Genomic DNA, 115,343 nt, shown 5'->3' on the forward strand with positions numbered 1-115,343 from the left:
GGGTCGTCGGCGAGATGCTGCGGATCGACGCGCACGGAGGAGGTTCGGCCGGGCTTTGTCCTGCCTGCAGGTGCGAGGCGACGAGGGTGCACGACGTCTACACGCGACGGCTCGCGGATCGTCCGCTCGGCGGTCGTCGCGTGGTCGTGTTCCTGCGGGTCCGTCGGTTCCGTTGCGACGAAGTCTCGTGCTGGAAAAGGACTTTCGTCGAACAGATCGCACGTCTGACGACGCGCTACGGTCGGTTGACGGACGCATTGGCCCGGATGGTGCAGGCCATCGGTGTGGCCGTCGGCGGCCGGGCCGGTGCCCGACTCGCCACGCACCTGGGTGTACGTGCCGGACACGACTCGATCGTGCGCCGGCTGAGGAAACTGCCCGATCCGCCGAGCTCGAGCGTTCGCGTCCTCGGCGTCGACGAGTTTGCGTTCCGCAGAGGTCGTACCTACGGCACGATCCTGATCGACGTCGAGACGCATCGCCCGATCGACCTGTTGCCCGATCGCTCCGCGGACACGTTCGCGGCCTGGCTCGCCGAGCACCCCGAGGTCGAGATCATCTGTCGCGACCGATGCCGAGTCTTCGGCGAGGGCGGCCGACGCGGGGCACCCCAGGCAGAGCACGTGGCCGATCGCTGGCACCTGCTTCACAGCCTCACCTCGGCGGTCGAGCGCACCGCCCACGCCCACCGGGCCTGCCTGCGCAAGGACGTCGAATACACGGTCCCCGAGGTTCGGGACGAGGCCGTCGATCTCGCGAACGCGCGTGCCCTGATCGAATCCCCGCCACCGATGGACCCACCGGGCAACCAGATCCTGGCCCGCACTCGACAGCGGCACGCCGACGTCCACGACCTGCGTGAACGCGGATACACCATCAGTGCGATCGGCCGCGTCCTCGGTCTGGACCGCAAGACCGTGCGCCGCTTCGCGACGACCGACCTCGACGAACTCCTCGCCTCCGCACGCGTGCGCCGGACCGGTGAGATCGACCGCTTCCGTGCCTACCTCCAACACCGCTTCCACGCGGGCGCGACGAACGCAGCCGGGTTGTTCCGGGAGATCCACGAACAGGGATACCGCGGCAGCCGCGTCGTCGTCACCAAGTATGTCGCGACCATGCGCTCGGGCACCGCCGTCCCCGAAGCACGTCGAGTGATCCCCAGCCCACGACGGATCACCTCCTGGATCATGCGCCGTCCGGAAAACCTCGGCGACAACGAACGCTCCGATCTGGACCGCGTCCTGGCCGCCTGCCCCGACCTGGCGACCGCCCACGCCCTGGCCGGCGACTTCGCCGCGATCACCCGCGAACGACGCGGAAGCGACCTGCCCGACTGGGTGGCCCGCGTTCTCGCCGACGGACCACAGCCGTTGCAGTCCTTCGCGATCTCCCTCCAGACGGACTGGGACGCTGTCGTCAACGGCCCTACGTTGCAATGGAGTTCGGGCGCGGTCGAAGGTCAGGTCAATCGCATCAAGTTCCTCAAACGGCGGTCATACGGCCGAGCATCGTTCGAACTGCTGCGGACCCTCGTCCTCGCCCAGCCACCGTGATCGTCCCGAAATACGCGTCACAGCCAATTCCAGGGAGCCTCATCAGCCCCACACACGACGACATCACGGGGAACGAACGCCGGTCGCGGTTCGTGGGCGGCGCCGAGGCGGGGCAGTGCGTCGTCGAGTTCGGCCTGGGTGCGGTCGGGCCGGGCGGTGGTGATGTCGGTGCGCTGTGCCGGGCGCTCGCAGCGTGCCGCGACCTCCTTCCCGCCCCGTGTACCGCCGTCTCGCCGGATTCGATCGGGAGTCCGCCGATGGCCGGCGGTGTGGTCACCAGGCGGGTCTGGGGTCGCGCAGGTGCGGCGGGGTCTGTTCGGGCAGGGCACGCGACCCGTCGTCGGTACGCCGGATGTAGCCCGGGTGCGGCGGGGACTCCGTGGTCGCCGGCGCCGGGAGGTGGAAGCGGCGCGTACGTGGGAGCGGGACTTCGGTCAGCACTCCGTAGTGGAGCATCCACAGGCCGAAGCACTCGTCGTCGACGTCGTGCATCAACACCTGCACACTGCCCGGGTTCGGCCACGCCAGGGACTCCAGGTGCCGCAACAACCCGGTCCTGCCGCTTTGTCGCGGGAACTCCGCCGCCCACCCGTATCCGCCCAACACCTCGATCGGCTCGAACCGCCCCCGCCACGAACGACTCTCGTCGAAGCGCGTCAACGGCTCCATCACCTCGTGCGCGTGCAACGCCAACACGACGACCTCCGCGTCCATACCCATCCCGGGATACCACCGCACCCCCGGCACCCGACGCAACCCGATTCCGGACCCGACACCTCGAGCAGACCCCGGTCGCGCATGCGAGGCCGCACGCGGCATCCAAGACGTGTCGGTACGTCGCTGCCGCGGGATCCGCGGGCCCGGCCCGCCCGCGCGCGGCTGGCCCATTGCGGGTGCTACCGGGCGTGGGTGACGGTGGTGACGGTGTCGTCGCAGCGGGCGAGGATGCGGTCGAGGGCGGCGCGTTCGGCGGTGTCCACGTCCAGGCCCCACCTGGTTTTCACGACGACCCAGTCGGTGAGGTAGCGGCAGGTGGCGGATGCGGCGGATGGCATCCATTCGGCGGGGTCGCGGTCGGCCTTGCTCTGGTTGACGCTGTCGTGGACGGCGGCCAGGGACCGCTCGTCGTCCAGGTCGTTGGCGTACCGCTCGCGGGTCTTCGCGTCCCGGCCGGCCGCGCCGACTGGTGGGGAGCGTCATTCCGAGCACCCGATATTCGGAGGGCTTCAGCGTCGGCGAGCCGTAGGGTTGGCGCGCCAAGACAGCCTGGTAGCAGGGGAGAAGCGTGCGGTCCGAGGAACATGCGGGGTGGGAGCCGGACTTCCCGGTCCGGTATCTCCTGGTGCGGGAGGACATCCACGGTGAGGAGGGGAACGTGCTGTGGGGGCGGTGTGCAGAGGTCGAGGGCCTGTTCATGGATCCGCCTCCGCTGCCGCGAGAGGTCCTGACGCTGCGCGGCTGCCCGCGCGAGAGCCTGCTGGTCCAGGCCGTGGCGGTCGGCACCGAACCGGTGCGGCTGCTGGGGGACGGAATGCTCTCGATCGAGCCTGTGGATCCCTCCAACGACGGGCCGGCCCGCTTCTGGGACCTGGAGGACACGACTGTCCTGGCCCAGTGGCCCACGCCGGGCGATCCCCGGCGCGTGGACATCGTCGTGGGCACCGGCGTCAGGCGGGACGACCACTGGGGCAGCCAACGGCTGCCTTCGAGTCCGCGGTTCGACCTGTGGTTCCCCTCGATCCAGGGGGACAGCCCATCGGACAGTTGCCGTTCCATCGACGGCCTGATCACCCCGCGCCCGCAGCGACCCACCCAGCCCGTGCACCTGATCGGCTGCGAACCCGCCGCACCGCTTCTCGCCCTGCTGCACCGTCCCCTCCCGCAGAAGGGCGACCCGATCACGCTCCGGCCTCTCGACCGCCATGGCCGGACGATGACCGGGTACCGCCTCGACCCGCACATCGTCGAGGCACGCCCATCCGTCCTCGCAGGAACCCTGATCGACGTCACCATCACCGACCCCGGTGACGACCGCCCCACCCTGGCCGCCCGCCCAGTGTGGGAGACCTGGTCCGACGGCGTTCCCACCCTGCCCAACCAGTGGGCACAGTTCGACGCCAAGGGCCGGTCCGAGTGGCTGCGCCTCACCAGCATCGGCCCGTACCGGCCAAAGGGCCTCTCCGGCGGGACCTACCAGCTGGACGGACAGCACGTCACGGACCGGGCCGGCCTGCTCCTGGCACTCGGCGAAGCCCTGCTCGGCCCTGGCGCCAACTACGGGACATGCCTGGACGCGGTGGTGGACTACCTGGGCGGCGGGCCCTCCGTCGTCCCCCCGTTCACCCTCGTCTGGCACCACGCCGACATCGCCCGCCACGCCCTCGCCGGAGACATCCTGCACCACCTCGGTGGCGTGTCGTACTTCGAGGGGACCGTGAACCTCCTGCGTGAGCGCGGCGTCACCGTCGTGCTCCAGTGAGGGAGGCGACGGAGCGGGAAGGCACCTGGTCGCGTCGGGGCGGGAGGTCGTCGACTGTCCGGGCCTTCGCCGTTCGGCGTCGGGGACTCTCCGAGCCGGCGCCGACGGACGCACGGCCGCAGGCCGAGCCTTCTGGCGACGATCCACCCCGGCCGCCCGAGTTGTCGAACCCGCGGCGGACGAAGATCCACGAAACGTCTCCCAATTCGGCGATCACGGGGGTAGTCTCGGGCGCCCGATCGGCGGCGCCGCGGTGCCGCCCGAGTGGAGCGTGCGCCATGAGCGAGGCCGTCGTCGCCGTCGAACCCACCATGGACCCGGCCGCGATGCGGGCGATCGCGATCGAGTATCCCCGAACCCTGGCCCGTCTCAACCGCGTTGCCCACACCCCGGACTGGGCGTGGACCGCGTTGGGCCTGTGGATACCCGACGACGACCCGCGGATCGCGGCCGACCAGGCACGCGCCCTCCTCGAAACGGCGACCCCCGACGAACCCGCCCGCGCGGAGGTGTTGTGGCGCGCGCCCGGCCACGACCGCCCCGCCTGGTGGCGCACCGCGATCACCGCGACCGGACACGGCGCCGGTGTCGCCTGGCTGCGTGGGGAGTTCGCCAACCCGACCACACGGATGATCGACCTCGCCGACGTCGCCGCCGTCCTCCCGCTCCCACCCCACGCGCCGACCAGTTGCCTGCACGCGCACCGCGACGACTTCCTCTCCTCGCCCTTGCGGCCCGTCCCTGACCGGGACACGCTGACGCCGCGCGTGCCGATGACACCCCCGGAGGCACTGGTCCTGACGCAGTACTGGCTGCACTGGGTCGCCCATAGGGTTGGGCCTTTGTACCCGGTGAACCAGGAGCAGGCCTTCGACTGCCGGGACCGGCTGTTCGACCTGGCCGTCGCCTCCGTCGCGCGCGGGCCGCGCACCCGCGTCGACGCGGTCGCGTTCACCGCCGACCTGACCACCCGCTGCCGCGTCCACACCCTGGACCCGCTCCCCGACTACGTCCACGGCCCCCACGCACGGGCGGTCGGGGCGCGCCTGATCGCGCACCCCCACGCCGACGGATGTGTCGGTGTCGAGGACGGCGACCTCGACGAACTCCACGCCGTCCTGGGCGTCGTGGCCCGCTACGGCGGCACCGTGCGCCTGACCACGACCGATCCGGACCTGCCCGGGATGGCGCCGATCGCGGAGTCGGTGTACGTCGTGCACTTCGACCTGCGCGCCGAACTCGTCGAGGACGACCGCGCCCGCGAGATCACCGCCCTCGACCGCCTCGTCGACACCTGAATCCCGCCGATGCGGCACTGGCTCGCGGTGTCTCCTGCGCTCCGCCCGGGCCGGACGGTGACCACGTCGCCGACGGACCGATCGGGTGGTGCGGCGCACGTCGAGCCACAGCGCGGATCACAACTGCGTGGAGGCCCAGTTCCCCGAACGCATCCCACGGAGGCGGGGGCGCAGGTGGGGCGGTGCGCGTGTGGTGGTGCGGAGCCGTTGCGTCGTGACGTCGACCTCGGCATTCTCGGCCGAGACCGCTCGCGCCGGTTTCGTGTCGCGGGAGACTCGACGACATGAGCAATCGCGATCGGGCCGTGCAGGTGCGGACCCTGGCCGCCGATCTCGGCCGGCGTTTCGGCGTCGATGTCGACGCGGTACACGTCCATGCCGGGTGGCGGATCGAGTGGCGGGACGGGCCGACGGTCGCCACGGCAAGGGCGTGGACCGCGCGTCGTGCTTTGGATCCGGCCGGTGCGGTGTCGCTGTTCCGGGACGTCGGGCGGCGGGCCTGGGTGGTGGCCGCGGTGCGGGCGGCCATGGACGGCGTGCTCTGGTCCGGGGTCGCGAGCGCGGGGCCGGACGAGGCGCGGTGGCTGCTCGAGCGCATCGTCGCCGAGCGGGAGTATCCCGATCGGGTGGACGGGGAGCGCGAGGTCCTGGTCGATCGCCTGCTCGCGGCGCTGCCGGCGGATCACGATTCGCGGGACGACGGGGGGCTCGTGGGCGGCATGGTGGCCGAACGCGGGGTGTCGTGGCTGGTGGAGGGCGAGGGCCTGGACGTGCTGTCGCCCGCGGAGGTGTTGACGGCGCGCTACGTCGACACCCGGGCGGAGGTGGTGGCGTGGGAGCGGTCCCTCGCGGTGCTGCCGGCGCGGGTCCTGGTGGAGAGGGCCCTCGCCGACCCGGGGATCGACCGGACGACGGCGCTCGCCCTGGTCGCGCTGCTGCCGGCCTTGCGGGTGGAGTGGGCCGCGACGGCGGCGGCGATTCGTGCGGCCGCGGCTCGGGCCATGGCGACACCGAGGGCCGGCGGGTCGTCGGGGGACCGGTCGGCGGCGACAACGCGTGCCCGCCGGGTCGCGCCGGTGTACGCGACGTCGGGACCGCGGGGCCGGGTGGGGCATTGGCTCCGGGAGGGGGCCCGTGCCGCGTACTGCGGGGCGGTGATCGCCGGTCAGGACCGCCCCGGTCTGACGATCTGTCGCGCGTGCCTCGATCGGGGCACGTCCCCGCTGCAACAGCGGCTCCGGGGGGAGCGGCTGCTCTAGCCGGTCACACCTTCGCGGTCGCAGTGGATCGCCATGGTGACGGTGCCGGCCTGGCCGGGGAGGGTCAGGGGGCGGGTTCGGCGTCGTCGGCGATGACGCCGGTCGCGCAGGATCGCGTGGATGCGGCGGGCGGCTTCCGGGTCGCCGGTGACGCCGATGCGGGTCCGCCCGGGGCGGGCGGCCCATGCGCGGGCGTCGTGGTCGAGCTCGGGCACGGTGACCATTCGCACGGTGCCCACGTGGCCAACAATCGCTGCCCATGGCCACCTAACGCTGACCGTGCCGCAGCCAGTCGTGTGACCACGGCCGGTAGTTGGCCAGTCACAGCTGAGAAACCGCAGGTCAACGCCCGACGTCGATTCCCGGTTGGCCACTCTGTCGACCGATAGTTGGCCACCCGTGGTTCTCGATACGCCTCTTTCGCCAGCAGAACCGCAGGTCAACGTGATCGGCCGAGCGCGACTGGCCAGCTAGGAATCGAGATGGCCACCTATCGGTCGACGTCACAAGTCGGTGGGTTGGCAAAGTCGATCAGCTCGAACTAGTGTCCGAACAAGGGGGTGGTTTTTGGACAAAGGGGCAGCCGAGGGCGGAGGTGCGTGATGGGCGGGTTCACGCATCTGCACACCGCTTCGGGCTACTCCGCCCGCTATGGCGCCTCCCATCCGGAGGACCTGGTCGCGCGCGCCGCCGAGCGCGGCATGACGGCTCTCGCGCTGACGGACCGCGACACGGTCGCCGGTGCCGTCCGGTTCGCCCGGGCATGCGCGGCCCACGGTGTGCGCCCGATCCTCGGCGTCGACCTGGCCGTTGCCCCCGCCGCGCCCCAGTCGCCCCGGGCCGGACGGCGCCGCACACCCGCGCGCGGAGGCGCCCACGTGGCCGAACCGCCGCTGCGCGTCACTCTCCTCGCCCGGGACAAAACAGGCTGGGCCCGGCTGTGTCGCCTCGTCTCGGCGGCACACGCCACGGGCGGGACGCCACTGCTGGAGTGGTCGGCGCTGCGCGAGCACGCGGGACCCGGACTGACCGCGCTGCTCGGACCCACGTCGGAGCCGGGACGCGCCCTGTCGGACGGCCGGCCGGACACGGCACGGCACCTGTTGATGCCGTGGCGCGAACTGTTCGCCGACGCGCTGCGCCTGGAATGCGTGTACTACGGGCTCTCGGGCACCGGACCCGGTTCGCTGCGCCTGGCCGCCCGCACCCTGCAACTCGCCGACACGACCAACGTCGCGGCCGTGCTGACCAACGCGGTGCGCTACGCCGACCCCGACCTGCACAAGGTGGCCGACGTGTTGGACGCGGCCCGGTTGCTGCGTCCGATCCGGTGGCACCGGGCGTGGCTGGACTGCGGCGAGCGGTGGCTGAAAGGCCCCGAGGCGATGGCTGCGGCAGCCGCCCGGATCGCACACGGCGCGGGCTCCGACCCCGTCCGGGCCGCTGGCCTGTTGTCCGAGACGGCGAAGGTCGCGGACGCGTGCCGGGTCGACCCGGCACGGGATCTGGGCCTGGGCGGGGTGCATCTGCCGGAGCCGGCCGTGGTCGGCGCCACGCCGACCTCGGTCGGACGGGTCCTGCGCGAGCGCTGCGAGGCCGGGATGGCCCGCCGAGGCCTGGACCGCGACTCGGCGGCGACCGAGCGGCTGGAGCGCGAAATCGAGGTGATCGGGCGGCTGGGCTGCGGCACCTATTTCCTTACCGTCGGCCAAGTGGTGGCGGACGTGCGCGCGTTGGGGATCCGGGTGGCGGCGCGAGGCTCGGGGGCGGGGTCGATGGTGTGTCACGCTCTGGACATTGCCACCGCCAATCCCCTGGACCACGGGTTGTTGTTCGAGCGTTTCCTGTCCGAGCGGCGCTCGGCTCTGCCGGATGTGGACATCGACGTGGAGTCCGCGCGCCGGCTGGAGGTCTACGACAGGATCTTCGAGCGGTTCGGCGCGGAGCGGGTCGCGGTCACCGCGATGCCGGAGACCTACCGGGCCCGGCACGCGCTGCGCGATACCGGCCTGGCCCTGGGCCTGGCGCCGGGCGACATCGACCGCGTCGCCAAATCCTTCCCGCACATCCGTGCCCGGGGCATCACCGCGGCGCTGGCGGAGCTGCCCGAACTGCGGCCCCTGGCGGCGGAGGCCGCGCGGTACGGGGCGTTGTTCGCCCTCGCCGAGCGCCTGGACGCGCTGCCGCGCGGGATGGCCATGCACCCGTGCGGGGTGATCATCACCGACGCCACCCTGCTCGACCGCCTCCCGGTCCAGCCCACCCCGGGCGGGAGCTATCCGATGGTCCAGGCGGCGAAGGAGGAGGTCGAAGCCCTCGGCCTGATCAAGCTCGACGTCCTCGGGGTGCGGATGCAGTCGGCGATGGCGCACGCCGTCGTCGAGATCGAACGCGCCAGCGGCGAACACGTCGACCTCGACGACCCCGCCCGGGTGCCGCTCGACGACTTCTTCGCGTTCAAGTTGATCCAGGCCTCCGACACGATCGGCATGTTCCAGCTGGAGTCACCCGGGCAGCAGGACCTGCTGAGCCGCCTGCAGCCGAGAGGTGTGCAGGACGTCATCGCCGACATCTCCCTGTTCCGTCCCGGGCCGGTCGCCGGGGGCATGCCCGAGCGCTACATCGCCGCCCGCCACGGAGCGCGGCCCTTCTATCCCCACCCGGACCTGGAACCCGTCCTCGCGGACACCCACGGCGTGACGATCTGGCACGAACAGATCATGGGCATCCTGTCCCAGATGACCGGTTGTGATCTGGCGCTCGCCGACGTCGCCCGCCGGGCCCTGTCGGACCGCGAGCGCATGCCGCAGGTCCGGGCCTGGTTCCACGAACACGCCACCGCCCGCGGCTACACCCGCGAGGTGCGCGACGAGGTGTGGAGCATCGTCGAAGCCTTCGGGGCGTACGGCTTCTGCCGGGCGCACGCGGTTGCGTTCGCCGTCCCGGCGCTGCAGTCCGCCTGGCTCAAAGCGCACTACCCCGCCGCGCTGTACGCGGGCCTGCTCGAGCACGACCCCGGCATGTGGCCGCGCCGGGTGATCGTGGCCGACGCGCGCCGCCACGGCGTGCCGATCCTGCCCGTCGACGTCAACCGCTCCCACCCAGGTCACACTCTCGAACAGGTCGAGGACGGGACCTGGGGTGTGCGCCTGGCGCTGTCGGCGGTGCGCGGCATCACCGACGAGGAATGCGCCCGCATCGCCGCCGGTCGCCCCTACACCTCCCTCGCGGACCTGTGGCAACGGGCCCGCCCCAGCCTGCCCACCGCCGAACACCTGGCTCGCATCGGCGCCCTCGACGGCGTCCACGACGGGCGCCTCACCCGTCGGGACCTGCTCCTGCAACTGCCCGAACTCCACTGCCGCAGCCGACGGGTCGGCGACGGACAACTACCCCTCGCCGACAGCCTCCTCGACGCTACCCACCCCAGCGGCCTGCCCGAGATGACCACCCGCGAGGCCGTCGGCGCCGAACTGCGCATCCTGGGCATCGACGTCACCCGCCACCTCATGGACCACCACCACCGACTCCTGCGCGAGATCGGCGCCGTCGACGCCCGCCACCTCGCCGAACAACCCCCGGCAGACAGATCCTCGTCGCGGGCGTACGCGCCTCCACCCAAACCCCGCCCATTGCCTCCGGGAAGCGCGTCATCTTCGTCACCCTCGACGACGGCGCCGGCCTCGTCGACGTCGCCTTCTTCGAGGACTCCCACCCCGCCTGCGCCCACACCGTCTTCCACTCCGGACTCCTGCTGATCCGCGGCAAAATCCAGGTCCGCGGCCGCCGACGCACGATCGTCGCCTCGATGGCCTGGGACCTCGACGAGATCGCCGCCACCCGCCGCGACCACGGCCCCCGAGCCGCCCTCGACCTCCTCGGTGCCCCCGCCCCGCACCCCACACCCGCCCAACCGCGCCGCGTCCTGGTCCACGGCACCGGCGCCCGCCACCACCCCTACGCCGACCTCCAGCCTCCCGGGCAGCGCTCCGCCGACCTGAGCCGCTACGGGCACCGAAGTCGCGGCAGTGCGGGCTGATCCTCAAGGCTGCGCGCGTGCCCGCAGCCTTGGCCGGGTGAGCTCCTGGTCGATGACACAGACTGTGCCTTACGATCGAAATCGATCATTTCATGTCTATTCGGGCAAGAGGTGTGTATGCGGGCGACATGGAAGGGCGCGATCTCGTTCGGGCTGGTGAACATCCCGGTTGAGTTGTATCCCGCAACCGTTTCGGAGAGTCGCTCCGCCGCGCATCAGGTTCACGAGAAGGACGGCGGTCGAATCCGATACAGGCGGATTTGCGAGCTTGATGGTGAAGAAGTGCCCTACGCCGAGATCGCCAAGGCCTACGAATCCTCCGACGGGCGACAGGTGGTGCTCACCGACGAGGACATGGCCGAGTTGCCGCTGCCCAGCAAGAAGGTCGTCGACGTGCTCGCCTTCGTCGACGAGGCGGACATCGACCCTCTGGTCCTGTCCAAGCCGTACTACCTCGGGCCCGCCGGGCCGACCGGGACCAAGCCGTACGTCCTCATCCGCGAGGCCCTTGCCGGTCAGGGCAGGGCTGCGGTCACCAAGATCACCCTGTCCACCCGCGAGAGTCTTGCCCTGGTCCGCGCACAGGGCGACGTCCTCACCCTCCAGACCATGCTGTGGCCGGACGAACTCCGGGCCCCTCGGGGCATCGCCCCCACCGAGAACGTCACCATCCGTCCCCAGGAGCTGAAGATGGCCGCCTCCCTGATGGACACCCTCAGCGAGGACTTCGACCTGGCCGACGTCCACGACGACTATCAACGCGCCCTGGACGCCCTCGTCGAGGCCAAGGCCTCCGGCGCGCACCCCGACGAGGCCGCGGGTGGCACGGCGACCGCGGGCAACGTCGTCGACCTGATGTCCGCGCTGACCGCCAGTGTGGAGGCCGCCACCAAGGGCCGTCCCGCCCCCACGAAACGCACGACGCCGAAGGCCACCACTGGCGGCGACTCGAAGAAGAAGAGCACAGCGGCCCGACCGCGCAGGAAGACCGGCTGAGGTCCCTTCGCCGCGAGACGGTGTCGGCACGGCGCCACGCGTGGCCGTTGTGCATCCGAGGTGCGTCGGCGCCTGTCGGTGCCTGCGCTGACGATCGTTCGTACCCCCCGCACACTCGTCGCCGAACCGCACCGCCGTCATCGTGCCCGCCCGGCGAGGGCCGGGGTGCGGTCCGGACGCCACAAGGACGGCGATCCGAGGCGCGCCCCGAACTCCCGGGCCCGGCATCGTGCCGGATGTCGAGGATCGATCGACGCCTCGTGTTCGCCGGGTTCGCGCCGGCAACCTCCGAGGGCGGGCGCGATCGACGCCGGCCGGCGTGATGAGCGGGAGTCCACCGGCGCGTGACTCACCGCGAACTCCCGTGCCCCGACGCGGCGCGGTGGTTCGTCGCGGGCTTCGGTCGCACTCGGGCACGGCAGGAACGACGTCACGGACGTGCCGGCCGCCGAGGGCCGGGCTCCGTGATGCACGTCGGCGCGCGTGTTTTCGATGCGTGGAAGTCGGGGTCGCCGTCGGTCGTTCGGGTGGTGTCGGCGCCGCGTGGTACGCAGGTGCCTTTCGGCCGGTGACACCCGCAGGAGGCGACCGTGACGTCCGAGGAGCTCGTGTTCGACTTCGAGCGGGTGCGTGTGCACGGTATCGGGGTGTACGAGGGGACCGGGCTCGATGTGCGTGCGGTGGTTGCGGGTCTGTCGCGGGATGTCAGGGACGGGTTCCGTCTCGACGAGGTGCCGTGGGGCCGGTTCTCCCATGCGTACGGCTCGGGCGAGGACGTGCTCATCCATCTGTCGCGGATGCGGTGCGCCGACGCGGCCGCAGCGCGGGACGCTCGCTCGTCGTTGGGCAACTCCGTGTGCCATCAGGGCACCACGGGTTCGGTGGCGCCGTTGACGGTGCCGTTCCTGCTACGGATCGCCGAGGACCAGGCCGCGCACGAGCGGGTCAACGCGCTCGTGCTGGTTGCCGCGGTGGCGTGTCGTAACCACTGGGGGAACGGGTCGCGCGCCGCCTTGTTGCGGGTCGCCGACCCGGACGACGAGGTGACCTTCGACGGGAGCGGTTATCCGCAGAACTGGTCGGTGCGGGCGGGGCGGGATGCGATCGCCGCGGACGCGCACATCCCGATCGCTCTTCTGGACGACCTGGATCCGGGGGTGCGGGAGGCGGCGGCGTGCGTCCTGGCGGCGTCGTCCGGCCGCGCGTGGGAGGTTTCCGCGGCCCTGCACGAGCGGTTCCGCGTCGAGGGGCATCCCCGTCTGCGGGCGGGTCTGGTCCTGGCGATCGCGCAACTGGCGAGGGAACACCGCCACGAGGACGCGGCCGGCTTCACCCGCGCGTGCTGGTCCGACCCCGCACGCCCGCCCGAGGTCAGGGTCGCCGCCGCGCTCGGCTGGCTGTGCCTGGTCGACGACTCGGCACCCGAGGACCTGCGCGCCGTCCTGGACGAACTCGTGACGCCCGAACTCGGCCGCCTGATGGCCGAAGTGCCCTGGCTGCGACAGGTCGACAGCCACTCCGGCGCCGGACTGACGCTCACGCTGAAGCACATGTTCGACCCCGCCCCACGGCCCACATTCCCCGGTACCTGGGGCAAGCCCGGGAGGTTCGTCGGCTGGGGGAAGCCCGGGAGGTTCGCCGACGATCCACTCGTCTGAGACCGCGGCGACACCGCCGCCGGTGTCTCGCCGGTTGTCCCACGTACCCGTGCCGACGGCGATCGTGCGTTTCCCGGGGACGACGATCGCCGTGCGTTGCGGCGAACGATCAACCGGAGCGGGGACGTTGATTCGACCAGGGCCGATGAACAGGGCACCACGAGCCGCCGTCGGCAGTGACCGACGACCGGCGTGATCACCAGTGCGGCGCCTGCGTCGGCGGGATGGACGGCCGGAGCGGGCCCTCGCCCCGGACGGGGGCGTCGGCTGCTTCCGGAGGCGACGGCCGAGAGCCCACCACCGACCCGTGCGCCGGCGTTTCCCAAGTCGTGGGGTGCGCGGCGGTCACCGATTCGTGGGTGGCGGGTGCAGGGGTTGCAGCCGGGAGGCGATGCGGCGCGATATCCATTCAACAGGTGGTTGGCCGGTGTTGACGGCCCGGATCAACGCGACCGCGTCGCGCGGGGACGCCCACACCAGGCGGTATCCGTTGATCCTGCACAGATACACCATGGCCAGGATCGCGGTGCGTTCGTTGGCATCGACGAACGGGTGCACGCGCATGATGCCATGGGTCAGGGCCGCAGCGCGGTCCGCGAGGCCGGGATAAAGGTCCCGACCGGACATGCGTCCGTAGACGCTCGCCTGCACCGCGCCGAGCAGCGCCGGATGGCGCACGGTGCCCGTTCCTCCGGCGAGGCGGTTCACGCCGACGAGGGCGTCGTCGTCGAGACCGCGCACCTACAGACCGGCCTCGGCGAGGATCGGCGCGTACTCGGCCAGAATCGCGCGGCTGACCTCGGCGGTCAGCGCCTCGGGTCCGACGAACTCCAGATCGCCGTCTGCGACCGGCGGATCGATGTCCGCGCTCCAGTCGGCGACGTCGACAGGTTCCGGATAGGCACTCATGTCCTCGATGCTCCCACGCGCACGGCGATCGCGATACACCCGGCCCGCTGCAGGGCAACGGGGGAGCCGATCGGCACCCGGGAACGCCGACCGTGTCCATGGCACCGGCACGAAGTCTCAACCCGGTTCCGACCGCAGCCGTCGACGCGCCGGCGGACTGCGCGGTCTTCTGCCGTGCCGCACCGTGATCGGTACCTCCTCGACGTGACACCCCCGGCACACGGCCCGACTCCGCCGCCCACTCGAGACGATGTGGGTCGCTGGTCCCTCGACTGTTCCGAAACTCCATTGCGCCGAGCACTGCGGACACTACGCTCCGAAACCGCACCATCCGCGCCGGTCGCCCCTGCGGCGGGCGCGCCGCACACGAAGGGGCCGGCCCATGGACGAGTACACGCAGCACACCCCCTATGCCCCGCCGCGTATCGGCGATGTCGAGTCGCTGTTGGCGCGGGCGGAGGCGGACAGTACCGGCAGCAACAGCGACGACGCGTCGTCGGGCGGCCGTTACAACAAGAACGCCGACGACGACCTCTGGGGTGCCCCGCTCCTCAGCGCCGTCCGGGGCCTGTTCGCCTCCCGGCGCCGGGCGTAGCGGGGTGCGTTCGGCGGCGTGGTTGTGCGCGCTGCCCGACGACCCCGCCGCGGGCCGGCACGCACACGCGTTGACGCGTGGCGGCGCGTCGCGTGGTCGGATCGTGGCCGCGCATCGGAGCGGGCGGCCGTGGATCGTCGCCTGCGGTGCACCGCACTCCCTGTTGTTGTGGGAGCGGCCCGACGCGAGGGTCGTGGTGGTCGGGCGTACGGGCGCCGACGTCGCCGCGTTGGGGCGTGTGGTGTGCGCGGGTGGCGCCGGGGCCGGGCTTGCGGGTCGGGTGATGACCGGACTGGACGGCTCGTTCCACACGTTCGTCTCGACGGCGGACGGCGTGCAGGCGTGTGGGGACGTGGTCGGGCTGTGCCCGGTGTTCCACGCCCGTGTCGACGGCCTGTCGCTGTGGGGCGATTGCCCGGGAGTGCTTGCCGACCTGGCCGGCCGCACGGACCCGGACCGGGTGTATCTGGCGGCGCGTCTGTTCGGGTGGGCGCCGCCGTCGGTGCACGTCCACCGCAGCCCCTACGCGCACGTGGGCATGGTGGCGCCCGGGTGCGCGATCGTCCAGGCGCCGGGCGGCGCGGAGCGGGTGGAGCGGGTGTGGGCGCCGCCGGACGATGACGTGCCTCTGCGCGAGGCGGCGGCGGGGTGCCGCGACGCGCTGGTGCGCGCGGTGTCGACGTGCGCCGCGGCCGGGCACCGCACGGTGTTCGAGTGCTCCGGTGGTCTCGACTCCTCGACTCTGGCCCTGCTGGGCCGGCATCTGGGCGTCGCGGCCGCGGTGTTGACGCGATTGCCCGCGCGCGACGGCGGCGAGGACGCCCGCCACGCCCGCGCGCTCTCCTCCCGTCTGGCCCCGGTACCGCACGTGTGGATCGATCAGGGCCTCGAGACGCCGGCCGCGTTCGACGGCATCGACACCCCGCTGCCCGGAGGCGAACCCGGCTTCGCCCTGTCGACCCCCGATCTCCAGCGGTACGTGTTCCGGCGCGCGCGGGAACACGGCGACGTCCTCGTGAGCGGCCACGGCGCCGACGAGATCCTGACCCCGCCGCACAACCACCTCCCCGACACCGCGACCCGCCGCCCCCTGGCCGCCCTCGCGCACCTGCGCGGCTACGCCGCCCTGGAGGGCGTGCCCACGTCCCGCGCGGCCTGGCGTGCCGCCCACTCCCGCGTCCCCTACGCGGTGTGGCTGGACCGGTGGCGCGCAAGCCTGACGGCCGAGACGCCGGGCGCACCCACGCTGTGGGGGTGGGAACCCGAACTCCTCGCCCCGCCGTGGATCACGCGCGAGGCCCGCGCCCTGCTCGCCGACGCCGTCGACACCGCCGCCCCGCCGCTGCACCCTCGGCGCCACCAACACCACACCCACGCCGCGTTGTTGTGGGCGGCGGGGGAGAACCGCGCTCTCGCACACGCGGGCCGGCACACGGGCCTGTACACGGCCCTGCCGTTCCTGGACCGGCCCGTCGTCGAGGCGTTCGCCGCCGTACGCGCCGACGAACGCCGCACCCCCCACGCCTGGAAACAGGCCCTGACGACGGCCTTCGCGGACCTGCTCCCCGAAGGCCTGCGCCGGCGCCGTACCAAGAGCACGTACTCGCTGAAACCCGACCTCGACGCGGCACGCGAGCGCGTACTCGCCGCGCTGACGGACCCGATCACCGCCGAACTCGGCCTGGTCGCCGCGGAGCACGCCCACGCCGCACTGACGGCGGTGGACGCCGACCCGACGAACATGCCGTGCCTGACCCGCCTGTTGGGTGTCGAACTGTGGCTGCGCGCCGACACAGCCCCGACCCCACACGCACCCCCGCAGGCCCCGCGGCCCGCCGCGAAGACGCACCCGCCGGCACCGCATCGCACACGGGCGCGGCCCGGCGTCCGACTGGCGCCCGGCGTGCTCCTGGTCCGCGAGCAACACGCCGACCACACCGGCGCGCTCACCCACCACGGCCGCACCGTCGCCCTGGGCAACGCCTCGGCCGTGATCGTCGCCACCGCCCTGCGCGACGGAAAGGACCCCGCGGTCGCGCTCCACGCACGCTTTCCCGACACCCCCGTCGCCGCGCTCGACGACGCCGTCACCGCCGTCGTCGACCACCTCGGTGCCCTGGGAATGACGGTCCCCGATGCCTGAGATCACCGCACTGCCCCCACGCGTGGCCCTGACGCTCGGCATGCGCGCCCGCGCCCTCGCCTGCGCCGGCATCGCCCGCGTCCTCGCCTCGCCCCGCTTGACCCGACACCCCGCGTGGGGTGAGACCGTCCTTCCCCGCCTCCTCGCCCGCACCGACAGACGCGCCACACGGGCGGCGACCCACCGCGAGGCCGAACACGCGGTGGCGGTCGTCGTCACCGCCGCCCCACGCCTGGGCGGCAACACGACCTGCCTGCCCCGCGCCCTGGCCGCCAAGCTGTACTGCCGCACCCTGGGCCACACCACCGCCGTCGTGATCGCCCCCGCCCCCGACGCCCGCGCCCACGCCTGGATCGAAGCCGACGGCCGCCCCGCCGGCGAGGCCGCCGACCCCACCGACCGCTACGTCCCGGTGAACCGATACGGCACACCGCCCCCACCCCGCGACCCGACACCCGGGGCACCCGGAACCGACGTCACCCAGGAAGGCCGCATCCCATGAACACCACGAACCCGCCCCCATCCGCGTCCGATTCCTGGCAAGCCCACGCGGGGAAACTCGCCGCCACCCTCGCCGCCGCACGCCGCGACCCGAACCCCGACGTGATCGACTTGTTCACCCGCGTCCCCCGACACCTGTTCCTCCCCGGCGTCTGGCGCGACGGCCGACACACCCCCGTCGACCACGACCACCCCTACTCCGCGGACCTCCACACCCTCGCCTACACCAACACCAGCCACATGACCCACCAGGCCACCGCCTCCGACCCGGCCGGCCGCACATCCAGCTGCTCCCAACCCGCCGTCATGGCCGACTTCCTCCACGTGATCGCCGAGCGGGCGAACCACCGGCCGGTGCGCCGGGTGCTGGAGATCGGCGCCGGCACCGGCTTCCACGCGGCACTGATCGCCACGCTCACCGGCGCCACCGTGCACACCCTCGACGCCGCACCGGTCATCGTCGCCGAGGCGAACGCCGCCCTCGCCCGCGCCGACCTCACCGACCACGTCACCGCCCACCTGGGCGACGGCCACGCCGGACTGCCCGCACACGGCCCCTACGACCTGATCGTCGCCACCTGCGGCGTCATCGGCGTCTCCCCACACTGGCTCGACCAACTCGCCCCCCACGGCACCATCCTGATCCCCCTCGCACACGGCGGCGCCCACCCCCTCGCCCAGATCGAACCCACCACCCAAGGCCCCCTCACCGGACGACTGCGAAGCTTCGCCGACTTCATGACCGCCACCGGCCCCCTGTACGGCGACCACCCCGGCACCGCCCGCACACGCCGCCTGCGCCTGCCCGCACCCACCCACACCATCGCCCTCGACACCGGCGACCCCACGTGGAGCGAGATCTGCGACCTCAACACCTACCTCGCCGGCCACGACACGCGAACGACCTGCCTCCACGTCGAAAACACCCAACCCCGATACGGCGACATCGGCCTCTACGACGAACCCACCCACAGCGCCGCCCTCCTCCAAGACGGCGCCGCCATGGGCACCGGACCCAACGCCCCACAGATCGCCACCGCCGTCGCCGACCTCCACCACGCCTGGAACCACGACCGACGACCCGCACTGGACACGTGGCGATTCGACCTGCGCCCCCACACCGCCGCCGACGGCTCGGTCATGCACGTCCCCCACACCTGGACCCGCGACCGATCCGTACTCGACTGACCGCAGGACACACCGCAACCCGGCCACGATCACCCCGCCGGGGCGCTGCGTTCGGCGCGGCGGCGCGGCCGGGCCGTGGAAGCGCACCCCACGCCGACGGGAGGTGTGCCAGGGGAATGAGCCGGCTCGTCGGCCCGATGCCCGAGGGCCCGGCAAACGGCGGCGTGCGCCGTCCGCGCGCCCGACACCGCGGTGAAACCCCGCGCCACTGGCGTGCGTCGCCGGCCCTGGGTCGGCCGTGTTCGGGTGAACGTGAACCGCATCCACACCGGCCGGAAACCGTGTCGATCCCGACGCCGGCCCGAGGATCGCGGGCCGGCGATGTCACCGCCGCCCCTGTGCACGACTCGACGGCCCGCGTGCTACGCGCTCGCGGAGGGATGTGGTCCGCAGTGGCGGAAGGTGAGGCTGACGCGTCGGCCGGCGGAGGGCTCTGAGGGTATGGCGTGGGTCCAGCCGCGTTGGGTGGTGGCGGTCATGAGCAGCAACGAACCGTGTGTGAGGGCGAGTTCGTGGTGATGGTTGCGGTCGAGGCTGCGGAAGAGCAGGCGGCGTGTCGCGCCGAGCGAGACGATGGCGATTGCGCTGCCGGGGGCGAGGCCGTCGTAGGAGTCCCGGTGGAAACCCATGGTGTTGTCACCGGTTTCGTACAGGTTCGCCAGGCAGTTGTCGAAGAGGTGCCCGGCGAAGGTGCCCGCGCGGGCGGCGATCGCGGCGATGGGCGCCGGCATGGGAGCGGTGTCGTGCCGACGGCCGGAATAGTCGTAGGGGATGCCGAAGGAGGCGGTTCGGCGTGCCCGCATGTCGTCGTTCCAGATGACCTCGGTCAGGACGAGGGCGAGGTCGGCATCGGGGTCGGGCAGGAGTGCCGGGTGATGGCGGATGTCGAGGGGCGGCGGCGTCATCGATTCTCCGGGTGGAACGTCGGGGCGGTCGGTGTCCCGCGTGCGTGGGTTGTCGCAGAAGGTGCCGCACGGGTGAACCGTTGTCGACCGCATTTTTCGACGCACCACCGCGACATCATTTTGTCGCGCACGTCGAAAACCCGCGCTCCCGTGGGCCGGATTCCCAAAAGATCGTGTTCGGGTACGGATAACCGGAGTTGGGATCGCGCGGCGTCTCCGGGAACGGCCTGCCTGCCGAGACCCCGGAGACCCGCGTCTTGTCGACGACGGCGATCGAGGGAAGGTTCGACGAAGCCACGGGCCGCGCCCGTGGGGTGTGTTCGCGGGTGCGGCACATCGTCGTGCCCTGCATCATGGGATGCGTGGACGAAGAACTTTCCGAGGACGAGATGCGCGACCTGCTCGAAGCGCACGAGGACGACGACGAACCCGAGTGGTGGGACGAGGACTCGTACGACTTCTCCACACCCTGACGCCGTGAGGCGCAGCGCCCAGCCCCTGACGGGCGGACTCAAGCTCCCGGCGGTGACGGTTCTGAGTCGGCCGAGTTGCCGACCGGCCGCCGCACGCCTGCAGGCTCCGGTCGCTGATCCGCCGAACGTCAGCCTTGGCTCAAGGAGTAGCCGCCGCCGAGCCTGACGTTGCAGTCCACGCCGAGCGGCCCTTCTCCGAGCCACCGACGAGCGGTGCGGAATACTCTGCCATGAGCGAAGAAACCGAGCGGCTGCCGAAAGCTCTCGTCGAGTCCGGAAGGCCGAGGGCCTCCCCGTGAGAGAGCTCGCGTATCGCACCGGGTTGAGCCAGGCGACCATAAGCATCCCGAGAGTGATGACCGGCATCTTGACCAGGACGAACCCGCCGCTGCAACCCTCGGTTCCGGGGTCCGTGGCGTGTTCACCCGGATTACCCACGCAGTCGAGCAGCATCACCATCGCGCGATCGGCGTTGCTCACGACGGCCGGCAGTCGACCCCGACGAACTGGTCAGCCACGACTCAAGCCTGCCGTCGGCCATTGTTCGCCGAAGCGTCTCGACTGCCGACCGCCACCGGCCATGCCAAGTAGGACGAGACATCGCCCGTTCGGGGGCAGTTCGGAGACCAACTCTGAGGCATGGTGCCTCCGGAGGTCCTCACCCTCGGCAGTGGCTCGTGGGTTCAGCGCATCCCTCGTCGTCGGGGCGGCCTGGGCCGGCAGATCCGCGGCGCCCCCGGCATGCGCCCTGCCGGGATGGCCGCGAAGCTCGGGCGCACACACGCCCGCCCGGTTACGTTGCCTGCCGAGACGGGGGCCAAGGACCTGCGCACCTGGTTCCCGGCTGGGGGTTCAGTACATCGCGGCGAGGAGTTCGCCGTATTCGACGTCCTGGCGGGGCAGTGTCGTGCCGAACTCGGTGTGCATCATGCGGTGGACCAGGCGTTGTCGTTCGTCGATGCCCAGGTCGGGGTGCGTCCCGTCGGCCGGCAGCAGGCCCGCGCGGGTCAGGTGGGGAACCAGCCGATCCGGGTCGCAGCCCCAGCGGTCTCGGGGCCGGTCGAACCCGCACACCACGTCCCCGGACTGCGCGTAGTGGAACATCGTGAGCGCGTTGATGTTTTCGAAGGTGCTCAGGGCCACCGTGCCGGCCGACACGGCGGCGAGGACGTCGCGGTGGGTGCCGCGGCTGCCAGCGTCCTCGACGGCGAATGCCCACCCGTCGGCCTCGCCGGCTCGGATCACCCTCTCCTTGTCCGCGACCGCACGGTGGCCGAACTCCTCGGCGACGTCCTCGATCCAGTGGTTCGCGTCGATCACGCTCTTGCGGGCCGTGCGCGTCACGTCGCAGCCCATGCGCCGCAGCAACTCCGTCGCCGACAGCCCGCGTGCGAAGGTCACGCAGTACCCGAACTCGACAAAATAGGAGTCCTGCAGCCACTCGACAGTGTCGCCACTCACGGCTCGGCTCCTTCGAATACTTCGACCGTCGCAGGACTCGACAAGCTACCCGAGCGACCCGACACGACCCCGCTCCCTCCTCCCGGCGGCCGGGGCGCACGATGTCTGCGGCCGGGAACGGCACGCCGTGTCGGGCGAATTCCCTTCCGCGCCCGGCCCGCCTCGGCCGGTACCCGCCGCAGGACTCCGCGTGCGCTTTAGGAGAAGCTGCGCCATTCCTCGGCGGGGATGTGGCTCTGCGTCGAGTCCGCGCATCGGGGTGCCCATTCCCGGGCGACGAGGACCGGCCGGGTCAGGACGCGGTCCCCGACGCGTTGGACGCGCATCACGACGCCGAGGTCGGGCGCGCACAGGTTCGCCTCCAGGGAGAACACCGCCTCGATGCCGTGGGCGACGAGACGGTGGATCAACGCGTCCTCCAGGACGGACGGCACCCGACCCACCAGCGGGATCCCGCCGAAGTCCACCTGCGGACCGTTCCGCGCGTCGACGACGATCGCGGCCGGGCCGATCCCCCGGTCGTAGTACAGGTGAACCCCGGCTCCCGCGCCGTAGTGGACGGGCCACATGTCGGCCCGCGACACCCACCCGGTGTCGTCTTCAAGCGATCCGATGGTCTCCAGGACCCCGTCGACCGCGGCCGCCGCCTGCTCGTGGGTCATGCCGAACCTCAGCGGGCCCACGTGCTCGAACGGCGTGAACGACCACACCGCGCGCCGCGACTCCTCGACCACGTCCCACACACCCGCCACGCCGAACCTCCGCCGCTCGTCCGTCGATCCCGCAGCGCGCGGCCGACGCGCGCCCGCCATCGGGGAGGCTACGGGCACGGGGCGACAACCCGGCCCGCGCATGCCACCACGCTGCGGACCCCGCCGGAGGATCGACGGGGCCACGGTGCGTTCGGTGACGGGGTGGGGGCGGGGACGGCTCGGCCCCTCGCGGAGCGCGGCGCCGCCCGGCGTGCCGTGCGGCGGGTTCGTGTGCGCATCGTGCCCAACCGGCGGGCAGGTCGTCCGGCGACGGTGCCGCGTCGAGCACGGACGGCGGCCCGGTGAACCGGGAGGTGTCTCGGCGGCGGGCGACGGGTTCGGGTTCGGGTTCGACGTCGAACCGGAGGTCGTCGGTGGGCCGGATCGCAGCCGCCGAGACCGCGGGTCCGCGGCGTCGCGGCGATGTCCGTGGGCACCTGTAGGTTCGGTGATCGTGTTCAAGGGTTGGTGGCATGTGTTGCCGGACGAAAAGCGGCGGACGTGGCTGCTGGAGCCGTTCGTGGGTGTGGGGCCGCTGCGCTTCGGCATGACCCCCGACGAGATCGCGGACGCGATGAGCGAGGTCACCGTGGAAACCGAGCGATACAGGCGCAGTTGTCCGGCGGGCGCCAACGTCTACACGGTCGAGGAGGGGTGGTATCGAGAGTTCGGTCTGCACCTGTACTACCGGGGCGAGCGGCTCGCGGGCATCGCGGTCGACGCCCTGTGCGGACCACAGGTCCTCGCGGACGGCACGGCGCTGGTCGGCCGAATACCCTCCGTCCTCGAGCAATGGATGCTCGATCGCGCCGAGACCCGCCCGCCGTACACCGAACTCGCGTACATGAGCGCGGGCGTTCCCTCCTCCGAGTCGTTGGGCGTGACGCTCAACGTGCAACGCGAGGGCGACGGCCTCCTCACCCGGCCGATCTTCTACCCCGCCGAGGCACTCGACGACCTTCCCCACTGGCTGCCGCCGGAGGCCTGGGCGATCCACGACTGAGCGCCGTGCGCCGTGCGTGTGAGAATCGACGGATGGTCCCCTACGCGCGTGGCCCGGTCGTCCCGGCGGTTGTGGACACTCGTCCGCCGTACGCGGTGATGGCGTGTCCGCCCCACGGCGAACGCGCCCTTCCCGAGCCGCGATACCTCGAACCCGACCCGCGGCACCCGGGCGCCCGGCCCGCGAAGGGCCACGCCTGGACGTCGAGGTCCCGGGCTACCGGCGCCGGCCGATGGCGCCTGTGCCCCGCGTGACCCCGTCGGGGATGACCGGCCTGGGCGCCGATGGCGTGCGGGCCGCGTGACGCCGCCCCGCCGATGGGGAACCTGCGCGTTGCAGGGGCCGAGGCGCCGTGAGGAAGACCGCGACGATCCACGATCGGCGACCGCGCGTTGGAGATCGAGCCGATGCGCCCGCAGGCATCAACGCCGAGCGGCGGCACCCACCTGGGTGCCGCCGCTCTCGCGTACCGACCCGCGTTTCGCGAATCAGCCGGGACCGTGACCCCGCTCGACGCGCTGCCACGCATCGGTGAACAGCTCGGGCAGGGTCCGGTCGAAGGTGGCGCGGTAGTGGATGGTGCGTTTGGGCCCCAGGCGAATGCCGAGGAAAATCGCCTTCCATGTCTCCATCGGGTGGAACCCCGGCCTGTCCGCTTCGGCCCAGGGGCCCGGCAGGAAGATCCCCCGACGGGCCCGGGAGCGCTTGTCGGGGACCGCCAGACCCGCGTCGACCAGCGCCGTCGCGGCCTTGCGATGACGCGTCGCGGTCCAGCCGTTCCAGGTGCGCACCCCGCGGTCGGTCGGCGCCTCGAGCGTCAGCAGCTGCAGATACAGGGCCGCCGCGTCCGGCGGCAGGGTCAGCGAGGCGGCGACCCGGTCCACCAGTTCCGGCACGCTCGCGGCGGGGTTCGCCTCGTAGGTGCCGACGGGCAGCGCGCCGCAACGCACGCGCTCGACCACGCGGGTGAAGTAGTCGCTGCGGATGCGCCGAACATACGTCGGGACGTCCGTTCCGACGAAGCCGCGGCCGTCGGTGAGTCGCTTCGTGCGCTCGGCGTCGACGTCCAACAGGGCAGGACGGAAACACAGTTGCGCCCACGACTTGTACCGACCGTGGAACGACGGCGGTGGAGCCCCGATCGCCACGGTCAGCCCGTCGTCGAACGCGGGCGCGGTCAACGGCTCCGGCCCCACGTAGGGTTCCGGGCCGAAACGCGCGCGCAGATCGTCGGTGACGTCCCCGGCGGCGGTTCCGCCGGGCAGCAGCAGCCCAGGATGCGCCAAGCGTGCGCGAAGCCCCTCGATCAGGGCCGGGAGGCCTTTCCGGAGCGGGTCGCCGGCGGGCAGTTCGGCGTACACCGTCGGCACCATCCCGCCACGTCCTGCAACAGTCGCTCCATCCGCCGCGGTTCGTCCCCCTGGGACGAATCGTCGACCAGGCCGATGCTCATGATCGAGGCGTGGGGCCAGGTATCCCGGTCCGTGGAGACCAGTGGATCGCCGCTGGGATGAGCAAGGACGGTGCAGAGCTCGGCGGCCGGAGTTTTGGGCTTCAGCGCGGCGATCAGGGCCCGTGAGGCTTCGGGGACAGAGGCGGGGTGACCGCGTAGGGTCCGCCACACGGCGGCGATCCGGTCGGCGACCACCTTCGGGCCGTCCGGTGCCCACAGCTCGCCGGGATCCGCCGGCAGGGCGTCTGCGAACAGGTCGAGCCGTTCGGTGTCGATCAGCCAATGCAGTTCCGCCGCGGCGAGCTTGGCTTCGACGTCGGTCAGGCCCAGGGCCTGCCGCTCCTCGCGATCCGGAAACGGCTCGGGGGACGACCTCGTCCCGGGGTTGGCGGCCAACAGCAGGACGGCCGCGGCGCGGGAGATTCCGGTGCCGTCGACGAGCCGGGCGACCGCCCCCGGATCCCATGGCATCGGACCGCGGGTCCGCACCAGAGCGATCAGTTCGCGAATCTGTCGCGCGGCACCCCAACCGCCGCGCGGCGACTCGACGACATCGGTCAACGGGCCCAACCCCGGTGCCGCCGCAGCCCCGCGCCGGAACTCGAGGACGCGCATGCCCCCCGTGTAGGGGAACAGCCGAATGGTAGCCCCGTGTTCGTCGCGGATCCAGGGCCGGAACACGCTCGGCTCCGACACGTTTCCCACTCGCCATCGGGCATCGGCGTCGACGAATACGGACTCCGACCAGACCTCCAACAGGGCCAACAGGCGCTCGCGGTGCTCCGCCGGCGTCGACGGTGTCGCGGCGCGCAACGCGATCGCGCCGATCCGGCCGATCAACGCGGTCCATTCGCCGTGACCGACCCGTTCGGGAGCCTGCACCTCGATGGGCGGATCCCAGCCGCCGGACAGGTACCCGCCGATCCGCTCGAGGCCGACGAGCGAGCCGGCCCGCCAACTTCCGCCCGTCTGAAGCAAACCGGTGACGGCCGAGGGCACACCCTCGTCGTCGATCGCCTGAAAATCGAGTGTCATGCCCACCTTTCTAAGGCCTGTCTGATCTTGTGGTGTCTCGGGGTGGGTTGACGGATGCGGCGTGGGTTCGGATCGAGCCGTTGTTGCCGGTGGTGGACGGTCGTGGTCGGGCGTGGCGTGATCATCGGCAGGTGATCGACGGGGTGTTGTGGCGGTTGCGCACGGGGGCGCCGTGGCGGGACGTTCCGGCGCGGTACGGGCCCCGGCAGACGGTGTACGAGCGGTACTCGCGGTACTCGCGGTGGGAGGCGGACGGGACGTGGGCCGCGCTGCTCGAGCACGTGCGGGTGCGGGACGACGCGGTCGGTCGGGTCGACTGGTCGGTGTCGGTGGACTCCACGGTCGTCCGCGCGCATCGACACGCGGCCGGGGCGCGGAAAAGGGGGGTTGCGGACGGGGACGAACCGGGCGACGTGGGGCGTGCGGCGCCGGGCCCGACGCCTGCGGGCCGCGAGGGTCTCGGCCGCTCGCGGGGCGGGTTGACGACGAAGCTGCATCTCGCGGTGGACGGGCGGGGGTTGCCGTTGTCGATCGTGGTCACCCCGGGACAGGCGGGGGACGCGCCGGCGTTGGACGCGGTGCTCGCCGGGATTCGTGTGCCGCGGCCGGGTCCGGGTCGGGCCGCGGGTGCGGCCGACCCGGCTGATCGCGGATCGGGCGTACTCCTCGCGGGCCATCCGTGCCCGGTTGCGGGCGGCGGGGGTGCGGGTGGTGATCCCCGAACGGGCGGATCAGCGGGCGAATCGTCGCCGTCGGGGTCGAGCCGGCGGGCGCCCGCCGGCGTTCGACCGGCAGGCGTATCGCGAACGCAACGTCGTGGAGCGGTGTTTCGCCCGCCTGAAACAGTTCCGGGCGATCGCCACGCGCTTCGACAAGCTCGCCGCCCGCTACACGGCGGGCGTCGTCCTGGCCTCACTGATCCTGTGGCTCCGCGAACCACAATCATGATCGTTTTGTCAGACAGGCCCTAGCAGAGATCCATCCGACCCAGGTCGGACTCGGGCCGGCGGCTTCTACGGTTCACCCATGCGCGGGACGGCGGCCGAAGCGTCTGCGATCCGACGTTCGGGGGCATCCGGGGTGCGTGTGTGCACCCGGCGGGGTGGGGGCGCCACCGCCTGGGAGAAGTTGGCGAAGGGCTCCGCGGCAGCGATCAATGCGAGCAGCGCGGTGGATGTCTCGGTGTTCGGGTGCTCGGCGAGCACCGCGCGCGCGTGGGTGATCGCCGCGCGCAACGCTTCATGGCGACTGGTGGGCATCGGCCGTCACCTCCGGGTCGATACGACGCGCGTCTATCGTCATTCTCCCCAAAACCGACTGCTCACTCGGCATCGAGGAGACGCCTGAAGCGGGCGAAGCGCCGGCGTGGTCGACGTGACGGGGTCGACCGCTCGGCGACTTCGGCACGGCGTCTCCGTCTGCGCCTCTTCGGCGGGCGACCGCCCCGGCGTGGGCTTCCCCGTCGGCGCAGACACCGGCTGCCGATCCCGCAGCGGGATCCACCGGTGGATCTTCGACTCGGGTCACTGGGGCGGTGCCACGTTGGTGATGCCGGTCACGGCGTCCTGGAGGCGGCGCACGGCGTCCTCGGCTTCCGTGTACTGCTTGGGGCTGGGGATGGTGGTGCCGAAGGAGTGGCGGTTTTCGGCGGGCAGGGCGCGCCAGCGCAGGACGGGTTCGAGCACGGTCAGGGCGCCGGAGAGGAACCAGGCCAGGTGTCCGTGGGTGCGGGCGAGGGAGACCGCCAGGACGGCGAGCGTCTCGCGTAGCCGTTCGAGCCGGTCGATCGGCGCCAGGGCCTCCTGGGTCTCCGGCGGTCCAATGGCCTCGCGCAGGTCGGCTTCGACCTGTAGGAAGAGGGAGCGTTCGAGGGGGTCAGGGCCCATACGCGGTCGCGCACCTGCTGGTGGGCCTCATCGGTAAGGTCCGCCATCTCTGTCTGCATGTCCACGCGGAGCACAGTAGTGATCACGGGTGTTGCTCGCCGGCGCGGGGCGAGACGGGCGCCCCTGTCCTGTGGGGCACCCACCGTCGCCCCGCCTGGCCGACCCGCTCCTACCCGCACGGACGGGCCGCGGGAGCGTCATCACCACATCTGCGGGTACCGGCGTGATTCCGGGTCGCGCCCCCCGCAGCCTCACGTGCCATCGCCCCTCCCAGGGGTGACCGGACGTCACCACGCATCGTCGGATACGCCTGCGGGCGACCGGGCTAGGTTCGGAGCATGCAATCTGGTGATGTCGATCTGCGGGTGGCGCCGGTCGAACACGTATTGGACTTGGTCGAGCACGGACTCCGGGTCCGGTTGGACACGGACTCGGTCGTGCGCAAACGGCGATCGGTGGGCGCCCGTACGAGTCGAGGCACGTGGGTGCGGATCGAGCGCCGCAGCCTGCACAGGATCGACGGGCAGGGCTGGAACGGCGTCGAGAGCGCCGCCGTCCTGACCGGTATCGCGAAGCCCGAGTGGTTCGCGGGAATGGCGTGGCGCGAGACCGTTACCGACGCCATGTGGCGTGTGGACGAAACCGAACTGGTCGTCGCGTCACCGGTGAAAGCCGGTGGCCGCCTGGTCGTCGATCCCGGACTGCCCGACGCGTGGTGGTCGACGCTGAACGCGTCGTTGGACGCGTTGGCGGGACAGGACACCACCCGCGTCGCTACGCCCGACACCGTGACCGTCACCCCCGCCGTGGTCACGGAGTCGATCCGGGCGACGTTCGGCGACGGGATCGACACGACGCTGACCGAGTGGGTGCCGGCGCACGCGGACCTGAATTGGGCGAACGTGACCGGACCCCAATGCTGGATCCTCGACTGGGAGGACTGGGGATTGGCTCCGCGCGGCTTGGACGCCGCCACGCTGTGGGGCAACTCCCTCGCCGTCCCGGACCTGGCCGAGCGGGTACGTCGGGAGCGGCACGCGGATCTGGAGTCCCGATCGGGGCGGCTGATGGCGCTGTTCTTCTGCGCGAAGGTCATGGGCCGCTCAAACGATCCGACAGACCCGCTGGTGGGCCCCGCCCGGCGTGAAAGCGTCAGGTTGGTCGGGGAGCTGCGGCTATCGCGTTGATAAGGGGCATCCGCTAGGCCCGGCGATACACGTCGGTGTGCTCGAAGTCGGGCAGCGTGGCCCGGCGGCCGCTCTGGAAGCCGGTGCTGACGAAGTCGCTGCCGGTGGTGGCGTTCAGCGCCCAGTTGACCAGCACCCGGGTGCCGGCCGTGACGGTCGGCAGGGCCATCAGGTTGTGGGACAGCGCACCCGTGATCGAGGCCGTGCCCTCCCTCTACTCGCTCGCCTGACGCCTGGAGAACACCCGATGACCCCCGACGCCGACCGCGACCACCTGCGTGCCTTGGTCCTGACCACCGCCCGCACACTGCACCCCACCCGCGACATCGACGCGTCCACCGCTCTGGACGAACTGGGACTCGACTCGCTCGACCGCCTCGCCCTGGCCGTCGACGTCGAACACGCCACCGGCCTGGAACTGCCCGACCGCGTACTCACCGACGCCGCCACGCTCGACGACCTCGTCACCCACCTCGACCACGCACCACGCGGCCCGCGCACCGGATCCCGCCCGACCACCGAACCCACTCCCGAAGAGCCGACCGCCGACGAGGACCCGACCGCCGACGTCGATCGGACCGGCCGCCCGCAGCCGCAGGACCGGCCCGACACCGGTGCCGGCTTCCACGGGCCCGGCCACGCGGATCCCGGCTCCATGGTCGGGGAGAACACCCGCCTGTGGCACCAGGCGCAGGTCGCCACCGGCGCCCGCGTCGGCGCCGACTGCGTCGTGGGCAAGGGCGCCTACATCGGCACCGGCAGCGTCCTGGGCGACCGCGTCAAGATCGGCAACCACGCGAGCGTGTTCGGCGCCCGCGTCGCCGACGCGGTGATGATCTGCCCCGGGGCGCTCCTCCTCGAAGACGCCGCAGCCCGCGCCACCACCCCGACGGCCGGCGCAAAGGGCCCGACGACTTCGACCGCACCCCGGTCACCGTCGAGTACGGCGCCACCATCGGCGCAGGCGCCGGCGTCGCCCCCGGAGTGCGGATCGGCCGCCATGCCATGGTCGCCCTCAGGGCCGTCGTCGCCCGCGACGTCCCCGCCCACGCCCTCGTCGCCGGCAACCCCGCCCGCCCCTGCGGCTGGGCGTGCGCCTGCGGCCACACCCTCGGCACCGACCTCGCCTGCCCGCACTGCGCCCGCGCCCACCGCCCCCACGGCACCGGCCTGACCGAGGTCGCCCCACGCGAGTGATCGTCACACCGGTTTGTCACACGCTCGTCGCAACCCGCCGTGCCGCCGCACCCCGGCGGCGGCACGGCACTAGCGTCCCCAGGCATGACCCACCTACCCCCCGCCGAGTACTACGCGACGCTGCCCCACCACATCGGCGGCGCCGGAGCGATCCTCCACGACACCGACGGCCGATTCCTCCTGGTCGAACCCGCCTACGGCGACGGCCACTGGGAAATCCCCGGCGGCGCCATGGACGAAGGCGAATACCCCTGGGACACCGCCCGCCGCGAGATCAAGGAGGAACTCGGACTCGACCTCACCCCCGGTCGCCTCCTGGCCGTCGACTGGGTACCGCCCCAACCCGACGGCCGCCCCGCCCTCGCGAACTACCTCTTCGACGGCGGACCCGTCACCGAAACCCACGCCAAGGAACGCATCCGCCTCGCCGCCGGCGAACTCACCGCATGGCACCTCGCGGCACCCACCGAGTGGGACACCCTCATGGCCCCCCACATGGCCCGCCGCCTCCACGCCTGCGCCAACGCGCTCGCCGACCACACCACCGCCTACCTCCACCACGGCACCGCCCCCACCAACAACCACCGCGACCACCGCTGACCCGGAAAACCCCTTCCGCGTCGGCCACCGACCCGGAAGGACACCACCGTGCACCCCACTATCCCCATCGCCTACACCCACCTGCACGAGGACGACATCACCGCCGCCACCCGCGTCCTGCGCAGCGGCCGACTCGCCCAAGGCCCCGAAGTCGAGGCCCTCGAAACCGAGTTCGGCGCCTGGTCGACGGCCGCCACTGCGTCGCCGTCAACTCCGGAACCAGCGCCCTGTGGCTGACCGTCCTGGCCCTGGGCATCGGCCCCGGCGACGAGGTGATCCTGCCCTCCTTCACCTTCGCCGCCACCGCCGCAGCGATCCGCCTGACCGGCGCCACCTGCGTCTTCGCCGACATCGACCCCCACACCCACACCCTGGACCACGACGCCGCAGCCGCCGCCATCACCGAACGCACCGCGGCGCTGCTGCCCGTCCACCTCTACGGCCACCCCGCCGACACCACCCGCCTGGGCGCCCTCGCCCGACGCCACGGCCTCGCCCTGATCGAAGACGCCGCCCAAGCCCACGGCGCCACCCACCACCACACCCCCGCCGGAGCCCTGGGCACCGCAGCGGCCTTCAGCTTCTACCCCACCAAGAACATGCAAGCCATCGAAGGCGGCATGATCACCACCGCCGACCCCACCCTCGCCCACACCCTGCGCCTGCTGCGCAACCACGGATCCGCCACCCGCTACCACCACGAGATCGTCGGCACCAACGCCCGCATGAACGACGTCAACGCCGCCGTCGCCCGCACCCAACTCACCCGCCTGCCCGACGCCATCCGCGCCCGACGACAACACGCGGCCCACCTGACCGCCGCCCTCGCCACCCTGCCCGGCATCACCACCCCGACCACGGCACCCGGCACCGGCCACGCCCACCACCAGTACACGATCCGCGTGCACCGCCACCGCGACATCCTCGCCCAGGCCCTCACCGCCCACGGCATCGGCAACGCCGTCCACTACCCCACCCCCTCCACCGCCAACCCGCCTACCGCACCCCCGCCGACCTGCCCCACACCGACCTCGCCGCCGCCGAAGTCCTCTCCCTCCCCGTCCACCCCGCCCTCACCCACGACGACCTCGACCGCATCACCACCACCCTCACCGCGCTCTGCGCCTCGCCCGACCACGCCCGGAGCCGGCGATGACCCGCCCCCGACTGCGCGCCGCCCTCATCGGCCTGGGCCGGATGGGCCGCCACCACGCCCGCGTCCTGCGCCGCCTCGACGGCGTCGACCTCATCGCCGCCGCCGACCCCCACGGCGACCCGTACCACGCCGTCGACGGCCTGCCCGTCGCCCACGACATCGACCAACTCCTGCGCCACCGACCCCACTACGCCGTCCTGGCCTGCCCCACACTCCTGCACGGACCCCTGGGCCTGCACCTCGCCCACGCCGGCATCCCCACCCTCATCGAAAAACCCCTCGCCACCACCCCCGACGCCGCACGCCGACTACGCGACGCCTTCCGACACGCCGACATCCCCGCCGCCGTCGGCTACATCGAACGCTTCAACCCCGCCCTCATCGCCCTGCGCGCCCGCCTCGAAAACGGCGACCTCGGCGACGTGTTCGAAATCGACACCCGACGCACCGGCCCCTACCCAGACCGCATCACCGACGTCGGCGTCATCAACGACCTCGCCACCCACGACCTCGACCTCACCGCCTGGATCACCCACCACGCCTACACCTCCATCGCCGCCCGCACAGCACACCGCACCGGACGCCCCCACGAAGACCTCCTCGCCGGCCTCGGACAACTCGACGACGGCACCGTCACCCACCACCAGGTCAACTGGGTCACCCCCCGCAAAACCCGCACCACCACCGTCACCGGCGAACACGGCTGCCTCGTCGCCGACACCCTCACCGCTGGCCCGGGAACACCGACACGAGGACGCCACCGCGTTCACCCACGCCCTGTGGTCGGACCCTGCCCGCCCCGCCGAAGTCCGCGTCGCCGCCGCGCTGGGGTGGCTGTGCCTGGTCGACGATCCCGTCCCCGACACCCTGCGCACGACGATCGAGGAGAACGTCACCCCCGAACTGCGCCGACTGTTGTCCCCGTCGCCGTGGATGCGACAGGTCGACGACATGGGCGCCGAAGGGTTGTCCCACACCCTGTGGCAGATGCTCGACCCCGACACCTGGCCCGGCCCCCCGCCGGAACCCGTCTTCTGACCTCACCTGCCAGCGCTCGCGGTACCCGAGGCGCGGAAAAGTCGTGCCGCGGTCGCAGCCGCGTACGGCTTCGGCAGACGCGTCGACTCCCGAGTCGCCACCGGTTCGGGCCGGCGAGTGTCGGTGCCCGGCGGCAGTCAGGGCCCTGCGCTCGGTGACATCTGTGGAACGACGTCGAGACCTCCGGGGAACCCGTGCGCGACAACGCCCACGACAGCAACCCCGATCGCCAAGTGCTGCGCCGGCGCGGGATCCTCCCGTCGTCTCCACCGGTCCGACGCGAGGTCGCCGAGAGTGTCGGCCCGGTGTCGGGGTCGGGCGCTACCGTGCCCGGTCGTGGACGCCAACGATCTCGAGTCCCGGACGCGGTCCGGCTGCATTCCGCCCGAGCTGGCCTCGCGGCTGCTCGAACGAGGCCGTGCCGACGTAGTGGAGGCGCAGGCCCGACGCGGCCAGTGGTTCTGCGCGTTGGTGTGGGCACGGGTGCTGGGTGATCGGGGCCGGGAGGGCGATGCGTGGGAGGTCCTCGCTCCGTATGTGGCAACGGGCTGGTGGGCGGCCGTCGTTGGCGCGGCCGGGTTGCTGGAGGACTGGGGCCGCGCCGACGAGGCGATCGCCATCACCCGAAAGCGCATGGAGGCCGGGCACCCCATGGCTTTGGACGCCTACACGAGGCTGCTCGCCCGACACGGCCGCGCGGAGGAGGCGTTCGACCTGCTCGTGCCGCATGTCGACGACCGGGTGATCGCCACCGCCCTGGTCGACGTCGCCGACATCGCCGGCCGCGACGAGGAGGCTGCCGCGCTGCTGGCCGGCCTGATGCGGCCCGACCACCATTGCGACGGCCCGTGGTGCTGCCGCGGCCTCGACCCCGACACGGCACTCGGCCTGCTCGTGACGATCCGCGAACGCCAGGGCCGCATCGACGAGGCCGTCACCCTCCTCCACCGCCGGCAGAACGTCTCGGTCAACGGCCGAGACCAACTCGCCGAGCTGCTGGCCCGACACGGCCGGGTCGAGGAACTCCGCGCCTACGCCGCGTGCGACGGACACGAGGGGGCCATACGGCAGTTGGCGGAGCTGCTGGAGCAGGGCGGCGACGTCGAGGGCGCGATCGCCGTGTACGGGCCGGCCGACGGCCCCGCCGCCCGGAACCCGAATCCGGCCTACGATCTCGCGCATCTCCTGGTCCGGCACGGACGGGGCGAGGAGGCGATCACTGTGATGCGCGCCCGGGCCGACGCCCACCCCGGCGACGACTGGATCCTCCACGCCCTGGCCGAGCTGTGCCTCGACCAGGGCCGCCCCGCCGACGGCCTGGCCCACCTCGACGCCCTCCACGCCCGGCGCGGGGGCGAGGACGAGTGGGAGCTGTACCGGATACGGCTGCCGCTGATCGCCGCCCGCAGTGGCATTGACGAGGCGCTCGAACGCGCCCGCGCCCACCCCGAGGGCGACACCTGGTACGCGGCGCAGGACATCGCACGCCTGCTCGCCGGCGCCGGGCGCACCGAGGAGGCCGTCACCACCCTCCTGCGGCACGACCGCAGGATCGGTCACGACCTCGCCCACCACCTCGTCGACCTCGGCCGCGTCGAGGAGGCCCTGGCCATCGTGGTGCACACGAGCCCTCCGCCGCCGCGCGCTCCGTTGGGCCGACCGCGTTCCCCGCTGCACCATCAACGCGGCATACCCTTCCGGCGACTCGACCGGCACCAGGTACCCCTCGATGGCGCCCTGGCAGCAGGAATGACCCCCGTGCTGGAGCTGGTAGACGACTCCGGAGGGCCCTCCAGGACCACGTGGAGCCAGTCGTGATCGAGATCCTCGACCTGGTCCAGGTCCACATACACGCGACGGTTCATCATGGCCGCATCCTGTACGGCCGCTCCCCGTGTCGCCTCCCCCTTTTTCCCGATCCCGACCGCGAACGTCGCGACGAGCCGGCGGCACGTGCTCGATCGCCCGTGACGGCGACGGCGCGCGGCCGAGCGGCGGGGCCCGGGCCGTCGGCTACGTTGCGGTGGCGTCGAGGGGGTGTGATTGACGGAGTCCGCCGGTGAGGACGGTGGCCGGCGCGTCGGGCGCGGCTGGGACCCGGATCAGGACGAAGGCGAGGAATTTTTCCTTGACGGTGGTGAAGGGTCCGGTTCGGCCCAGGAACGCGATGGTCTTGGGGGCGGTCGCGGTCAGGTGTGCGTCGGGTATCAGGACTTTGGTCTCGATCGTCTTGTCCAGGACGCAGGGGACCAGGCGCTCGCCGGTGACGGTCTCGAACGTCTGCCGGGCGACGGGGCGGGCGGTGACGGTGGTGGTCTGCGACATCCGCTCGTCCCGGTGGCCGTCGTCCTCCATCCGCTTGCGCAGGTCGGTGGTATGACTGCCGGGCGCGAAGCCCGCTTTGGGCGCGCCGGGCACCGACATGACCGCGGCGTAGCGCCCGCACACCGCCGCGGCGTCGCCCGCGGTCGTGGTGCGCGCGGAGCCGGTGGCGTCGCGGGCGACGTCGTCGAGTTTGGGGCGGGCCTGGCGTTCGGGGCTCGCGCTCGCCGTCGCCGGCGGGTCGCCCACCCGGGCGTAGGCGGTGAACACGGCTTTCCACGGCGCGCCCGGCGTCTCCTGGACGAAGTGGACGACGGCGCGGTCCTCGCTGTCGGCAGCGGTGGCGGCGACGGCGACGAACGTGCGGGGGTGGCCGCTCGCCCGGGGGATCCAGAACTGCGGGTCGAGGTGGGTGAACGGCTTGTACGTCTCCCGGTCCGGGCGTGCCCGGTCGGCGCGGTACGACCCCAGGGAGGCCTCCAGGAGTTCTCCGCCCTCGACCCCGGCGAGGCGGTCGCCGTCCAAGGCGGAGTTCGCCGCGTTGTTCTCTGCGTCGTAGCGTTCCAGGACCGCGCGGGCCTCTGCCTCGGTGATCACCAAGGGATCGGGAGTCGGCGCCGCGGCCGAAACGCTGGGCACGGCCGGCTTGCCTGACCCGCCCCCCGGCGAACACCCCGCAGCCGCGCCGCCGACCGACGCCAGGACGATCATCGCCGCACCCACTCGTCTCGCCCAGCCGTGCATCCGTTCCCCCGAACTCCCGTCCTACACCGCCGAATCCACACTCTCACGCGCCCCCGACCACACGCGGACGCGCAAGTCCGGGGTCGGGCGGATCGGATCACGAGCGCGAATCGTCGGGCCGGGCTCCGCGGTGTGGGGTGTGGCCTGTGCGCGGCATCGGTGGGCGAGTCGTCGCGCGGCGCGCGGCCGGATCCGCCCACGTGTCGCGCTCGGAACCGTGCGGCCCCGCACACGTCGGGGTTGGTTCCTGGCAGCGGGCGAGGGTGCGGACGAACGTGTCGACGGCGCGCGGATTCGTGTTCGTCCACGCCGCACCGGACGGCGGGCCCGATCAAGGCCGCAGGCCCGGGGGTGGGGTTCCGGCCCGGCACGCGTGCGGCTGGCGTTCCCGATTGCGCCGCCCGTGCGGCAGTGGCGTCATGCGTCGTCGGCGACGCCACGCCCCGGCACGCGTGCTCCTCGCGCCGCCGCGACCGCGCGCTCGCCCGTACCCGCGCACTCGGCTTCGCCCCGTAAGACCCGGTCGTCGACGAGAACGCCCGGGCAAGGGCGGCGTGCCGGGTCACGGCGGTGGCGCGGACGGTCGCGGCGGCACGGCCGGCCGCGCGTTCGCGGTCAGGGCGGCGATCTCGTCGCGGATCACCCGCGCCCCGTTGACGGTGTACCGCGTCCCGGTGATGACGACCCCGGGAAACAGATCCAGGGCCAGGGGCCGGAACATGTCCTCCTCGACGTGGTACATCGCGCGGCGCCGGAGCGTGCCGTCGCGCAGGCGCAGGTCCAGGCACACCGTCCCGGCATCGGGGCGTCGCCCCGGGCGCAGCGTCAGCGTGATCTCGGCGATCGTGCCCCAGGGCAGGGGGACGGTGGTGTGCGCGTCGTGCAGGACGAGCGCGTGCGGGCCGATCTCGAGACGGCGTCGGGCCTGGGTGTGCGCGAGGTGGATGGGGATCAACGCGAGGAGCAGGTCGATGCCAGCCAGGGCGAGCAGCAGGACCCATCGGCGCGTCGTGAGTGGCCCGTTCACCCCGGCCAGGCCCGCGCCCGCCATGATCGCCGCGAGGACCAGGACGGCGACACCCGCGGTCGCGTGCGTGGCGATCCGGCCGGCGTGCACACCTCTCCACACCACCCGATCCCCCTGGACCACGCGGTTCGCACGCACGGCGTCCATCACCCACCCCCGCATCGCGACGTGCCGTGCAGCGTAACCCCGCCTCGACTCGACGTTCCAGGCACCGAGTTCCAGCTACTGGCTAGTGGGGATAGGCCGCCTCGACTGCGCCCAGTGCGGCGATGATCGCCTCGTCGCGGGTCAGGCCGAGCTGGTGTGCGCGGTGCGCGTATTCGAGCGCGGCCTTGCTCGCCGCCCGGTGCGCGTTGTCCCCGGCCGCGGCGACGAAGCTGCCCGAGCGGCCCCGGGTCTTGATCACGCCGTCCGCCTCCAGTTCGCGGTAGGCGCGCGCGACCGTGTTGTACGCCAGGCCGAGTTCGCCGGCCAACGCACGTATGGTCGGCAGTCTGGTGCCGGCGGGCAGTGTGCCGGCCCGGGCCTGGTCGGCGAGTTGCCCCCGAATCTGCTCGAACGGTGCGACGGACGAGGCCGGATCGATGGTGATCGCCATGTGGCCGAGCTTAGACCCGCCCCCATCGCGGCCCAGGCAACCGGGTGCGATCGGGCGATGGCGGGCGGTGAGGAGCGACACTGCCTCGGCGTCGGTGCGCCGGGCGTCTTTGCCCCGGCCCGGTGTGGTGAGGGACGGTGCGGGACCAGGACGACAGGTGAGCGCGTCGCTGCGCGGTGCTGGCGAGGGCGAGGCCGTGTTCGACGTGGGCCAGGCTTCGTGGCGTTGGTCGGCGCGGGCGACCATGGCTGCCGCTCCATACGTTTACGCCCGCAGGTTGTCGGAGCCGCCCCGTTCGCCCGACAGCGCGGCGGCGGCCAGGTGCACTTGGGCGCAGGTGTGGCCGCCCAGGCAGAACGTGAGGTTGCCCAACAGCGCCGTGAGCCGGGTCGCGACCCCCCGCAGACCGGCAGCCGCGACGTCGTCCCCACGGCGGCGTGTTCGAGCACGGGCGCCCCAACATGCCGCGTACACAATGTGGTTCGCCGAACAGGGCCTGTGGAGGGTGGCGCGAATAGTCGAGCACGTGGTGCTCAACGGCGTCGCCGAGATCGACCAGGGTCGGGGACGGACGCGGGTCGTCGAGGACGGCTCCCGCTGTTTAGCGGTCAGGCCGCTCCGTCGGGATACCGCATGACACCGGCATACACCCACAGCCCGCTTCACCGTTACCCCCAACCGAAATTCACAGTAGTGGTTCGTCGGTCCGCAGAGGCACTTCGCGTCCCTCGGTCTCGGGTCGCCGTCGGCTGGTTGGAGGGTTCGGTGGATCGGGCAGCGCCCGCTGCGGTTGTTAGGTGGCCCACTTTGCCGTCCACGCGGCCAGGGTTTGTTCGACGGAGAACGTGTGATGTGTGGTGGGTATCCAGAGTGGGTGGAGACGTGTTCCGGAGGCCGCCTTCGATGCGGCGTCGGCGAATGTCATCCACGGCGTGGAGTTGCGCGCGACCCATCGTACCGAGACGGATCTCGCGGCGGGCGCCAACGCCTCCGCGAGGGTGCGGACGGACGCCGCCACGCGAGGATGCAGCGGGAGCCCGGCGCGAGCCCGTTCGAACTGCGCGGCGGCGGCCTTGGAGTCCGTGAAGACGCCCCATCGAAGGGGCTGCGCGGTATCCCCTAGGGCGTATGACGCCCCGAGGGTTAAGGCGAACAGCTCCATCGACACCGCGTCTTCGTGGGCAACGTCGGCCGGGACGGGGATCGTGTGGGCACGAACCCTCCCGGTCGTGTTCATGGGTACGAGGGCGACGTGGGGGACCCCGCTTTGCTGCGGGCCGGACGAGGCGTCGACACACCAACCGAGGTCGTTCGGATCGCACCCCGATGCCTGCTCCATCGCCTGTTCGGACATCAGACCCAGTGCCGCCTGCGCCAAGTCCGGAACACCCGCCTTGTGCCGCAGGACACGCTCATCACCCGCGTTGCGCACCAGTCGCGCATTGAGCCGCAGACGGTGCGTCCGAATCATCGTTGCGATCCTGTGGCGCACGACCCCCGCCGGTACAACGTCAGAGAGCCGCTTCCACGTCGTCGGGTCGACCAAGAGATCCCAAGCCATGGGCCGGCTCGCCGTCACCCGCATATCGTCGTCCACGCGACTCGCCAGGACTCCCAGTCCCAAACCGATCGCCTCGGCCTCGACATCCGACCGCGCTCGGCTACCCGGTCGGACGCGAAGAGTCGCGTTCTTTCTCCGTCCGGAAAAACGCCTGTGGACGACGACGTCCCAGCCGTGATCGCACGGAATCGGATACGCGGTCAGGGTGACCTTACGTGGGCCAACGGTCATGGTGAGCCCATACTGCCAGCTATCTCGGGTTCCCCGAGCCCGAGACGGGTCGAACGTGCACGACCGGGCGGGGCGACGATGCCGAGTGCGCGGACCTACGCCCAGGCGCAGGCATGCCGAGCAGGAGCCGGACTTCTATGACTCCCGACGACGTACCACCGGCCAGAGTTTCTCCCGAAAGAGAGGCGGGTTGGCCTTGTCGACCTTGCGGGACGGATTCTGAGTGCGCACCATGGTGCGGTCCGGGGTGAGTGTCAGCGCAATCTTCTGCCTGGTCATGGCGATGGCACCGGGACCGTCTGGTGGAGGCCGTGGGCGAGATCCTTGACCGCCTCCACGTAGCAACGTGCTGACGCAGGATTAACGCCGCCTCGCCCGGTCCGCGGACCTGCTGCATGAGTTCGGCCACGCCCGCACCGGCGCGATATATCCCCGGCACCCGCCCCCGTTGGTCTCAGGGCCCCGCACCGCGATCGGATGGGTGACTGCGCCGCACACACGGCTTCCGGGCCCCGCAACCACGTCTTCCGCCGCCCGGGTGAGGTGTCGACGCATGGATTGGTGGTGGGGAGTCAGCGGTAGTCGTCGGGGTGGCCCTGCATCCAGGAGTTGATCCGGTCCCGGGTGCGGAGCAGCGTGGTCTGGTGCTTGTTCAGGTTCTCGAAGGATCGGTCGCCGCCGAGTTCGGCGTCGAGCGCCTTGATCAGGGCTATCGGTTCCGGGAAGTGACCGGCGCCCTTCGGATCCGTCTTCATTGCCCGGTCCAGGCGGTGCAGTTCGTCGTGGACCCGCCCCAGGAAGTAGGCGCAATTGCTCGGAGTGCAGGTGTCCTTCAGGGTCGCCTGCAGCCCGGCGAACGCGTCCCGTACCTTCACTTTCAATATCGCGGACGACGGGGCGATCGACGCATCGGCGGACGCCGAAGTACGGGCGGGGGTGGGCGAGTCGGCCGTGTCAGGTGGGCGCGATGGCACGGACGACGCACTTGCCGCGGCCGTCTTCTGCGATCCGCCGTTCGAGTTGTCGCAGGAGACGCCGAACACGACGGACACCGTCACGGCGAGCACCGCGCTGCGCATCGATGGTGTGAACGACGTGCCCATGGAAATCTCCCTGCGGTCGTTGGGTAGCCGGTGGCGTCAGAGGAGTGACAGTGCCCTTGAGTCGACGGACCCGGACGGGGAGGGCGCATGGTGAACGAACTCGGGCCGGTTGAGCGACTGGGCATGCTCGGACTGGCCGTACGCGGCGCGGACTTCAAAGAACAGCCGGTGACGAACAAAATCTGCGAGGTGTTCGACGGTCTGGGTAAGGAGGCCGGTCGGCTCGTACTCGACGCCTTGCTGTCCGGGGTGGATCCCCAGGTGTGCCGGCGAATAGTGGCCGGGCGCCCGCTGTGGATGTGGCTGCCCAAGGCCAGCCCCGGACCCGACTTCGGGCTCATCGACGAGGAGGGAAACGTCGTGGCCGTGTTCGAACACAAGCGCGGTGCCCAGGCGAACGCTCCGGCGCTGGATACGCTCGCCCGCTCCGGCCGGTTCGACGACCCGATCGCGCAATCCCTCGCTGTGCCCGACCACACGCCCGGTCGGCACACCCCGCAGGAGTGCCGCAGTTGCCGGGGATGGTGGCACCAGCCCCAACGGCACGGACTGTGGGTCGCGGGAATCCCGCAGAACGACCTTTACCGCTGCACCCCCGGACACTGGGTCCGCCCGCTCGCCGACGGAACGCGCATACGGCTCGACGCCCCGGCCGACGTCCTGTGGATCATCTTCGACCGGGACGGGCGCACCGCCGAGGAGATCTTCCCCGAGTCGCACACCGCCGACGAATGGTGGACGACCTCCTACAGTCGATGCGTGGCCGGGCTCCTGGACGCGTACGCCCTGGCCCGCGCGGACGGCGAGACCGGTCCCGACGCCCTCGACCGTCTCGGCAGGATCATCGAGATGCTCGTCTACGCATAGACGGCCCTCGGCGCCGCGGGCGGTTCGCCAACCATCGACACCTCCCGGCGTCGGGCCGCAGGGTTTCACCGGGGCCAAGGGGTCCCGGCGTGGCCCGCATTGCCAACAATGGGTCGGGGTCGCTGAGAAGCTACGCGGACGGTTGCGACCCGGGTGGGTCCTGGTGGGTGGTGTTGCAGAAGGCCGTCCACGTTCGGGCGGTGTAGCGCAGGTGGCCGTGGGTCGGGGCTTTGGAGTCCCGGATTGCGGTGTGGCCGCCGGGTAGGTGCGCGACCTGGACGCATTGCTCGCCGCCGTTGCTGAAGGACGAGGTGTGCCAGCGGGCTTGGTCGAGCTGGGGGGCGGCTGGCTCGGCCTTGTGGCCGGGGCTGGTCACGTTCCTGTTCCTTCCATGAGGTTCTTGATGATTTCGCGCGAGTCGTCGACGGGGAGGGCGGCGGCCACGACGTGGTCGAAGGCGGCTTCGAAGACCTGGACGTCGGCGGTGCCTTCGACAAAGTAGCCGCCGCGCAGGTTTTCGAGGTTGACGACGGTGGGCCACGGGTTCGGGAAGCGCACGATCTCGAACAGTCCGAGGAGCCCGGGGTGGGGGGTGGCGGTGAGTGGCATGACCTGGATGGAGACGTTGGGCAGGTCGGCGGAGTCGAGCAGGTGCCGGAGTTGATGGCGCATAAGGGCGGGTTGACCGGCGAAGCGTTGGTGGAACGCGGATTCGTGGATGACGGCCCACAGACTGAGCGGGCGGTCGGGGCGGGTGAGGATGGATTGCCGGGCCTTGCGGACCTCCGCGAGGGACAGAACCTCTTGCGGTGTGCGCGTCAGGGCGGTGGCGGCGATGATCTCGCGCGCGTAGGCGCCGGTTTGGAGCAGGCCGGGGATCAGGTTCGGGGTGTAGATCCGGGTGCTGTCCGCGTCGGATTCCAGGACGAGGTAGTCGTGCAGGCCTGGAGTGACGACGCCGTAGGGCTGCCACCATCCCGTCTTGCCCGCGTCGCGGGCGAGGGCTTCGAGGGCCTGGGCGATATCAGGGTCGTTCACGTCGTACAGGCGCAGCAGGCGGGCGACGTCCTGGGGTGGTATGCGAGCCCGGGCGTTCTCGATGCGGCTGAGTTTGCTGTCGTCCCAACGCATTTCCGAGGCGGCGCGCTCGAGGCTCAGTTGCGCCGCGGTGCGGTAGCGGCGCAGGGCTTCGCCGAGGCGGCGTCGGCGCAGGGTGGGCACGGCGCGAACGTTGGGCATGTGTCCTCCCGGGGTGCGCGAGTCGACGGCTCGGGTGCAGCGTGGCACCGCCGGGGTGTCCGCGTCGAGACGTCGGGGGTGTCTGTTTCTGTGAATTGGGGTTCCAAGGTTGCGAGTTGGGCGCTTGCGGATGCATCGTTCCTAGGACACGGCCGATGCGTGTGGTGATCATGCCGATGCGATCGGTCACCTGTCCGGTGGTCCGGGGGTCTCGATGGGTGTGCGCTCGTCCGAGTACGGAGCCCGGGGGCGGGGCGTGTTCGCCGTGTGGAGCCCACGAGTTCGCGCGACCGCAGGATTCGGTGGCGGTTCGCGGGCGCCTCCGTCGGGCCCGGGCGTCGTCGACCATGGCACGGTTCGCCTCAGAAGGGTGGGACACGCATGAGCACGGGCATCACGGAGCGGGAGCCGGTCACGCGGCCGGTGGTCGACCCCGACGACGAGGGCTTCGACCTGGACGTCAGTGTGTTGGAGATCGCGGACCCGAACGGTCTGATCACCATGACGGACGACAACTGCGGCTCCAGTTGTGAGAAGACGACCTGCATCACCTCTTCCTGAACGGCGGCCGGCGGTCTGCCGTCCATGGCCCTTCCCGGGGCGGCGGTCGGCTGCCGGTCCGTTCGACGCGGCGACGTCGGGAGGCGGCCGGTGGGTTCCACGAACGAGAAACCACGACAGGACCCGACGCGGTTCCGCCTGGCGGGTGGGGCGTTGCTGCGTGCGGTGCGCCCCGTCGAGGCGCCACCGCCGTGGCCCGACCCGGCCGGGGCCGGGCCGCACGCGCACGGGGTGTGGCTGGGCTGGTTGCGGCAGGTGTGGGCGATCCCCGAGGTGGTCGAGGCGATCGCGCATGCCAGCCCCGGGCTGGACGGGCGGGTCCGGGCGTTGTGCGCAGCTGCCGATCCCGATGTGCGCGCCACGCGTGCGGCTGTGGTGTCGGTGGCCCGCTACCTGCGGCGCATGTCGCACCGTCCGACGCCCGCAGGGTTGTTCGCGGGGGTCGCCGCACTCGGATTCGGCGCGCGGGCGTCGGCGCGGTGGGGCCGGGATCACCGTGGCCTTGCGCGAGCGGACGCGCGGTGGCTGGCGCTGATCGTGGAACGGTTGGAGGCCACGCCGCAGGTCGTGCGGCTGATCCCGGTCCTCGCGGACGACACGCTGTTCGTGCGCGGCTCGAGGTTGATCGTGCCGTACGGGCCCGGTCCGGATCCTTCCGGCCCGGCGGTCGAGTTGTCGATGCGGTACACCGCGCCGGTGCGTGCGGCCCTGGAGTTGGCCCGGTCGCCGATCGTGCACCACGATCTGGAATCCCGCCTGCGGGAGCGGTTCCCGACGGTCGCCCGAGAGCGCGTGGCCGCGTTGGTGCGCGACCTGGTGGCGCGCCGGGTGTTGCTCACCGCGCTGCGGGCGCCGTCCACCGAACCGGACGCGCTCGGACACCTCGTGCGAGCCCTGGAGGAGGCGGGTGTGGGCCCGGCGTCCGGGGTGGACGCCCTGCGGGAGATCCACACGCTGCTGGCCGGGCACGACCGGGTCGTCATCGGGCGCAGCGCCGGTTTGCGGGCGGTCGCGGCGGCGCGCATGCGGGCCGTGCAGGACTGTGGGCGGCATCCGGTGGCGGTGGACGTGCGCCTGGACGCGGACGTGGTCCTGCCGTGGGCGGTGGCCCGTGAGGTGGAAGAGGCGGCGCTGTTGCTGGCTCGCCTGAGTCCGATGCCGCACGGCACGCCGGCGTGGGCCGACTACCACCGGCGGTTCTATCGCAGATACGGCACGGGCGCGTTGGTGCCGCTCCTGGACGTGGTGGCCGACAGCGGGATCGGCTGGCCGGGCGGCTACCCCGGCGCACCGGTACCCGAGAGGTTCCCGCGCGCGGGGCACAGGGATGCGGTGCTGTCGGCGCTGGCCCAGCGGGCGGCGCTGGAGGGATGCGTGGAAGTGGTGCCGGATCGGGCGTTGCTCGCGCGCCTGGCGGGGCCCGACACCTCGCGGGTGTGGCTGCCGCCGCACCTGGAGGTGGTGGTGCGGGTGGAGGCAGCCGACACGAACGCGTTGGATCGCGGGGACTTCCGCGTGGTGGTGGTGTCCCTCTCGCGGGCTGCCGGCGTGGTCGGTGGGCGTTTCCTCGATCTTCTCGGCCACCGGGGCGGAGACGAACTCGCGCAGGCGTGGGCGGCGTTGCCGGCCGGTGACGCGGGCACCGTCACCGCGCAGCTGTCGTTTCCGCCGCTGAGCCCGGCCGGTGCGCACGTGGCGCGCAGCATCCGCGTGTCGCCGAGGGTGGTTTCCCTCGGCGAGCATCGCGACCGCCGGGACGAGAACGTGCTGACCGCGCGTGACCTGGTCGTGGGAGCCGACGGGCATCGCCTGTACGTCGCGGCCCCGCGGTGGGGCCGGCGGGTGGAGGCGTGGGCGACACACGCGTTGAATCTGCGCCGGTACACCCCGCCGCTGGCGCGCCTGGTCACCGAGTTGCCCCGGGCCGCGTGCGCGCAAATCGTCGACTTCGACTGGGGTGCGGCGGCGAGTCTGCCGTTCCTGCCGCGGGTGAGGGTTGGGCGGGTGGTGCTGTCGGCGGCGCGGTGGCGGCTGGAGGCCGACGAGTTGCCGTCATGGTCGACGGCCTGGGGGGTGTGGGACGAGCACCTGACCGGGTGGCGGGCCCGGCGACGCCTGCCGGACCGTGTGGTGCTGGTGGACGGGGACCGGCGACTGCCGTTGGACATGGACGAGACGGCCGATCGAGTTCTCCTGCGCGAACACCTGCGCGATCGTGTCTGCGCCGTACTGGAGGAAGGCCCGGCGCGCGACGGCGACGGCTGGTCGGGCGGGCGGCCGCACGAGGTCGTGGTGCCGGTGGCCGCGACCGGGCCACCGGGCTGGCCGTGCCCGCCCCCGCCCACCAGGGAGCGGATCGTGGGCCGCGACCACGCGCGGACGCCCGGCGCGTCCGCGCTGCTGTACGCCCGCCTGCACGGCGACCCCCGACGCCAGGACACCATCCTGACCGACCACCTTCCCGCGCTGTGGACCGGTGCGCCCGCGGACGGCGCTGGCGCACCGGTGTGGTGGTTCCTGCGATGCGACGACGGCGCGGGCGATCACCACCTGCGCCTGAGAATCGCCCTGCCCGGCGCCGACGCGTTCGGCGCGACCGCGGCCCGGGTCGGCGCGTGGGCGGACGGGCTGCGCCGAGCCGGCCTGCTGCGGGACGTGGAGTTGGCGACCTGTCACCCCGAGACCGGACGATGGGGCGACGGCCCGGCGTTGGCAGCGGCGCAGGCCGTCTTCGCCGCCGACTCCCGCGCGGTCCTGGCCCACCTCTCCCGGCCCGCGCCACCGGAGGGGGACCGGCGAGCGGCGGTGGCGGCCCATCTGGTCGCGATCGCCGCCGCGTTCACCGGCAGCCCCACCGCAGGGGCGCGTTGGGTGATCGAACACGTACCCCGCCGCCCGCCCCAGGCCCTGCCCCGCCCGCTCTTCGATCGTGCCGTGCGCCTGGCCGACCCCACCGAAGACTTCCACGCCTACCGCACCGAGCTCGCACCGCCCGGCACCGCCGCAGACCCATGGTCGGAGCGCGCGCAGGCGATCCGCGCCTACCGCGGCCACGTAGGCGGCCCCCACACGCGAGGAATCGACCCGGACGCCGTGCTCGACGCGCTCCTGCACGCCCACGTCCTGCGCGCCTGCGGCACCGACCGCCGCGACAAGGCCGTATGCCTGTACCTGGCGCGATGCGCGGCCCTGGCCCACACCGCCCGCACCCGACCCACGGGGAGCCGCCCGTGACCCCGGACCAGGCATTGGCCGTCGCCGACGACCTCGCCGACCCCACCGACCCCCGACGGCCGACCCAATCCCCATGGTGGGCACTGTCCCTGGCACACGGCGCACCCGGCATCGCACTCCTGCACGCCGAGACCGCGGCCGCCGGGCTGCGGCCGTGGAAACGCGCCCAGGACTGGCTGACGGCCGCCGCAGGAACCGCGGTCAGCGCCGCCGGCGGCACCGGCGCCTTCTACGGCGCCCCCGCCCTCGCCCACGCCCTCGCGGCCGTCGACACCGCCCGTCCTGGCTCCTACCGCCGCGCCCTCGCCGTCCTGGACACACAGGTCGCCGCGCACGCCCTGCGCCGCGTCGACGCCGCCCAAGCCAGGCTCCGCGCCGCCACGTTGCCGCACCTGGCCGAATTCGACACGCTCCGGGGCCTGGCCGGCGTAGGCGCACACCTGCTGCGCCGCGACCCCGGCGGCCGGGCGGTGCGGGCGGTCCTGTCCCACCTGGTGCGCCTGACCGAACCCCTCGCGGACGAGGAGGGGCCGGTGCCGGGCTGGTGGAGTCCGACCGGGCCGTCCGGACACCACGACCCGGAGTTCCCCGGCGGCCACGGCAACGCCGGGATGGCCCACGGAATCAGCGGCGTGCTCGCGGCTCTCTCCCTCGCAGCGGTGCGCGAGGTAGCCGTGCCCGGACAAACGCGTGCCATCGACACGATCCGTGCGTGGCTCGACGCCCACCGCCTCGACACCGCACTCGGGGCCCGATGGCCCTACCTGCTCACCCGCGCCGAACAAGCAGCACCCCCCGCGCCCGAGCTACTGCGCCACGCCGGGGACCGCCGCCGCCCGTCGTGGTGCTACGGAACCGCGGGCATCGCCCGCGCCCTGCAAATGGCCGCCCTGGCCCGCGGGGACGAACGAGGCCGACACGAGGCGGAGACCGCCCTGCTGGGGGCGATGCGCGATACCCGCCGGCGGGCTCTGACGGTCGAAGGGTCGCTGTGTCACGGGCACGCCGGACTGGCCCGCATCTGCGCCCGCGCCGCCGCCGACGCCGACGGGCCCAACGCGGACCCCCTGCGGGCCATGGTCCCCGAACTCCTCGACGCCGCACACCCGCCCGCCGACGCGCGGCCCGGCCTGCTGGAAGGGGCCGCCGGTATCGCCTTGGCCGTACTCGCCGGCACCGGCGTCCCGCGCACCGGCTGGGACACCTGCCTGCTGATCACCTGAGCCCACATTCGTGAAGGGACCCCGATGGAAAGCGGATGGCAGCAGTACGCGATCACCTTCCCCGATCGCGACACGGCCGAGACGACCGCCGCGCGCCACCTCGCACCCACCCTGGAGGACGCCCGCGCCACGGGCCGTATCGGCCCCTGGTGGTACATCCGCAAATCCCCCACCTGGCGGCTGCGGGTACGGCCCGGCACCGATGCCACCGCCCTCGGTGACCTCCTCGGGGACCTCGCCACCCGCGGACACATCGCCGCGTTCGTCACGGGCATCTACGAACCCGAAACCCTCGCGTTCGGCGGCCCCGCCGCTATGGAAACCGCCCACACGCTGTTCGAGCACGACAGCCGACACATCCTCGCCCGCACCGCCCACCTCGAGCCGCCACCGCTGGGACGCCGCGAAACCACCGTCATGCTCTTCAGCCTCATGCTCCGCACCGCAGGCCTGGACCGGTTCGAACAAGGCGACGTGTGGAACAAAGTCGCAGGCCTGCGCCCCATCCCACCCGCACCCACACGGCCCGGACACCGCGAAGCGCTCGCCCGCCTGACCACCACCGACCCCCGCCGCGTTCCCGAACACATCCCCACCGACTGGGCCGAGGCGTTCGTCGACGCCGGCCGCAGCCTCGCCGCACTCCACCACGGCGGGCACCTGGAACGCGGACTGCGCGCGGTCCTGGCCCACCACTTCATCTTCACCGCGAACCGCGCCGGACTCTCCGCCCGCCACCAGGCCGCCCTCGCGCACCTGGCCGTCGACGACGTCTTCCACCACTCCCGCGACCACCGACCCCGCCCGAGCGCCCCCGAGGAAGGCCCCGAGCCCGCTAGGGTCCGTGAAATGACGAACACCCTCGGTGACACCCCGGTTTCCCCCGCGTCCATCACCACCCTGCGCCACCGCCTCGCGGACCGGCTGCGCGACCGCGGCGCCGCCCGCACCCCCGCCGTCCACGACGCACTGCGCACCGTGCCCCGCCACCTGTTCGTCCCCCACGCCCCCATCGCGGACGCGTACGCCGACGAAGCCGTCTACACCAAGGAACGCGACGGAGTCTCCCTCAGCGCGGCCTCGCAACCCACCATCGTCGCCACCATGCTGGAACAACTCGCCGTCGAACCCGGCCACCACATTCTCGAACTCGGCGCCGGAACCGGCTACAACGCCGCCCTCCTCGCGGCGATCGCCGGCCCCCACGGGCACGTCACCACCATCGACGTGGACGAAGACCTCGTCACCGACGCCCGCGCCCACCTCGACGCCGCCAGAATCACCGGCGTCGACGTCGTCCTGGGCGACGGCGCCCTGGGCCACCCCAAATCGGCGCCCTACGACCGGGTGGTGGCAACCGTCGGCGCACACGAGGTCCCCACCGCCTGGCTGGACCAACTCGCCCCCGACGGACGCCTGCTCGTCCCCCTGCGCCTGGCCGGCGCCGCCTCTCGCACCATCGCCTTCGAACGCGAGAACGGCGACTGGGTCGACCGCGGCAGCGAAATGGCCGTCTTCATGCCACTGCGCGGCGGCATCGGCGACGACTCCCGCACCGTCGTCGACCTCACCGGCACCGGCGAGGTCACCCTCCAGACCCACCGGGACAACCACCCCCACACCGACCCCACCACCCTCGCCGGCGTCCTCGACAACCCCCGCCACACCACCTGGAGCGGCGTGACCTTCGGCTCCGGCGAGTCCTTCGAATGGCTGGACCTGTGGCTGGCCTGCGCGATGACCAACCCGATCATGCGGATGAACGTCCAGGCCACGGCCCGCGAACGCGGCCTGGTCGCCCCCATGTTCCCCATCGCCGCCATGGCCACCACCACCCCGGACGGCACCCTGGCCTACCTGACCATCCGCGCCGCCGACCCCGTCGACGACGCCCCCCGCTACGAGGTCGGCGTCATCGCCCACGGCCCGCACGCCGCCGACCTCGCCGATACCTTCGCCGGACACGTCAGCACCTGGGACCGCGACGGATTCCGCACCCGCACCGTCCGCTTCGCCCTCGAGGACCACCCCGCCCCCACCGACCCGAGCCGCGGACGCTTCGTTCTGACCCGCCCCGACCACCCCGTCACCGTCACCTGGCAATAACAATGGACCCCACCGGACCCACCGCGCGCCGCTTCCCCCTCGTTCCCCGACCCCGCCCCGCCTGCGCGCCCCTGCCCCGGCGCGTGGCGGAACTGGGTGCGAAAGCCCGGGAAGCGGCCCGCACCGGCGACCGCGAACAGGCCTCCGCAGTCCACAACCTCGCCGCCCTCCTCGCCTCCGACTGCGGCATGCCCGACCTGGCCCGACAGTGGTGCCACCGGCACGCGAACCTGTACCTGCACGCCCGACCCCTGCACGCGCAGGCCGTCCGCCAGGCACTCGAGCCGCTCGTCAATCTCGCCCGCCTGCGCATCCGCGCCGGCGACGGACTCGGCGCCTGCGCCCTCGTCGACACCCTCCACACCGCGGTCGCCACACGCACCGACACGACCATCGACGGCATCCACATCCCCGCCGCCCGGATGGCCACCACCCGCGACGAACACCGCGAGATACGCCGCTGGTTGTGGGTCGTCCTCCTCGCCACCACCGCCCGCGGCCTCGCCGGCGCCGGACGCTGGGAACAAGCTCACGCCCGGCTGCTCCAACACAAAGGCGTAGGCCGCCGCATGCTCGACGGGCGCCAGGTCGCAGTCCTGGCACACGCCAGCACCGGCGACACCCGCGGCGCACTCGAACTCTGCGCCACCACCCTGCCCGGCGACCCCTGGGAACAGGCCGTCACCGCGTGCCTGGCAACCCTGTGCCACCCTCACGGGGACAACGCGGCTCTCCTGCCCGGTCTCCTTCGCACCCTCGCGCCGGACAAACCGGGTCTGACCGTCTTCGGGTGCCGCCTCGGACTGAGCGCAGTCGACGCCCTGACGGCCCACGACTTCCCCCGCGCCCGAACCCTGGGCCTCGACCTGATCCATCACACGATCGCAAACCCCGACGGCTACACCGCCCGCGACCTGCTGAAGCACCCCCTGTGCAGCGAACTCCTCACCCCGTCCCAGGCACATCGACTCGCAAACCTGGTCCACACCTGCGCCCTGGGAACCGGAGTCCTTCCGGCGGCCCTGCGTGCCGAACTCGACACGGCCCTGACCATGACGGAACCGATCATGGCGAACGCCGCGCCCCGCACCTCGAACGAACAGTCAGACCGCGTCCGTCAAGCGCCCGCGGACTCCGCAGCACGACCCGCGTAGGACCTCCCCGGCCCAGCCACCGCCCGGCACGACCTCAGGCTCGCGCTGTGGAAGGAGAGCCGGTTCGAGGAGGCGATCGTCGCCTGCGAACGCGCCCGCGACCTCTCCGAAGGATGGGGCAAATGCCGCTGGTGCCCGTCCGCGAACGGAATGACGACTCCGTCCGGGGACAGGTTGGACGCGCCGAGAAAGGGATAGGCGAGGAAGCTCAGCTTGGCCTGTTCGCCCCTGATTCCGGCCGAATGTTCCTTCTCGCGCCCCAGAGAGATCGTGACCTTGGTCGACGCAGGCTGGGCTGCCCGGTGTACCCGGGGGCGGGCGAGGAACCGGGCGGGTTCCGGACCCGTCGCGCCCGGCCGCATCGTCGGGTCCGAACGGACTCGCGGTACAGGTCGACGGGATGTGTGCGCCGGCCGGATGGCCCCAGAGTGCTTCGCGCTGTTCGCGTGAGAGCGGGTATGCCGCAGCAGCGCCGCGATGATCCGGTGGGCGACGTCGCGATCGGCGTCCAAGTCGGCCTGCCCAGCGACCAGTTGCTCGAATTTGGCGGTCGCTCTCCTCGGTGCCGAACAGTTCCCGAAGCGCGTCTTCCGTCGCGGCTTCCAGATCGACGTCACGCCCGAGACTGCGTTCCTGTGTCACGTGCCGGTGGACGCGTTCGATGACGGCGGGGTTGGCGGGGTCGCCCAGCACCAGCGTCGGACGGGGTCGCACAGGTGATCGACGACCTCGTCGAGTCGACCGACGACGGCCTTGCGCCGCGGTCCGCCGCCGTACGGCCTGACAACAGGTCGGACCCGAAGACTCCGCCTCGTCCCGACCGCATTCGCCCTCGACGTCGGAAACCTCTCCGCCGCCCGCGTGCACACCCGACCGGCTGTGATCACGGCCGAATCCGCGCTCGGCGGGCACCTGTGCGCCGCCGCGTGGGCCATCCCCCGTGTGACTGGTCGCGATAGATGACACCGGTGGAGCATGCCGAGCAGGCCCTGTCCCGTCGCAAATGATCTGGTCTGCGGACGTTGCTGTGACCTGCGGCGACCAGATGGATTGAGACGTCAGACTGGTGCTTGTCTCAGTTGATGTGGTCTGCCAGACGCGGATGTCACTCGTTGTCTCAGTCGATCTGGTTCGGCGGTGGCGTTTCGAAGTGATGCCAACTCTGGGTGTTCAGCCACGACTGGTAGGTCCTGAAGATCTCGGCGAGTCCATCCGGCTGCTCGCGCTGGTCCAGGAATTCGGCCAGGAGTTGGAAGAGCGTCGCGACGGCTTCGATATCCGCGTGTGGTGTGAGCGGATGGACCCATCCTGCGGGTGTGAGGTGGCGAACGAGGACTGGCCAGGTGAGGTCGTGTCCTTTGCCGAGGCGGGTGACCAGCCATTCGTGGAAGCCGGTGAGCATGCCCCAAGAGCTTCCGGCATCGCAGCCGAGGACGAAGGCGGTGGTGGTGGCGAATGAACCGTCGATGCCGTGCATGGCGGGTTGTTGGCGAACGGCGGCAAGCATTCCGCGGTAGTGCCTGACCATCCCGGCCTGAAGGGTTTGCTGGGTAGCGGCGAGGAAATTCCCGGCGGGACGCCCGGGAGTGCTGGTAACGCCATTGGGGTTCTTGAGTGGATGTCCGGAGAGGAAGCGGCGAATCGTTGCGTAGGAGACGTCGGCGTCGTATTCGTCCAGGAGTCGTTCCCAGATCAGCCGGGTCGAGGGGAGGTGACCGCAGTGTTTGGCCGCGTACTCGTCGAGAATTGCGTCGAGAGCGGGACGGACCCGGTCCAGTGCCGGGTTCTCCTGAAGGGTGCGGGGTTTGCGGGGCGGTGGGTTCGGTGAGGACAGCGCCTGGACGACGGTGCGGTTGTGAACGCGGTTTCGCTTGGCCAGGGGGGTGACCGTCAGGTGTTCGGCATGGGCGTCTCGGCGGATGGCCGCGAAGAGCGCGGGCTTATCCGCACTGAGAGTGACCCGCCGCTTGGGCTTGGCCGGTTGGTCGGGCTCGGTCGGCTTGCGTGGGGCCAGGTCAATCAAGGCCCTTTCCAGGGATGCTTGTTGGCGGCCTGTGACGACGGCGAGCCGCTCGGCTTTGGGGCGGTTTCCGTAGCCGTAGTCGGGCGGTCCCGCGAGATATCCGCGCAGATAGCTCGGCTTGAGATGGTTGGCATGAGCCAGGCGGCGGATATAGGAGTCGGTGGATTCCCCGGATCTGGGCCGGGGGCGGGCCGGCAGTGGGCGGAGCCGGTCGTCGCTGTTGGACTCGGCGGTCACGAGGCGGATTTCGTCTTGCGGGTTTGGGCGGCGTGGTCGAGTTGAACGCTCTTCAGGGAATTGCGGGTGATCGTCTCGGAGCCGTCGAGGATGGCGTCGATGGCGGCTCCGCGAATGAGATGGGAGAGACTTCCGATCATGCCGCCGGTGCGTCGGTGGAGGTATTCCGCCAGCGCTTCCAGGGTTCCGGGTCGGTGTTGGTGCAGCCGCAGGGCCGCTTCGAGGGCGCCGACGAGCCCGGTCCATTCCTGAGTGCGGGGGAAGGGAATGGTTTCGATGACCGCGAAGCGTCCGGCGATCTGTCGACCGCGGGTTCCGGCGAACAGTCCGTTGTCTTCCAGGTCGACTCCGGCATAGACGAAGGTGGCGGGGATGCGTTCGGAGAAGTACTTCAAGGTGTCGGAGACTTCGGCGCCGTTGCGTGTCGCCAGCGAGAGGTTGTGCAGTTCGTCGACGCATACGACGCTGACACGCGCGTCGATGAGGACACCGCAGACGGCCTCGATGACATCGGTGATGTTGGCGCGAGTGGTCACCGGGATGCCGAGGAAGCGGGCGAACTCGACGGCGAGCATGCGGGAGGTCGCGGCGGGTGGAACGGTGACGTAGACCACCGGAATGCGGTCGACTCCCGGGTGTTGGCGCCGGTCGATGATCTCGATGGTCTTGCCGAACTGGGTGAGCGCGGTGGTCTTGCCGGTGCCGGCGGCCCCGGAAAGGATCAGGCCGCGGCGGGCGCTGATCGCGTGGCGGTTCAGCAGCGTCAGGCGCCTGCCGGCGTGGACGACGGTGCGCAAGGTCGAGGTCGCGGCGACCGTCAGGCGGGTGTGGTAGTCGAGGCGGTCCTCGTCGTAGTCCAGCCGCTTGTCCGGGTCCAGGCCCGCGAGCGTGTCCTCGGGCAACAGGTCGGGCGGAGCCGGATCCTGGGTGGTGAACTCGTGCCATCCTTCCAGGGTGGTGAGGTGACGGTGTAGTTCCTCCTGGTCCAAGGCCCGTCGCCAGCCCCGCCGACGTGCGGGATCGGGGTCCTGCCCCCGCGCGGGTCCGGTCGCGGTCACCATCGCTTGTCCGCCTCCTTGAAGGGGTCGAAAACGCCGAGCGGGATGACCTTCGCAATCGGCCGTGTGTCCCGGTCTTCCGCCGCTTCGGCCGCCTCGGGTGCGGAATCCGTCGTCGCGGCTGCGGATCCCGGTTCGGGCCGTGGCGGCCGGGGCCCGGTGCTCTGCGCGGCGGCGCGCGTCCGGGCGGCGACGCGTCTGTTCCGCTTGGCGGACCGCGATGTCACGTCGCCTTCGCGAGCCGGTCCCTCATCCGCTCTGACCAGCAGTTCCGCAACCGCTGTGGCGATCTGTTCCTCGGTGGGAGAAGGGTTGCCGGTTCTTCGGAGGTCGGCTGCCGCGTGGTCCCAGGCCAGGTCACCGAAGGGCTGTGGGACGCTGCCCAAGTGCGTCCAGGGGACCGGGATCCAGTCCGTTTCGGGGTTCCAGTGGTTGCGCATCCAGAGCCGGTTGGCGTCGTAGGGGTCGCGGTGCGTCTCCCACAGGTTCCTCGTGCGTGTGACGCCCGAGGGTTGGCGCCGGAAGGGGGCCAGGTCAGGGCAGTCGTAGATCCGATTGTTGATTTTGATGCCGTAGGCGTTGACGGCCCGCCAGGTCGCGGGCAGAAGTTCGACGTAGTCGTCTCCGCTCAGGGCGAGGGGGACGTAACCGGCGGTCTCGACGAGGCTTGTGTACTTCTGGTTCGGGGTGAACATGCGCCCGGGGCTGCCCGGGTCGCGGAGCCCGTCATGTGGTCTGTTCTGCCACTTGGCGACGAGCCATTCGTCCAGAAGTTCCTGGATCTCCAGCATCGACCAGAGCGGCTCGTCCTCCACGTTCCGGCCGCGGTGTTCGGCGGTGCGGCCGAGGTAGCCGGGGAGGAACTGGCAGAAGAGCGTGGCCACCGATTCGATCGTGCGTTCGATGTGGGGCTTCTCCGTCGGCGATCTCGGATGGCAGGGTTGGAAGTTGATCTCCAAAGTCCGGCAGGCGGAACGGAAGTTCTCCGAGATGAACGCCTTCCCTCGGTCGCAGACGATCGTCTCGGGGATGATCACCGGCCGGGCGGCAGCGTGTTCCAGACGTTCGTCCAGGGTCAACAGCCTGCGATGCGGCAGCACCGAGCGCGACATCGCCAACGCCTTCGCCCAGCCCGGTCGCATCGGCTCCGGGGTCAGCGCGCGGGCCAGCAGCAGCGAGGCGTCCACCGACTTCGTGGTCGGCCGCACCACAGCGGCGGCCATGGTGCGGGTGGCCACGTCGACCAGACCGCAGAGTTCCACCCGCCCGGGAACACCCTCGTCCAGCCGGACCAGCACGTCCATCGGGGTGGAGTCGATCTGCATCAACTCGCCCGGGGCCACCACTTGTTCGAAGCGAAACGGGCCCTCGGGCCGGTCGGCCAGGGAACGGCGCGTGCGGGCCGACCCCGTCACGTGCACCCCGTGGGACAGCTTGTCGAAGAGCCGGTAGAACGTGGCCCGCGAGGGCATCCGAACCGCGTCCCCGCCGTGCTCGGCGATCAGGATGCGCTCCGTGCGCCAACGCGCGTACTCGATCGTGCGGGTGGAGGCCGGGACGCTCTCAGCGATGGCCCGGCGGATCGCCTCCACCACACGCGGATCGGCCCGGCCGAGCAGCGAGGCGTGCGGCGCGAGCCTGTGGTCCACTACCGCCTGGACCCCGCCCGCCTCGTAACGCTGCCGCTTGCGCTTTACCGTCCGTGCCGTGATCTCTTCGCCCAGCGCGACCAGTTCGGCTGCCTTGGCCCGCTCACGTTCGGCCAGCGAGCGCCGCCCGACCGGGTCGTACTCGGGTCGGGGACGGGTTCCCTCGGGAGCGTCCGGCGGTAGTCCGGTGAGAAGTTCGACCAAGTGCCGCTGCCACCACAGTGCGCGCTCGGCCACGTCCTCGGGAAGCTGACCCAACAGTGCGGCAGAGCCCAGCGCGGCCCGCTCGCCCGCCCCGATCACGGCGAAGTCCTCGGCCGCCTGCAGATGGACCTGGTCCACCAGCATGCCGGTGCCGTGGGTGTCGGCCAGCCGGACCCGCATCCCGGTCAAACCGACCACCGTATAGGTGCGTTTTTCGAACCGAACCCGGTCGCCCAACCGCAACCTCCCCGGCCGCGCAGACGTCATCGCCGCTCCCGCGGCGCCGCGTGGACCATGGTGTCGGTGCCCAGTGGGGCCGATGTCAGATCCACGGCCAGTTCGTGCAGCCAGAGGAGATGAAAAAGGACCGGTAGCACCGCCAGACGATCTCCGACCGCCTCGGCTCCGGCGACAAGCGGGAGCGGTTCGGCAAACACGTTGCGCAGTCGATCCGCCACCGGTGCTTGGTGGCAGCGGGGATGACGGTAGCGGGCCAGCCAGCGCAGGTTCACCCGATACGGCTGGCTCAGGTCCCCGACCCGTCGGAACTGCCAGCCCACCGCCTCGCAGACCTGCGCGGTGAACTTGAAGACCTCGGCGGCGGCCTCGTCGACCAGACCTTCGGGGCGCACATCGACGACAACGCCCGTGCCATCCGCGAGCCGCGCGAAATAGTCCGGAGTGTGCCCACGCTCCCGGTCGCGGTCCCGGTCCGTCCATGCGAGCCGGAAGGGCTGGGATGCCAGAGCGATGACGGCCGGATCGAAGTCCAGGGCCATCGCCGCGTCCCGTTCGACCCACGATTCGTAGCCCACATGGGAACGCGAGGTCGCGGCCCAGTATTCGCCGGTGAAATTCTTCTGCCCCTTGAACGAGACGAACTTCCGCACTGGGGAGACCAGTTCGAAGGGATCGCCCCAGTGTCGACCCAGCGAACCCAGACGCTCGATGCCGTCCGCGTCGATGAACCGCACCTCGACATCGGACGCGAAATCCCAGGCAGACGCTGCCGCTGCCGACTTGCCCACGAGCACCTCCGCTCGTCCGCCCAATGCCTCGTGCGTACGAGCGTGGAACACCCCACGCAGGCTCGTCATCCAGAAGCGAGCGGCATCACTCAAAAGGGCGATGCCTCATCCCGAACGATCTGGCGAACCAGATCATCTGAGACCACGAGCGAATCGGACCCGTTCACTTGAGACGGGGACCAGATCGATAGAGACGGGACAAGGCCCGATGCTCCGAATTGATCGCGATGGTTGACACTGGTTGGTCATCGTTGTTGGCACATGGTCGAGTTGGTTGACCGACCTGACCCCGGCCCGGAACAGTTCCTGCTGGTCAGCGGCCTCGTGCATCGCGGCGGTCACGTCAACGAGGCGTCGGTGTCAATTGCCGCGACCAGATGTCATCTATCTCGACCAGTCACACCCCGATGCCCCGGTCTCGAACGCCACACCGTGCCTGTCGGTAGGGGTCTCTACACTCCGCGTGATGACATCGAAGTTGCTCCTCCCAGCGCCACGCATCGCTCGTCCCGGCCCCGACGGAGTGATCACGACCAGGGGAGCCAGCCGACAGCCGGGGACGTCCCGATGAGTGGCGAGGAGGAAGTCCCGGCAGCGAAGCGGGACACGAGGGGCGTCCTGAACGTCATCGGCGTCCACCTCTACCTCGAGGACCCCCAAGGCCGGGTCCTGCTCGGGCTGCGACACCCCGATTCCCTCTACGCGCCCTCGACCCACCACTTCCTGGCCGGGCACTGCGAGCAGGAATCCGCCGTGGCCTGCCTCGTGCGCGAGGCCCGAGAGGAAGCCGGACTCTCCATCGACCCCGACGACGTCGAATTCGTCCACGCCGTCCACCTGCTGGACGCACCGGGAACTGGCCCACGCATGCAGATGGTCTTTCGAGCCCGGCGATGGACGGGCACCCCCGAAGTCCTCGAACCCGACAAGTGCCTCGGATGGGGATGGTGGCACCCCCACGACCTCCCCGACCCCACCGTCGACTACACCCGCACCGCGATCCACGCCATCAAGGCCGGCCGCCTCTACACCGAGCTCGGGTGGGCATGACACCGACCGCGCACCACCCGCGCGGACGCCGCCGAAAGCCTTCCTTCGTCGGCCCACGCGCCGAATCCACACCCCACCCCGCGAACACAGAAAACCACTCCACCCGCCGGCCCGAACCGACCCGCCACGCCGGACACCGAAGGCAACACACGAAGGACCCACATGGAACCCGACGCACACCCCGGAAACGGCAACCCGGTCGACGTGCACGTGCTGCTGTATCGCGAAAACGAACTGCTGTTCCTGCGCCGCAGCCGAACCTCCCCCTACGCCCCCGGACTGCTGTGTCTGCCCTCGGGCAAGGTCGAACCCGGCGAGGACGTCGTCACCGCCGCCGTCCGCGAAACCCGTGAGGAGACCGGCGTCGTCCTGCACCCGGCCATGCTCCGCTGCGACCTCGTCCTGCAACACCGGCCACCCCGCGGGCCGTTGCGCATCGGCTGGTTCCTCACCGCCGAGGGATGGCCCGGCGCACGCCACCCCACCACCCCCGACACCGTCCACAACGCCGAACCCCACAAACACGACGAACTCCTCTGGGCCGACCCCGACAACCCACCCCACAACCTCGTCGCCTACACCCGAGCCGCCCTCGAAGCCATCCGCACCGGCACCCCCTACGCCCTCCACCTCCAACAACCCCACGACACCGTCCACGACGACGGCCACCCCACACGACGCCTGACCTCTATCCGCGCCGCCGACCACGGCAACGAACCGCTGCGCCGCGAACTCGGACTTCGCCCCGCCCCACGCATGGGCCGGCGCTGGGCCTGGCACCCCGACGAGCCCGTGCCCGACACGCTGCCCGTCGCCCAGTCCTCGGGGTGGCTGTTCGCCGACGACGGCCGCGTGCTCCTGGTCGCCGACCAAGGACTGCTCGCGCTGCCCGGAGGCGGCACCGACGCCGGCGACGCCGACCCGTGGGCGACGCTCACCCGCGAGGCGTACGAGGAAGCCGGCGCCGTACCAGGCGCGCACACCTACCTCGGCTACCTCCACGACCACGACGCCCTCATTTACGGCGGCGCCCCCGTCGCCCGTATCCGCTACGCGGCCCGCCTCGCCCGCCTGGGCCCGGCGCAGCCGGATCCGGCGACCGGACGGGAATGGCGTCGCCTCCTGGTCAACCCGGCAACCGCCGTCGACCTCCTGGGCTGGGGCCGCGACGGACTGCGCGAGGCGCACACGGCGCAGCGTCGCGCGCACGAGGTCCTCGGCGTACCCGTCGCGGGGGAGAGGTCCGTCGTCGAGGTCCCGCGCGATGGGCTGTCGATGCGGCCGGAACGGGCGCGCGGCTGAACCGGGCCCGTGCCGGGTCGCGGGCTCGATCGCTCTCGACATCACGCCACTGCGGCCGGACGGTCGAGGCGATCGCGGCGGTGCGCGCGATCGTGGTGGCGGTACTCCCGGGGGTGACGGTCGGTGTCCCGGCGCAGGACGGGCACGGCCATGGTGCGCAGGATGGTGATGGCTTCTTCGTACAGGTCGAGTTCGCGGGTGACGTTGTCGGGGTCGTCCTCGAACCGGTGGTGGGATCTCCCGTTGCGTCGGGCGACCAGCTCGGCGTCTACTTCGAGCCCCGGCCACCGCAGCCTCGGTGTGCAGGAGCGCCACTCCGGGCGCCGTGGGCCAGCGACGCGCACCCCCAGGGCTGGGTTCACGTCGGGACCCGGAGGGACGAGCAGGCCGACCACCTCGTTGAATGCGGCCTCGCGGTCGAGGAACGCCGCAGGGCGAGCGAATGCCGTCGCACGGCACCACCGCCGAGTGCGTCCGACAGCCACTGCGGCTACGGGTCCCGACTCTTGCGGAGACTTCGGGCATTGCCGACGCCATCCCCGAGCGCACCCCGTGGAACGTCCCGGCGGCGGCGCGCCAATGAAGTACCCGCCTGGTGCCCGGGTTTCGCGGCGAGGACGGTTCGGCATCCGAAGTGTTCACCGGGGTTCCGGCCGTGATCCGGTGTACCGTCCCGGTTCGGCCGGTTGACCCGGCCGGAATCGGTGTTTGCCGTTCTGAGAGGATCGAGGGCCACGCCGGTCGGATCACGAGACGCTCCGGCAACCGACGTGAGGAGCGACCGCCATGACCGAGGGCTCCGGGAGTTCTACGAGGAACTCGACGAATTCCTTGAGGAGGCGGGCTATGCGTGGATCATGGATGCCAACCTTGCACGGCTGCGGCACATCGATCCGGACGCGGCCCTGATCACCGTCGACTTCGTTGACGCCCTCTGCGACCCTCGCCTGTACAAGGAACAGGGCCGGTCGCATCGCGCGTATACGGCCGTCAAGGACGCACAGGGGCGCCTCGACCTGTGGGACTCCCTCTTCGACGGCACCCGCGACGCGGACGAGGAGTCCTCCGCGGCGTAGTGTGGCTCCGCCGTCGTGGAGCATGCGCCGAATCGGAGCAGGTTGTTCGCCGCCGACGCTCCCGCGGATTCGCGACGTTGCCCGGGGGAATGGATCGGTTTCGGTCCGCCGGGGTTCCACCTGGCGACGCCGTGCAACACCGCGTTCACCCTCACACGTTCGGCCATGGCGATACCCACCGCGATTCCCGGGCCGGGCCGAGTGCCCGACCCGGGGGAGTGTCGGGAATTCCCCGCGGGCGCGTCGAGGCCGCGGTGAAAGTTCACGGTGAGCCGTGTGGACGTCACTCGTCGATGGTCGCGAAGCGGTCGCCCCCGTAGGGGGTTTCCGTGTCCGTGGGGGATTCGGCGTTGCTTCGGTCGCGTCGGGGTGGCCTCGGACGATCGACAGGCCAGCGCGCGGCCCGGTAGAGCGGCGGGATGTTCTTGTCGCCCTTCCGGGGCGGGTTGAGCGTGCGCACCATGGCGCAGTCCGGGGTGAGGGTCAGTGTGACCTTCCGTCCGGATACCGTGATCGAACCGGGTCCGATGCTCACCTTGCCTTCGCTCGGCCTGCGCAGGAGAACGTCCAGTACGCGTGTCAGCGCCTCGCAGCGCTCTTCCAGCGGCACCTTGGCGAAGAACGGACTGTTCAGCGCGTCGGCGTGGAAGACGACATGCGGGCGACGCCCGACGTGGCGAACGCGGGCCTCTTCCGTGACGGGCCGCCGGGGCGACGGAACCGGAACCGCCGTGCCGTTCCTGTCGTACTGACCCATGGCCATCACCGGCCACATCGGCCGGAGGGCCTCCGCGCGTCGCCTCGCGGCATCCTCCTCCTGCTCCCGCATGCGCCGCTCGTGCGCCGCGCGGCGCTGTCGGGCTTCCTCCATGCGCGTTCGGCGTTCGGCGCGGCGCCGGAGAACGTCCTCGAGGGGGACGTGACCACGATCGAACCAGGACACGGCCGGTCCCCGGAAGCCGACGACGTGTGGGTACGCCCTGTCCAGGTAGAACGCGTACGCGTCGCTTCCGTCGATCGTGGGGCTGCGAACGCGAAGCGTGCCGTCGACTCCTCGGGCCAGTCTCCCGATCTGCAGAAAGCGTTCCAGAAGGTGCCGGATCTCGGTGTCGGCGGTGGCCTCGCAGACGATGTACGTCCCCATGTACGCCCGCCGGGCAGGCAACGCGATCCGTGCTGTTCGGACGAACTCCTGTGCCTCGTGGCAAGGAAGGGGTTCGATCGGTCGCCATGCGGTCTCGGCGCCGAATGCAGGTGTCGAGTCGTACATGTCCGATACCGTACCGACTCGGGTCGGACGGTGGCTGTACGCGAAGGCGACACGACGAGGTGTCGCCACCGGGCGGGGACTCGGCGACTTCTTTGAACATCCGCGCTCGGGATGGTCGCGAGCGGGAACGGGCGCTTCCGTCCGTCCGGACGCCCGATGATCGCCCCGGCTGCTGTTTCGGCCCTGCGGCTCCACGGAATCGGGCAGTCCGGGCGTCCCCGTACCCCACGCCGACCGGCCGAGGGGTGAACGATCCCTTTTCACGGTTTCTCGGTACCCGTGTGTTCGTTGACGCGATGATGACGGGACGTGGGGCCACGGAGCCGGAGGTGCGGCTTGGTATCGATCGGGGTCGTCACTTTGGTTGCGCTGCGCGTCCCTCGGCAGTTAGGAGCGGATGTGCCCGATTGCGCGGCGGCGATACAGGGGGTCGGGTGGGGTGGACGAGGAGACGTTCGAGCGGGGGATGAAGTGGGTTTTCGGGGTCGTCCTGGTCCTGGGGGCGGCGACGGTGTCGTGGCAGTGGCTGCGGGGACAGGCGTGGCCGTGGATCACCGGACATCCTTGGTGGGTGGCTGCCGTGGCCGGAACTCTCGTGGCCGGTCTCGTGGTTCTCGGTCTGGGCCGTGGCTACGACGACGTCGCGTACGTCGAGGACTTCGACGTGGTCGAGGACGTCCGTGTGGGTCGGGCACGCGGCGGGTTGGTGTGGCTGGAGTCGGTGAGTCCGACCGATTTCGAGCACGCCTGTGCCGATTTTTTGAGGCGTGACGGTTTTCGGGCAGTGCGACGTGTGGGTGGTCCCGGCGACAAGGGGGCCGACGTCCTGGCCGAGGACCGGTCGGGTCGCGTTGTCGTGATGCAGTGCAAGCAATTTGCGAAACCGGTTTCCGCCGGGTACGTCCACGCGTTCAACGGGACGGCCGGGCCCGAACACGGTGCCGACGTCGCGATCATGGTCGGGCTCAACGGCTTCACCGCCCCGGCGGCGAAGTTCGCCGCAGACCACGGCATCCACCTCGTCGGCCGCGCCGAGCTGGGGGAATGGGCGCACGGCAGGCACCTGTACGACCTCATCGACGTGTACTTGTAGCGGGCCGCATCCGCGCCGCCGCCCGTGACCGAGTGGGAGTCGAACGCGACGCCGCCCCGGGTTCCGGCAGCGATGCTCCGCGCGGCGTGGCCCATGCATGCCCCGGGCGCGATAGCCTCGACGTCCGCGCCTCTCGGCGGGGACCCGGTCGCCTCGGTCAAGGCCTGGAATCGTCGTGCCGAGGGATACCCGTGACCGCAGCCACCACCCCGCTGTTGCTCGTCGACGGCCACCACCTGCTCTACAGCGCCTGGTTCGGCTTCCCCGCCCGCATCACCAGCCGCAACGGCGCCGACCTCACCGGCGTGTTCGGCACCCTCGCCCTGCTCCGCAAGGCGTGCCGCGAACACGCCCCCGAGCACGAGGTCCTCGTCGCCTTCGACGGCGAACACGGAAGCGTGGCACGCGCCGAGGCCGATCCCGACTACAAGGCCAACCGTGCCGACGCCGACCACAGCCCCATCGCGTCCCTGCCGTGGGTGAAAACCGCTCTCGACGCGATCGGCGTGCGCTGGATCGAGCACGACACCGCCGAGGGCGACGACACCATCGCCACTCTGACCACCCGAGCCCTCGCCGAGGCGCGGCCGGTGCGGATCATGTCCGGCGACCGCGACCTTCTCCAACTGTGCACCGACCCGAGCGTCAGTATCCTCAACCGGGGCGCTCCACCGGAGCGACGTGTCCAGACCGGACCCGATGTCCACGCCCGCTTCGGTGTCCACCCCGAACAGTGGCCGTGCTTTCGAGCCCTCACCGGGGATCCGGCCGACAACATTCCCGGCGTCCGCGGAGTCGGAGCCGTCACCGCCGCCCGTCTTTTGTCCGGGGGCCTCACCCTCGACCGACTCCTGGCCTCCGACCGCCTGGTGGGGGCCGTGGGCGCGCGCGTCGCCGCCCACGCCGAACACCTTCGCCGATGGCGTGACCTGATCCGCCTCGACCACCGGCTCGACCTCCCCGACGACCTCACGACAGGACACCCCACGCCACAGCTCGCACCCGCTGCCGCAATCCTGGACCACCTCGCACTGTGGGACACCACCACGCTGAACACACCGCCCGACAAGGACCGGATCGCATGCCGACGCCGGTCGACGGGGCACCCGTGACCCACGTCGACATCCGGACCACCAGCCTCGACGAACGCCACTTCGACCCCACCCGGCCACAGGCACCGACATGCCCCGCCGCGGGTGTCGACCGACGGCCTGGACCCGACGCCGGGACGAAGGCATGCCCCGCCGACTTCGCACAAGCGCGTCTCGTACCCCGGGGAACTCGCGTCATACTGTGCGCCCGGCGAATGCCGGGGCGGGCGCGGTCCGGACGCCACAGGGACGGCGGTCCGGGCCGCGCGTTGACCCCACGGACCCCCAGTCCGCCGGGTATCGAGGATCGGTCGACGCAGGCCGGCGTCGACCGGCCCCGGCCTCGGAGGCTGCCGGCAGGAACCGGCGAGCGTCGCACGCCGAACCGCGCCCGGTGTCCACGTCCACATCGGCCGGCGGGCAACGCCCCACAACCATGGGGGTCGTCCGCGGGCCCGCGGACGACGACCGACGGATACCTCCCAGCCGTTAGCCTGCGGTCATGAGTCTGGATGCCGAACTGGACGCTCTGGCGGCCCAAGAGGACCTCGCGGCCGACCTGGTGTGGCGTCTGCTTCGACACCCGCAGGCCCGCCGCACGGTGGCGCTGCTGCGCCGGGACCTGACCGAGGCGATGATCGAGGAGATCATCGCGCTCGGGTCCATACGTTCCCTCTCGGTCAACGCCTGCGTCCGCGCCGACATCAGGGCCCGCCTGGCCGAGCACCCCGAGCCGATCGTCCGGTGCGGAATCGCCAGTAGCGTCGCCGACGATCCGCCGGGGTTGCTCGCGCGACTGGCGGACGATCCGGATTCCTCCGTGCGGACGTTCCTCGCGGGCAACCATCATCTGCCGCCGCAACTGCGGGCCCGCCTGGCCGCGGACCCGGATCCCGGTGTGCGCCGGGAGATCGTCCGCTACTGGCGCGACGCCCCGGACCGGGTGCGTCGGGCCCTGATGACCGATCCCGACCCGAACGTCCGCACGAGCAGTATCCGCAAATGGGTCCCGCCGGCGGACCTGCTGCCCGCACTCCTCGCCGACCCCCAGACCCGCCCCGCCGCCGTCGATCATGGGGGCCCCTCACCGGAACTGGCCGCCGACCCGGATCCCGCCGTGCGTGTGGCCGTCGCCGACCACCCGGACCTTCCCGCGAATCTGCGCGACCGACTCGCGGAGGACCCCGACATGTTCGTCCGCAACGCGATCGCGGCCCGCCCGGACACCCCACCGGCCCTGCACGAGCGGATCGTGGCCACCCTGAACACCGACAACCCCGTCGCCCAGTGGATCCTGACGTACCGCCGCAACCCCAACGTCGGCGGCGACCGCACACCACGACCGGCCCCACCGAAACTCACCCGGGAACAGGCGGAAGCACTCCTGGCCCGCGCCGACCTATAGGGCGAACGACACGTTCCGGGCGAACGGGGCACGCAGGCCCCGCTTCCACGCCGCGGGGAAGAGCCGGACCGTACCCCCCGACGCGTCGTTCCCACGCACGTGAGCGGCACGATCATGGGCGCGCGCTCGCGCCGGCGGGATGGGCACACCGTTCGGACGGTGTGTACGCGGACGCGGGCCGAACACCGAATCTTCACCGGCCTGCGCAACCTGGCCGGCGACCGCGCGGTCGTGCTCGTCACGCACAACCTTGCCAACACCTCCGTCGCCGATCGCGTGGTCGTCCTGGAGAAGGGCCGTGTGGTGCAGAACGGAACCTTCCACGAACTGGTCAGCCGGCCGGGCTTGATGCAGGACCTGTGGCGCCTCCAACAGGATCGGGACGCCTACCGGCAGCGAGAGCAGCCATGACCGAGATGCATGGGCGAACCGGTGACTCAGTGGGCTGCGCGAATCTTGCTCGGCCCGTCTTCGTATCCCCCCGGGAGCGCGGGCCCTCGGCCTGGCCGGGGGCCGCCCCGACGACACGGCGAATCCGCGCGGCTTCACGGACGGGTTCGTCGCCGCCCGAGCGTGCGACGCCACCACCGAGCTGTGCAAACGCTGCGGGCCTTCGCGTCCGTCATCCCGCGCGGGTAACGCGCCTGCGGGTACGTGGAGTTGCCAGCGGAGCGGGCATCCACGCGGGGACGACTCCGGACAGCGACACGGCACCGATGAGCGAGCTCGTGCCGCTTCGGGCGACACCCGCTCTGCCGAGGCTCATCCGCGTGGTTGACCCTTTTGCGCGATCCCGGAGTCCGGACGACATCAGTCCGCCACTGTTGGTAGGGACATCTACGTTCCGCGTGATGATAGCGAACCCGTACCTCCCCGCGTCGAGGTCCGAGCCATCCAAGCCAGCCACCTCTACAGCGAGTTCGGCCGGACCTGAAATCGAAGACGCACTCTCGTCCGTACAGAAGGGGAGTCGTGTGTGAGATGTGTGCGTCGGTCAGTCGCGGCCGGCGTGTAGGAGGTGTTCCGCTGCGCGGCGGGTGAGTCGGTCCGAGTCGGTGGGGTCGAGGCCGGCGTCGGCGGGGAGCGTGATGGTGGCGAGGTTGGGCCCGATGCGTACGAAGATCGAGTCGACGGTTCTGGTCTCGCCGCTCTGGGTCGTGACGATGCGCATGCCGAGTGTTTCGTCCCCGACCGTGGGGGAGGCGACGGCACGAAAGCGTGCGGTGGCACCCGCCCACGGCACGGGCACGTCGGCACAACCGGTCAACATGGCACGGGTCCTGGCCAACTGGAGCGCGGCACCGTTGCCTTCGTATGCCTGGACGGTGGCGACCACCCGGGTTCCGGCCGTGTTCTCGAAGGTTCGTTGTGCGCCGAGGAGGACGACGATCGGGCCGGTCGGCGCGCCCGCCAGGGCGCGGTCGCACCCGGCGTCGCCGCTGACGCCCGAGTACGGCGCGGCGGCCGGCTTGGGCCCGGTGTCGGCCAGAGCGCCCGCGGTCCAGCCGGTGCCGACGTCGTCCACGGTCAACACGGCACGCCTGGCCCGCTCGGGGGTCAGCGCGGCCGTGGCGGTGGCCGGGGCAGTGGTGGAAGGGCCGGAGGGGGCGTGCTTCACGGTCGAGGCAACTCCCGGGCGGCCCTCGAACGCGGAGATCACCGTCGTGATGGTGCCGGGGTCCTTGAGTTTGACGCGGAAGGACTCCGGGAGTTGCTCGGCCGTCATGGCGTCGAGAAGGAGGGGGTTGGCGGCGTTCTGCGCGCGAAACAACTCCCACGCCTGTCTCCGGTCCTCGAAGTACACGTGCTTGACCTGCGGCATGGCTTTGAGGGCGGCGAGGATCTCCTCGCGTTGGGTGTTGGTGACTGCGCCGTTCGAGCAGCCGCCCGTCTTCGGGTCGGAGGCCCGGCACAGGAACACCGCGAGGTCCACCTTCCCGGCCCAGAAGTCGACGCCCGGCGGCAGATTGTCCATGTCCCAGGTGGGAGCCTCCTCGTTCGCGTCGTCGGAGCCGGGCCCGGCCGATCCCGGCGACCCCGCAGCCGCCGAAGGGGCCGCCTTCGGTTGCTGCGGGCGGGCCTTGGCGCCGTCGTCGTCGGAGCAGGCGGCAGCCGTCGTGATCGCCAGGATCACGGCCGCACACCGGACGGTGATCTCGCCCGTGCGGGACGTGTCTCGCTTGCCCATCTCATCCCCCGATGTGAACGTGTCTGCTATCGAGGGTAGTTGCCAGGTCTATGGCGGGATCCGACTTGCCCTCGTGGGTGTTCGGCGGGTCGGAAGTCCGCCGCGACCGCACACTGTTCCGGCTGATCCGGCTCGTATCCGGAGGCACGGGCGACCGGGCCGGATCATGGCCGGGATCGATCGGTCTGGCCTATTCCTTTCGGAAGGTCCGAGGTCTACCGTTTACGGCCCGGGAGAGGTCCGGTGTCCTGCGTCACCGGGTGCCTCCGCCCACACGCCCGAGGGGGTGTGCGGCTCCCGGCACCGGGCCCCTGCCCCCAGGTCGGGGGCCCTCGTGCTTTCCCGCAGCGGGGATCGTAACGGTCCCGGTGAGGAGGGTTCGCCGGTGTCGGGGCCTCGCGCCGGTGGACCGGTACGCCGTACGGACGGTTCGGACCCGGGCGCGAAGTCGCCTCGGGAACACGGTCATTGCTGGAAGTAGGGATCGAGGACGGACACGATCACGACGCTGCTTCCGGCCGCTCGGGGCGCGTTCGTGACGGAGTGGACGTCGAAATCGGTGATCGTGCCGGTGGTGGAACGTGCGTCGGTGGGTCGCAACCGGGAGGAGAAGTAGGGCAACGGGTCCTGGTCCGAGAACTGCGCACGAAGGCTCACGCGGGACGGCAAAGTCGCCTCGATGATGCACGCGTATTCGTGGACGACCTGCGTGGAGGGGGTTCGGGGGGCGGACGGCGCGGGCGCGGGACACGGGGAGGTACCCGGATCCACGAGATCGGCTCCGGGGCGGGACCAGCCGGCGGCGGTCAGGGCGTCGGCGACGACCGTTGCGTGCGTTGCCCGGGGTCCGTCGAGTACGTACGCGCGCACGATCTCGCGCTCACAGCGGACCTTGCTCCACCTCCCGCCCCCTTCGCCGAAGAACGACGGACGCTTCAACATGGCACCGCACACGTCCGATACCGCCTCGCCACGGCGCTCGGCGCGCCCGCCCAGCGACTGTTCCAACGCCGTGTACGCGGCCTCGACGTCGCGTACGGCCGCCCGCTGGGCCGCACCGACCTCGGGCGCACCGGCGACCCTGTCGACGTCGGGCGCACGCGGGGTCTTCGTGTTCTGCGTGCACGAGGACACGCCCCACGCAACCACCCCGAGCAACAGGAGGAGGACCGACGCCACCGCGCCCACGAACCACCTGATCACGCGCATCGCCGTGGAGTTCACGACCTCATGGTGGCTCACGGCGGGCCTGAGGGGCACCGACGAGAGGGATCGGATGCTCCACCGACGGTACCCAAGTCCGCCCGCGCGAGTGCGCCGTCCTCGATGCCTGACCGTGCCCGAGTGCCGGGGCGTGACGCCCTACGCCGACGAGGGATTCCACCTCGGGAGGTGTTCACGAGTCGAGGATGTTCAATCGTCGACGGGCGTTCTCGTGGTGGGGATCGTCCCTCGACCGCAAGTCTCGGACGGGTGCGTGCCGTACCGGTCGGATTGAAGCGTGTACATGTCGTCTATTCGGTTGTCGCGGCCTTGTAGGCGGGGAAGAGGGGGCTGTCGGACCCGATGTTCAGGTTCCAGCCGTCGGCGGCGTATCGACGCAGGAGTTCCGCGATCGACGGGTCGTCGGGCGTGACGTCGACGCCGACGGGGCTGTGCAACACCAATACCGCGACAGGCTCGTTCGTTCGTGACCACGACGCGGTCGCGCCGTCCCGGACGGGACGAAGATAGTGCTCGACGTGACGGACCCGCAGGAAGGGTCCGCCATCTCCGTGCAGGGTCGGCCCCTCGCCGATCTCACCGGCGCGAACGCTGCTCAGCGCGACGAAGTCGCCCACGGACGGCGCGGTAACCCCTTGATACCCGTCGTCGCGCAGGATCGCCCCCAGATATCCCTCGGAGTTCACGTCCATCCCCTGAACGTGTTCGTACAGTTCGATTCTGATGCCGAGTTCGACCATGAAGCGATCCTTCCAAACCAAGGGGCTTCGGTGCAGCCGGACGACCCAACCCGATCCGGTCAGGGCGCTCCGGCCCGGCAATCACCTTGAGCCGCGCGCGCGATCCCTCGAACCGCGCGTTCCCGGCCCCTTCGACATGACAAACGCGGCGGACACCGGACACGGAGGTTGTCGCGGACCGTCCTTCCGGACGGAGCAGCCGCCGGATCCGACCGAGCTCCCAGACCCGCATACGGGGCGAACGCAGAGCACGTTCGTAACTTGAGTCGCTTCAGTCCCTTCCCGGCCACGGTTGCCGGGGGGCGCAGTCCGGTCGACGCGGCCGGAGCTGGTCCCAGGGTCGGATACCGGCGGGTCCGTCCGGTTCCCCGAGTAGGACGACGCGGCTCACGCCGCGTCGTCGGACGGTCCGCACATCGCCTCGACGTCGTCCGGAATCGAACGTCGATGCACGACCTGGTAGCCGGTACTTCGTAGCGCGGGTGTCCACGCGGGTCGATGCGCGGGTCGGGTCGCTGCGCCGGAGGCGGCTTGTTCCTCCGCGATGCTCGTCCGTGGGCCTGCCCCCGAAGAATCACGCCCGAGCAGTCGTCGATCCTGCTCGGTCGGTGGGCGAGGTGGGCCGCCGGATCGGGTGTCCCCAGCTCCTTCTAGCATCCGCACATGCTGATCTCTACGACGTACACCCACACGTGGCGGACCGGTGCCGCGGCGACGTTCGCGGCCTATCCGAGGTGGGGTCGCTGGGGGGTGGTCGCCGTGCCCGTGGTGGTGTTGCTCCTGGCGTTCCCCATGGGGAGTCTCCAGATGGGTCTGTGGTCGGTCTTCTTCGTGCTTTTCATGGTGTTCGTGCACGGCAGGCACGTGCGTGCGCTGATCGGGCAGGGTGCGATCGACGTCGTGCTCGACGACGAGGGATTCACGCGCGAACGACCCGGTGTGAGTACGGCGAGCATACGGTGGACGGCTACCTTGGGTGTGCGGAGGCAGTTCGGGCTGCTGGTGATCCGCACGGCGCCGCGGTCCGTGGCCTCCGTGCCCGAGACCGCCTTCAACGCCGAACAACTGGCCCGGCTCGACGAGTTCATCCGCATGCGCAACTCGCCGACGGTGACCGCCGGATAGCTCGACGGCTGCCGCGTCGTCGGCCGGGTGTCGCTCGGGCCTGACGGATGGATCTTGAAGACCCGAGCCGACACCGGCGGGTGCGGGCCGACGATGCCCGTCGCGTCATGGCAGGGCACTCGGCGTTGTCTCGGCGTCGGGTTTCGGCGGTGGGGGCCGAGTGTCGCCTCCGCCCGGGGTGTGCGCGATCACGGTTTCCGCGATCGTGAGCGCGGTGTCGAGCTCGGTGCGCACGTTCGATGGGTTCGTCGCGGCTCGAGCGCGCGACGTCACCCCCGTGTTGTGCTGACGCTGTGGGCGTTCGCGTGGAGATCCTGCGGGTAACGCGCTTGCGGAGACGAGGAGTCGCCGGGCTTGACGCCCGAGCATCGCGCGGTGCCTTGGTTGCAGGTCGAAACACGCGGCGGGTTCCGGGCCTCCACAGGCGCAAGTTCCTTTGCGCGCGGTCCGCAGCATGTTCGGCGCCAGTGTGTCCGATGCCCGTCAGTCCCAGTCCACCTGCAGGGCCCACCGTCGGACGCGACACCGAATCGCCCTGCGGCGTGCCCCACTCGCCACGGGGATGGTGGTGGGGCCGTGGACGAGGAACCGGGCGATCTCGGCGGAGAGGGCATCGGGAGGAAGGTTTCGCGATCGGCGGTGGTTCAGCTCTCGAGCCACGCCCCTCCGGGTGTGTTGCGGTGGCCGCGCCACGCCGGGAGGCTGTAGCGGTTGACCAGGGTCCACGCGGTGCGGGTTGCGTCCTCCACCCAGGCGTGGCCGGCGGCCGGGATGGCGCCGACACCCCGCAGGTTCTCGGTGACCTGATCCTGGGTGATGTGGCCGTTGCCGCGGCCGAGGTACTTGAGGATGTACACCGCGAGGTAGTCGACATCGCGCGCGTTGCCCTGCCCGGCGAGGATCGGTCGGAGCCGACCGCCGATCTTCTCGTCCAACCCACCCCAGAAACTCCGCGTTCCCGGGCCCGGGAGCATGTCGATCAAGTCGACCAGGTGGGCAAGGTCGGCATCGTCGGCCAGGGTGATGGTTCCGCGCATGAAGCCCCCTCCGTCGTCGGCGGCCGTACCGCCGGGTTAGGCGCCCAGTCTCGTACCCCTGCTCCCCCTCTGGAGGCGAAACGGCGAAGGGGCCCGTGGACCGGATCCGCCGGCGAGGCCGCAGGCCCGCGTCGGGTTCCCGCTGAGCAAGAACTGCGGCAGCACCCCCAAGCCGAACGCGTGGCGTCACGCGCTCCGTGCGACGGGCACACCGAACACCTCGTCGAATCGGTGTGCCCGGGCGGTGCCGACCAGGTGATAGGAGCCGCCGGGCGGACGCCACGAGTCGGCGGTGTAGTGCGCGACTTCGGCGGGGGTGAGCACGCGCAGGTCGCCGAAGACGTAGAACAGCGGCATCGGGGCGTTCGCCCCGGCGAAGACCAGCCCGGCCCGCACGCACGCCCGCGAGACGGCGTACCGGCCGGAAGTGGTGCTCGGCAGCGCCGTCTTCGCGTCGATGGCCACCAAGTCCCGACCGCGCGAGGCGATCAGGTCGGGAAACTGCCGCAGCGCCGTATCGGAGCACCTCAACGCTTCCCGGATCGCGGCGGGGTAGGTCCCCTGTCCGCACCGGTGCGCGGTCCAGCCGCGGTGTTCCAATTCCCGCATGACGCGGACTTCGTGCCGTTCCCCGACGGTCTTGCGCGTGTGCCAGTCGGACATCGGTCTCTCCCCGAGAAAGTGGCCGTGGTACCAAGTCGAATGGTTCCGTCCTACGACGGTACCGGCTAGCATGCCGTCATGACGGCATACGTTGACCCACGCTTTCGTCCCACGCTCTGGCCGGGCGTTGTTGTCCCCACCCCGCCGATCCGGCAGTTCGACGAGGTTTGGGTCGACGGCGACTGGATCTGCTGGGGCATCGGGGGACTCACGAAAGGGCCGGAACCGGCCGAGCTCCCCGAGGACTTCTACCTGCGGGAGCTCCTGGAGACTCCCGTCGACGACCTCGACGCCGCAGCCCAACTCTTCGTCGACCACGGACTTTTGTTCGATCCCGATTGTCGCGACCTGAGCCTGATCAACCTCGCCCAAGAGGAAATCGACCGGATCAACGTCATCCCCCAACCCGGACACGACGAGGACGGCGGCTACCGGCTGGGCGTCCACCGCGACCTGGTCCGACTCCACCTGGAAACCGCCCAGGAAGCCGTCACGACCTGGCTCGCCTGCCAACGCGAAGGAGGCCTCGAAGAACTCGTGGAACCCCAAGTCAACGACGCCGAACTCGCTGCCGTACGCGCACAAAACCCCAACCACGACCCACCGTGGCCAGCCTCCCTCGACGAACTGCGCGCCGTGGACATCGCGATCCGCGTGGACAACCTCGAAGACGCCCTTACCGGGGCACTGAGCCGGTTCAGCATCGGACCCCGCGACCTCGCCGACCGCAACCCCACCGTCTACTCCGTCGCCTTCCTCCAGCTGTACAACCACATCGCCGAACAAGCGACCACACGACGCTGCGCCAACGAGAACTGCGGACGACACTTCGTACGCCAACGCGGACGCGCGACGTACGGCCAACACCGCACCAGCGGCGTCCTGTACTGCTCCCGCGAATGCGCCCGCGCCCAGGCCCAACGCAATCTCCGTCGACGGCGCCGACAAGAAGCCGATGCCTCGTGACCCGAACAGCCGAGACGGTATCGGTGGTGCTTCCCGGACCGGACTCCGCGCGTGACTGTCGCCTGCCGTCGGCAGAGTCCCCAAGGACGGTACTTTCCGGTACCAGCCCCACCAGGCACGCATGACCGCACAGATGTGCACCGTCGCAGGAAGGTACCTCCAGGCGTTCACCGTGGCATGGATCCACGAACCGGAGGAGTTCGGCAAGCAGGCGAACTGCCAGGTCGCGGTGAGCGTGCACGCGGTCTCCGACACCGCGTCGTGTCCGAACCAGTGGCGGCTGTTCCTGCCGCCGGAGTGGGACGCGGACGCGAAACGCCGCCTGCGGACGGGGGTTCCGGACGTGGTGCGACACGTGGAGAAGTGGCAGCTCGCCCTGGACGAGGCCGCGGCGTCGGGGATGCGCCCGCCGGTGGTGGTGGCGGACGCCGCCTACGGGCAGAACGCGCTGTTCCGGGCGGGTTGACGGAACGGGCTCGACCACGTGGTCGCGATCCGCGCCGACGCCGTCGTCCATCCCGCCTCCGCGCTCCCCACGACGCTCGCGTGGACGGGACGGGCCGCCCGTCGGCGGCACGGTATCGCGAGGCTGCAGTGCACCCGTGGGCGACGCTCACCCGCGAGGCGTACGAGGAGGCCAGCGCCGTACCGGGCGCGAGCGTCTACCTCGGCTACCTCCACGACCACGACGCGCTGATCTACGCCGGCACACCGGTCGCCCGCGTCCGCTACGCCGCCCGCGTCACCCGCCTGGGCCCGGCCCGCCCGGACCCGGCGACCGGCCGGGAATGGCGCCGCCTCCTGGTCGACCCCGCCACCGCCGTGGACGAAGACCTCGTCACCGGCACCCGGCATCGGCGGCGGTTCCCGCCACGAAGTCGGGACCATTGCCCGCGGCCCGAACGCCCCGGACCTCGCCGACACCTCCGCCGGACACGTCAACACCTGGAACCAAGACGGAATCACACCCGCACGTCCGCTTCGCAAGCGACCCGCACATTCCACCCGGTGGTGCTTCGGCCCGCCGAGTGGAACTGGGCGGGCCGATATCGCCACCGGCTTCGCATCCGGGATCGCGGTCCTGGGCGCTGTCACGACACGGCGGGTCGGGCGGCTGTCACGGGTGCGGTGACGCAGTACTGCTCGGCGAGGGGTGGGCGCGCTGTTCAGCGCGCCGCATCGTGGGCCTGAAGAGCGAGCGCAGCCCGACGCCGCGGGGGATCGTCCTCTTCCTGCGGCGCGGCCAAGTCACCGACGATGATGAGGAGATCGCGCTCCATCACACGAGAGCCGGCCGACGGGTGAGGATGCCGGCCGGTCCTGCGTTCAGGGTGGCTGACCCGGACGCCATCGGCCGCTGACGGAAGAGGGGGAACGTGCATGACGCAGCAGGAGCGCTGGGGGCACTGGCGGCCTGCGTTTCGCTCGGGGGAATCGGTTCGCCTGGTGCGTGCCTGGTATCGGCGCGTGGAGTGTCCTGCCTGCGGCGCGGCCGCTGGCCGCGCCTGTCGCTCGCCCTCGGGCTACGCCACGAACGAGCACCGGGCCCGACGAGATGCTGCCGGACAGCCCCCGTACGAGGAATGGCGGCAGCAGGGGCTCATCCCGGAGAACAGGCACATCCCTGTTCCCGCGCTGCTCGACGCCTGCCGCGCGGCCCGGGAGGAGTTCGGGATCGACGAATCCGTCGGTGACGCCGTGGCGGTCGTTCGCAACGTCCTGACCGACCTGATCGGCATCGCTTTGGGCGACGACACCACATTCGACCGGCTCGACGACGCAACACGTGCTTTGGTCCTGGCGCGCGGACCCGAGGGAAGCGCGGACGTGATCACCGTCCTGGCTTCCCTGGTGGTCACGCTCACCCGCCGCCTTGCGGAGCCTGATGGTGACCCCGATGCGCTGTTGACAGCCTTGATCCGCTCACAAGTCGACCACGCACGCCGGCACCGCGTACACACCCGGAAGACGTGACGGCGTCGGCCAGCACGGGCCTTGCTTCCCAACGTCGCGTCTCCGTTGGTCCGGTTCCGGTCCCCGTCGCGGCCGACCGTCCTGTCCGAGGCCTGGGGCGTGCCGGCGGTCGTCGACGAAGAACGTCCACTCCGGGTGGGGCGTTCACGCGTTGGGGGACGTTCGCTCATCGGCCGGCGTCCTTGTCGTGGGGATCGTGCCCGAGCCGGAGGCTTTGGTCGGGTGCGCGCCGTACTGGTCGGACTGAAGCGTGAACATGTCGGCGTAGATCGCGCCTGCTGCCATGAGTTCGTGGTGGGTGCCGTGTTCGGCGATGCGGCCTTTGTCGAGGACGTATATGTGGTCGGCGTGTTGGACCGAGGCGAGGCGGTGGGTGATCAGGACGACGATGGTGCCGTCGGCGACGAGCTCGCGGATGCGGGCGAACGTCTCGATCTCCTTGCGGGCGTCCAGCGCCGAGGTGGGCTCGTCCGCGATGACCACGGGGGCGCGCCGGTACCGTTCGCGGGCCAGGGCGATGGCCTGCCACTGTCCGCCGGACAACTCGACGCCGCCCTCGTAGTTGCGGTCGAGCAACGTGTCCAGGCCGCGGGGGAGGTCGGCGACCACGGGCCCGGCGCCCGCGTACGCGCACGCCGCACGCAGGGCGTCCTCGTCGGGCCCGGTGTCGATGTCGGGCCGGCCGAGGACGATGTTCGCCCGGGCGGTCAGGTCCCACCGTACGAAGTCCTGGGGGACCAGGGCGACCTGGTCGAAGAGGCTGGTGCGGTCGGCGTCGGTGACGTCCACGCCGTCCCATTCGATGCTGCCGCTCTCGGGCCGGTACAGGCCCGCGATCAGCTTGGCCAACGTCGTCTTGCCCGAGCCGTTCTCCCCGGCGAACGCGACGATCGTGCCTCGGGTCAAGGTGACGTCGACCCCGTCGAGGGCCTTGTGGTCCCGGCCGGGGTAGGTGAACGACACGTCCTTGACCCGCACCCTGTGCGGCGCGGTGATCGTGCTTCCGCTGGTGGGGATGGCGTGCAGGTCGGCTTGGGCGCACGCTTCCTGGAGGTCGTTGGCGAACAGGGCCTGCTCGTACAGGTGTTGGATCCCGGTGACGAGGCCGGCGAGGCTGGTGGTGCCGGTGCGGATCGCCAGCACGGCGGTGCCGGAGGTGGCCAGGTCCGCGCGTCCGCTCAACAGCAGCCACGCGAGGGTGAGGTAGGTCAACCCGGACGCGACGCCCGACAGCGCGGACGCCACGAGGTCGGTGCCCGCCTCCGCCTTGGCCAGACGCTCCTTCTCCGCCTCCGCCGCCGCGGCCATGCGCTCGTAGTGGTGCAAAAGATACGGCCCCGCGCCGTGCACCCGGACCTCCTGGGCGGTGTCCTGCGCGGTCAACGCCCAGACGATCTCGCCCTGTTGCCTGCCGTGGTCCGTCCACGCGAGGACGCTTTCGTAGCGGCGCCGGGCGGAGCGCACGGTGCCCCACCCCGGCGGCAGGATGATCAGCAGCATCATCGGCAACAACAGCGGATGCAACACCGCCAACACCGTGCCCACCGCGGCGAGCGAGACGAGCGCGTTGACGACCTGCACGCTGTACGTGATCATCAACCGGCTCGCGTTGGTGCCCCACTTGGCGGTCTGCAGCAGGCGTTTGAAGTCGGCGTCCTCCAACGTCGCCATCTCCACCCGCATCACCCGCCGCAGCAACTCGACCTCGGCGAACCGCTCCACCTTCGGCTCCAACCGCCCGGTCGCCGCCGTCGAAGCGGCCCGCAGCAGCGCCCCCGTCACCCCCATCGTGGCCACGAACACCAACGCGGGCGCGGCGGAACGCACCCGGTCGGGGGTCGGGCCGGCGTTGAACAATTCGATCAGGATGCGGTTGGTGCCCACCAGCCCCAGGGCGGAGGTGACGCCCTGCCCGATCTGGGCGAACGCCACCACCAGCAGCGCGATTCGATCCGCGGCCCATCCGAGGCGCACCGATCGGGCGATCAGACGCGGCAGCCGCCGCAACGTCCCCAGGAACGACAGTTCCGTGTGGGCACCGCGATGGAGGTGCCGACCCCAGGTGGGTTTGAGTTTGCCGCCGAACAGCTCCCGGCCGCTCGCGTCACCGACCGCCATCGCCTCCGCCGCACGATTGCGCCGCGCCCGGCGCGGCCGGATCATCCCGACACCGCGCCCGCGTGCCGAAGCGCGGCGGTGGAGCGCGGTGGCGTGAGGGGTCGCGGCCCACGGGGCCGGGCGAGAAGTCGATCCATGGGAGGGTCCTCCGGTTCCGGTCGGTCCTGCTCGGATCCGTGCTGTCTCGGTGTCGGCCCGAGGCCGGCGGCACGTGCGGCGCGGCGGGGACACAACCGGTCCCGGACGACGGCGTCGTGTGGAACACGGTGGTCGGCCCACGTGCGGCGGCATGTTCGCGCTACGCGTGGTCCCGGGCCGCTCGTCGATTGTTGCCGTGCTCGGGAGCCGGAGGGTCGTTGTACTCGGGGCTTCTTGGTGCAGTGCCGGTGGTGGGGGCAGGCGCGGGAGCGCGAACCGATGGACGAACGCGCCGGGGCCGCGGGTGCGTTGGCGGGTGTTTCGGGTCGGGGCCCGGGTCGGGGTCAGGGGCGGGGGGTGTTCGGCGGCAGAGCGCGTTGGACGAGGTGGTCGAGGTGTCTGCGGAACTCCGCCTGGGGGTCGGGGCAGAGCGTTGCGAGTGCGACGGCGGCCGTTGCGATGACGTCGCACAGTTCCAGCCGGACGTCGTCCAACGTGTGGGTGACTCCCTTGCGTGGGTTCGCTCCGAGGACACCGTGGTAGGCCGCGGCGACCTCGCCGGCCTCCTCCATGATCTTGAGGATGCGCAGCGGGACCGGATCGTCGCCGGCTGCGTGGTGGTGTGCGTCGAGCCAGCGGCGCAGTTGCTCGATCGCGGCCCAGGTGTCGGCGTCCATCATGACTCCGGAGGGGTGAGGTGATCGCGGTGGTTGTCGCGGGGGCGTGCGGGCGATGGGCGGTTCGCGTTGCATGTGCCGGCCCGATGTGGTGCGTTCGGCCCGTGCTGTCGTTCGGCGCGATCAGTGGTCCGTGACCGGGTCGCACGCGGCCAGGTCCGCCAGGACCGCGTCGATGTGTTTGGTGTCGCCCGCGCGCCGCAGGCCGGTCAGGGCTTCGACCAGGTGGGGGCGGGCTTCCTCGGGTGCGTCGGCCGCGAGGAGCGCTCGCCCGCAACAGTGGTCGGCCAGGGCCGTATTGAAGACGTCGCGGGCCTGGGCGAGGAGGTGCCGTGCGGTGGTCCCATACGCCGCCGCGTGCACATTTCGACCGGCGGCGTATGCCGCCAGGGCGCGTTCCAGGTATGCCAGGCCCGCCGTGCGGTGATCACCCGCGGTGTGGCACAGACGGATCGCGTGCAGGAAGGTCGTGTCGGCGTCCGCGTCCTGTCCCAACTTTGCGTGGGTGCGGGCCCGGTAGTGCACCGCGCACGCCGCCTCGCGCGGGCGACCGTGCGTGCGGTGATGCTCCTCGGCCTGCAGCAGCAGGCGCAGCGACAACTCGGGGTCGTGCGGAGACTCCAGCAAACCCGAGGAGGTGAGCATGCGCCCCAAGACGTCCGCACCGTCGGCGTCCGGACCCGCGTACAGCCGCGCCGCGTCCAGCGCGAGTCGATGGGCCTCGCGCACCTCGGCGTCGATGTCGACCCGCAGCGCGCACGACCACAGGCAGTCCGCCAACACCGCCGCACTTCGCCAGCCCTCTCGCGTGCCCGCGCAGTGGCGGATGTCGGCCATGACGGCGGGCAATTCCGCGAGGGACCACAGCAGTGCCTCGCCGGTGTCGGCGAATTGCACGGCCGGCACGCCGGGACCGCGACCGGTCGCCTCCAACTGTCGGCGTTCCGGGTGCAGGGTCCGGGCGGCGTCGGCGGATGCGGCGAGGTGGTAGTCGAGCAACCGTGTCCTCGCGGCGTCGCGTTCTTCCGTGGGCAGTTCGGCGGCCTTGCTCTCGCTCACGGGTCGGGCCGCCGTCGTGACGACGTGGAAGCCGGGGGTGTCGCGTGCGTCGGTAACGAGATCGCGTTCGTGCAGTTCGGCGACGGCTTGCGCGGCGCGGGAGGCGTCGCCGTCGAGCGCGGCTACGGCCCGAGTGGTGAGTGGGACGCCGGGCAGCAGGCCCAGCCGCGCGAAGAGCGCGCGGCCGGGATCCGAGCACTGATTCAGGGCGTGCGTGATCGCACTGGGTGTCATATGTGATCCCTCTCGTGCGGTTGCGGAGGGCGGATACCGATTCGCCGGCCACGTCGATGGTCGGCGAGGACAGGTCACGGCCGGGGAGGATTACCGGCGCGGAAGCGGTGCCCCGGGAAAATCATCGCGCTCGGGCGGTGCCGATTCCACCCGGCGCGACCGCCGTCTTGCCGTCATCCTCGGAGCATCCAACCGCAAGGATTGTGCCTTGGTGTAGTGATCTCACGTCTGTGAATACGACGGAGTGATGTAAAACAGCCGTCGGTCTCACGTTGTGTGATACCGCGATATGCCGACGCGGGAATGGGATGACGGCAAGATGGCGGTGCCGCGAACGACCTTCGCCACCTGCCGCCCGCCTTCGGGCGGCAGGGGACATGAGGCGTCGTCCTGTTCCGACGTTGCCCGTGCCTGAGTTTGCCGGCCGCCGCAGGCCGCCTGTGGTGTGCTTACCGCACACGAGCCGCGGCGTGCGGAAGCCCCGGCCTGGAGCGGTCGGCGGGCGGTGCTCCGGGCGGTGTATGCGGGGGGTCGGGGTGCCTGGGCGGGTAGATCGGGCTTTGCTTGCCTGTCGCGGTGCCTAGGCCGGGGCCCATCGGGCTTGTTCGTCCCCCGTGCGCAGGGTGGTGATGCGGTGTGCGAGTTCACGGTGGGCGTTTCGGTCGCGGGCGTCGGCACGTCGGATGAAGGATCCGAGAGTGTGCAGGTCGCGCATCTCGCGCAGGACCGAGAAGCCGTCCCAGCGGCGAGGGTCGAAGCCGTAGGCATCGGCGAAGCGTTCGAGTTCGGGTTCGCCGCGGCCGAAGCGTGTGCCCTGGTAGGTGTTGACGAGGTCGAGCTCGCGCGGGCCGTGGGCGGCTTCGTCCCAGTCGCCCAGGCGCGTCAGGTGCCTGTCGGCGAGCAGGTTGCCCGGGTAGGCGTCGCCATGGATAAGTCCGGCCGGGCCCAGGGGGAACGTCAGGTGCTCGTAGCGCTCCAGCAGGGTGTCGATGCGTGCCGCCAGCCAGGCCTTGTCGGTTTGGTCGAGGGTCGTGCTCGCGGCGACCCGGTCGGCGAGGTCCGCGAGCGGGCGATACGTCGGGGGCGGTTCGGGCGGCTGGGGCAGGGCGTGCAACCGGCGCAGGATGGAGCCGAGTTCCGCCGCGTCGGGGCGCCATCCGGGCGGCTGGGGGTAGTACTCCCACCAGGTGAGGACGTGGCCGTCGTGCACGACGGGCTCCAGCGACCGGGCGGGCCGTGTGACGGGGAGATCGTAACCATCCAGCCGGCGTGTCAGGGCCACTGCGCGGATTGCCGATTCCAGGGTTTGTGGTCCGCGGACGCGCACGACCAGGCGCTCGCGGGGCAGCAGGTGGACGGCGGTGGCGTGGTCGCCCAACAGCCGCAGGCCGTCGGTGTCCAGCCCGGCGGCGTTGCTCGCGTCGCGGGCGACGGCCTCGGTGGGGGTGGCTTTCGTCATCATGGCGACGGTAGCGGGTGTTCGGAGGCGATCTTCGGCGGGGCCCACTCGTTGCGGACGTCCTCGACGAGGGCTCGGGCCTGCGGGGTTCGTGCGAGCGGGAGCAGGCGATCGAGGGCGCCGTCGAACTGCCCGATGTGTTTCTCCGACGGAACGCTCAGGATGTGTTCGAAGCCGAGCCGTGCGGTTGCCAGGTCGCCTTCGATCAGTCGGGCCGCGATCACGTCGAACCGGGCGAGGGTCTCGTCGCCGTAGGAGCGCTGATCCGCCGGCCCGGCCTCGTACATCGCGATCGCGGACCGGGCGTGGTGTTCGGCTTCGACGTGGCGCCCCAGGAGCAGGTACGTTCCGCCCAGGTAGTACTCGCACTTGGCCTCGGGAAAGGACAGCAGACCGCCGAAGTCGGCCATGGCGTCCCGGGACGGTTGCCGGTTCCGTTCGCGGTCCAGGAGTTCCAGCACCGCCGACGCGGTGGCCGTGTCGCCGATCCTGGCCGCGGCGCGGGCGCGAACGGCGAGGTTGCGGACCCGGGACGGCCCCTTCGGGGACAGTTCGACGCCGTGGGCGGCGAGGTCCGGTGCGGCCTGCAGATGCCGGGGCGACCACTCGGCGATCAGCGCGGCGGTGCCGTGCGCCCAGGCGAGCAGGTGCGGTTGATCGCCTTCGTCCGCGCACGCCCGGGCGGCCCGGATCTGGCGCATGGCGGAGTGCGGGTCGCCGAGGTTTTGACTGGCGTGCGCCAAGAGGAGGCAACTCGTGCCCGCCAGGAGCAGCAGTGTGCGTCGTTGCCCCGGCGTCTGCCGGCCACGCAGCAACGCGAACAAGTGGTCCCGCACGACCACGAGTTCGCGGAACAGCGGCCGCAGCGGGGCGTGTACGTACGCGTTCGCCAGACCCGCGATCTCCCGCTGCCAGAAGTCGAGTTCGTACGCGTCGACGTTGCTCCCGTCCATCGAACGCACGAAGGCCCACGACACGTCCGCGGCCTCCCGCACACCCGTGAGGAGCCGATCGCCCACGCTCTCCTCTCCGGGACCGTACGGATCCGTGGACTCCGTGTCCTGGAGGCGCAGCTCCCGCCGGTCAGCAACCCTCGCCCCTCGATCGGAGACAGGGTGCGTAGGCGCGGGCGTCGGGGGAGCAAAGAGCCGTTCGGCCTCGACGCCGAACAGGTGCTCCAGGACTCGGCAGGTGTTGGGGTACGGGAGCCCTTTGACGTCACCCGCCATCCAACGGTCGAAGGTGCGCTCGGAAACGCTGACCCGCCGCAGCCGGGGATCGCGCTCGCGGTCGGCCAACGCATCGCGCGCCAGCGCGAACTTCGCAGCGAACGTGGCGAACAGGTTCCACCGGCGGGCGAGAACCGACTCCCGAAAGAGCGTGCTACGCAACGCCGACCTCTCCTTCTGCCACTCCCAGGCGCAAGTCTGTCGCCGACGACGCGGCATCGTGTAAGTCGATCGGGTGGCGGGATCAAGCATGTTGCTTTCGGCCATCGCGAGCAACCGAATGCGGCGGAAGACGATGGCACGTGGTCGACCCACGGACGTGATCGTTCCCGATATACACGGTGTCTCGGGGGCGGATGCCGTATTGCACGCCGCCGAGGAAGGCCCGAACGAGGCGAAACACCGTTCGTGTTCAACGGACGACGCCCCCGACACGGACCCCACGCGGAAACGCGGACGCCGCGCAGGCGATCATCGACTCGCCGTCGGCCGTGCGATCGTTGTTGTAGGCGGCGACCGCCCAGAAGGCGAGTACGTTCGAGCCCAGCTCGGTGTCCCCGGCCGCCGCGTGGACGGCGCGCGGTCAGCGACCCCGCAGCCGGCAGTTCGGGTTCGGTCGCGGCGAGTCCGACCGCAGTGAACCATCGTTCGCGTGCCTGACCGTTCCGGGCCGCGAAGAGCGGTGGGCACTTCGGCGCGTACTTGCCGGTCAGTACCTCTTGGACCAGCGTGTAGTGAAGGAGTAGCCCCATACCGTGCCGGGTGGTGAACGTGACACCTCACTGTCGGGGGAGTGTAGGGGCACAGGCCCTACCGAGGCGACTCGTTGAACGAGGCTTTGCGAAGCAAGCCGTACCCTGTGGGCCGTGATCCGCGTCCTCGTGCTGGGGACTACACGATGCCGGTCCAGTGCCATGGCCGGGGCCCGTGTCGCCCACGAAGGCAGTCCACTCTGAATTGTGCCTGCTCGCGCCAGGCAGGGTGGCCGGCGGCGTGTAGCGCGGCGTACGTGGTCATGCGCAACTCGCGGGTGGCTGCCAGGGTTTCGTACCCGGCCCAGGTGGTGACGTCATGGCCGTAGACGGCGCAGAATTCTTCGTATTCGCCCGGTGAGGTCGCGCCCGTGGTCTTGGTGCGTACGGCGGTCGAGACGAGATCCCATTCGGGTGGCCCCACGGAGAAGCGCTCCAGGTCCATCAGGAGTCGCCCATTGCCGACCCGGACGATGTTGCCCGGCCACGCGTCGCCGTGGATTGCCCTTAGGGGCAGGCCGTCGGGGAGGCCCGCAGCCCAACGCTCCGAGAGATCGCGCTGCAGGTCGAGGAGCCATCGGCGGTCGTCGTCGGCGAGTGTGCCCGCGGCGGCAAGTCTTTCCGGGATCCGGACGAACGGATCGAGATGGCCGATGTCGAACCCGGGCAGGGGCAGAGCGTGGAGTTCCTTGAGGGTGAGTGCGACGTCGCTGATCGTGCCGGGGGAGTGCGGTGGGGCCTGTTCCCAGAAGGTCACTGTTCGGCCGCGGTGTTCCAGGGGTTGTTGGACGTCGAGCGGGACTACGGCGGGGATGCCGTGGTCGGTGAGCCAGCGGGCGATGCGGATCTCTCGCTCGGCGCTCGTACGTCGGCCGGGCGGGGTCATCCTCACGACGACACCCGCTGTCAACCGCCAGATTTGGTTCTCGGCGATGCGTATCGGCTGTGCCCCGCGAGGGTCGAGACCGATGGCGACGCAGGCTTCTTCAAGGGCTTCGCGGTCGGGTTCCGCCGTGTTCGTCATGCCTGCAAGGTAGAGGTGATCGCTTCCCGGAGGGTGACGGTCTCGGGGACTTGCGCGTGCCGACTGGCGAATCCGGCGAGTTCGCGAAGGTCTTCGGCCGTTCTGCGGGAGGTCAGTCCGCCGCCCGTTTCGAGTGCCTTGTGTCCGATCGATGCCGCTTCCCGCGGGTCGCCCGTGCGCATGACGAGTGAGGCGAGTTTGGTGCCGGAGATGGTCTTGGACCGGACGAACTGCGGTTTGTGCGTGCGCACGGCGGTGCGGAAGCGCTCCTGCGCGTCCGCTGGGTCGCGGCCCCGGAGAATGACGAGGTCGAACAGCGCGTGTGCGGTGTCGCCGTTGTGCTGGGCCTCGTCGTAGTACGCCATTAACGGATGGGTGTCGTCGGTGAGCCGTCCGGGGACGAAGGCGTCGTCGGCGGCGCCCACGGCGGCGAGGGCTTCTCGGACGTGGCCCATCCGTCCGTGGGCCCGGGCTCGGGCGGTGTGCAGCATCGCGCGTGCGTTGGCGGGCAGGCGATCGGCGTGGGTGAGGCCTCGCTCGGCGTGTGCGAGGCCGGTTTCGGCGTCGCCGATCCAAACGGCCTGACGTGCGAGGTAGGAGTAGGCCTTCGCCCTCAGGAGCCAGTGATCGCCGACCTCGGCACACTCCACTGCGAGCCCGAACGCGCTGCGCGCCTGCTCGTGGCGGCACATGTCGAATTGGGTGGCTCCCGCGACCAGACCCAGTCGGGCAACGGCGGCCAGGAATGCGGAGCGAAGGTGCACCGGACAGTCGGCCGCGAGGAGGCCGACGGCCCACCGGATGCAGTGGCTTGCGAGGAGTTCGAGGACTCCTCCACCGCCGTGGGTGTTGTCCCAGCGGTGGAGCACGTCGGCGAGTTCCGTCAGTTGACCGATCTCCTGTGGGGTGATTCGCGAGGGAGTCGATGGTGGAACGGCGGGTGAGAGGAGAGGATTGAGTTTCGGCGGGGCGAGGCCGCCTATGGCGCCCCAGGTATCGGTGGCGAGGAATACACGACGTTCCACTTCGGAGCTCCCGGTCGGCGATGGTTCGCGTCCTTCCAGGATGCCCCTCGGTGTACCGGGGTGAGTCGTGGGCCTGGCCGAAGCGAGTCGGTCCTCGCCGCGGTCGAACGCGGGCGCTGCGAGGACGCCGGATGGGGAGCCGAACAGCTCGACGGCCCGCACGCCGAACATGTACTCGAGGATTCTTCGTGTGTCGTTGTGGGGCAGGGACTTGATGTCGCCGGCCATCCAGCGTTCGAAGGTGCGGCGCGCAACTGTCACGCGGTGAAGGCGTGGTTCGCGTTCGCGGCCTGCGAGCGCGTCCCGGGCGTTGCGGAACTTCGCGTCGAAGGTCTCGTAGGCGTTCCAGCCGTTCGCCAATACCAGCGTGCGCAGGCGGGTGGTTCGCATGAATCCTCTCCTTCCCCGGGGACCCGTGGCAGCCCCCTTGCCCGGAGGACGTGGACGGCTCGCGATGGGCGAGGTTGCGACACCGGTGCCGAGGCGGGGCGAGGCCGGTGGTCCGGGCCGGACCGAAGAACGGGGGTCGGGAAGCCGGGCGCCTGGATTCGGCCCCCGGCGGCTGCGTTGCCTGCGGTCAGGTGGTCAGGTGGTCGAACTCGCCTTCCTTGATGCTTTGGAACAGGCAGGCGATCTCTTCCACGGTCCACACGGTCGGCGGTGTGCTCGGGTCCGCGTCGTCGCGCAGGAGGACCCAGGGCCCGGACCGGGCCAGCTCCGGGCAGTTTCCCTGGGTGCTGAGGGCGGACTTGCGCCAGGTCAGGGCGTCGAGGTCGAACGCGGAGGGCGAGGGCTTGATCATTTCGGGAACTCCCGGAGTATGTCGGCGAGAAGGTCGCGGGTCTCCTCGGGGTGAGGGCCCGGTTGTTCCACATGTCGTCGAACGCCTCGACGTACACGTCCACGTCGGCGGGCGACTCGAAGAAGACGGATCTGCGTTCGAGTTCCGCCCACACCGCCCGACGCTGGGTGTTCGGGAACTCCATGAGCATGAACGGGCCGGTCATGCCCGGATGGAAGCCGGTGGCGATCGGTAGGACGCGGATGGTGTTGAGGGGGTCGTGCGACGAGGTGAGCAACGCGTCGATCTGTTCGCGCATCACGTCGGGTTCGACGCCGGGGAAGCGGAGGGTCGATTCCTCGACGAGCGCTTCGAAGCGTCGGATCTCACCGTCGCGTACGTCGCGTTGACGTCTCATGCGCACGTCGACGAGTGCTTTGACCTCGTCGGGTTTGATGCCCAGTCGGCTGCCCGTCACGACCCTTTCGGCATATGCCCGCGTCTGCAGCCGTCCCTGGATCACGCGGGGCTCGTAGTTGCGGAGCACGTTGGCCATGCGTTCGAGTTTGAGGAATCCGTCGAATCCCATCGGGACGAGCAGGTCCGCGGCGCCCTTCCACCACTTCGGTCTGCGTTGCTGTGCGACGGCGGCGGCGTCCGCCTCCATAAGGGCCAGCACATGGGCGCGGTCGCGGTCGTTTGCCTGATAGAGGCCGAAGAGACGCTCGGCCAGGGCGGGGCGCAGTTGCCCCTCTGCGTTCTCCAACCGGCTGAGCCGGGGGGCGTCGATCCCGAGTTCGTGTGCGGCCTCGGTCAGTGTCAGCCCGGCCAGGGTCCGCAACTGCTTGATCAGTTCGCCGAGTTCGATCCGAGCGATGGACGCGGGCGACGCCTTGGTGTGAGGCATGTCCGTCAGTGTGGCGGCTGCGAGGGTTCCGCGACAACACGAGCCGGTCGCAATTTGTCGGTACGTGTTGCTGTGACTGCCATGGAGGAGCATTCTGGCCGGATCACGTTCCGCGTGGGGAGCCTGACAACCGGTGACACGAGGCCGTGCGTGCTCAGGAGGATGGACCGCCGTGAGATCGACCCTTTTCCGCAGCATCGTTCTCGAGCGACGGTGGAGCCACTTCACCACGTTCGATGCCAAATTCGCCCGGGCGCGGGACACGCTCGCCCGGGCCGAACGTGATTCGCGACTGCGCCGAGTCGTTGTCTCCCGGGGGGTGTTCGAGGGGTGGCTGACGGGTGATTTCGAGGCACGTCCGCCGGTCGGTACATGCAGGGTTCTTGAACATCTTCTCGGTGTGCCGGCCGGTGAACTGTTCGGTTCTCGCTCCGGCGGGCCGAGCCTCGGTCGTTTCGGCGGGGCCACCGTGTCGCACCAGCCGGCCGGGGACGATCGGTCCGATCGTCGGTCCGGTCCTGCGTGTCGGGAGCCTGTCGTCGACGGTTTGCTGCCCGGAGGACCGTCGTAGATCAGCGTGCGGGTACGTGCGAGGAATGGGGAGGAACGGTGGTGCGCGACACGCTCTTTCGCGAGATGGTGTTCGTTCGGGGGTGGAGTCAGTTCTCCACTTTCGATGTGAAGTTCGCGCTGGCCCGGGATGCGTTGGCCGCCCGCGAGCGTGAACCGGCTCTGCATCGGGTGTCGCTGTCCCGGCGGACCTTCGAACGATGGATGGCGGGGGAGGTCCGCCCCCAGGCGCAGTCGCGTCGTGTCCTCGAACACATGCTGGGCCGGCCCGGCTCGGCCCTGTTCGCAACGCGCACCCCTCGCCCGGACGAGGCGACTCTTTATCAAGTCGGAAACGCGGACGGTTCACCGGGCCGTGCCGGGGTCGATTCCGCCGACCTGTCTTTCGCCGAGGCCATGGACGCCTTTCGGCGAGCGGATCGACGGCTGGGCGCCGCCCAGGTGTATCCGCATGTGCTGCGGTATCTGCGATCCGACGTCGCGCCCGTGCTGTTCGACGCCTGCGAAGCCGACGCGCAGTCGGCGTTTCGAGCCGCGGTGGTGCTGACCGACATGGCGGGTTGGATGGCCCACGATCTCGGTCGTGACGATCTTGCGGGGGCACATTTTGCGAAGGCCTTGGCGTTCGCCCGATCGGTACCCGACGCCACGTTGTCGGCGAACGTGCTGGCCGCGATGAGCCATCTCGCGCTGGAGGGTGACCGGCCGGGGGAGGCCGCCGACCTGGCCGCGTCGGCACTCACGATGCTGGACACCAAAGAACGCCCACCGGCATTGTCCGCGCGCTTGCTCGCGATGCGGGCGCGCGCTCTCGCCCGCGGCCGTGACCGCGCGGGCGCCTACGGCGCGATGGCCGAGGCTCGACGCGAACTCGGCCGGACGCAGGCCGGCCCGCCACCGTGGTGGGTCGCCCCGTTCGACGAGGGCGCGCTCGCGGGGGAGACGGCTTTGATGCTGCGCGACCTGCGTCTGTTCGGCGCCGCCGACCTCGAGGCGCAGCGCGCGGTGCGACTGCGGGATCGACAGCCCGGTCGCGGGCATGCTTTCGGCACCATCCGCCTCGCACGCATTCTCGTCGACCGGCGGGAGCCGGAACGGGCCTCCGCGGTGGGGAGCGACATCTTGGACAGCTGCCTGACGATCGGCTCCGTCAGGATCACTCGTGACCTGACCGGTCTCGCCCGATCCCTCGATTCCTACCGTGACCTGCGCGTCGTCGCCGAATTCCGCGACGGTGTCGCGAGGGTGAACCGTCAACGCGGGCGCCTTCTGCGGCCTCTGCTGCCGGCCGTCGCACCGGCGGGCCCGCGCCCGTGAAGCCCCCACCCGAACGGCACGGGCCCCGATGGGACGCGTATCTCGCACACGGCAACGCGACACAGGCGCGAAAGCGTGTGGTGGCCGACGCGCTGCTTCGCGATCACGACGGGCGCGTCCTGCTGGTGGACCCGACGTACAAAAGCGGATGGGACCTGCCGGGGGGCATGGCCGAGACGAACGAGCCCCCGGTGGACGCCGTGAGGCGCGAACTCGCGGAGGAGCTGGGCCTGATGATCACGGTCGGTTCCCTGCTGTGTGTGGACTGGGTGTCCCCGCACGGCCCGTGGGACGACCTCGTGGCATTCGTCTTCGACGCGGGAACCCTCCCGCCGAGCGTGTGCGCGACGCTTCGTCCGCGCGACGCGGAACTGGCGCGATGCGGGTTCTTTCCTCGCGACCGGGCGCTGGATCTGCTCACCGAACGACAGCGCAGGCGCACCGCTCAGGCGTTGGCCGCGCTGGACGAGGGCCGGCCGCGCTACCTCCAGGACGGCCTGCCGTCCTGGTGAGGTCGCCCTCGCGCCGGTCGATGACGGAAGAGGGCGACGTCATCGGGGAGCCGGCCCGATGCCCGCCAGGGACAACGCGGTTCGCATTCCCCGATACGTCTCGTCCACGAAGTCCAGGTCCGCGTCGTCGAGTTCGTACGTGCTCTGGTGGTTGTGGAGGATCTGCTCGACGCAGGTGAACCCGACCAGGACCGCGGCGTGGTCGGCTTGGCGCAGGCAGTGTTGGAGGGCGACGCGGGCCAGGTCGGCGGGTGCGTGACCGAAGCGCTCCCGCAGCAGGCGCAGTCCCGGCTCGATCGCGGTGAGCCCGGTCTTGGTGAACCAGGCCTCGTGCCCGCGACCGTCTCCTCGGCCGAACGAGGGTGGGCAGGCGGGATCGTACTTCCCGGTGAGCACGCCCTGGCCCAGTGGCTCGTGAAGGAGGAGCCCGACACCGTGCCGGGCGGTGAACGCGAACATGTCCTCGCCGTCGACGGAGGTCGTGGGGCACAGGCCGTTGAAGCGCAGCGAGACGACGTCGGGGCGGATGACGCGGAACAGGCGCGCGAAGCGCATGCCGGCGGCGTGAGGGTCCTCGGCGAACGGATCGGGTCCGCGCATGGCGATCGCGCGCACGTGTTCGTCCTCGCGAAGGGCCCGCATTTGCGCGAGGCTCTCGCCGAGATGGTCGTCGTCGGGTCCGAAGTCGTGGTGATCGAGGCAGTAGACGTCGAGGTAGTCCGTACGCAGGTTCTCCAACGTCTGCTCGAACTGCCGTCGCACCGTGGTGCCGGCGAACGGGTGCTCCGACGAACCGCGCACCCGGCCCACTCGCCCGACGATTCTCAGATCCTCCCGTCGATAGTCGCGAAGGACGCGACCGAGCAGACGTTCCGCGTGGCCGTGGCCGAACACGTCCGCGACGTCGAAGAGATTCGATCCGCGTTCGATCGCCGCGTGCAGACCCTCAGCCGAGCGTGCGGAATCCACCCGTGCCCAGCCCAGGGCCCGGTCGTCGACCGTGGCGGGCCCGCCGATGGCGCGACAGCCCACCGCCAACGCACCGGCGGAGACTGCGGACGACAGCTGCCGGGCCACGTTGCCCGGGGGCCGCGGGCGCCAGGCCCGCTCCGCGGGCCGGGCCCGCGCCGGAGCCGTCCACGCTTCCGGGGGGTTCTCGGACATCGTCGACAACGTCGTTCTCCTTCACGTCGTGCGTTTCCGGCGACGCCGCGCGGGAAGCTGCGCGGACATCGGGACACACGCCTACCTTGGCGACGGCACGGCTCCTTCTCCACGCGAGGAGACCGCCATCTTGCCGTCATCCTCGACTGAGGACACCGGTCGCGATGACCACAGACAGTGACCCCTAGGTGCATCGTGGACCGTTATAGGCATTTTGATCAATGCGTTGTGTGACGATTCGATGGTCGCGGTACCGCAAGATGACGGTGAGATGGCGGAGCCGCAACGTGGAGACTCCGGCGCCGAAGCGCAATTGTGGGGGCGTGCGGATCACCGACGCCTCGCTTTCGACGGCGTCGGCCCCGCACATCGAATCCCCTCCACCCACGCCGTCGACGGACCCGCCGTGCCTGCCACCGCCGTTCGACTCCCGATTCCACCCCACCCACATCGCCCGCGACCGCAGCGGATGATCACGGCCCCGAGGAGGTCGAATTGCCGTGTCCGATAGCCGTTTCGACAGCACGAACTGGACCTGCGACCGGGCCACCCTCGAAGACGTTCCGCGTCTGCGTCACGAGCTGACCTCCTGGCTGGCCGGATTGGGAGTCGACGCCGACACCCGGTACGCGGTCACCCTCGCGGCCGGTGAAATCCTGGCCAACGCACTCACGCACGGCGGCGTCGAAGGCGATCGCCTGCGGCTGAGCGCGTACCGCGCCGGCTCCCAGGTGCGTTTCCAGGTCTGGGACAAATCTCCGACCGAACCCCGCGTGCTCGATGCCGGCGACGGATGGGAATCCGGCCGCGGCATGATCATGGTGGACGCACTCCGAGGCGCCTGGGGAACGCAAGCGGACGGCATCGGCGGCAAGGCCGTTTTCTGGCAAACCGCAGGCTACGCCCGTGCCGAACACCTGGTGTTGCGCGGCGACGTTCGCACCTCGGAGACGGAGACGGGGACGCGTGCCGCTGCCCAGAATTCACCGCTCCGCAGCCCGGTCCCGTGCGCACCCTACGAGGTACGGCTCGCGCCTTCTCGTAACGAGCCGCGCTCCGCGCTCGGCGATTGCGAGGGCCAGACAACCGTTGCCGGTCACAAAGGATCCGCCCGTGACGACGATCGCTCCTGTCACAGCCCAAGTCCCCATAGCGGTCTCACCTTTCGCATGGGTGCCGCGCCGCAGCCGTCCGGAAAAGGCAGGGGCCGGGCGATGAAGGTGGGCGATCGGGTGCGGGCGAAGACCGCGCTGCCTGGAAGGTTCCGCTGCCCGGCGGTCCCCGCGAGATCCCCCGGCCGGATCGTGAAACCCGTATGGGGCGGGCGGTGGTCCGTCACGTTCACGATTCCCGGCCTGCTGGGCGGCCAACGACAGGTCACGGGCACGGTGACCTCCGCCGAGATCGTCCCCGACCCCTGACCCGACCCCCACAGTTCAACCCCCGCGAACCACCGACTCCCACCATCGCCGCGCCGTAGTACCGGTCCACCCCACCATCGCCCGCTCCGGACCCCTGCCCGTGTTGACCACGAAGGACCTTCCCATGCGTTCCACCCCTCGAGTGCCCAAGCCCGTGCGTGAGTCGTCGTTGCCGTTGTGGCCCTTCGGTGCGGGACTCGTCACCGGTTGCGCCGCGGCGACGGCGGCCGACGTCCTGCAGGTGAGCCCGTGGGCTGGGGTGGTGCTGGGCTGCGCGGTGTCCACGACCGTTGCCGGGGTCCCGCTCGCCCTGGCGGCGAGGCGCGTGCGCGGATACTGGCACGGCCGCTGGGATCGGACGCGGCAGCGGAACGAGGAACTCGTCGCGTCGGTGTGCCTGTCGGAGCGGGCGCTGTCGCGTCTGACGGATGCCACGCGGCATCTCGCCGAGGTGCGGATGCCGGTGTTGCTGGAGGATCCGCACGCCCGACGCGCCGACGTGCCGCCCGCACCGATCGATCCGTGTCCGGCGGAGCCGTGGGCGGGTGCGGTGTACACGGCCCACGAGGCCCTGGTGGATGCGGTGTTCGCCGTGTTGGAGCAGGAGCGGGGTCGGCGGGAGAACACGCACTACGCGTTTTTGGAGTTGGCGGAGCGGGTGCGGGCCCAGGCGCAGGTCGCGATCGCCGATGCCCGCGCTTTGAGGGAGCGGGTCACGGACTCGTCGTTGCTGGGCGCGTTGATGCGTGACGAGCACGCCTGGGCGCAGGTGGGTAGGGCGGCGCAGTGTCTGGAGGTGTTGTCGGGGGGCCGGCCGGGGCGTTCGTGGGATCGGCCGTTGTTGTTGTCGGAGGTGGTCGGGGCGGCGCAGTCGCGGATCCGTGACTATCTGCGGGTGTCGGTGGTGGGCGGCGAGAACGCGGCCGTGGACGGTGTGCACGCGGAGGCGTTGATCCACGTGTTGGCGGAGTTGTTGGCGAACGCGACGTGGTTCAGTCCGCCGGGGAGCACCGTTCGGGTGTTGGTGGAGCGTGGGCACGACGGGGCGAGTGTGATCGTCGAGGACGCCGGCCGCGGTATGGACCCGCAGACGATGCAACGCGCCCAGTCCGCGGTCGATCGCGCCGACGCGGACGTGGCCACGCTGGGGGGCAACCCCCGTTTCGGGTTGGCGGTGGTCGGTGTCCTGGCCGGGCGCACCGGGGCGCGGGTGCGGTTTTCGGCGCCCGGCGACTACGGCGGCATCCGCGCCGTCGTCTGGATCCCCGAACGCCTCCTCACCCCACCTGCCCCCCGCCGGCTCGTGGCTGCGGGCACCCGGGCGATCCCGACCGGCGTCAGCGCCCGCGCCGGCATACCCGCGGCCCCGATCACCCGCGAATCCGAAGCCCCCGAACCCGTTTCGACGATCCTGCCGCAGCGCCCCCGACGCCACGCGAAGGCGCCTGGGGAGGTTGCGGACGCCGGACACGACGCGCCGGCCTCCCGCAGGCCCTTCGAGGCCGGGACGCCCCCCGAGGCCGGATCGCCCTCCGAAGGTGGATCCGACACCTCCGGCCCCCGCTACGACCCGTTCGTGTCAGCGTTCGTGACCGGGATGCCGAGTCCCCCCGCCGCCGACACCACCGCCGAGACCGCCCCCGACGCCACCCGCGCGGATTTCCGTTCCGATGACGAAGGACCGACTCCATGACCGAGCAGCCCACGTTGAACTGGCTCGTCGAGAAGTGCGCCGCAGAGACCCACGGTGTGCGCGGGATCGTGGCCTTCAGCGACGACGGCATCACCACGGCCTGGCACGCCGCCACGCGGGCTCTGGCCGAGCGTCTGGCCGCGGCCGGCACCGCCCTGCGATCCCTGGGTACGGGGATCGGCGACGCCGCGGAACTGGGGGCGGTGAAAAAGCAGTTCATCGAATTCGACGACGGCTTCGTGTTCCTGATCAGCGCGGGCCGGCACGTCCACGCCGCAGTCCTGGCCGACCGCGACGTCGACTCGGGCATGGTCACCGGGCACCTGCACAAACTCCTGACCGAGATCCGCGCGAACCTGGACGAACGCCCGCCCACCCCGCCCGCCCCCATCGCCACCCGGCCCGCCGCGCACGACGCCACACCCCTGGCCGCGCGCCGTACCCGCCCCGACGACACCGGTCGCCGGAGCGACCGTGACCCCGGGGACGGCGGGGGTGGGGTGCGGTGAGCTCGGGGCAGGACCATCCGGTCGCCGACTACGTCGTCACCCGCGGCCGCGCACACCCCACCCACCGCGGCCTGACGTTGACCACGCTCCTGCACGCGCCCGTCGCCGAACCCACCGACACCGGCGCCACGCGCGGCGAGCCGCTGCGGACGGAGCACCGCCGGATCCTGCGGCTGTGCACCGGACTGCTCTCCCTGGCCGAGGTCTCCGCCCACCTGACCCGCGCACCCGCCGTCGTCAAGGTCCTGGTCGCCGACCTGATCGACCGCGACCTGATCGTCACCCGCGCGCCTCCACCTCCCACCCCCGGCCCCGATCCCACCGTGATGAAGGCGGTCCTCGATGGACTCAGGCGCCTCTAACCCCCGGCACCTGCCGGACACCGTCACCACCGTGGTCAAATTCCTCATCGCCGGCTCCTTCGGCGTCGGCAAGACCACCCTGGTCGGCGCCGTCAGCGAAATCCCGCCGCTGCGCACCGAGGAGACGCTGACCACCGCCACCGCCGGGGTGGACGACCTCACCGGACTGCCCGACAAGAGGACCACCACGGTCGGGGTGGACTTCGGGCGCCTGACCCTCGCCGACTGGCTCACGCTCTACCTGTTCGGCACCCCCGGACAGCAACGCTTCTGGCACCTGTGGGACGACCTCGTCGTCGGTACCCACGGCATCGTCCTGCTCGTCGACACCCGCCGCCTGGACCACAGCTTCGCCGCCCTCGAACGTGTCGAGGACACGGGCGTGCCGTTCGTCGTCGCCGTCAACACCTTCCCCGACACCCCCCACCATCCCGAATCGGCACTGCGCCAGGCCCTCGACCTGCCCGACCACATCCCCCTCACCCGTTGCGACGCCCGCGACCACACCTCGGCCCGCAATGTCCTGATCACCCTCGCCGAACACATCACCACCACCGCCGCAACGCCCACGACCACGCTTCGGACCGCAACGTCCTGACCATCGCGGAACACGTCACCACCCCGACCACCGCACGGAGCCCACGTGACCCCCCACCCCGACCCCGACAACCCCGAACGCCTCGACCCCACCGACCCCGAGCCGGTCGGCGTCGCGCCCCCGCCGGGCTGCCCCGCCCACCGCCCCACCGCGTCCCGCGTCGAATTCGCGCGCGCCACAGCCCTGTTCGGACCCGCCGTCGACGACATGGACACCCTCTACACCACCCTGCGCACGATCCACGGACCCGTTGCCCCGGTCCTGCTCGCCCCCGGCATCGGTGCCTGGCTCGTCCTGGGCTACCACGCCCTGACCGAGATGCTCCGCGACGCCCACCGCTTCCCCCGCAGCCCCCTGAACTGGAAAGACCTCACCACCGGCGTCGTCCCCGAAGACTGCGGTCTGCGGCCGATGATGGCCAACAGACCCCACAACGTCGCCTTCGTCGACGGCCCCGACCACCAACGCCTGCGCCGCATCGTCGAAGACAGCCTGAACGCCGCCGCCACCCCACGCCTGCGCCGCGACCTGCGCACCACGTGCGACCACGTCATCGACACCTTCGCCGACCGCGGCGAGACGGACCTGATCGCGGACTACGCCACCGTCGTGCCGCTGCGCTGCTTCGCCCGCCTGTTTGGCCTCCCGCCCGACCAGGACGACGAACTCGCCCGCGCGATGCACAAGCTGTTCGACTCCCAGGCCGACTCCCAGGCCGGGGACCGCGCGTTCGAACAGATCCTCGCCGAACTCCTGCACCACCGCCGCACCCACCCCGGCGACGACCTCACCACCTGGCTGCTGAGATCCGAACTCCGCGACGAGGAACTCCTGCCGCAACTCGTCGTCATGCTCTCCGCCGGCTGCGAGACCCTGGCCAACCTCATCGGCTCCACCCTGCGCCTGAAACTCGTCGACCCCCGCTTCGCCCACTCCCTCACCGGGGGACGCCGCACCGTCAACCAGGCCATCGACGAAGCACTGACTTGCTTCCCACCGCTGCGGAACTTCCCCGGCCGCTACCTCGCCCACGACACCACCCTCGCCGGGCGCACCCTTCGCGCCGGCGACGCCCTCCTGCTCGGCATCGGCGGCGCCCACACCGACCCCGCCGTCACCCCCACCGACCCCGCGGACGCCCTCGGCCACGGCAACGGCGCCCACCTCGCCTTCGGCGCCGGCACCCACGCCTGCCCCGCCGTCCCCCAGGCCCGCCTCATCGCCGGCATCGCCGTCTCCGCCGTCCTCGACCGCCTCCCCGACCTCACCTGCACCGTCCCACCGGAAGCGCTGCGCCTGCGACCGTCGCCGTGGAGCACCGCCCTGGAGGCGCTGCCCGCACGGTTCACCGCCGCCGCGCCCGCGGGTAACCCCTAGCCCACCGCACCGTGTCCGCTCGTCCACCCCTCACCCGGGAGACACGCCATCGACACCCCCGAACCCACCGCCCACCCCACCGTCGCGCACCCGACGACCGCGATACGCCTGGACCCGGCCGCACCCGACCACCACGGCGAGATCCGCCGCCTGCGCGCACACGGACCCATCGCACCCGTGTTGTTGCCCGGCGACGTCCCCGCCTGGATTGTCCTGGGCGACGACACCCTGCGCCTGGCCCTCACCCACCCGCACGTCGTCAAGGACTACCGCGCCTGGAACCGGTGGGGCACCATCCCCGCCGACTGGCCGCTGATCGGCATGGTCAAGGTCGACAACGCCGTCACCGCCGACGGACCCGAACACGCCCGCCTGCGCGCCCCGTTGCGCACAGCCCTCAACCCCCGACGCGTCCTCGCCCTCGAAGCCCACGTCCACACCCTCACCGACCGGTTCCTGGACCGGGCGGCCGCCCTGCCGGGACCGGTGGACCTGCGCGCCCACCTCGCAGCGCCCCTGCCGCTGGCCGTCCTCGGACATCTCCTGGGCATCCCGGACGGCGAACTCGAGGACCTGAGCCGCCTGGTCCGGAGCATCTTCACGTCCACCGCCGCACCCGACGAGGTGGTGGCCACCCAACAGGCCATCACCCGGCGCCTGGAGGACCTGGTCGCGGTGCGCCGGGCCCACCCCGGGGACGACCTGACGACCGACCTGATCGCGCATCACGACCGGGGCGACCTCACCGGCGAGGAACTCGTCGGCACGCTGTGGCTGGCGATCGCGGCCGGCTACGAGACGACCACCGGCCTGCTCGTCAACGCCGTCCACACCCTGCTCACCCACACCGACCAACGCGCCCTCGCCACCCGCACACCCGACGACGGCGACACCGACCCATGGGCGGACGTCGTCAACGAAACCCTGCGCTGGAACAGCCCCGTCGGCCACTTCCTCATGCGCTACACCACCCGCGAGGTGACCCTGGCCGGCACCACCATCCCAGCCGGCGACGCCGTCATCGCCTCCTACACCGCCGCCGGCCGCGACCGGTCCGTCCACGGCGAGGACGCCGACCGCTTCGACATCACCCGCCGACCCGCCGCAGGCCTGCTCTCCTTCGGCCACGGCCCGCACTTTTGCCCCGGCGCGCCGCTGGCCCGCCTCCAGGCCCGGATCTGCCTGCGAACCCTGTTCACCCGCTTCCCTCACCTCGCCCTCGACACCACCGCGCGCCCGCCGCGCCCGGTTCCGTCCCTGGTCGCCAACACCCTGGACAGCCTCCCCGTCCGCCTGCACTGACCCGCGGACCACCCCTCGCATCCAACCCCCGCACCGGCGCCCCGGTCGCGGGCCGCGAGTGCTCGCACCAGCGTCCCTTCCACCTCGAATCGAGAGAGCGCCGACGATGCCCCGTCGCCACCCCTGGACCGAACTTCCCTCGTCCGTCCGGGAGAAGATCGAACTGCACACCGGACCCCTGCGCTGGACCCGTGCTCCCGAGTTCGGGAAGTCCTCGGAGTTCTCCGCGACGCTCCACGCCGCCGGTGGTCCGGTGTTCTGCAAGGGCGTCCGCGTGGATCGCCCGTATGCGTGGACGCACCGCAACGAAGCCGCCGTGGCCCCGTTCCTGCCCGCGATGCTCGCCCCGCAACTGCTGTGGGAGGTTACGCAGGACGGGTGGCTGATGCTCGGATTCGAGTACGTCCCCGGCGGGCATCCGTCGCTGGTGCCGACCTCCTGTGACCTGGACGAGATCGGCGATCTGGTGGTCACCATGTCCGAGGCGCTGACACCGTGCCCGACGGCCGCGCGGCATTCGATCGCCGACCGGTGGGGTGGTGCGCCGGGATGGTCCGCCGTCCATGCCCTGTCGCCCGCCGATCTCGACCCGTGGGCACGCGAACACTTGGCGGTGCTGGCGACGCTCGAACGCGGCGCCTGGCTCGACGGCGACACCCTCGTACATGCCGATCTGCACCCGGCGCACATGCTCGCCGAGGACGGGCGGGTGCGGGTGATCGACTGGGCCCGGTCGGGCCGCGGCGCCGCGTGGATCGACACCGCCCACGTCGTCGTCCGCCTCATCCACGACGGCCACACCCCTGAGGCCGCGGAGGCGTGGGCGATGCACGTGCCGGCGTTCGCCAAGGCGCAGGAGCCGGTGATCACCGCGTTCGCGGCGAAGCTCGCCGGGATGGGGGAGTACATCGCCCGCTCGCCCCGAGCCCGCCCCCACACGCGCGCGCTCGCCGACACCGCCCGCCGGTGGGCCCGCCACCGACTGGGCTGACACAAGACTCGCAGCCCTTCGCCAGCCGCAGATCCGATCGTCTCCGAAGGTCTCCATGAACCACCTCTGGTCGCACGTGCCGTTCGTCCTGCGCGACGCCGTCGAGTCCGACATAGGCACCGTCCACACCGCCCGCCCGCTGCCCCGGACACGCAGCGTGCCGCTCGCGGCGGTACTGCGCTCACGCACCCACGCGCCCGTGGTCGTCAAGGCATCGCCCCACGACCACGCCGCCGCCGAGTACGTACGCCGGGAAGCAGCCGTCACACCCTGGATCGAAGGTCTGGCACCGCGCCTGATCGGCGCGTACGACGTCGGCGGATGGGTCGCCACACTCACCGCGCACCACATCGGACGACCCGCGAACCTGGAGCCCGGATCCCCGGATCTGCCACGGGTCGCCCGCGCGCTCACCGCCCCGAGGAGACGCCAGGAGGGACCCCGACTGCCGTATCTGTTCGAGCGCTGGGCGATCACACCCAACCAGCGCGATCGCCGCGAACTCCGCGGACCCTACCTGCTGCACACCAACCTGCACCCGACCAACCTCCGGGTCCACTCCGAACCCGTCAACCCGCGCGTGTGCGTGATCGGCTGGGGGCGCGCCGCGGTGGGCCCCGCCTGGGTGGAACCGGTGCTGTTCTACCGGGAGTTGCGACGCGCCGGCCACACACCGTCCCAGGCGTTGCCTTGGCTGGCCCGGCTGCCCGCATGGCGCAACGCGCTCCCCGAGCGCATCGACGCGCTCGCCCGCGGCATGCGCAGCGCCACGACGTCGATGCGCGAACAAGCCCTGTGGACCGAGCTCATCCGGTGATCCGCCCTCCGCCCACCCCATGGCGCCCGCGCGGACGGCGTCCAGGCCCGAACGCGCCGACCCGACCCGGGCCGCGTTCACCCGGGTTGCCGGGCCAGCCGCGCCCGTCGTGCGTTCACGCGACGCGCGATCGACAGGTAGTTGCCCACCCGCACCCCGCCCGGGACGTCCCGGGCGGGTCGGATACCGGCCCACCCATTCCGAGAGGCCACGATGACCGACCACGACAACACGGACAACACCGCGACGGCACCGGAAGGCGCCGCGCGGCCCCGGCCGTCCCACCTGTACAACGGCTACCTGGGGGGCAGGGACAACTACGGGGCCGAGCGCGAGGCCGCGGACCGCCTGATGAAGATGATTCCCGGCATCGACAAAGCCGCCGAGGAGAACCGGCAGTTCGTCCTGCGCGCGGTGCACCGTCTCGTGGGGGAGGGGATCGACCAGATCCTCGACCTGGGCGCGGGCATGCCCGCGGACCCCAACGTGCACGAGGTCGCCCGGGCGCAGAACCCCGAGGCGCGGGTGGTCTACGTCGACAACGAGGACGTCGTGCTGGCCCACGGGCGGGCGTTCCTCGAGGACCACCGCACCACGGTGATCGCCGGGGACGTGCGCCGGCCGCACCGGATCCTGGAGGATCCCGCCCTGCGCGCGACGCTCGACCTCGAACGCCCGGTCGTCCTCGTGCTGGGGGCCGTTCTGCACTTCGTGGACGACGACGAGGACCCGTACGGCATCGTCGCCGCGTTCCGCGACGCCGCGGCGCCCGGGAGCCGCCTGGTGGTCTCGCACGTCACCGACGAGGGGCCGCCCCCCGAACAGGTGAAAATCCTGATCGACGCCTACGCGCAGGCCACCGCCCAGCTCACGGTCCGCTCCCCCGCCGCGATCGCCGCGTTCTTCGACGGGTTCTCCCTGGACGAGCACGGTTTGACCCGGCCCGGCCTGTGGAGCCCGGACGAGGTGTCAGGACCGTGCACGCACTGGCAGCTCGCGGGCGTGGGCCGCCTCGCCACGCGCTGAACGACGCCCGCCCGAGCGACACCCGGGGCGCGCGACATCTCCGGGCCCGACCCGGCAGCGGCGGCCGCGACCGCGCGGCGTGGCTGCGGCACAGACGATCCGACGATCCATCGAGAGGCGACACACGTGTACGGCGTCACCACCGGGCCGGCCCGAGGCGGAAATCCCGCAGCCCCGGAGGGCTTTCGACACGGCTCCACCCTGACCGACCGCTGCCCGTGCCGTGCGGACGGCCCGGCCGTGCCCGACCTGCGGCGATGGACCCCCGATCCGATCCTCGCCCACGAAGCCACCACGAACGGCACCGGTCCGCAACCGGCGTCGCACGACGGCGAGGACGAGGACGTGGTGACGGTAGCGACGTACAACCTGCGCAACGGATGCCACGACCCCGAGACCGAGACCTGGGACCTGGAGCCGCTGAGGCGGCTGGCCCCGTTCTTCCGCGACGTCGACGTGCTCTTCCTCCAGGAGGGTTGGGGCTACGGCGCCCAGGGTCAACGCGTCCTGTTCGAGGTCGAGCGGATCCTGGGGATGCGGGCGCTGCGCACGCCCGGGCGCGGTGGCCCGTTGGACCTGGTGGTGTTCGTGCGCTGGCCGCGCGTGGGTGTGGAGCGGCACTACGACCGGCACGATCCGGCGACGTTCGAGGATCAGTACGGGGACGTCCACCTCATGTTGCCGGGGTTCCCGGTGCCGGTGGTGGTGCGGTCGGTGCAGTGGCCGTACGCGTCCGGCGACGCGCGCCTGCGCGAGGCCCAGCAACTGGCGGCCCGGGCGGCGCCCGACGCGTGGTCGTTGATCGCCGGCGACCTCAACGCGTTGTGGCCCGACCGCGACGGCATGCGGGAGTTCCGACCCCGGTGGTGGCTGCTCGCCGCCCACGCCAGGTCGCACAAGACGCTGCCGCCGGGACGCCGGGCGGTGTGGTGCGAACGGGTTCGGAGTCGTTCACGGCCGTGGCGGGGTTTCGGGAGGGTGTGGGACGCGTGGCGGCTGCGTCGTCGGTGGGTCACCGACACGCGGGCCACGCGCGTTCTCGCCGACGCCGGGTTCGTCAACGCCGCCTCCCTCGCCGGGGATCCGACGGTTACCGTCACCGCGCAGACCGACAACGGTCAGGGCGGGCGGATCGACCACATCCTGTTCAGCCGGCTGCTGGCGGCCGCGTTCGTCCCGGGAAGCTACCGGGTCCTGGATCATCCCCTGGTGGACGCCGCGGGGGACCACCGTCCGGTGTTCGTGCAACTCGACGCCCGCCGCCTGGCCCCCGGATCCGTCGCGCGACCCGGTGGCGGGAGCGTGGGATCGCCCGAGGGAGTCGAGGAGCGGCCCACCGGTGCCGGTGCCGCCGCGTCGTGTTCCGCGTGTGCGGGCACCGGGAGGCGAGTGGTCGGAGGGCTGGGCGTCGGCCGGGTTCCGGGCCGGTTCCGACGCAGGCGCCGAGTCCCGGTGGGCGCGTCGTGAAGGGCCGACGGCTGGCCGGCGCTCCCCGCGTGCCCGGTGGCCGCCGCCTTGCCGCCGGCGCCCCGTTCCCGCCGACCGTCCGCGTGCGCGGAGATACGCGCGCGGCGGCGGGAGGCGTCCGGGCCCGCGCGCGGCGGGGCGCCGACGCGGCGTCCGCGCCGGTGGTGTTGCCGTGCCGTCCGGGCGCCCCGGTGCGCTGTGACCGCCCCGACCAGGACTCAGGCTCGCGGCGTCAGGCCGGCGACGAACGCCCGCCAGCCGTCGTCGCCGACGGCGAGGACGGGTGCATGAGGGCCGGCCACCTTGGAGTCGCGGACGTCGACGCCGCGTGCGCCCCTGCGCCACTGGACGCAGTCCTGCTGGTTGCTGTGGGTACTCGTGGTCCATCGTTCCGGGCCGGACGCGGGCGGGGTGGCCATCGGTCGTGCCTTCCTGTGGTGGGTCGTCGGTCAGAGGGAACGGGCCCGCGCGTGCATCAGCTCGCGCGACTCCCGCTCGTTCAGGGCGCGTTCACACAGCTGGTCGAACGCGGTCGCGTAGCCGCGCAACTCGTCGGGCTTCTCCAGGTACACGACGTTGAGCAGCGATTCCACCATCACCAGTCGGCTGCCGTCGCGAAGCTCGAACAGCGAGAACGGGCCGTCCGGCCCCAGGTTGAACCCGGAGTCGAACGGGACGATCCGCACGCTGACGTTCGGCCGCTGCGACGCCTCGACGACGTGGTCGAGTTGCCCGCGCATGAGCGCGGCATCCGCACTGGTGCGCAGCGCGCTCTCGCCCACGACCGCGGTCAGGGCGAAGTCGTCCCGGTCCAGGACGCGGCTGCGCCCCAGGCGCAACTGCACGTGCGCGTCCAGGCGTTCGGTGTCGCCGTGGTGGAGGTCGCGACCGGCGGCGAGGATGCCGCGGATGTAGGGCTCGGTCTGCAGCACGGCGGGGAACAGGCTCGGTTCCCATTTGGACAGCCGGGCGGTGTCGGCCTCCAGGCCGAGGAGGTCCTCGTGGGTGGAGCCCAGGTGGGAGCGGTAGGTGTGCCACCAGTTCCTCTCGCCGCCGGTGTCGACCATGTCCGCCAGTGCCAGGCCCTGCGGCGAGTCCCGATCGACCCCGTAGACGTCCAGGAGGGCCCAGAGCAGGGCGAGTTCGACCTTGCCCTCGCCGGACTCGATGCGGCTGATCCGCGCGTTCCGGTAGCCGAGGATCGCCCCGACCTGCTCCTGTTTCAGGCCCGCGCCCTCGCGGAGCCCCTTCAGCCTGGCGCCCAGGCGTCGCCTGCGCAGCGACGGCTGCCTGGCCTCGGTCATCGTCTCAACCCCGGTGGTCGGGGGCACGGGCGTGCCCGAGTGCATGATACGCGCAACCCCAGAACTGAATATATGCGTTCGGGGAGTTGACGAAACGAATATATGCGGTCCACAGTGTTGAGCGGGACGACAACCCCCGACACCCCACAGCGGGGCGGCAGGAAGCGTCGCCCGCACACCGGAGACCGAGACGACCGGGCCATCCCCACACGCCCGACCGACCGGCGCCGACACCCCACCAACACCCGCCCCACACCGAGGACACGCACCCATGGCACACCAACAGCCGTTCAAGGCCGGAGACCTCGTCCAGGCCACCGCGGCGGGCACCCCACCGCGCACCGTCCACCTGCGCCCGGACCGCGTGCCCTGGCCCAGCAGCCAGGCGGGAACGCTCGTCGTCTGCGACGCACGATCGGCGATCGTGGTCCACGCGAACTCGCTGCGCTGCGTCGAAGGCGACGCCGCCCCTCGCGGCGCGGCCCGTCCGCCCGACGTGACTCGACGGGCCGTCACCGGGGAGCTGCACCACGGCGGTACGTCCGTCGACGATCGCGACGGCGAACCGTGATCACCACACCGCGGGACTCAGGGACCGTCGTGCCGGGCCGATCCAAGCGGTTTCCCGGCCGAGGACGTTCGATCCTGTGCCTCACCGCCGGCAACACGCCCTCCGACGTCGGCGGCTCCCGCAACGTCGTGGCCGAGACGCTGAAAACCTGGAGCGCGCCCGAGGATGTGCGCGAGTGGGCCACGCTCGTCGTCAGTGAACTGCTCACCAACGCGATCGACCACGCTCGATGCGCGAGCGCGATGGTGGTGCTGTTCGCCGGAGCGGACGAGTTCGTGATCGTCGTGGTCAACGACGGACTCCCTCCGACCCGTTCGCTGACCGAGGTCGATCCCGCCCGCGACGACGCCGAGGGCGGACGCGGCCTGTTCCTGGTGGCCGCCACGAGCACACGCTTCGGCGCAACCCGTCGACTCGGCCGCACCATCGTGTGGGCCGGCCGCACCGACCAACCGCCGCACACGCCCGCATGCCCCACGCCGCGCGACCGCCCCCGGCGATGCCGTGGTCCCCGCATCGGCCGTCGAACCCGCGGCCGAACGGGCGGCAACCGGCGGTAACCGCATGACCTGCACCCGACCGAACCCCTCGGCCGACCGTCCTCGACGATCTCCGGAGCTCTACCCGTGCCCATCCACCACATCGGCGACGACCGCGCCACGGTTACCCTCGGCGTGGACATCCTGCCGTGCGACGTCGCAACGAACATGGCGAACGTCTTCGCCTCCATGGCCCGCCTGCACCCCGACGTGGGCCTCGCGCACCGCGACACCCCGACCGAGGCGGACGCGAGCGGCTTCGACCGGGTGCGATGGATGGTTCCCGGCGTCGAGTGCGCGGCCGACGACCGCGACGCGTGGTGGAGGCGCGTCCCGGCCACACTCGGCGCCCTGGACGCCGACGCACACATCCACGCGGTCGGCGCATACGAGAGCGACGGAGTCGTCGCCCGCGGCCGACTGCCGATCCGCCTCGCATCGCTCGAGAACCCGCAGCTCGCGCGACTGCACGCCAAATGGCGCCCGCCGCTGACCCTGGGTCTGATCACCGACGCCCGCGGACTGGTCGTCACCGACCACGGCCTCTGGTTCCACCGGCTCCCACCGCTTGCGGTCGTCCCCGTCGGCTACAACGCGGGCGCCTACCTGGCGGCACTGCCCGCACTCGTCGGCGAGGGCGAGTACGACGCGTTCGAAAGGGCCGTGGTCTCGCACTACACGGCGGCCCTCCTCGACGCCCTCGAGCGCCGTTTCCCCACGTCCTTGTGCGTCTGCGGACGCACACCGGACGAACACGCGCCCGCAGCGCATCAGGTGGGCCAGTACGCCGACATCGCCGCCGAGGCACCCGTGTCCGATCCGGACGCGGCGGCCCCGACGTGATCGTCACACCCCGGCGGCCCTCGACGCCCGACCCTCGACCGCGTCGCGAACGGCCCGGGCGGCGACCGGCAGTACAGCCGTGACCTCCCCCGCCCGACCGTAGGCAACCGCAGTCCCGCCCCTTCCGACCACACACGAAACCCGGAGTTCGGTCCATGACCAGGTATCACCGCGGCGACGAGTTCGACTCCGTCACCCGGGGCGTGCTCACCCTGCCCCTGAGACGCGTCGACGACAAGGACACCGTCCTGGCCTACACGGTCCACGCCGAGCAGATCGACTACGCCGACACCATCCAGGCCCTGCACCCGACGGTCGCCCTCGCCCACCGGGAGGTACTCCCGTGCAGGGCGCCGTCCACCGCCCGCGTGGAGTACACCGCTCCGGGGACGATGCACGGCTTCGAGGACACCCTCGCCTGGTCGACGTTCGTCCCCGAGGAGTTGGGCCGTCTGGACGCCGACGCCCACATGTTCACCCTCGGCGACCGGGAACGGATCGCGATCCGCGGCGACCTGATACGACGCCTGGACCTCCCGCCGATCGCGGACCTGAACGATGCCTGCGCCGCATGGAGCCCTCCGCTGACCCTGGCGCTGGTCCACGACCCCGGGGGCATCGTCCCCACCGACCGGGGCCTGTTCTTCACCCTGCTCCCGCCCCCGACGATCGTCCCCCTGGGTTACAACCTCGCCGCCCTCCTGGCGATGCGCGCCGCCGACCCGGGCAACCCACGAGACGAGGCGCTGCGGGAACGCGCGGCGGACCACTACCGCACGAGTCTCCACCAGGCCCTCACCGACGCATACCCGACACACTGCGCCTGCGGACGCATCCCCGCCGAGCACGAGCCCACCGACGAACAACTGCGCCGCTACCTCGACATCGCCCGAGGCCCCCACGCGATTCCCGCATGATCGACGCCGCCCGACCCTCGACAGCGCGACACCGGCGGCGATCGACACCACACACGCGACCGAGCCCCGTTCGAGTCTTCCCGCTCCCGGGCCGTTCCCGAGCCCTTCCCATCGTCGAGATACCGGAGTCTGCCGTGACCGTGTACAAACCCGCCGCCGCCCCCATGACGGTCGTCACCGGGGGCGTGCACACCGCATCCCTCGACGAAGCAGCCGACCAGGACGAGGTTTTCCACGCGTTCTCCATATTTCACCCCGACGTCCGGCTCGCACATCGCGCCCGGCTTCCGGATACGCCACCGTGCCGACGATCGGCGCGAGTGCGATGGACGGTGCCAGGCGCCGCACGCGACGACCACGAGGTGCGCGTCGCGCGCATCCCCGCCGCGCTCGGCGCCCTGGACGCCGCTGCCCACATCGGCATGCGCGAAGACCTCGGCGACGGCTTCGTCGTCGTCCGCGGCTTCGTCCTCACCCGGTCCGTGGCGAGCCCCGCACACGACGCCGCCGGGCATCCGCCGTCCACCGTGGCACTGGTGACCGTTGACACCGACGCGATGCGGTACACCGACGACGGGCTCTGGTTCACCCGACTCCCGGCACCACCGGCGTACGTCGAGGTGGGCGACAACCTCGCCGCCCACCTGGCCCTGGCCTTCCCCACCACGCACGGCGATCCCCCGCCCGGTGACATCCTCCTGCAGGCGCTGTCCTTCTACTGGTCCGCGATGCGCGACACGCTCGACCGACGCTGCGGCCCCGCAGGATGCCCGTGTGGCCGCGCTTGCCGCGAACACCGGCCCTCGGCCGACCGCATCAGGCACCACCCGGCGTTCACGGCCGCGACCGAACACCGACGCTGACCGACACCGCGCAGCCGCCCGCCCCTCGGACCACCCACCGCACGCCGACGGCCCGACCAACCGCGGCGGGAAACGTACCGGCACGCCGGTGGGCGAGGGCGGGTGTCCCCAACGTCGCGGACACCCGCCCGTGGGCGGCGCGGACCCCCGAGGAACACCGCGCCGCCCCCCGATCCGATTCCTCGCGACTTCTGGAGCACACCGGTGACCACCTCCACCACCATCGACCTCGTTCGGCCCGCGTTCCGGCAGCACGGCCCGCGCGAACTCCCCGGCACCCGACGGGTGTTACCCCGCCCCGGCACAGCCCCCGGGGGCTGGTGCCTGCACCTGTTCGCGGCGACCGGCCGCGCGGAGGACGCCGCCGTGTGCCTCACCGGACTCCTCCACGCCGAACTGGGCGACGAGGGAGCCCTGTCCACGGCCGCCGTCATCGCCGACGCCGACCCGACCGCGAATCCGGGCCGCGCGAACCGGAGCCTGCCGCCCGAACTCGTGTGCGCCGTCACCGATCGGGCCCACGCCGACGACGAACACCGCGTCGCACTCGTCCTGAGCCGCCACACCACCGACGACCCACACGACGACAGCGTCCATGTCCGGGTGCTGCCGCCCGGCGAACTCCCGCGCTACGAAGCCATTCCGGGCTTCGTCGACCGACTCGTGCGATCCCCGCACGCCGCTCCCACACCGTACGTGCTCCGCGTGCACACGCTCACCGGCGCCGCACACGGCGGGCCCACGCAACCGGGCGGCCGCCCCGGGGCCTGGACACACCGCATGGGACGCCCCCACACACCCCGCATCCCCCATCAGCGACCCGCGCCCCGCAGACCCGAGCAGGCGCCGCACCTTCCCGAGCCGGGTCGGATACCGGCTCCCTAGACCGAGGGTGGGTCCGTACTCGCTCGCCCGAGGGCCCACCACTCGGAGCCCGCCCGCCGCGCCCCCGCGGTCGACCGTCCCCCTCCCGACGGCGTCCGCGGGGCGTGGCGCGGCGAGCGGGCGCGTGCCGCGCTGCCGCACCGCGAGGCACACCCGGCCGGCACCGACCGCGCGACGTCGGTGCCGGCCCCCCACTCGATCCCTTGGCCGAACACGGCAACGACCCGACATGGAACGGAAATCGACGGTGCACACCCCACACCCGCCCGCCATCACCCCTGCGCCACGCCGACGCCCCGAGCGGACCGTCCATGTGACCTCCGCGCCCCGCGGCGGGTCACGGATCGTGCGGACCCCGGACGACCACACACTTCCCACCGAGGCCATCACCTTCGACCCGCAGGAAACCCACACTCTTTTCGGCGCGCTCGTCGCGGACCTCGCCCGCAAAGGCGTCCTCGCCCTGCACCTCGCGTCCGTGGCCGACGGCCTCGACGCCCCGATGCGCGACGCCTTCCACCGCGACCTCGCCCGCGTCCTCGCGACAGGGCCCGCGCGAGACCTCCCGGTGGAACACCGCCCCCCGGCCCCGACCCCCGACGGACCCGGCACGGTCGGGACGGCCCTGCCGGGCGCAGGCCCGTCCCCGACACCCGCAGCCAGGACGGCCGCCGGCCTCGCCCCGCCGTGGGACTTCGGCCGGATGTCGATCGACGGCCCGAACGCAGCCGGCAAGACCACCCTCATGCTCGGCCTCGCCCACGCCCTCGGGATGCCGGGCCTGGACACCGGACCCACCTACCGCGCCGTCGCCGCCCACGCGATACCCCAGGGCATACCGCCCACCGACCTCGCGCACCACCTGACGATCGTCATAAGACCGGGCCTCGCACAACGCCTGCTGTGGCGGGGCATCGACATCCGCGACGACGACCTGTTCGGTCCCCGCGCGGGCGCGAACATCGGCCACGTGGCCGGGGACCCGTACTGGCGCGAGGCCATCCGCGACCTCCACGCGCATATCTGCGCACAGCACCGCGACATCGTGGTCGTCGGCCGCGACGTCGCCCCCACCCTCCTGTCCGACGCGACCCTGAACGTGTTCCTCACCGCCGACCTCCCGGTGCGCCACACCCGACGCGAACTCCAATGGGCCCACCATCCCGAACGGCCCGTCCACGTCGACGCCCTCACCGAACGCGACCTGGCCACCCGCGCCTGGATCGCCGAACACCGCCCGCAGGCACACCGCCTGGACCTGGACACCACCACCCTGCGCATCGACCAAGTCCTGGACACCGTCGTGCACTCGATCCCCGGATGACCCACGACAGGCCCCGGCCCGCAGCCGGTCCCACCGCCCGGCGACCACGCCCTCACCCCGCGTCCACCAGGAGCGCCACGCCATGATCGGCAACAGCCCCGGCCCGGAAACCTCTCTCGGCGCCGACATCGCCCCATCCGGCGGCGCCCACGACGACGGGCCGCACCGGGACCCACATACGCCGGCGGACGGCGTAGCCGCCCTGGACCGGCGTGTTCGCGAAGTGCCCCACACAGCGGACGCGTTCCGGCGGTTCTTCGGCGGCGACGAGGAACCCGCGCGCACCGGCTCGACGTTCGCGTCCGCTCCGCCGCCGTTCGTGTGCGCGGGCCCGTTCCTGTTGCGGACCCCTCTCGTCGGCCCGATGGAGTTGCCACCGTGGCCGGACCCCGCCGACAACATGCCCGACGGTGTGTGGCGTTGCCTGGTGTGGATGCGCGCGGCCTGGCGCCTGCCTGCGCTGGCGGATGCCGTCCGGCACGCGAGCCCGGCGCTGGCGGACGCCCTGGACGCCCTGGACTCCGAGCCCCGGCCCACTGCGGACGCGGTCCGACGGTGCCTGCCGTCCCTGGCCAAGTACGTGCTGCGGGCACAGGGCAGGGCGACGCCGTTCGGGCTGTTCGCGGGCGTCGCCGAAGGCCGGTTCGCCGAAACGGCCACTCTGCACGCGGGGCAGGACCATCGGGCGTTCGCCCGCGCCGAGGGCGCCTGGACCTGCGCCCTGATCGCGGACCTGGAGAACACGCCCGACGTCCGCGACCTGCTGCGCGTGCAGTGCAACTCCGCCGCGGTAGTGCGCGGCGACCGGTGGATCCTGCCGTGGCAACCCCGCCCGGTGAACACCAGGGCCACCACCGTGCACGAGGTGTCGGTGGCCCACACCGCGCACGTGCGCACCCTGCGGGTCCTGGCCGCCTGCGCCCCGATTCGTCACGCCGAACTCGTCGCGGAACTCGCCTACCACCACCCCGACCTCGGCCCCGATGGTGCCCGCGCCGTGGTCGACACCCTCCTCGCCGACCGACTCCTCGTCACCGATCTGCACCCGCCCGCCACCGAGACCGACGCGCTCGGCCACATCCTGCGCACCCTCCACCACGCCGCCCCCGACACGCCCTCGCACATGAAGGCCCGGATCGCGCAACTGCGGGCCATCCACCACGCGATGGACGAACACAACCGCACCCCCGCCGCCACGGGCGCCCGCGCCCGCGCCGCGCTGACCCGCCGGATGAACAGGGCTGTGCCCGACGTGATCGCGCAACCCCTGAGCGTGGACACCCGCGCGGACGTGAACGCGAGCCTGCCCCGGGCCGTCGCCACCGAGATCGAACACCTCGCCGGCATCCTCGCCCGCATCGGCCCCCACCCGCACGGCTCACCCGCCTGGCGCGCCTACACCGACCACTTCACCCGCGTCCACGGCACCCGAACCGCCGTCCCACTGTCGGATCTGATCGATCCCGCGACCGGCATCGGCCTGCCCGACACCTTCCACGGCACACCCCCCACCCCGGCCGAGCCCCCGACCGACCGGGACCGCATCCTGCTCAGGCTCGCCACCGAAGCCGTCGCCCGCGGCGAGGACCTCGTCCTGGACGACGCCACCATCGACCTCCTCGCCCCCCACGACCCCCGCACCCTGCGCGTCCCACCCCATCTCGAACTCCTCCTCGACGTGCACGCCCCCACCCTCGAGGCGCTCGACGCCGGCGAGTTCACGCTCGCCCTGCGCGGCGTCTCCCGCGAGACGGGCGCCTACGCGGGCGGACGATTCACCGCGCTGCTGGACGCCGGCGGCGACCTGTTCGCGACCTTGTCCCACGTCCCCACCCTGGTGGACGGCGCGCACAGCGCGCACGTGTCCTTCCCCCCTCTGAGTCCGGCCGCCACGCACCTGGGGCGCGTGACGCGCATGGCGGAGACGGTGATCAGCATCGCGGAACACCGCGCCCCGGACCCGGACACGCTCACCCCGGCGGATCTGGCGGTCGTCAGCGACGGCACCCGCCTGCACCTGATCCGCCTCGACGACCGCCGGATCATCGAGGCCCGCACCCCGCACACCGTGCAACTCGAATGCCACACACCCGCCGTGGCACGGTTCATCGGCGAGCTGGCGCGCGGCCAATGCGCCGACCCGACCGGTGACGCCCGCCGCATCACGGCCTTCGACTGGGGCGCGGCCGCGCACCTGCCGGTCCTGCCGGCGATCCGCCACCGGCGCACCATGATCGCCCCACCACGATGGCTACCACCGGTGGCCGAACTCCCCGGCCCCGACACGGACATGGTGGTGTGGGCGAAGGCGTTCACCACGTGGCGCACTGCCACCGGTGTCCCGAACCGGGTGCGCCTGGCCCGGTACGACCTCGACCTGACCCTGGACCTGACCGAACCCGCACACCTGGCCCTGGCCCGCGCGGAACTCGCGCGGCCGATGATCGGCCGCGTCGTACTCCTGGGCGCACCGCCCCCCGACGCCCACGGCTGGTCCCAGCAGCGACCGATCGAGGTCGTCGTGCCGCTGCACAGCACCCAACCACCACTGTCCCCACCGCCGTTGTCCCAAATTCGCGTGGCCCGCCGCGACGACGCACGGTCGCCCGGCTCCTGGACCCATCTGCGCGCCCGCCTGACCGGCGCCCACCGAACCCTCGACACCACCCGCGCCCTGACCACGCTCGCCGCTTCACTCGACACACCGTGGTGGATCACACCCGAGGGCGACGGCGCCCTGGACGTCAACGTCCGCCTGCCCGGCCCCGACGCGTTCGCGCCCACCGCGGCCCGCATCGCGGCCTGGGCGCACCACCGGCGCGAGGAAGGCACCCTCCACGGCCTCGCGTTCGAGCCCTACACACCCGACGCCGACCCGTGGGGCGACGGCGCCCTACGCCAGGCCGCCGAGGACGTCCACGCCGCCGACACCGCCGTCCACCTCCACCAGAGCACCACACTCCACGGCGTCGACGCACGGGTCGTGGCCGCCGCGAACATCGTCGACATCGTCATCGGCGTCTACGGCGACACGCACACCGCCCTGGCCCGCCTGGCGGCCCGACCACGCACGGCACACCCCCGACCCGTACCACGCGACCTCGCCCGACAGGCCGCCCACCTGATCGACCCCGCCTCCGACTGGGCCCACCTGCGGCACCTGCCCGGTGGATCGGCCCTGATCGACGACGCCTTCGCGGCCCGCCGCGTGGCCCTGCACACCTACCACGCCCTCCTGGACGCCGAACCCCACGCCGGCCCCCACCCCGACAGCGCCCTCGACGCCTTCCTCCATGCGCACCTGGCTCGCGACGCCCGCGTCCCCGACACCCCGAAACAGCACGCCGACGTCATGCGCCTGGCCCGCGCAACCGCACTCGACCCCCGCCGCAACCCGCAACGCCCATGACCGAAACGCCCCACGAGCAGGCGACCGCGGACGACGGCCCGCGGCGCCTTCCTCCCGCCGCCAGCCCGGAGGAGAAGCGACTCCACCTGAGCATCCTCGACCTGCACGCCCGCGGCCTGGACGCCGCGCACATGAGGAACGCACTGCAACTGAGCGGCGCACTCCTCGCACACGCCAAACGCAACCTCCGCAGCGTCTACACCGCCACCACCCTCGACCACGCCATGGTCATCGCCGCCCGCGACGGCGACCTCCCCGCACTGCGAAACGACCCGCCGAGCACCCACCCGCCCGCTCTCCCACACCTTCACCGCGCCGTACTCGAGGGCTGGGCCCGTGGCCACCGCAGGCACCACACACGGCGCGAACACGGCCTCACCGAACGGGCCTACGACCAGATCCGCGCCGAACTCCTCGCCCACCTCCACGCCACCCGCCGCACCCAGGCCCTCCTCCATGCCCTCCGGTGGAACCTCCTCGACCCGACAGCCCCACAGCGCACCGGCCGAAACCCATGAACGCACGCGCCACGACCGCCTGATGACCCGAGCCACGCACCACACCCACGAACCGGGATCGCCATGAACATCGTCACCCACACCGAGACCGTCCCGAACGGACTGCGCCTGACCGTCGTCGAAGAGCACAAGCACGGACAATCTCCCGGCCGGGAATGGGGAGCGTTCAGTGCGACATCCTGCGACACCGTCACCGCTGCCGTCGTCGTCGGCGATCCGCACCGCACGGACGGAGCGTCCGGCACCCTCGCCGACGCCGCCGTCCACGGCGGCGCCCTGGACGAACACCTTCACAATCTGCGAGGCCCCCGAGTCGGCGCCGTCCTCCTGCGGCTCACACCCCCGACCGGCCTCCGGGTCGCCATCGTCGGACAGGGTGCCGCCTACGCCCGGCACACCGACGGCACCACCACATGCCACCGACCCACCGAAGGCACCCTCACCCTGCCCTCCACCACCCAACGGATCATTATCGGCGCACCCGGACTGCGTCGAGACGCCGAACTCGTCCTCGCCACCGCGATCCTGACCGACCCGGACCCGCAGCACGCACTCCGGCAGATGATCCGAGCCACCGAGCACGGCCCCGTCCCCGGCACCCACCTCCTGCTCGAACTCCCCACGGCCTGAACCGATCACCCACCCGAACCCATGACCAGCACCAACATGCTCACTTCGACCCCGGCCAGCACCGCGATCCGCGACATGCGCGCCGCATGGGCACTGAACGCCGCTGCGTCCCGCCTGACCTGGATTACCACCGTCGCCTACCTCCTGAACACCCACACCCCACCCACGGCAACCACCCTGCTCCTCGCCGCCGGCACCCTCCCCGCCGCCGTCACCGCCACCCCCCTCGCCACCGCCCTCCTGCGACGCCACAGCCAACCCCGCGACCTCACCCGCGCCGAACTCGCCTGCGCCGTCCTCGCCGCCGTGCTCACTCTGGCCATGGCCATCCACGCACCGGCAACCGCCGTCGTCGGCACGCTGATGGCGCTCGCCTGCGTCACCGCCGTCCGCGACCCTGCGGCCAACGCCCACCTGCCCACCCTTACCCCACCCGACGAACACGCCCACACGATCGGCACCTTCGACGCCGCCACCCGGATCGGCACCCTCACCGGCTACACCCTCGCCACCGCCTGCGCCCTCACGGCACCCGCCGTCGCCTGCGCGCTCGCCACCTGCTGCCACATCGGCGCGGCACTCCTGCGCACCCCCCACCACGCCCGAAGCAGCGACCCGAGCACAACCGCGAAACCGGACCGCCACTCCGCCCCCGCGACCGCCGGACGCTGGTTGCGCGCCAATCCCCGCACACGCCGAATGCTGATCGCGCGTGCCGCGGCCGAGGCACCGAACACCACGATCATGATCGCCCTGCCTCTGATCCTCACCGGCCCCGACAGCGCCGCCGTGTACGCGGCCGTCCTGACCGCACTCTCCCTCGGCGCCGTCACCGGAGCCCTCACCCACCCCCGGCTCACCACCCGCCTACCCGCGTACCCGCTCGCCTGCGCAGCCCTGGCGACCACCGGCCTCGTACACACCGCCCGCGCCGAAGCCACCCAACCTGTCTGCGCGATAGCGCTCGCGTTCCTGGCCGGACTGTGCAGCCCGCATCTGGACATCACCTCCCGCACCGCCCACGCCGACGCACCCGCCCCCGTGCGCCTGCACCTGGCCGCCCTCGAACAGGCCGCAGCCGCAGGTACCCGACTGGCGGCTCTGCCCCTCGCGGCACTCCTCGTACCCCTCGCACCCCGCGCAGCGTTCACCGCCGCCGGACTCACCCTCACCGCAACCGCATTCACCGCCCTGATCACGCGCGGGACCCGGCGCCGAAACTTCCGGGCCCGGAGCAGGAGTCCCGACGTGACGGGCACCGGCGCCTGATGCCGTTCAACGCCGCAACCATCGCGACGGCACCCCCGTTGGTGGACGCAGCCCACCAATCACTCGCCGGCGAACACCGCAGCCGACGCCGAGCAGCCGGCGATCGAGCATCCAAGACCCCACAACCGGAGGAACCCCTGAGCAACCACCCACGCCGCAAAAGCAGTTACAGCGCCGACGTGAACTGCGTCGAGGCAGGACTGGGCACCGGCAACGACGTCGAGGTCGCAGACACCAAACTCCCGCCCAGCATCACCCTCACGTTCCCCAACGACAGTTGGACGACCTTCCTGAACGACACCTCGCGTCGAGACTGACCATCAATATCGGCGGTGTCGGCCGCATCAAGGCAACCCAAGCGGTCCACACCGCATCCCCACACCGTGACAAGGCGCAAAACCACCATGTGTCGACGCCGTCCTCACGACGGCCCGACATCACGACATGCGGTGCCCACCGCAGTCGACCCCACCACCGCCCGCGCCCACCGGCCCCTCCACAACCACCGGAACCAACCCGACCACCGTCCCGACAAGGAAGTTGCCGTGACCAGCCGCATCGAGGACTACGCCCTCATCGGGGACATGCAGACCGCCGCTCTC

General features: G+C 71.4%; 98 protein-coding genes and 8 pseudogenes (2 of these 106 only partly in view). 62 read left to right on the forward strand and 44 right to left on the reverse strand.

What is annotated here, in order from left to right; all coding sequences use genetic code 11:
- Positions 1-1,556, forward strand: the 3' portion of a protein-coding gene (locus B4N89_RS45495; RefSeq protein WP_078982584.1) for an ISL3 family transposase. Its footprint begins 70 nt before the window's first position; the window shows 1,556 of its 1,626 coding nt (coding positions 71-1,626); its start codon lies beyond the left edge, outside the window; its stop codon occupies positions 1,554-1,556.
- A 273-nt stretch (positions 1,557-1,829) separates the two neighbouring features.
- On the opposite strand, the gene B4N89_RS45500 is transcribed toward B4N89_RS45495, so the two are convergent.
- Positions 1,830-2,276, reverse strand: a complete 447-nt coding sequence (locus B4N89_RS45500) for a hypothetical protein (protein ID WP_078982585.1) — start codon at positions 2,274-2,276, stop codon at positions 1,830-1,832.
- Positions 2,277-2,452: 176 nt separating this feature from the next.
- Positions 2,453-2,611: a hypothetical protein gene (locus B4N89_RS50430; RefSeq protein ID WP_161501054.1), complete on the reverse strand. Its 159-nt coding sequence runs from the start codon at positions 2,609-2,611 to the stop codon at positions 2,453-2,455.
- Between the two features lie 230 nt (positions 2,612-2,841).
- On the opposite strand from B4N89_RS50430, the gene B4N89_RS45510 reads away from it, so the two are divergent.
- From B4N89_RS45510 to B4N89_RS45520, 3 genes are all read left to right on the forward strand, one after another.
- Positions 2,842-4,035 carry a barstar family protein gene (locus tag B4N89_RS45510; protein WP_143658383.1) on the forward strand — a complete coding sequence of 398 codons (1,194 nt, stop codon included), beginning with the start codon at positions 2,842-2,844 and terminating at the stop codon, positions 4,033-4,035.
- A gap of 278 nt (positions 4,036-4,313) precedes the next feature.
- Entirely contained in the window at positions 4,314-5,333 is a 1,020-nt protein-coding gene (locus B4N89_RS45515) for a hypothetical protein (RefSeq protein WP_078982587.1), read from the forward strand.
- Positions 5,334-5,617: 284 nt separating this feature from the next.
- The gene (locus B4N89_RS45520) at positions 5,618-6,592 is read left to right on the forward strand and encodes a hypothetical protein (RefSeq protein ID WP_078982588.1); all 975 of its coding nucleotides are present in this window, start codon (positions 5,618-5,620) and stop codon (positions 6,590-6,592) included.
- Here B4N89_RS45520 and B4N89_RS45525 read toward each other — a convergent pair.
- Entirely contained in the window at positions 6,589-6,831 is a 243-nt protein-coding gene (locus B4N89_RS45525; protein ID WP_143658385.1) for a hypothetical protein, read from the reverse strand. The two genes, B4N89_RS45520 and B4N89_RS45525, sit on opposite strands and share 4 nt — an antisense overlap.
- Before the next feature lie 363 nt (positions 6,832-7,194).
- Between B4N89_RS45525 and B4N89_RS45530 the strand changes: the two are divergent.
- The 3 genes and pseudogenes from B4N89_RS45530 (at position 7,195) to B4N89_RS45545 (ending at position 13,285) form a co-directional block, all read left to right on the forward strand.
- Positions 7,195-10,631: pseudogene (locus B4N89_RS45530) on the forward strand (DNA polymerase III subunit alpha).
- A 117-nt stretch (positions 10,632-10,748) separates the two neighbouring features.
- Positions 10,749-11,627 (forward strand): Ku protein, encoded by an 879-nt coding sequence (locus B4N89_RS45535; RefSeq protein ID WP_078982590.1) that lies wholly within the window; start codon positions 10,749-10,751, stop codon positions 11,625-11,627.
- Between the two features lie 590 nt (positions 11,628-12,217).
- Entirely contained in the window at positions 12,218-13,285 is a 1,068-nt protein-coding gene (locus B4N89_RS45545) for a hypothetical protein (protein WP_078982592.1), read from the forward strand.
- Positions 13,286-13,630: 345 nt separating this feature from the next.
- On the opposite strand, the gene B4N89_RS45550 is transcribed toward B4N89_RS45545, so the two are convergent.
- The gene (locus tag B4N89_RS45550) at positions 13,631-14,026 is read right to left on the reverse strand and encodes a type II toxin-antitoxin system death-on-curing family toxin (RefSeq protein ID WP_078982593.1); all 396 of its coding nucleotides are present in this window, start codon (positions 14,024-14,026) and stop codon (positions 13,631-13,633) included.
- Positions 14,027-14,194 (reverse strand): hypothetical protein, encoded by a 168-nt coding sequence (locus tag B4N89_RS50435; RefSeq protein WP_161501055.1) that lies wholly within the window; start codon positions 14,192-14,194, stop codon positions 14,027-14,029. It lies immediately after the preceding gene.
- Between the two features lie 382 nt (positions 14,195-14,576).
- On the opposite strand from B4N89_RS50435, the gene B4N89_RS49365 reads away from it, so the two are divergent.
- Genes B4N89_RS49365 through B4N89_RS45575 form a run of 4 tightly spaced genes read left to right on the forward strand, consistent with a single transcriptional unit; the run spans position 14,577 to position 18,621 of the window.
- Entirely contained in the window at positions 14,577-14,789 is a 213-nt protein-coding gene (locus tag B4N89_RS49365; RefSeq protein ID WP_078982595.1) for a hypothetical protein, read from the forward strand.
- 4 nt (positions 14,790-14,793) lie between these two features.
- A complete protein-coding gene (locus B4N89_RS45565) occupies positions 14,794-16,932 on the forward strand; it encodes an asparagine synthase-related protein (RefSeq protein ID WP_078982596.1) in 2,139 nt (712 codons plus the stop codon).
- Positions 16,925-17,434, forward strand: a complete 510-nt coding sequence (locus B4N89_RS45570; protein WP_078982597.1) for a lasso peptide biosynthesis B2 protein — start codon at positions 16,925-16,927, stop codon at positions 17,432-17,434. Before B4N89_RS45565 ends, B4N89_RS45570 begins: the two co-directional genes overlap by 8 nt.
- Positions 17,431-18,621 carry a protein-L-isoaspartate O-methyltransferase family protein gene (locus tag B4N89_RS45575; protein WP_078982598.1) on the forward strand — a complete coding sequence of 397 codons (1,191 nt, stop codon included), beginning with the start codon at positions 17,431-17,433 and terminating at the stop codon, positions 18,619-18,621. The genes B4N89_RS45570 and B4N89_RS45575 overlap by 4 nt, the downstream gene beginning before the upstream one ends.
- A 362-nt stretch (positions 18,622-18,983) precedes the next feature.
- Here B4N89_RS45575 and B4N89_RS45580 read toward each other — a convergent pair whose 3' ends face one another.
- The 3 genes from B4N89_RS45580 to B4N89_RS45590 all read right to left on the reverse strand — a co-directional run bounded on the left by B4N89_RS45580 (position 18,984) and on the right by B4N89_RS45590 (position 22,212).
- Positions 18,984-19,526, reverse strand: coding sequence for an alpha-ketoglutarate-dependent dioxygenase AlkB (locus B4N89_RS45580; protein ID WP_161501056.1), 543 nt, complete (start codon positions 19,524-19,526; stop codon positions 18,984-18,986).
- A 1,325-nt stretch (positions 19,527-20,851) separates the two neighbouring features.
- Entirely contained in the window at positions 20,852-21,460 is a 609-nt protein-coding gene (locus tag B4N89_RS45585; RefSeq protein ID WP_078982600.1) for a DUF6461 domain-containing protein, read from the reverse strand.
- Between the two features lie 197 nt (positions 21,461-21,657).
- On the reverse strand, positions 21,658-22,212 hold the full coding sequence (locus B4N89_RS45590; RefSeq protein WP_235619374.1) for a hypothetical protein: 555 nt from the start codon (positions 22,210-22,212) through the stop codon (positions 21,658-21,660).
- A 454-nt stretch (positions 22,213-22,666) separates the two neighbouring features.
- Between B4N89_RS45590 and B4N89_RS45595 the strand changes: the two genes are divergently transcribed.
- Complete coding sequence (locus B4N89_RS45595) at positions 22,667-23,215, forward strand: hypothetical protein (RefSeq protein WP_143658387.1); 549 nt, start codon at positions 22,667-22,669, stop codon at positions 23,213-23,215.
- A 488-nt stretch (positions 23,216-23,703) separates the two neighbouring features.
- Here B4N89_RS45595 and B4N89_RS45605 read toward each other — a convergent pair whose 3' ends face one another.
- Both B4N89_RS45605 and B4N89_RS45610 read right to left on the reverse strand, forming a co-directional pair.
- Entirely contained in the window at positions 23,704-24,588 is an 885-nt protein-coding gene (locus tag B4N89_RS45605) for a hypothetical protein (RefSeq protein WP_143658388.1), read from the reverse strand.
- Positions 24,522-25,703, reverse strand: a complete 1,182-nt coding sequence (locus tag B4N89_RS45610) for a hypothetical protein (protein WP_143658390.1) — start codon at positions 25,701-25,703, stop codon at positions 24,522-24,524. The genes B4N89_RS45605 and B4N89_RS45610 overlap by 67 nt, the downstream gene beginning before the upstream one ends.
- 32 nt (positions 25,704-25,735) lie before the next feature.
- On the opposite strand from B4N89_RS45610, the gene B4N89_RS45615 reads away from it, so the two are divergent.
- A protein-coding gene (locus tag B4N89_RS45615; protein WP_101897609.1) for an IS5 family transposase occupies positions 25,736-26,651 on the forward strand; the annotation gives its coding sequence in 2 pieces (ribosomal slippage) (positions 25,736-26,323 and positions 26,325-26,651; 915 coding nt in all).
- A gap of 65 nt (positions 26,652-26,716) precedes the next feature.
- Here the strand turns inward: B4N89_RS45615 and B4N89_RS45620 are convergent.
- Together B4N89_RS45620 and B4N89_RS45625 are read right to left on the reverse strand one after the other, a co-directional pair.
- A complete protein-coding gene (locus tag B4N89_RS45620; protein ID WP_078982605.1) occupies positions 26,717-26,962 on the reverse strand; it encodes a hypothetical protein in 246 nt (81 codons plus the stop codon).
- Positions 26,963-27,226: 264 nt separating this feature from the next.
- Positions 27,227-27,589 (reverse strand): hypothetical protein, encoded by a 363-nt coding sequence (locus B4N89_RS45625; RefSeq protein ID WP_201261198.1) that lies wholly within the window; start codon positions 27,587-27,589, stop codon positions 27,227-27,229.
- A gap of 338 nt (positions 27,590-27,927) precedes the next feature.
- On the opposite strand from B4N89_RS45625, the gene B4N89_RS45630 reads away from it, so the two are divergent.
- Positions 27,928-28,776 carry a hypothetical protein gene (locus B4N89_RS45630; RefSeq protein WP_078982606.1) on the forward strand — a complete coding sequence of 283 codons (849 nt, stop codon included), beginning with the start codon at positions 27,928-27,930 and terminating at the stop codon, positions 28,774-28,776.
- A 13-nt stretch (positions 28,777-28,789) separates the two neighbouring features.
- On the opposite strand, the gene B4N89_RS48530 is transcribed toward B4N89_RS45630, so the two are convergent.
- Entirely contained in the window at positions 28,790-28,945 is a 156-nt protein-coding gene (locus tag B4N89_RS48530) for a hypothetical protein (RefSeq protein WP_201261199.1), read from the reverse strand.
- A 78-nt stretch (positions 28,946-29,023) separates the two neighbouring features.
- Here B4N89_RS48530 and B4N89_RS45635 point away from each other — a divergent pair, with 78 nt between their 5' ends.
- The 5 genes and pseudogenes from B4N89_RS45635 to B4N89_RS45655 all read left to right on the forward strand — a co-directional run bounded on the left by B4N89_RS45635 (position 29,024) and on the right by B4N89_RS45655 (position 34,585).
- A complete protein-coding gene (locus B4N89_RS45635) occupies positions 29,024-29,950 on the forward strand; it encodes a phosphopantetheine-binding protein (RefSeq protein ID WP_078982607.1) in 927 nt (308 codons plus the stop codon).
- A 107-nt stretch (positions 29,951-30,057) separates the two neighbouring features.
- Positions 30,058-30,573 (forward strand): NUDIX domain-containing protein, encoded by a 516-nt coding sequence (locus B4N89_RS45640; RefSeq protein WP_078982608.1) that lies wholly within the window; start codon positions 30,058-30,060, stop codon positions 30,571-30,573.
- Between the two features lie 48 nt (positions 30,574-30,621).
- Positions 30,622-31,729, forward strand: a pseudogene (locus B4N89_RS45645) (DegT/DnrJ/EryC1/StrS family aminotransferase).
- Between the two features lie 41 nt (positions 31,730-31,770).
- Positions 31,771-32,379: pseudogene (locus tag B4N89_RS53655) on the forward strand (Gfo/Idh/MocA family protein); the annotation flags it as partial.
- 724 nt (positions 32,380-33,103) lie between these two features.
- A complete protein-coding gene (locus B4N89_RS45655; RefSeq protein WP_201261200.1) occupies positions 33,104-34,585 on the forward strand; it encodes a tetratricopeptide repeat protein in 1,482 nt (493 codons plus the stop codon).
- On the opposite strand, the pseudogene B4N89_RS53660 reads toward B4N89_RS45655, so the two are convergent.
- The 6 genes and pseudogenes from B4N89_RS53660 to B4N89_RS45685 all read right to left on the reverse strand — a co-directional run.
- Positions 34,472-34,720: pseudogene (locus tag B4N89_RS53660) on the reverse strand (DUF6210 family protein); the annotation flags it as partial. The gene B4N89_RS45655 and the pseudogene B4N89_RS53660 sit on opposite strands and share 114 nt — an antisense overlap.
- A 60-nt stretch (positions 34,721-34,780) precedes the next feature.
- The gene (locus B4N89_RS45660; protein WP_078982609.1) at positions 34,781-35,686 is read right to left on the reverse strand and encodes a hypothetical protein; all 906 of its coding nucleotides are present in this window, start codon (positions 35,684-35,686) and stop codon (positions 34,781-34,783) included.
- Positions 35,687-36,395: 709 nt separating this feature from the next.
- Positions 36,396-37,007 carry a hypothetical protein gene (locus tag B4N89_RS45665; protein WP_143658391.1) on the reverse strand — a complete coding sequence of 204 codons (612 nt, stop codon included), beginning with the start codon at positions 37,005-37,007 and terminating at the stop codon, positions 36,396-36,398.
- An 82-nt stretch (positions 37,008-37,089) separates the two neighbouring features.
- Positions 37,090-37,458 (reverse strand): GntR family transcriptional regulator, encoded by a 369-nt coding sequence (locus B4N89_RS45670; protein WP_078982611.1) that lies wholly within the window; start codon positions 37,456-37,458, stop codon positions 37,090-37,092.
- 793 nt (positions 37,459-38,251) lie between these two features.
- Positions 38,252-39,250 (reverse strand): hypothetical protein, encoded by a 999-nt coding sequence (locus tag B4N89_RS45680; RefSeq protein ID WP_143658393.1) that lies wholly within the window; start codon positions 39,248-39,250, stop codon positions 38,252-38,254.
- Positions 39,251-39,822: 572 nt separating this feature from the next.
- Positions 39,823-40,353, reverse strand: coding sequence for a hypothetical protein (locus tag B4N89_RS45685; RefSeq protein WP_078982614.1), 531 nt, complete (start codon positions 40,351-40,353; stop codon positions 39,823-39,825).
- A gap of 87 nt (positions 40,354-40,440) precedes the next feature.
- On the opposite strand from B4N89_RS45685, the gene B4N89_RS45690 reads away from it, so the two are divergent.
- Positions 40,441-41,220: a hypothetical protein gene (locus B4N89_RS45690; protein ID WP_078982615.1), complete on the forward strand. Its 780-nt coding sequence runs from the start codon at positions 40,441-40,443 to the stop codon at positions 41,218-41,220.
- Positions 41,221-41,350: 130 nt separating this feature from the next.
- On the opposite strand, the gene B4N89_RS45695 is transcribed toward B4N89_RS45690, so the two are convergent.
- Positions 41,351-41,596, reverse strand: a complete 246-nt coding sequence (locus B4N89_RS45695) for a DUF397 domain-containing protein (protein ID WP_078982616.1) — start codon at positions 41,594-41,596, stop codon at positions 41,351-41,353.
- On the reverse strand, positions 41,593-42,459 hold the full coding sequence (locus tag B4N89_RS45700; protein WP_078982617.1) for a helix-turn-helix domain-containing protein: 867 nt from the start codon (positions 42,457-42,459) through the stop codon (positions 41,593-41,595). The genes B4N89_RS45695 and B4N89_RS45700 overlap by 4 nt, the downstream gene beginning before the upstream one ends.
- A gap of 381 nt (positions 42,460-42,840) precedes the next feature.
- Here B4N89_RS45700 and fxlA point away from each other — a divergent pair, with 381 nt between their 5' ends.
- The 5 genes from fxlA to B4N89_RS45725 all read left to right on the forward strand — a co-directional run bounded on the left by fxlA (position 42,841) and on the right by B4N89_RS45725 (position 50,737).
- On the forward strand, positions 42,841-43,020 hold the full coding sequence (gene fxlA, locus B4N89_RS45705) for an FxLD family lanthipeptide (protein WP_078982618.1): 180 nt from the start codon (positions 42,841-42,843) through the stop codon (positions 43,018-43,020).
- A gap of 90 nt (positions 43,021-43,110) precedes the next feature.
- Complete coding sequence (locus tag B4N89_RS45710) at positions 43,111-46,254, forward strand: lantibiotic dehydratase (protein ID WP_235619375.1); 3,144 nt, start codon at positions 43,111-43,113, stop codon at positions 46,252-46,254.
- Positions 46,251-47,477, forward strand: a complete 1,227-nt coding sequence (locus tag B4N89_RS45715; RefSeq protein ID WP_161501057.1) for a lanthionine synthetase C family protein — start codon at positions 46,251-46,253, stop codon at positions 47,475-47,477. The genes B4N89_RS45710 and B4N89_RS45715 overlap by 4 nt, the downstream gene beginning before the upstream one ends.
- A gap of 24 nt (positions 47,478-47,501) precedes the next feature.
- The gene (gene fxlM / locus B4N89_RS45720) at positions 47,502-49,583 is read left to right on the forward strand and encodes a methyltransferase, FxLD system (RefSeq protein WP_078982620.1); all 2,082 of its coding nucleotides are present in this window, start codon (positions 47,502-47,504) and stop codon (positions 49,581-49,583) included.
- Positions 49,584-49,666: 83 nt separating this feature from the next.
- Positions 49,667-50,737 (forward strand): hypothetical protein, encoded by a 1,071-nt coding sequence (locus B4N89_RS45725; protein WP_201261201.1) that lies wholly within the window; start codon positions 49,667-49,669, stop codon positions 50,735-50,737.
- 1,117 nt (positions 50,738-51,854) lie between these two features.
- On the opposite strand, the gene B4N89_RS45735 is transcribed toward B4N89_RS45725, so the two are convergent.
- Genes B4N89_RS45735 through B4N89_RS45750 form a run of 4 tightly spaced genes read right to left on the reverse strand, consistent with a single transcriptional unit; the run spans position 51,855 to position 56,936 of the window.
- The gene (locus tag B4N89_RS45735; RefSeq protein WP_078982622.1) at positions 51,855-52,997 is read right to left on the reverse strand and encodes a TniQ family protein; all 1,143 of its coding nucleotides are present in this window, start codon (positions 52,995-52,997) and stop codon (positions 51,855-51,857) included.
- A complete protein-coding gene (locus B4N89_RS45740; RefSeq protein ID WP_078982623.1) occupies positions 52,994-54,058 on the reverse strand; it encodes a TniB family NTP-binding protein in 1,065 nt (354 codons plus the stop codon). Before B4N89_RS45740 ends, B4N89_RS45735 begins: the two co-directional genes overlap by 4 nt.
- A complete protein-coding gene (locus B4N89_RS45745; protein WP_078982624.1) occupies positions 54,052-56,175 on the reverse strand; it encodes a DDE-type integrase/transposase/recombinase in 2,124 nt (707 codons plus the stop codon). Before B4N89_RS45745 ends, B4N89_RS45740 begins: the two co-directional genes overlap by 7 nt.
- Entirely contained in the window at positions 56,172-56,936 is a 765-nt protein-coding gene (locus B4N89_RS45750) for a TnsA-like heteromeric transposase endonuclease subunit (protein WP_235619376.1), read from the reverse strand. The genes B4N89_RS45745 and B4N89_RS45750 overlap by 4 nt, the downstream gene beginning before the upstream one ends.
- A 567-nt stretch (positions 56,937-57,503) precedes the next feature.
- Here B4N89_RS45750 and B4N89_RS52410 point away from each other — a divergent pair.
- Positions 57,504-57,986 carry an NUDIX hydrolase gene (locus B4N89_RS52410; protein WP_078982626.1) on the forward strand — a complete coding sequence of 161 codons (483 nt, stop codon included), beginning with the start codon at positions 57,504-57,506 and terminating at the stop codon, positions 57,984-57,986.
- A gap of 162 nt (positions 57,987-58,148) precedes the next feature.
- Entirely contained in the window at positions 58,149-59,288 is a 1,140-nt protein-coding gene (locus tag B4N89_RS45760) for an NUDIX hydrolase (RefSeq protein ID WP_078982627.1), read from the forward strand.
- Positions 59,289-59,329: 41 nt separating this feature from the next.
- Here B4N89_RS45760 and B4N89_RS45765 read toward each other — a convergent pair whose 3' ends face one another.
- Positions 59,330-59,650, reverse strand: coding sequence for a hypothetical protein (locus B4N89_RS45765; protein WP_143658394.1), 321 nt, complete (start codon positions 59,648-59,650; stop codon positions 59,330-59,332).
- Between the two features lie 408 nt (positions 59,651-60,058).
- Between B4N89_RS45765 and B4N89_RS45770 the strand changes: the two genes are divergently transcribed.
- Complete coding sequence (locus B4N89_RS45770; RefSeq protein WP_078982629.1) at positions 60,059-60,364, forward strand: hypothetical protein; 306 nt, start codon at positions 60,059-60,061, stop codon at positions 60,362-60,364.
- A gap of 283 nt (positions 60,365-60,647) precedes the next feature.
- Here B4N89_RS45770 and B4N89_RS49370 read toward each other — a convergent pair whose 3' ends face one another.
- Positions 60,648-61,193, reverse strand: a complete 546-nt coding sequence (locus tag B4N89_RS49370) for a hypothetical protein (protein WP_143658396.1) — start codon at positions 61,191-61,193, stop codon at positions 60,648-60,650.
- Between the two features lie 880 nt (positions 61,194-62,073).
- Between B4N89_RS49370 and B4N89_RS45780 the strand changes: the two genes are divergently transcribed.
- The 4 genes and pseudogenes from B4N89_RS45780 to B4N89_RS45795 form a co-directional block, all read left to right on the forward strand.
- Complete coding sequence (locus B4N89_RS45780) at positions 62,074-62,727, forward strand: restriction endonuclease (protein WP_101897598.1); 654 nt, start codon at positions 62,074-62,076, stop codon at positions 62,725-62,727.
- A gap of 191 nt (positions 62,728-62,918) precedes the next feature.
- Positions 62,919-63,839, forward strand: coding sequence for a 5'-3' exonuclease (locus B4N89_RS45785; RefSeq protein WP_201261203.1), 921 nt, complete (start codon positions 62,919-62,921; stop codon positions 63,837-63,839).
- Positions 63,840-64,320: 481 nt separating this feature from the next.
- Positions 64,321-65,223, forward strand: a complete 903-nt coding sequence (locus tag B4N89_RS45790) for a hypothetical protein (protein ID WP_078982632.1) — start codon at positions 64,321-64,323, stop codon at positions 65,221-65,223.
- Positions 65,224-65,394: 171 nt separating this feature from the next.
- Positions 65,395-65,634: pseudogene (locus tag B4N89_RS45795) on the forward strand (hypothetical protein); the annotation flags it as partial.
- Between the two features lie 583 nt (positions 65,635-66,217).
- Here the strand turns inward: B4N89_RS45795 and B4N89_RS45800 are convergent.
- The 3 genes from B4N89_RS45800 to B4N89_RS45810 form a co-directional block, all read right to left on the reverse strand.
- Complete coding sequence (locus B4N89_RS45800; RefSeq protein WP_078982634.1) at positions 66,218-67,411, reverse strand: permease-like cell division protein FtsX; 1,194 nt, start codon at positions 67,409-67,411, stop codon at positions 66,218-66,220.
- 465 nt (positions 67,412-67,876) lie between these two features.
- Positions 67,877-68,635, reverse strand: a complete 759-nt coding sequence (locus B4N89_RS45805) for a hypothetical protein (protein ID WP_143658400.1) — start codon at positions 68,633-68,635, stop codon at positions 67,877-67,879.
- 290 nt (positions 68,636-68,925) lie between these two features.
- Positions 68,926-69,375 carry a hypothetical protein gene (locus B4N89_RS45810; RefSeq protein ID WP_078982636.1) on the reverse strand — a complete coding sequence of 150 codons (450 nt, stop codon included), beginning with the start codon at positions 69,373-69,375 and terminating at the stop codon, positions 68,926-68,928.
- Between the two features lie 663 nt (positions 69,376-70,038).
- On the opposite strand from B4N89_RS45810, the gene B4N89_RS45815 reads away from it, so the two are divergent.
- The gene (locus B4N89_RS45815) at positions 70,039-70,500 is read left to right on the forward strand and encodes a hypothetical protein (protein ID WP_078982637.1); all 462 of its coding nucleotides are present in this window, start codon (positions 70,039-70,041) and stop codon (positions 70,498-70,500) included.
- Between the two features lie 644 nt (positions 70,501-71,144).
- Here the strand turns inward: B4N89_RS45815 and B4N89_RS45820 are convergent.
- Both B4N89_RS45820 and B4N89_RS45825 read right to left on the reverse strand, forming a co-directional pair.
- Positions 71,145-71,537 carry a hypothetical protein gene (locus B4N89_RS45820; RefSeq protein WP_078982638.1) on the reverse strand — a complete coding sequence of 131 codons (393 nt, stop codon included), beginning with the start codon at positions 71,535-71,537 and terminating at the stop codon, positions 71,145-71,147.
- Positions 71,538-71,723: 186 nt separating this feature from the next.
- Entirely contained in the window at positions 71,724-72,200 is a 477-nt protein-coding gene (locus B4N89_RS45825) for a hypothetical protein (protein WP_078982639.1), read from the reverse strand.
- A gap of 78 nt (positions 72,201-72,278) precedes the next feature.
- Here B4N89_RS45825 and B4N89_RS45830 point away from each other — a divergent pair, with 78 nt between their 5' ends.
- From B4N89_RS45830 to B4N89_RS45850, 3 genes and pseudogenes are all read left to right on the forward strand, one after another.
- Positions 72,279-73,166: a hypothetical protein gene (locus B4N89_RS45830; protein WP_078982640.1), complete on the forward strand. Its 888-nt coding sequence runs from the start codon at positions 72,279-72,281 to the stop codon at positions 73,164-73,166.
- 202 nt (positions 73,167-73,368) lie between these two features.
- A pseudogene (locus B4N89_RS45835) lies at positions 73,369-73,763 on the forward strand (transposase); the annotation flags it as partial.
- A 783-nt stretch (positions 73,764-74,546) separates the two neighbouring features.
- Entirely contained in the window at positions 74,547-75,140 is a 594-nt protein-coding gene (locus tag B4N89_RS45850; protein ID WP_078982644.1) for a zinc finger domain-containing protein, read from the forward strand.
- 144 nt (positions 75,141-75,284) lie between these two features.
- Here B4N89_RS45850 and B4N89_RS45855 read toward each other — a convergent pair whose 3' ends face one another.
- The 9 genes and pseudogenes from B4N89_RS45855 to B4N89_RS53665 all read right to left on the reverse strand — a co-directional run.
- Positions 75,285-77,303, reverse strand: a complete 2,019-nt coding sequence (locus B4N89_RS45855) for an ABC transporter ATP-binding protein (RefSeq protein WP_078982645.1) — start codon at positions 77,301-77,303, stop codon at positions 75,285-75,287.
- A 437-nt stretch (positions 77,304-77,740) separates the two neighbouring features.
- Entirely contained in the window at positions 77,741-78,076 is a 336-nt protein-coding gene (locus B4N89_RS45860) for a MazG-like family protein (RefSeq protein WP_321170763.1), read from the reverse strand.
- Positions 78,077-78,196: 120 nt separating this feature from the next.
- Positions 78,197-79,366 carry a hypothetical protein gene (locus tag B4N89_RS45865; protein ID WP_078982646.1) on the reverse strand — a complete coding sequence of 390 codons (1,170 nt, stop codon included), beginning with the start codon at positions 79,364-79,366 and terminating at the stop codon, positions 78,197-78,199.
- Between the two features lie 580 nt (positions 79,367-79,946).
- Complete coding sequence (locus B4N89_RS45870) at positions 79,947-80,825, reverse strand: aminoglycoside phosphotransferase family protein (protein WP_078982647.1); 879 nt, start codon at positions 80,823-80,825, stop codon at positions 79,947-79,949.
- Positions 80,825-82,216, reverse strand: coding sequence for a hypothetical protein (locus B4N89_RS45875; RefSeq protein ID WP_078982648.1), 1,392 nt, complete (start codon positions 82,214-82,216; stop codon positions 80,825-80,827). Before B4N89_RS45875 ends, B4N89_RS45870 begins: the two co-directional genes overlap by 1 nt.
- A gap of 729 nt (positions 82,217-82,945) precedes the next feature.
- Positions 82,946-83,830: an aminoglycoside phosphotransferase family protein gene (locus tag B4N89_RS45880; RefSeq protein WP_078982649.1), complete on the reverse strand. Its 885-nt coding sequence runs from the start codon at positions 83,828-83,830 to the stop codon at positions 82,946-82,948.
- Complete coding sequence (locus tag B4N89_RS45885; RefSeq protein WP_235619377.1) at positions 83,827-85,245, reverse strand: tetratricopeptide repeat protein; 1,419 nt, start codon at positions 85,243-85,245, stop codon at positions 83,827-83,829. The genes B4N89_RS45880 and B4N89_RS45885 overlap by 4 nt, the downstream gene beginning before the upstream one ends.
- 187 nt (positions 85,246-85,432) lie before the next feature.
- Positions 85,433-85,657 carry a DUF397 domain-containing protein gene (locus B4N89_RS48545; protein WP_101897600.1) on the reverse strand — a complete coding sequence of 75 codons (225 nt, stop codon included), beginning with the start codon at positions 85,655-85,657 and terminating at the stop codon, positions 85,433-85,435.
- Positions 85,658-85,760: 103 nt separating this feature from the next.
- Positions 85,761-86,741: pseudogene (locus tag B4N89_RS53665) on the reverse strand (helix-turn-helix domain-containing protein); the annotation flags it as partial.
- A gap of 414 nt (positions 86,742-87,155) precedes the next feature.
- Between B4N89_RS53665 and B4N89_RS52420 the strand changes: the two are divergent.
- Both B4N89_RS52420 and B4N89_RS45900 read left to right on the forward strand, forming a co-directional pair.
- On the forward strand, positions 87,156-88,430 hold the full coding sequence (locus B4N89_RS52420) for a hypothetical protein (RefSeq protein WP_235619379.1): 1,275 nt from the start codon (positions 87,156-87,158) through the stop codon (positions 88,428-88,430).
- Positions 88,427-88,942 carry an NUDIX domain-containing protein gene (locus tag B4N89_RS45900; RefSeq protein WP_078982652.1) on the forward strand — a complete coding sequence of 172 codons (516 nt, stop codon included), beginning with the start codon at positions 88,427-88,429 and terminating at the stop codon, positions 88,940-88,942. The genes B4N89_RS52420 and B4N89_RS45900 overlap by 4 nt, the downstream gene beginning before the upstream one ends.
- 39 nt (positions 88,943-88,981) lie before the next feature.
- On the opposite strand, the gene B4N89_RS45905 is transcribed toward B4N89_RS45900, so the two are convergent.
- Positions 88,982-90,106, reverse strand: coding sequence for an aldo/keto reductase (locus B4N89_RS45905; RefSeq protein WP_078982653.1), 1,125 nt, complete (start codon positions 90,104-90,106; stop codon positions 88,982-88,984).
- 500 nt (positions 90,107-90,606) lie between these two features.
- Between B4N89_RS45905 and B4N89_RS45910 the strand changes: the two genes are divergently transcribed.
- From B4N89_RS45910 to B4N89_RS45960, 11 genes are all read left to right on the forward strand, one after another.
- Positions 90,607-91,527 carry an ATP-binding protein gene (locus B4N89_RS45910; RefSeq protein WP_161501058.1) on the forward strand — a complete coding sequence of 307 codons (921 nt, stop codon included), beginning with the start codon at positions 90,607-90,609 and terminating at the stop codon, positions 91,525-91,527.
- A gap of 124 nt (positions 91,528-91,651) precedes the next feature.
- Positions 91,652-93,220 carry an ATP-binding protein gene (locus B4N89_RS45915; RefSeq protein WP_143658402.1) on the forward strand — a complete coding sequence of 523 codons (1,569 nt, stop codon included), beginning with the start codon at positions 91,652-91,654 and terminating at the stop codon, positions 93,218-93,220.
- Entirely contained in the window at positions 93,217-93,729 is a 513-nt protein-coding gene (locus tag B4N89_RS45920) for a roadblock/LC7 domain-containing protein (RefSeq protein WP_078982656.1), read from the forward strand. The genes B4N89_RS45915 and B4N89_RS45920 overlap by 4 nt, the downstream gene beginning before the upstream one ends.
- On the forward strand, positions 93,726-94,091 hold the full coding sequence (locus B4N89_RS45925) for a DUF742 domain-containing protein (protein WP_078982657.1): 366 nt from the start codon (positions 93,726-93,728) through the stop codon (positions 94,089-94,091). Before B4N89_RS45920 ends, B4N89_RS45925 begins: the two co-directional genes overlap by 4 nt.
- On the forward strand, positions 94,072-94,689 hold the full coding sequence (locus B4N89_RS45930; RefSeq protein WP_078982658.1) for a GTP-binding protein: 618 nt from the start codon (positions 94,072-94,074) through the stop codon (positions 94,687-94,689). Before B4N89_RS45925 ends, B4N89_RS45930 begins: the two co-directional genes overlap by 20 nt.
- A 45-nt stretch (positions 94,690-94,734) precedes the next feature.
- A complete protein-coding gene (locus B4N89_RS50440) occupies positions 94,735-96,066 on the forward strand; it encodes a cytochrome P450 (protein WP_078982659.1) in 1,332 nt (443 codons plus the stop codon).
- 177 nt (positions 96,067-96,243) lie between these two features.
- On the forward strand, positions 96,244-97,368 hold the full coding sequence (locus B4N89_RS45940) for a cytochrome P450 family protein (RefSeq protein ID WP_235619380.1): 1,125 nt from the start codon (positions 96,244-96,246) through the stop codon (positions 97,366-97,368).
- Between the two features lie 106 nt (positions 97,369-97,474).
- Complete coding sequence (locus tag B4N89_RS45945) at positions 97,475-98,359, forward strand: phosphotransferase (RefSeq protein ID WP_078982661.1); 885 nt, start codon at positions 97,475-97,477, stop codon at positions 98,357-98,359.
- A gap of 55 nt (positions 98,360-98,414) precedes the next feature.
- A complete protein-coding gene (locus B4N89_RS45950) occupies positions 98,415-99,176 on the forward strand; it encodes a hypothetical protein (RefSeq protein ID WP_078982662.1) in 762 nt (253 codons plus the stop codon).
- A gap of 213 nt (positions 99,177-99,389) precedes the next feature.
- A complete protein-coding gene (locus B4N89_RS45955; protein WP_078982663.1) occupies positions 99,390-100,202 on the forward strand; it encodes an SAM-dependent methyltransferase in 813 nt (270 codons plus the stop codon).
- 126 nt (positions 100,203-100,328) lie between these two features.
- Complete coding sequence (locus B4N89_RS45960; RefSeq protein WP_078982664.1) at positions 100,329-101,669, forward strand: endonuclease/exonuclease/phosphatase family protein; 1,341 nt, start codon at positions 100,329-100,331, stop codon at positions 101,667-101,669.
- Between the two features lie 218 nt (positions 101,670-101,887).
- Here the strand turns inward: B4N89_RS45960 and B4N89_RS45965 are convergent, their stop codons facing one another.
- Positions 101,888-102,088: a DUF397 domain-containing protein gene (locus B4N89_RS45965; protein WP_078982665.1), complete on the reverse strand. Its 201-nt coding sequence runs from the start codon at positions 102,086-102,088 to the stop codon at positions 101,888-101,890.
- 30 nt (positions 102,089-102,118) lie between these two features.
- Complete coding sequence (locus B4N89_RS45970; protein WP_161501059.1) at positions 102,119-102,973, reverse strand: helix-turn-helix domain-containing protein; 855 nt, start codon at positions 102,971-102,973, stop codon at positions 102,119-102,121.
- Positions 102,974-103,244: 271 nt separating this feature from the next.
- Here B4N89_RS45970 and B4N89_RS50445 point away from each other — a divergent pair, with 271 nt between their 5' ends.
- From B4N89_RS50445 to B4N89_RS46030, 13 genes and pseudogenes are all read left to right on the forward strand, one after another.
- Positions 103,245-103,544 (forward strand): hypothetical protein, encoded by a 300-nt coding sequence (locus B4N89_RS50445; RefSeq protein WP_161501060.1) that lies wholly within the window; start codon positions 103,245-103,247, stop codon positions 103,542-103,544.
- 29 nt (positions 103,545-103,573) lie between these two features.
- Positions 103,574-104,104, forward strand: a complete 531-nt coding sequence (locus B4N89_RS50450; RefSeq protein WP_161501061.1) for an ATP-binding protein — start codon at positions 103,574-103,576, stop codon at positions 104,102-104,104.
- 66 nt (positions 104,105-104,170) lie between these two features.
- Positions 104,171-104,926, forward strand: coding sequence for a hypothetical protein (locus B4N89_RS45980; protein WP_078982667.1), 756 nt, complete (start codon positions 104,171-104,173; stop codon positions 104,924-104,926).
- Positions 104,927-105,081: 155 nt separating this feature from the next.
- Positions 105,082-105,843: a hypothetical protein gene (locus B4N89_RS45985; protein WP_078982668.1), complete on the forward strand. Its 762-nt coding sequence runs from the start codon at positions 105,082-105,084 to the stop codon at positions 105,841-105,843.
- A gap of 134 nt (positions 105,844-105,977) precedes the next feature.
- Positions 105,978-106,706 (forward strand): hypothetical protein, encoded by a 729-nt coding sequence (locus B4N89_RS49375; RefSeq protein ID WP_078982669.1) that lies wholly within the window; start codon positions 105,978-105,980, stop codon positions 106,704-106,706.
- 204 nt (positions 106,707-106,910) lie between these two features.
- Positions 106,911-107,591 (forward strand): hypothetical protein, encoded by a 681-nt coding sequence (locus tag B4N89_RS50455; RefSeq protein WP_078982670.1) that lies wholly within the window; start codon positions 106,911-106,913, stop codon positions 107,589-107,591.
- Positions 107,592-107,937: 346 nt separating this feature from the next.
- Positions 107,938-108,915, forward strand: a complete 978-nt coding sequence (locus tag B4N89_RS50460) for a (d)CMP kinase (protein WP_161501062.1) — start codon at positions 107,938-107,940, stop codon at positions 108,913-108,915.
- Positions 108,916-108,997: 82 nt separating this feature from the next.
- Positions 108,998-112,324, forward strand: coding sequence for a lantibiotic dehydratase (locus tag B4N89_RS46005; protein ID WP_078982672.1), 3,327 nt, complete (start codon positions 108,998-109,000; stop codon positions 112,322-112,324).
- Positions 112,321-112,842: a hypothetical protein gene (locus B4N89_RS50465; RefSeq protein WP_078982673.1), complete on the forward strand. Its 522-nt coding sequence runs from the start codon at positions 112,321-112,323 to the stop codon at positions 112,840-112,842. The genes B4N89_RS46005 and B4N89_RS50465 overlap by 4 nt, the downstream gene beginning before the upstream one ends.
- Before the next feature lie 63 nt (positions 112,843-112,905).
- Complete coding sequence (locus B4N89_RS46015) at positions 112,906-113,472, forward strand: hypothetical protein (protein ID WP_078982674.1); 567 nt, start codon at positions 112,906-112,908, stop codon at positions 113,470-113,472.
- Positions 113,473-113,493: 21 nt separating this feature from the next.
- Positions 113,494-114,741 (forward strand): MFS transporter, encoded by a 1,248-nt coding sequence (locus tag B4N89_RS46020; RefSeq protein ID WP_078982675.1) that lies wholly within the window; start codon positions 113,494-113,496, stop codon positions 114,739-114,741.
- Positions 114,741-115,058 carry a DUF397 domain-containing protein gene (locus tag B4N89_RS52895; RefSeq protein ID WP_078982676.1) on the forward strand — a complete coding sequence of 106 codons (318 nt, stop codon included), beginning with the start codon at positions 114,741-114,743 and terminating at the stop codon, positions 115,056-115,058. The genes B4N89_RS46020 and B4N89_RS52895 overlap by 1 nt, the downstream gene beginning before the upstream one ends.
- 228 nt (positions 115,059-115,286) lie before the next feature.
- Positions 115,287-115,343 (forward strand): annotated as a pseudogene (locus B4N89_RS46030) (glycoside hydrolase family 15 protein) (its annotated part continues 1,731 nt past the right edge of the window); the annotation flags it as partial.

This window comes from Embleya scabrispora, assembly GCF_002024165.1.
Taxonomy (GTDB): Bacteria; Actinomycetota; Actinomycetes; order Streptomycetales; family Streptomycetaceae; genus Embleya; species Embleya scabrispora_A.

Coding starts and splice junctions, on each gene's coding strand:
- B4N89_RS45700 (WP_078982617.1), bottom strand. CDS start 42,459: ATGCCCAACGTTCGCGCCGTGCCCACCCTGCGCCGACGCCGCCTCGGC.
- B4N89_RS52410 (WP_078982626.1), top strand. CDS start 57,504: ATGAGTGGCGAGGAGGAAGTCCCGGCAGCGAAGCGGGACACGAGGGGC.
- B4N89_RS45635 (WP_078982607.1), top strand. CDS start 29,024: ATGACCCCCGACGCCGACCGCGACCACCTGCGTGCCTTGGTCCTGACC.
- B4N89_RS45815 (WP_078982637.1), top strand. CDS start 70,039: ATGCTGATCTCTACGACGTACACCCACACGTGGCGGACCGGTGCCGCG.
- B4N89_RS45870 (WP_078982647.1), bottom strand. CDS start 80,825: ATGACGAAAGCCACCCCCACCGAGGCCGTCGCCCGCGACGCGAGCAAC.
- B4N89_RS45580 (WP_161501056.1), bottom strand. CDS start 19,526: ATGACGCCGCCGCCCCTCGACATCCGCCATCACCCGGCACTCCTGCCC.
- B4N89_RS45920 (WP_078982656.1), top strand. CDS start 93,217: ATGACCGAGCAGCCCACGTTGAACTGGCTCGTCGAGAAGTGCGCCGCA.
- B4N89_RS45830 (WP_078982640.1), top strand. CDS start 72,279: ATGACGGCATACGTTGACCCACGCTTTCGTCCCACGCTCTGGCCGGGC.
- fxlM (WP_078982620.1), top strand. CDS start 47,502: ATGGAAAGCGGATGGCAGCAGTACGCGATCACCTTCCCCGATCGCGAC.
- B4N89_RS50430 (WP_161501054.1), bottom strand. CDS start 2,611: ATGCCATCCGCCGCATCCGCCACCTGCCGCTACCTCACCGACTGGGTC.
- B4N89_RS45855 (WP_078982645.1), bottom strand. CDS start 77,303: ATGATCCGGCCGCGCCGGGCGCGGCGCAATCGTGCGGCGGAGGCGATG.
- fxlA (WP_078982618.1), top strand. CDS start 42,841: ATGAGCACGGGCATCACGGAGCGGGAGCCGGTCACGCGGCCGGTGGTC.
- B4N89_RS45625 (WP_201261198.1), bottom strand. CDS start 27,589: ATGGGCCCTGACCCCCTCGAACGCTCCCTCTTCCTACAGGTCGAAGCC.
- B4N89_RS45880 (WP_078982649.1), bottom strand. CDS start 83,830: ATGACGAACACGGCGGAACCCGACCGCGAAGCCCTTGAAGAAGCCTGC.
- B4N89_RS45820 (WP_078982638.1), bottom strand. CDS start 71,537: ATGCGCGGAACCATCACCCTGGCCGACGATGCCGACCTTGCCCACCTG.
- B4N89_RS48545 (WP_101897600.1), bottom strand. CDS start 85,657: ATGATCAAGCCCTCGCCCTCCGCGTTCGACCTCGACGCCCTGACCTGG.
- B4N89_RS46015 (WP_078982674.1), top strand. CDS start 112,906: ATGAACATCGTCACCCACACCGAGACCGTCCCGAACGGACTGCGCCTG.
- B4N89_RS45685 (WP_078982614.1), bottom strand. CDS start 40,353: ATGGGCACGTCGTTCACACCATCGATGCGCAGCGCGGTGCTCGCCGTG.
- B4N89_RS45915 (WP_143658402.1), top strand. CDS start 91,652: ATGCGTTCCACCCCTCGAGTGCCCAAGCCCGTGCGTGAGTCGTCGTTG.
- B4N89_RS50435 (WP_161501055.1), bottom strand. CDS start 14,194: ATGAGTGCCTATCCGGAACCTGTCGACGTCGCCGACTGGAGCGCGGAC.
- B4N89_RS45930 (WP_078982658.1), top strand. CDS start 94,072: ATGGACTCAGGCGCCTCTAACCCCCGGCACCTGCCGGACACCGTCACC.
- B4N89_RS45620 (WP_078982605.1), bottom strand. CDS start 26,962: ATGCCCACCAGTCGCCATGAAGCGTTGCGCGCGGCGATCACCCACGCG.
- B4N89_RS45610 (WP_143658390.1), bottom strand. CDS start 25,703: ATGACACTCGATTTTCAGGCGATCGACGACGAGGGTGTGCCCTCGGCC.
- B4N89_RS45690 (WP_078982615.1), top strand. CDS start 40,441: ATGGTGAACGAACTCGGGCCGGTTGAGCGACTGGGCATGCTCGGACTG.
- B4N89_RS45680 (WP_143658393.1), bottom strand. CDS start 39,250: ATGACCGTTGGCCCACGTAAGGTCACCCTGACCGCGTATCCGATTCCG.
- B4N89_RS52895 (WP_078982676.1), top strand. CDS start 114,741: ATGCCGTTCAACGCCGCAACCATCGCGACGGCACCCCCGTTGGTGGAC.
- B4N89_RS45630 (WP_078982606.1), top strand. CDS start 27,928: ATGCAATCTGGTGATGTCGATCTGCGGGTGGCGCCGGTCGAACACGTA.
- B4N89_RS45520 (WP_078982588.1), top strand. CDS start 5,618: ATGAGCAATCGCGATCGGGCCGTGCAGGTGCGGACCCTGGCCGCCGAT.
- B4N89_RS45500 (WP_078982585.1), bottom strand. CDS start 2,276: ATGGGTATGGACGCGGAGGTCGTCGTGTTGGCGTTGCACGCGCACGAG.
- B4N89_RS45955 (WP_078982663.1), top strand. CDS start 99,390: ATGACCGACCACGACAACACGGACAACACCGCGACGGCACCGGAAGGC.
- B4N89_RS45860 (WP_321170763.1), bottom strand. CDS start 78,076: ATGATGGACGCCGACACCTGGGCCGCGATCGAGCAACTGCGCCGCTGG.
- B4N89_RS45605 (WP_143658388.1), bottom strand. CDS start 24,588: ATGGTGCCGACGGTGTACGCCGAACTGCCCGCCGGCGACCCGCTCCGG.
- B4N89_RS45745 (WP_078982624.1), bottom strand. CDS start 56,175: ATGACGTCTGCGCGGCCGGGGAGGTTGCGGTTGGGCGACCGGGTTCGG.
- B4N89_RS45970 (WP_161501059.1), bottom strand. CDS start 102,973: ATGACCGAGGCCAGGCAGCCGTCGCTGCGCAGGCGACGCCTGGGCGCC.
- B4N89_RS45825 (WP_078982639.1), bottom strand. CDS start 72,200: ATGTCCGACTGGCACACGCGCAAGACCGTCGGGGAACGGCACGAAGTC.
- B4N89_RS45535 (WP_078982590.1), top strand. CDS start 10,749: ATGCGGGCGACATGGAAGGGCGCGATCTCGTTCGGGCTGGTGAACATC.
- B4N89_RS46005 (WP_078982672.1), top strand. CDS start 108,998: ATGATCGGCAACAGCCCCGGCCCGGAAACCTCTCTCGGCGCCGACATC.
- B4N89_RS45810 (WP_078982636.1), bottom strand. CDS start 69,375: ATGGTCGAACTCGGCATCAGAATCGAACTGTACGAACACGTTCAGGGG.
- B4N89_RS45740 (WP_078982623.1), bottom strand. CDS start 54,058: ATGGTGACCGCGACCGGACCCGCGCGGGGGCAGGACCCCGATCCCGCA.
- B4N89_RS49365 (WP_078982595.1), top strand. CDS start 14,577: ATGGACGAGTACACGCAGCACACCCCCTATGCCCCGCCGCGTATCGGC.
- B4N89_RS45965 (WP_078982665.1), bottom strand. CDS start 102,088: ATGGCCACCCCGCCCGCGTCCGGCCCGGAACGATGGACCACGAGTACC.
- B4N89_RS46020 (WP_078982675.1), top strand. CDS start 113,494: ATGACCAGCACCAACATGCTCACTTCGACCCCGGCCAGCACCGCGATC.
- B4N89_RS45640 (WP_078982608.1), top strand. CDS start 30,058: ATGACCCACCTACCCCCCGCCGAGTACTACGCGACGCTGCCCCACCAC.
- B4N89_RS45850 (WP_078982644.1), top strand. CDS start 74,547: ATGACGCAGCAGGAGCGCTGGGGGCACTGGCGGCCTGCGTTTCGCTCG.
- B4N89_RS45865 (WP_078982646.1), bottom strand. CDS start 79,366: ATGACACCCAGTGCGATCACGCACGCCCTGAATCAGTGCTCGGATCCC.
- B4N89_RS45905 (WP_078982653.1), bottom strand. CDS start 90,106: ATGTCCGAGAACCCCCCGGAAGCGTGGACGGCTCCGGCGCGGGCCCGG.
- B4N89_RS45885 (WP_235619377.1), bottom strand. CDS start 85,245: ATGCGAACCACCCGCCTGCGCACGCTGGTATTGGCGAACGGCTGGAAC.
- B4N89_RS50465 (WP_078982673.1), top strand. CDS start 112,321: ATGACCGAAACGCCCCACGAGCAGGCGACCGCGGACGACGGCCCGCGG.
- B4N89_RS45515 (WP_078982587.1), top strand. CDS start 4,314: ATGAGCGAGGCCGTCGTCGCCGTCGAACCCACCATGGACCCGGCCGCG.
- B4N89_RS45670 (WP_078982611.1), bottom strand. CDS start 37,458: ATGGCGATCACCATCGATCCGGCCTCGTCCGTCGCACCGTTCGAGCAG.
- B4N89_RS48530 (WP_201261199.1), bottom strand. CDS start 28,945: ATGGCCCTGCCGACCGTCACGGCCGGCACCCGGGTGCTGGTCAACTGG.
- B4N89_RS45985 (WP_078982668.1), top strand. CDS start 105,082: ATGACCAGGTATCACCGCGGCGACGAGTTCGACTCCGTCACCCGGGGC.
- B4N89_RS45800 (WP_078982634.1), bottom strand. CDS start 67,411: ATGGGCAAGCGAGACACGTCCCGCACGGGCGAGATCACCGTCCGGTGT.
- B4N89_RS49370 (WP_143658396.1), bottom strand. CDS start 61,193: ATGCGGGAGCAGGAGGAGGATGCCGCGAGGCGACGCGCGGAGGCCCTC.
- B4N89_RS45570 (WP_078982597.1), top strand. CDS start 16,925: ATGCCTGAGATCACCGCACTGCCCCCACGCGTGGCCCTGACGCTCGGC.
- B4N89_RS45790 (WP_078982632.1), top strand. CDS start 64,321: ATGAGTCTGGATGCCGAACTGGACGCTCTGGCGGCCCAAGAGGACCTC.
- B4N89_RS45760 (WP_078982627.1), top strand. CDS start 58,149: ATGGAACCCGACGCACACCCCGGAAACGGCAACCCGGTCGACGTGCAC.
- B4N89_RS45665 (WP_143658391.1), bottom strand. CDS start 37,007: ATGGACGCCGTGCGTGCGAACCGCGTGGTCCAGGGGGATCGGGTGGTG.
- B4N89_RS45945 (WP_078982661.1), top strand. CDS start 97,475: ATGCCCCGTCGCCACCCCTGGACCGAACTTCCCTCGTCCGTCCGGGAG.
- B4N89_RS45575 (WP_078982598.1), top strand. CDS start 17,431: ATGAACACCACGAACCCGCCCCCATCCGCGTCCGATTCCTGGCAAGCC.
- B4N89_RS45950 (WP_078982662.1), top strand. CDS start 98,415: ATGAACCACCTCTGGTCGCACGTGCCGTTCGTCCTGCGCGACGCCGTC.
- B4N89_RS50445 (WP_161501060.1), top strand. CDS start 103,245: ATGGCACACCAACAGCCGTTCAAGGCCGGAGACCTCGTCCAGGCCACC.